The sequence below is a fragment of the Pseudoalteromonas sp. Hal040 genome (assembly GCF_037162425.1).
Lineage (GTDB): Bacteria > Pseudomonadota > Gammaproteobacteria > Enterobacterales > Alteromonadaceae > Pseudoalteromonas > Pseudoalteromonas gelatinilytica.
Genome location: NZ_JARLUU010000001.1, coordinates 3267501 through 3382843, shown reverse-complemented (window position 1 = coordinate 3382843; position 115343 = coordinate 3267501). Strand labels below are relative to the sequence as shown.

General features: G+C 42.6%; 111 protein-coding genes and 9 pseudogenes (2 of these 120 cut by a window edge). 84 read left to right on the top strand and 36 right to left on the bottom strand.

Annotated elements, in window-relative coordinates; all coding sequences use genetic code 11:
• The 12 genes from P4S60_RS15770 to P4S60_RS15715 all read left to right on the top strand — a co-directional run.
• A protein-coding gene (locus P4S60_RS15770) for a DUF2931 domain-containing protein (protein WP_337116561.1) crosses the window boundary here: on the top strand, positions 1-401 show its 3' portion. It extends 112 nt beyond the left edge of the window; the window shows 401 of its 513 coding nt (coding positions 113-513); the start codon falls outside the window, past its left edge; its stop codon occupies positions 399-401.
• 17 nt (positions 402-418) lie between these two features.
• Positions 419-931 carry a DUF2931 domain-containing protein gene (locus P4S60_RS15765; protein WP_337116560.1) on the top strand — a complete coding sequence of 171 codons (513 nt, stop codon included), beginning with the start codon at positions 419-421 and terminating at the stop codon, positions 929-931.
• A gap of 2 nt (positions 932-933) precedes the next feature.
• Entirely contained in the window at positions 934-1461 is a 528-nt protein-coding gene (locus P4S60_RS15760) for a DUF2931 domain-containing protein (protein ID WP_337116559.1), read from the top strand.
• A gap of 9 nt (positions 1462-1470) precedes the next feature.
• Positions 1471-1989 carry a DUF2931 domain-containing protein gene (locus P4S60_RS15755; protein WP_337116558.1) on the top strand — a complete coding sequence of 173 codons (519 nt, stop codon included), beginning with the start codon at positions 1471-1473 and terminating at the stop codon, positions 1987-1989.
• 9 nt (positions 1990-1998) lie between these two features.
• Positions 1999-2517, top strand: a complete 519-nt coding sequence (locus tag P4S60_RS15750) for a DUF2931 family protein (RefSeq protein WP_337116557.1) — start codon at positions 1999-2001, stop codon at positions 2515-2517.
• 9 nt (positions 2518-2526) lie between these two features.
• Positions 2527-3045, top strand: coding sequence for a DUF2931 domain-containing protein (locus P4S60_RS15745; RefSeq protein ID WP_337116556.1), 519 nt, complete (start codon positions 2527-2529; stop codon positions 3043-3045).
• A gap of 451 nt (positions 3046-3496) precedes the next feature.
• Entirely contained in the window at positions 3497-5044 is a 1548-nt protein-coding gene (leuA, locus tag P4S60_RS15740) for a 2-isopropylmalate synthase (RefSeq protein ID WP_337116555.1), read from the top strand.
• Complete coding sequence (gene leuB, locus P4S60_RS15735; protein ID WP_054554475.1) at positions 5041-6117, top strand: 3-isopropylmalate dehydrogenase; 1077 nt, start codon at positions 5041-5043, stop codon at positions 6115-6117. The genes leuA and leuB overlap by 4 nt, the downstream gene beginning before the upstream one ends.
• 58 nt (positions 6118-6175) lie before the next feature.
• Positions 6176-7576 (top strand): 3-isopropylmalate dehydratase large subunit, encoded by a 1401-nt coding sequence (gene leuC, locus P4S60_RS15730; protein ID WP_300580465.1) that lies wholly within the window; start codon positions 6176-6178, stop codon positions 7574-7576.
• Entirely contained in the window at positions 7576-8175 is a 600-nt protein-coding gene (leuD, locus tag P4S60_RS15725; protein WP_138618464.1) for a 3-isopropylmalate dehydratase small subunit, read from the top strand. Before leuC ends, leuD begins: the two co-directional genes overlap by 1 nt.
• A 168-nt stretch (positions 8176-8343) precedes the next feature.
• The gene (locus P4S60_RS15720; RefSeq protein ID WP_337116553.1) at positions 8344-9183 is read left to right on the top strand and encodes a hypothetical protein; all 840 of its coding nucleotides are present in this window, start codon (positions 8344-8346) and stop codon (positions 9181-9183) included.
• A gap of 176 nt (positions 9184-9359) precedes the next feature.
• Entirely contained in the window at positions 9360-9953 is a 594-nt protein-coding gene (locus P4S60_RS15715) for a hypothetical protein (RefSeq protein ID WP_337116552.1), read from the top strand.
• Positions 9954-9955: 2 nt separating this feature from the next.
• Here the strand turns inward: P4S60_RS15715 and P4S60_RS15710 are convergent, their stop codons facing one another.
• The gene (locus tag P4S60_RS15710; protein WP_337116551.1) at positions 9956-10321 is read right to left on the bottom strand and encodes a hypothetical protein; all 366 of its coding nucleotides are present in this window, start codon (positions 10319-10321) and stop codon (positions 9956-9958) included.
• A 127-nt stretch (positions 10322-10448) separates the two neighbouring features.
• Between P4S60_RS15710 and P4S60_RS15705 the strand changes: the two genes are divergently transcribed.
• A complete protein-coding gene (locus tag P4S60_RS15705) occupies positions 10449-10895 on the top strand; it encodes a tellurite resistance TerB family protein (RefSeq protein WP_054554468.1) in 447 nt (148 codons plus the stop codon).
• A 3-nt stretch (positions 10896-10898) separates the two neighbouring features.
• Here P4S60_RS15705 and P4S60_RS15700 read toward each other — a convergent pair whose 3' ends face one another.
• Positions 10899-11468, bottom strand: coding sequence for an NADPH-dependent FMN reductase (locus tag P4S60_RS15700; RefSeq protein WP_054554467.1), 570 nt, complete (start codon positions 11466-11468; stop codon positions 10899-10901).
• A 130-nt stretch (positions 11469-11598) separates the two neighbouring features.
• On the opposite strand from P4S60_RS15700, the gene P4S60_RS15695 reads away from it, so the two are divergent.
• Positions 11599-12492: a LysR family transcriptional regulator gene (locus P4S60_RS15695; protein ID WP_337116550.1), complete on the top strand. Its 894-nt coding sequence runs from the start codon at positions 11599-11601 to the stop codon at positions 12490-12492.
• Here P4S60_RS15695 and norR read toward each other — a convergent pair.
• Complete coding sequence (gene norR, locus P4S60_RS15690; RefSeq protein WP_337116549.1) at positions 12489-14051, bottom strand: nitric oxide reductase transcriptional regulator NorR; 1563 nt, start codon at positions 14049-14051, stop codon at positions 12489-12491. The genes P4S60_RS15695 and norR overlap by 4 nt on opposite strands.
• Positions 14052-14207: 156 nt before the next feature.
• On the opposite strand from norR, the gene P4S60_RS15685 reads away from it, so the two are divergent.
• Together P4S60_RS15685 and hmpA are read left to right on the top strand one after the other, a co-directional pair.
• Complete coding sequence (locus P4S60_RS15685; RefSeq protein WP_337116548.1) at positions 14208-15440, top strand: NnrS family protein; 1233 nt, start codon at positions 14208-14210, stop codon at positions 15438-15440.
• A 20-nt stretch (positions 15441-15460) separates the two neighbouring features.
• Positions 15461-16623: pseudogene (gene hmpA, locus P4S60_RS15680) on the top strand (NO-inducible flavohemoprotein).
• Between the two features lie 33 nt (positions 16624-16656).
• On the opposite strand, the gene P4S60_RS15675 reads toward hmpA, so the two are convergent.
• The 3 genes from P4S60_RS15675 to P4S60_RS15665 all read right to left on the bottom strand — a co-directional run bounded on the left by P4S60_RS15675 (position 16657) and on the right by P4S60_RS15665 (position 19406).
• Positions 16657-17031 carry a hypothetical protein gene (locus tag P4S60_RS15675; protein ID WP_337116547.1) on the bottom strand — a complete coding sequence of 125 codons (375 nt, stop codon included), beginning with the start codon at positions 17029-17031 and terminating at the stop codon, positions 16657-16659.
• Positions 17024-18646: a S41 family peptidase gene (locus P4S60_RS15670; protein WP_337116546.1), complete on the bottom strand. Its 1623-nt coding sequence runs from the start codon at positions 18644-18646 to the stop codon at positions 17024-17026. Before P4S60_RS15670 ends, P4S60_RS15675 begins: the two co-directional genes overlap by 8 nt.
• A gap of 100 nt (positions 18647-18746) precedes the next feature.
• The gene (locus P4S60_RS15665; protein WP_105181949.1) at positions 18747-19406 is read right to left on the bottom strand and encodes an endonuclease; all 660 of its coding nucleotides are present in this window, start codon (positions 19404-19406) and stop codon (positions 18747-18749) included.
• A 110-nt stretch (positions 19407-19516) separates the two neighbouring features.
• Here P4S60_RS15665 and P4S60_RS15660 point away from each other — a divergent pair, with 110 nt between their 5' ends.
• Positions 19517-19870: a VOC family protein gene (locus P4S60_RS15660; protein ID WP_063702476.1), complete on the top strand. Its 354-nt coding sequence runs from the start codon at positions 19517-19519 to the stop codon at positions 19868-19870.
• Here P4S60_RS15660 and P4S60_RS15655 read toward each other — a convergent pair.
• Positions 19845-20570, bottom strand: a complete 726-nt coding sequence (locus P4S60_RS15655) for a hypothetical protein (protein ID WP_337116545.1) — start codon at positions 20568-20570, stop codon at positions 19845-19847. The two genes, P4S60_RS15660 and P4S60_RS15655, sit on opposite strands and share 26 nt — an antisense overlap.
• A 158-nt stretch (positions 20571-20728) precedes the next feature.
• Between P4S60_RS15655 and P4S60_RS15650 the strand changes: the two genes are divergently transcribed.
• Positions 20729-21109: a hypothetical protein gene (locus P4S60_RS15650; RefSeq protein WP_054554459.1), complete on the top strand. Its 381-nt coding sequence runs from the start codon at positions 20729-20731 to the stop codon at positions 21107-21109.
• Between the two features lie 7 nt (positions 21110-21116).
• Here P4S60_RS15650 and P4S60_RS15645 read toward each other — a convergent pair whose 3' ends face one another.
• Complete coding sequence (locus P4S60_RS15645; protein WP_337116544.1) at positions 21117-21554, bottom strand: PaaI family thioesterase; 438 nt, start codon at positions 21552-21554, stop codon at positions 21117-21119.
• Positions 21555-21714: 160 nt separating this feature from the next.
• On the opposite strand from P4S60_RS15645, the gene lexA reads away from it, so the two are divergent.
• From lexA to P4S60_RS15615, 5 genes and pseudogenes are all read left to right on the top strand, one after another.
• Positions 21715-22332: a transcriptional repressor LexA gene (gene lexA, locus P4S60_RS15640; protein ID WP_063702469.1), complete on the top strand. Its 618-nt coding sequence runs from the start codon at positions 21715-21717 to the stop codon at positions 22330-22332.
• Positions 22333-22773: 441 nt separating this feature from the next.
• Positions 22774-23916: a cytochrome c oxidase subunit II gene (gene coxB, locus P4S60_RS15635; RefSeq protein ID WP_063702467.1), complete on the top strand. Its 1143-nt coding sequence runs from the start codon at positions 22774-22776 to the stop codon at positions 23914-23916.
• Positions 23916-25594 (top strand): annotated as a pseudogene (locus tag P4S60_RS15625) (cytochrome c oxidase subunit I). Before coxB ends, P4S60_RS15625 begins: the two are co-directional and overlap by 1 nt.
• Positions 25509-26039, top strand: coding sequence for a cytochrome c oxidase assembly protein (locus P4S60_RS15620; RefSeq protein WP_063702462.1), 531 nt, complete (start codon positions 25509-25511; stop codon positions 26037-26039). Before P4S60_RS15625 ends, P4S60_RS15620 begins: the two are co-directional and overlap by 86 nt.
• A gap of 37 nt (positions 26040-26076) precedes the next feature.
• Positions 26077-26952 (top strand): cytochrome c oxidase subunit 3, encoded by an 876-nt coding sequence (locus P4S60_RS15615; protein WP_105174378.1) that lies wholly within the window; start codon positions 26077-26079, stop codon positions 26950-26952.
• On the opposite strand, the gene P4S60_RS15610 is transcribed toward P4S60_RS15615, so the two are convergent.
• A complete protein-coding gene (locus P4S60_RS15610) occupies positions 26852-27163 on the bottom strand; it encodes a DUF2909 domain-containing protein (RefSeq protein WP_188731620.1) in 312 nt (103 codons plus the stop codon). The genes P4S60_RS15615 and P4S60_RS15610 overlap by 101 nt on opposite strands.
• 14 nt (positions 27164-27177) lie before the next feature.
• On the opposite strand from P4S60_RS15610, the gene P4S60_RS15605 reads away from it, so the two are divergent.
• From P4S60_RS15605 to P4S60_RS15545, 13 genes and pseudogenes are all read left to right on the top strand, one after another.
• Positions 27178-27927, top strand: a complete 750-nt coding sequence (locus P4S60_RS15605; protein ID WP_337116542.1) for an SURF1 family protein — start codon at positions 27178-27180, stop codon at positions 27925-27927.
• Positions 27908-28402, top strand: coding sequence for a transmembrane cytochrome oxidase associated protein (locus tag P4S60_RS15600; RefSeq protein ID WP_337116541.1), 495 nt, complete (start codon positions 27908-27910; stop codon positions 28400-28402). The genes P4S60_RS15605 and P4S60_RS15600 overlap by 20 nt, the downstream gene beginning before the upstream one ends.
• A gap of 20 nt (positions 28403-28422) precedes the next feature.
• Positions 28423-29412, top strand: a complete 990-nt coding sequence (locus P4S60_RS15595) for a COX15/CtaA family protein (protein WP_337116540.1) — start codon at positions 28423-28425, stop codon at positions 29410-29412.
• Positions 29413-29421: 9 nt separating this feature from the next.
• Positions 29422-30330: a heme o synthase gene (gene cyoE / locus P4S60_RS15590; protein ID WP_337116539.1), complete on the top strand. Its 909-nt coding sequence runs from the start codon at positions 29422-29424 to the stop codon at positions 30328-30330.
• The gene (locus P4S60_RS15585) at positions 30327-30944 is read left to right on the top strand and encodes an SCO family protein (protein ID WP_337116538.1); all 618 of its coding nucleotides are present in this window, start codon (positions 30327-30329) and stop codon (positions 30942-30944) included. The genes cyoE and P4S60_RS15585 overlap by 4 nt, the downstream gene beginning before the upstream one ends.
• A gap of 169 nt (positions 30945-31113) precedes the next feature.
• Positions 31114-31386, top strand: a complete 273-nt coding sequence (locus P4S60_RS15580; protein WP_063702448.1) for an STAS domain-containing protein — start codon at positions 31114-31116, stop codon at positions 31384-31386.
• Positions 31387-31395: 9 nt separating this feature from the next.
• Positions 31396-31758 (top strand): response regulator, encoded by a 363-nt coding sequence (locus P4S60_RS15575; protein ID WP_063702446.1) that lies wholly within the window; start codon positions 31396-31398, stop codon positions 31756-31758.
• Positions 31759-31773: 15 nt separating this feature from the next.
• On the top strand, positions 31774-33855 hold the full coding sequence (locus tag P4S60_RS15570; RefSeq protein WP_337116537.1) for a chemotaxis protein CheA: 2082 nt from the start codon (positions 31774-31776) through the stop codon (positions 33853-33855).
• Complete coding sequence (locus tag P4S60_RS15565) at positions 33852-34337, top strand: chemotaxis protein CheW (RefSeq protein ID WP_337116536.1); 486 nt, start codon at positions 33852-33854, stop codon at positions 34335-34337. The genes P4S60_RS15570 and P4S60_RS15565 overlap by 4 nt, the downstream gene beginning before the upstream one ends.
• 29 nt (positions 34338-34366) lie before the next feature.
• Positions 34367-36695, top strand: a pseudogene (locus tag P4S60_RS15560) (methyl-accepting chemotaxis protein).
• 64 nt (positions 36696-36759) lie between these two features.
• Positions 36760-37578: a CheR family methyltransferase gene (locus tag P4S60_RS15555; RefSeq protein WP_337116535.1), complete on the top strand. Its 819-nt coding sequence runs from the start codon at positions 36760-36762 to the stop codon at positions 37576-37578.
• On the top strand, positions 37575-38192 hold the full coding sequence (cheD, locus tag P4S60_RS15550; protein ID WP_337116534.1) for a chemoreceptor glutamine deamidase CheD: 618 nt from the start codon (positions 37575-37577) through the stop codon (positions 38190-38192). The genes P4S60_RS15555 and cheD overlap by 4 nt, the downstream gene beginning before the upstream one ends.
• Positions 38193-38200: 8 nt before the next feature.
• Positions 38201-39234, top strand: a pseudogene (locus tag P4S60_RS15545) (protein-glutamate methylesterase/protein-glutamine glutaminase).
• Here P4S60_RS15545 and P4S60_RS15540 read toward each other — a convergent pair.
• Positions 39221-40252: a polysaccharide deacetylase family protein gene (locus tag P4S60_RS15540; protein ID WP_337116533.1), complete on the bottom strand. Its 1032-nt coding sequence runs from the start codon at positions 40250-40252 to the stop codon at positions 39221-39223. The pseudogene P4S60_RS15545 and the gene P4S60_RS15540 overlap by 14 nt on opposite strands.
• Here P4S60_RS15540 and dinF point away from each other — a divergent pair.
• Complete coding sequence (gene dinF, locus P4S60_RS15535; protein ID WP_337116532.1) at positions 40229-41563, top strand: MATE family efflux transporter DinF; 1335 nt, start codon at positions 40229-40231, stop codon at positions 41561-41563. The genes P4S60_RS15540 and dinF overlap by 24 nt on opposite strands.
• Before the next feature lie 15 nt (positions 41564-41578).
• Here dinF and P4S60_RS15530 read toward each other — a convergent pair whose 3' ends face one another.
• Together P4S60_RS15530 and nfuA are read right to left on the bottom strand one after the other, a co-directional pair.
• Complete coding sequence (locus P4S60_RS15530; protein ID WP_337116531.1) at positions 41579-41848, bottom strand: hypothetical protein; 270 nt, start codon at positions 41846-41848, stop codon at positions 41579-41581.
• Positions 41849-41860: 12 nt separating this feature from the next.
• Positions 41861-42436, bottom strand: a complete 576-nt coding sequence (gene nfuA / locus P4S60_RS15525; RefSeq protein ID WP_063702428.1) for a Fe-S biogenesis protein NfuA — start codon at positions 42434-42436, stop codon at positions 41861-41863.
• A 144-nt stretch (positions 42437-42580) separates the two neighbouring features.
• Between nfuA and P4S60_RS15520 the strand changes: the two genes are divergently transcribed.
• Positions 42581-45133, top strand: a complete 2553-nt coding sequence (locus P4S60_RS15520) for a M14 metallopeptidase family protein (RefSeq protein WP_337116530.1) — start codon at positions 42581-42583, stop codon at positions 45131-45133.
• A gap of 6 nt (positions 45134-45139) precedes the next feature.
• Here the strand turns inward: P4S60_RS15520 and P4S60_RS15515 are convergent, their stop codons facing one another.
• Positions 45140-45856 carry a ComF family protein gene (locus P4S60_RS15515; RefSeq protein WP_105181960.1) on the bottom strand — a complete coding sequence of 239 codons (717 nt, stop codon included), beginning with the start codon at positions 45854-45856 and terminating at the stop codon, positions 45140-45142.
• A 58-nt stretch (positions 45857-45914) separates the two neighbouring features.
• Between P4S60_RS15515 and bioH the strand changes: the two genes are divergently transcribed.
• The 6 genes from bioH (at position 45915) to P4S60_RS15485 (ending at position 54197) form a co-directional block, all read left to right on the top strand.
• Positions 45915-46652, top strand: coding sequence for a pimeloyl-ACP methyl ester esterase BioH (gene bioH, locus P4S60_RS15510; protein WP_337116528.1), 738 nt, complete (start codon positions 45915-45917; stop codon positions 46650-46652).
• Positions 46653-46753: 101 nt separating this feature from the next.
• Positions 46754-47062: a hypothetical protein gene (locus P4S60_RS15505; protein ID WP_337116527.1), complete on the top strand. Its 309-nt coding sequence runs from the start codon at positions 46754-46756 to the stop codon at positions 47060-47062.
• 5 nt (positions 47063-47067) lie between these two features.
• On the top strand, positions 47068-47934 hold the full coding sequence (locus tag P4S60_RS15500) for a putative metalloprotease CJM1_0395 family protein (protein ID WP_337116526.1): 867 nt from the start codon (positions 47068-47070) through the stop codon (positions 47932-47934).
• Positions 47935-48153: 219 nt separating this feature from the next.
• Positions 48154-48885 carry an outer membrane beta-barrel protein gene (locus P4S60_RS15495; RefSeq protein WP_337116524.1) on the top strand — a complete coding sequence of 244 codons (732 nt, stop codon included), beginning with the start codon at positions 48154-48156 and terminating at the stop codon, positions 48883-48885.
• Between the two features lie 282 nt (positions 48886-49167).
• Positions 49168-49980: a protease inhibitor I9 family protein gene (locus tag P4S60_RS15490; RefSeq protein ID WP_337116523.1), complete on the top strand. Its 813-nt coding sequence runs from the start codon at positions 49168-49170 to the stop codon at positions 49978-49980.
• Positions 49981-50072: 92 nt separating this feature from the next.
• Positions 50073-54197, top strand: coding sequence for a S8 family serine peptidase (locus P4S60_RS15485; protein ID WP_337116522.1), 4125 nt, complete (start codon positions 50073-50075; stop codon positions 54195-54197).
• A 144-nt stretch (positions 54198-54341) separates the two neighbouring features.
• On the opposite strand, the gene P4S60_RS15480 is transcribed toward P4S60_RS15485, so the two are convergent.
• The 4 genes from P4S60_RS15480 to greB form a co-directional block, all read right to left on the bottom strand.
• Positions 54342-56657 (bottom strand): Tex family protein, encoded by a 2316-nt coding sequence (locus P4S60_RS15480; protein WP_337116521.1) that lies wholly within the window; start codon positions 56655-56657, stop codon positions 54342-54344.
• 135 nt (positions 56658-56792) lie between these two features.
• On the bottom strand, positions 56793-57374 hold the full coding sequence (locus P4S60_RS15475) for a CBS domain-containing protein (protein WP_337116520.1): 582 nt from the start codon (positions 57372-57374) through the stop codon (positions 56793-56795).
• 46 nt (positions 57375-57420) lie between these two features.
• Positions 57421-57729, bottom strand: a complete 309-nt coding sequence (locus tag P4S60_RS15470) for a hypothetical protein (RefSeq protein WP_337116519.1) — start codon at positions 57727-57729, stop codon at positions 57421-57423.
• 114 nt (positions 57730-57843) lie between these two features.
• Positions 57844-58326, bottom strand: coding sequence for a transcription elongation factor GreB (gene greB, locus P4S60_RS15465; RefSeq protein ID WP_337116518.1), 483 nt, complete (start codon positions 58324-58326; stop codon positions 57844-57846).
• A 166-nt stretch (positions 58327-58492) separates the two neighbouring features.
• On the opposite strand from greB, the gene ompR reads away from it, so the two are divergent.
• Positions 58493-59212 (top strand): osmolarity response regulator transcription factor OmpR, encoded by a 720-nt coding sequence (gene ompR / locus P4S60_RS15460; RefSeq protein ID WP_063702407.1) that lies wholly within the window; start codon positions 58493-58495, stop codon positions 59210-59212.
• Between the two features lie 5 nt (positions 59213-59217).
• Positions 59218-60513 (top strand): two-component system sensor histidine kinase EnvZ, encoded by a 1296-nt coding sequence (gene envZ / locus P4S60_RS15455; protein WP_337116517.1) that lies wholly within the window; start codon positions 59218-59220, stop codon positions 60511-60513.
• A 113-nt stretch (positions 60514-60626) separates the two neighbouring features.
• Here envZ and P4S60_RS15450 read toward each other — a convergent pair whose 3' ends face one another.
• Together P4S60_RS15450 and P4S60_RS15445 are read right to left on the bottom strand one after the other, a co-directional pair.
• Complete coding sequence (locus P4S60_RS15450; protein WP_337116516.1) at positions 60627-61208, bottom strand: hypothetical protein; 582 nt, start codon at positions 61206-61208, stop codon at positions 60627-60629.
• 164 nt (positions 61209-61372) lie between these two features.
• Positions 61373-63415 carry a glycoside hydrolase family 97 protein gene (locus P4S60_RS15445; RefSeq protein WP_337116515.1) on the bottom strand — a complete coding sequence of 681 codons (2043 nt, stop codon included), beginning with the start codon at positions 63413-63415 and terminating at the stop codon, positions 61373-61375.
• Between the two features lie 160 nt (positions 63416-63575).
• On the opposite strand from P4S60_RS15445, the gene P4S60_RS15440 reads away from it, so the two are divergent.
• The 3 genes from P4S60_RS15440 to P4S60_RS15430 all read left to right on the top strand — a co-directional run bounded on the left by P4S60_RS15440 (position 63576) and on the right by P4S60_RS15430 (position 67082).
• Positions 63576-64190: a methylamine utilization protein gene (locus tag P4S60_RS15440; RefSeq protein ID WP_337116514.1), complete on the top strand. Its 615-nt coding sequence runs from the start codon at positions 63576-63578 to the stop codon at positions 64188-64190.
• The gene (locus P4S60_RS15435) at positions 64177-65406 is read left to right on the top strand and encodes a hypothetical protein (RefSeq protein ID WP_337116513.1); all 1230 of its coding nucleotides are present in this window, start codon (positions 64177-64179) and stop codon (positions 65404-65406) included. Before P4S60_RS15440 ends, P4S60_RS15435 begins: the two co-directional genes overlap by 14 nt.
• Positions 65407-65480: 74 nt before the next feature.
• Complete coding sequence (locus tag P4S60_RS15430; RefSeq protein WP_337116512.1) at positions 65481-67082, top strand: methyl-accepting chemotaxis protein; 1602 nt, start codon at positions 65481-65483, stop codon at positions 67080-67082.
• Between the two features lie 55 nt (positions 67083-67137).
• Here the strand turns inward: P4S60_RS15430 and speE are convergent, their stop codons facing one another.
• Positions 67138-68001 carry a polyamine aminopropyltransferase gene (gene speE / locus P4S60_RS15425; RefSeq protein ID WP_054562846.1) on the bottom strand — a complete coding sequence of 288 codons (864 nt, stop codon included), beginning with the start codon at positions 67999-68001 and terminating at the stop codon, positions 67138-67140.
• A gap of 198 nt (positions 68002-68199) precedes the next feature.
• On the opposite strand from speE, the pseudogene speA reads away from it, so the two are divergent.
• The 4 genes and pseudogenes from speA (at position 68200) to P4S60_RS15405 (ending at position 73179) form a co-directional block, all read left to right on the top strand.
• Positions 68200-70081: pseudogene (speA, locus tag P4S60_RS15420) on the top strand (biosynthetic arginine decarboxylase).
• Positions 70082-70102: 21 nt separating this feature from the next.
• Positions 70103-70980 (top strand): annotated as a pseudogene (locus P4S60_RS15415) (acyltransferase).
• A 28-nt stretch (positions 70981-71008) separates the two neighbouring features.
• Positions 71009-71932: an acetyltransferase gene (locus tag P4S60_RS15410; RefSeq protein ID WP_337116510.1), complete on the top strand. Its 924-nt coding sequence runs from the start codon at positions 71009-71011 to the stop codon at positions 71930-71932.
• Complete coding sequence (locus tag P4S60_RS15405; RefSeq protein ID WP_337116509.1) at positions 71929-73179, top strand: mechanosensitive ion channel family protein; 1251 nt, start codon at positions 71929-71931, stop codon at positions 73177-73179. Before P4S60_RS15410 ends, P4S60_RS15405 begins: the two co-directional genes overlap by 4 nt.
• On the opposite strand, the gene chrA is transcribed toward P4S60_RS15405, so the two are convergent.
• Entirely contained in the window at positions 73176-74312 is a 1137-nt protein-coding gene (gene chrA, locus P4S60_RS15400; RefSeq protein WP_337116508.1) for a chromate efflux transporter, read from the bottom strand. The genes P4S60_RS15405 and chrA overlap by 4 nt on opposite strands.
• Positions 74313-74345: 33 nt before the next feature.
• Between chrA and P4S60_RS15395 the strand changes: the two genes are divergently transcribed.
• Positions 74346-75215, top strand: a complete 870-nt coding sequence (locus tag P4S60_RS15395; RefSeq protein ID WP_337116507.1) for a substrate-binding periplasmic protein — start codon at positions 74346-74348, stop codon at positions 75213-75215.
• Between the two features lie 80 nt (positions 75216-75295).
• A complete protein-coding gene (locus P4S60_RS15390; protein WP_337116506.1) occupies positions 75296-75928 on the top strand; it encodes an OmpA family protein in 633 nt (210 codons plus the stop codon).
• A 76-nt stretch (positions 75929-76004) separates the two neighbouring features.
• Here P4S60_RS15390 and P4S60_RS15385 read toward each other — a convergent pair whose 3' ends face one another.
• The gene (locus P4S60_RS15385) at positions 76005-77777 is read right to left on the bottom strand and encodes an ABC transporter transmembrane domain-containing protein (protein ID WP_337116505.1); all 1773 of its coding nucleotides are present in this window, start codon (positions 77775-77777) and stop codon (positions 76005-76007) included.
• A gap of 77 nt (positions 77778-77854) precedes the next feature.
• Between P4S60_RS15385 and P4S60_RS15380 the strand changes: the two genes are divergently transcribed.
• The 6 genes and pseudogenes from P4S60_RS15380 to P4S60_RS15355 all read left to right on the top strand — a co-directional run bounded on the left by P4S60_RS15380 (position 77855) and on the right by P4S60_RS15355 (position 87118).
• Positions 77855-78259: a DUF3224 domain-containing protein gene (locus P4S60_RS15380; protein ID WP_337116503.1), complete on the top strand. Its 405-nt coding sequence runs from the start codon at positions 77855-77857 to the stop codon at positions 78257-78259.
• 1 nt (position 78260) lies between these two features.
• Positions 78261-78440: a DUF4177 domain-containing protein gene (locus P4S60_RS15375; protein ID WP_337116502.1), complete on the top strand. Its 180-nt coding sequence runs from the start codon at positions 78261-78263 to the stop codon at positions 78438-78440.
• A pseudogene (locus P4S60_RS15370) lies at positions 78440-79058 on the top strand (LysE family translocator). Before P4S60_RS15375 ends, P4S60_RS15370 begins: the two are co-directional and overlap by 1 nt.
• Before the next feature lie 187 nt (positions 79059-79245).
• Entirely contained in the window at positions 79246-82140 is a 2895-nt protein-coding gene (locus P4S60_RS15365) for a TonB-dependent receptor (protein ID WP_337116501.1), read from the top strand.
• Between the two features lie 22 nt (positions 82141-82162).
• Complete coding sequence (locus P4S60_RS15360) at positions 82163-86476, top strand: alpha-1,6-glucosidase domain-containing protein (RefSeq protein ID WP_337116500.1); 4314 nt, start codon at positions 82163-82165, stop codon at positions 86474-86476.
• 99 nt (positions 86477-86575) lie between these two features.
• Positions 86576-87118, top strand: coding sequence for a PH domain-containing protein (locus P4S60_RS15355; RefSeq protein ID WP_105174363.1), 543 nt, complete (start codon positions 86576-86578; stop codon positions 87116-87118).
• Here the strand turns inward: P4S60_RS15355 and P4S60_RS15350 are convergent.
• From P4S60_RS15350 to P4S60_RS15340, 3 genes are all read right to left on the bottom strand, one after another.
• The gene (locus tag P4S60_RS15350) at positions 87115-88905 is read right to left on the bottom strand and encodes an alkaline phosphatase D family protein (RefSeq protein WP_337116499.1); all 1791 of its coding nucleotides are present in this window, start codon (positions 88903-88905) and stop codon (positions 87115-87117) included. The genes P4S60_RS15355 and P4S60_RS15350 overlap by 4 nt on opposite strands.
• 62 nt (positions 88906-88967) lie before the next feature.
• A complete protein-coding gene (locus P4S60_RS15345; protein WP_063702368.1) occupies positions 88968-89312 on the bottom strand; it encodes a rhodanese-like domain-containing protein in 345 nt (114 codons plus the stop codon).
• A 1-nt stretch (position 89313) separates the two neighbouring features.
• On the bottom strand, positions 89314-89502 hold the full coding sequence (locus P4S60_RS15340; RefSeq protein ID WP_054562832.1) for a YgaP family membrane protein: 189 nt from the start codon (positions 89500-89502) through the stop codon (positions 89314-89316).
• A gap of 133 nt (positions 89503-89635) precedes the next feature.
• On the opposite strand from P4S60_RS15340, the gene P4S60_RS15335 reads away from it, so the two are divergent.
• The 3 genes from P4S60_RS15335 to P4S60_RS15325 are packed head-to-tail and all read left to right on the top strand — an operon-like array spanning position 89636 to position 94284.
• A complete protein-coding gene (locus tag P4S60_RS15335; RefSeq protein WP_063702365.1) occupies positions 89636-89938 on the top strand; it encodes an ArsR/SmtB family transcription factor in 303 nt (100 codons plus the stop codon).
• Between the two features lie 7 nt (positions 89939-89945).
• On the top strand, positions 89946-93233 hold the full coding sequence (locus P4S60_RS15330; RefSeq protein WP_337116498.1) for an efflux RND transporter permease subunit: 3288 nt from the start codon (positions 89946-89948) through the stop codon (positions 93231-93233).
• Positions 93223-94284 carry an efflux RND transporter periplasmic adaptor subunit gene (locus tag P4S60_RS15325; RefSeq protein ID WP_337116497.1) on the top strand — a complete coding sequence of 354 codons (1062 nt, stop codon included), beginning with the start codon at positions 93223-93225 and terminating at the stop codon, positions 94282-94284. Before P4S60_RS15330 ends, P4S60_RS15325 begins: the two co-directional genes overlap by 11 nt.
• Here the strand turns inward: P4S60_RS15325 and P4S60_RS15320 are convergent.
• From P4S60_RS15320 to P4S60_RS15310, 3 genes are read right to left on the bottom strand one after another with little or no spacing between them, the layout of a single operon-like run.
• The gene (locus tag P4S60_RS15320; RefSeq protein WP_237115280.1) at positions 94277-94954 is read right to left on the bottom strand and encodes a nitroreductase family protein; all 678 of its coding nucleotides are present in this window, start codon (positions 94952-94954) and stop codon (positions 94277-94279) included. The two genes, P4S60_RS15325 and P4S60_RS15320, sit on opposite strands and share 8 nt — an antisense overlap.
• 29 nt (positions 94955-94983) lie before the next feature.
• Positions 94984-95346, bottom strand: a complete 363-nt coding sequence (locus P4S60_RS15315; RefSeq protein WP_337116496.1) for a DUF5329 domain-containing protein — start codon at positions 95344-95346, stop codon at positions 94984-94986.
• Between the two features lie 8 nt (positions 95347-95354).
• On the bottom strand, positions 95355-96209 hold the full coding sequence (locus P4S60_RS15310) for an endonuclease/exonuclease/phosphatase family protein (RefSeq protein ID WP_337116495.1): 855 nt from the start codon (positions 96207-96209) through the stop codon (positions 95355-95357).
• 175 nt (positions 96210-96384) lie between these two features.
• On the opposite strand from P4S60_RS15310, the gene P4S60_RS15305 reads away from it, so the two are divergent.
• Entirely contained in the window at positions 96385-96699 is a 315-nt protein-coding gene (locus tag P4S60_RS15305; protein WP_054554401.1) for a Bor family protein, read from the top strand.
• Positions 96696-97019, top strand: a complete 324-nt coding sequence (locus tag P4S60_RS15300) for a Bor/Iss family lipoprotein (RefSeq protein ID WP_337116493.1) — start codon at positions 96696-96698, stop codon at positions 97017-97019. Before P4S60_RS15305 ends, P4S60_RS15300 begins: the two co-directional genes overlap by 4 nt.
• Here P4S60_RS15300 and P4S60_RS15295 read toward each other — a convergent pair whose 3' ends face one another.
• The 4 genes from P4S60_RS15295 to P4S60_RS15280 are packed head-to-tail and all read right to left on the bottom strand — an operon-like array spanning position 97020 to position 100883.
• Entirely contained in the window at positions 97020-98258 is a 1239-nt protein-coding gene (locus P4S60_RS15295; RefSeq protein ID WP_337116492.1) for an ABC transporter permease, read from the bottom strand.
• Positions 98251-98958 carry an ABC transporter ATP-binding protein gene (locus tag P4S60_RS15290; protein ID WP_063702351.1) on the bottom strand — a complete coding sequence of 236 codons (708 nt, stop codon included), beginning with the start codon at positions 98956-98958 and terminating at the stop codon, positions 98251-98253. Before P4S60_RS15290 ends, P4S60_RS15295 begins: the two co-directional genes overlap by 8 nt.
• Positions 98958-100124, bottom strand: a complete 1167-nt coding sequence (locus tag P4S60_RS15285; protein WP_337116491.1) for an efflux RND transporter periplasmic adaptor subunit — start codon at positions 100122-100124, stop codon at positions 98958-98960. Before P4S60_RS15285 ends, P4S60_RS15290 begins: the two co-directional genes overlap by 1 nt.
• A gap of 48 nt (positions 100125-100172) precedes the next feature.
• Complete coding sequence (locus tag P4S60_RS15280) at positions 100173-100883, bottom strand: YIP1 family protein (RefSeq protein WP_337116490.1); 711 nt, start codon at positions 100881-100883, stop codon at positions 100173-100175.
• A 167-nt stretch (positions 100884-101050) separates the two neighbouring features.
• Here P4S60_RS15280 and P4S60_RS15275 point away from each other — a divergent pair.
• Positions 101051-101946: pseudogene (locus tag P4S60_RS15275) on the top strand (aldo/keto reductase).
• A 63-nt stretch (positions 101947-102009) separates the two neighbouring features.
• Here the strand turns inward: P4S60_RS15275 and P4S60_RS15270 are convergent.
• The 4 genes and pseudogenes from P4S60_RS15270 to P4S60_RS15255 all read right to left on the bottom strand — a co-directional run bounded on the left by P4S60_RS15270 (position 102010) and on the right by P4S60_RS15255 (position 104927).
• On the bottom strand, positions 102010-102723 hold the full coding sequence (locus tag P4S60_RS15270) for a TorF family putative porin (RefSeq protein ID WP_337116489.1): 714 nt from the start codon (positions 102721-102723) through the stop codon (positions 102010-102012).
• A gap of 250 nt (positions 102724-102973) precedes the next feature.
• Positions 102974-104141 (bottom strand): annotated as a pseudogene (locus P4S60_RS15265) (hypothetical protein).
• Positions 104142-104292: 151 nt separating this feature from the next.
• The gene (locus tag P4S60_RS15260) at positions 104293-104493 is read right to left on the bottom strand and encodes a helix-turn-helix transcriptional regulator (protein ID WP_138618382.1); all 201 of its coding nucleotides are present in this window, start codon (positions 104491-104493) and stop codon (positions 104293-104295) included.
• Positions 104494-104501: 8 nt separating this feature from the next.
• Positions 104502-104927 carry a hypothetical protein gene (locus tag P4S60_RS15255; RefSeq protein WP_337116488.1) on the bottom strand — a complete coding sequence of 142 codons (426 nt, stop codon included), beginning with the start codon at positions 104925-104927 and terminating at the stop codon, positions 104502-104504.
• A 237-nt stretch (positions 104928-105164) separates the two neighbouring features.
• On the opposite strand from P4S60_RS15255, the gene P4S60_RS15250 reads away from it, so the two are divergent.
• From P4S60_RS15250 to P4S60_RS15170, 17 genes are all read left to right on the top strand, one after another.
• Positions 105165-107108, top strand: a complete 1944-nt coding sequence (locus P4S60_RS15250; RefSeq protein ID WP_337116487.1) for an AsmA family protein — start codon at positions 105165-105167, stop codon at positions 107106-107108.
• A 275-nt stretch (positions 107109-107383) separates the two neighbouring features.
• A complete protein-coding gene (gene rplN, locus P4S60_RS15245) occupies positions 107384-107752 on the top strand; it encodes a 50S ribosomal protein L14 (protein ID WP_010378257.1) in 369 nt (122 codons plus the stop codon).
• Between the two features lie 10 nt (positions 107753-107762).
• Positions 107763-108077 (top strand): 50S ribosomal protein L24, encoded by a 315-nt coding sequence (rplX, locus tag P4S60_RS15240; protein ID WP_054554391.1) that lies wholly within the window; start codon positions 107763-107765, stop codon positions 108075-108077.
• A gap of 16 nt (positions 108078-108093) precedes the next feature.
• Positions 108094-108633 carry a 50S ribosomal protein L5 gene (gene rplE, locus P4S60_RS15235; protein WP_063702328.1) on the top strand — a complete coding sequence of 180 codons (540 nt, stop codon included), beginning with the start codon at positions 108094-108096 and terminating at the stop codon, positions 108631-108633.
• A 10-nt stretch (positions 108634-108643) separates the two neighbouring features.
• Positions 108644-108949 carry a 30S ribosomal protein S14 gene (gene rpsN / locus P4S60_RS15230; protein WP_337116486.1) on the top strand — a complete coding sequence of 102 codons (306 nt, stop codon included), beginning with the start codon at positions 108644-108646 and terminating at the stop codon, positions 108947-108949.
• 21 nt (positions 108950-108970) lie between these two features.
• A complete protein-coding gene (rpsH, locus tag P4S60_RS15225; RefSeq protein ID WP_054554388.1) occupies positions 108971-109363 on the top strand; it encodes a 30S ribosomal protein S8 in 393 nt (130 codons plus the stop codon).
• 13 nt (positions 109364-109376) lie between these two features.
• Positions 109377-109910, top strand: a complete 534-nt coding sequence (gene rplF, locus P4S60_RS15220; protein ID WP_054554387.1) for a 50S ribosomal protein L6 — start codon at positions 109377-109379, stop codon at positions 109908-109910.
• A 9-nt stretch (positions 109911-109919) separates the two neighbouring features.
• Positions 109920-110270 (top strand): 50S ribosomal protein L18, encoded by a 351-nt coding sequence (rplR, locus tag P4S60_RS15215; RefSeq protein WP_036974021.1) that lies wholly within the window; start codon positions 109920-109922, stop codon positions 110268-110270.
• 9 nt (positions 110271-110279) lie between these two features.
• Positions 110280-110786 (top strand): 30S ribosomal protein S5, encoded by a 507-nt coding sequence (rpsE, locus tag P4S60_RS15210; protein ID WP_036974018.1) that lies wholly within the window; start codon positions 110280-110282, stop codon positions 110784-110786.
• Positions 110787-110789: 3 nt separating this feature from the next.
• Positions 110790-110972, top strand: coding sequence for a 50S ribosomal protein L30 (rpmD, locus tag P4S60_RS15205; protein WP_016710201.1), 183 nt, complete (start codon positions 110790-110792; stop codon positions 110970-110972).
• Between the two features lie 4 nt (positions 110973-110976).
• A complete protein-coding gene (gene rplO / locus P4S60_RS15200; RefSeq protein WP_036974015.1) occupies positions 110977-111411 on the top strand; it encodes a 50S ribosomal protein L15 in 435 nt (144 codons plus the stop codon).
• Between the two features lie 10 nt (positions 111412-111421).
• On the top strand, positions 111422-112750 hold the full coding sequence (secY, locus tag P4S60_RS15195) for a preprotein translocase subunit SecY (RefSeq protein ID WP_036974013.1): 1329 nt from the start codon (positions 111422-111424) through the stop codon (positions 112748-112750).
• Positions 112751-112772: 22 nt separating this feature from the next.
• A complete protein-coding gene (rpmJ, locus tag P4S60_RS15190) occupies positions 112773-112886 on the top strand; it encodes a 50S ribosomal protein L36 (RefSeq protein ID WP_002959476.1) in 114 nt (37 codons plus the stop codon).
• A 128-nt stretch (positions 112887-113014) separates the two neighbouring features.
• The gene (gene rpsM / locus P4S60_RS15185; protein ID WP_036974011.1) at positions 113015-113371 is read left to right on the top strand and encodes a 30S ribosomal protein S13; all 357 of its coding nucleotides are present in this window, start codon (positions 113015-113017) and stop codon (positions 113369-113371) included.
• Between the two features lie 13 nt (positions 113372-113384).
• Positions 113385-113771, top strand: coding sequence for a 30S ribosomal protein S11 (gene rpsK / locus P4S60_RS15180; protein ID WP_036974009.1), 387 nt, complete (start codon positions 113385-113387; stop codon positions 113769-113771).
• Positions 113772-113792: 21 nt separating this feature from the next.
• Positions 113793-114413 (top strand): 30S ribosomal protein S4, encoded by a 621-nt coding sequence (gene rpsD / locus P4S60_RS15175; RefSeq protein WP_036974007.1) that lies wholly within the window; start codon positions 113793-113795, stop codon positions 114411-114413.
• Between the two features lie 24 nt (positions 114414-114437).
• A protein-coding gene (locus P4S60_RS15170) for a DNA-directed RNA polymerase subunit alpha (RefSeq protein WP_004589198.1) crosses the window boundary here: on the top strand, positions 114438-115343 show its 5' portion. It continues 81 nt past the right edge of the window; the window shows 906 of its 987 coding nt (coding positions 1-906); the start codon lies at positions 114438-114440; its stop codon lies off the right edge, out of view.

Below are 115343 nucleotides of genomic sequence, written 5' to 3'. Positions count from 1 at the left end.
GGAATGCTATTTGGGGGCGCTCAGTGGTATTTGATGATACATGGGGCATACCATCAGGAGCAATTGAGTGTTGTTATGCTGAGGCTGGTGGTACAGTCAGTTTGTACGACCAAAAGTTCCCCGAAAAAGTGGCGGTTGAATGGCTCGATAAATCAGAAAATAGAATTTATTACGGTGAAGTGGCCATAGATAAGGCTGGGTATAAATTAGCTAAAAACTTACCCCCATTCACTGCGCACACAGGTAAAGTTTTTAACGATGTAAAACCCTATTTAATTATTGGTATGGGTGAGACCGGTGAAATAAAAGTGTGGATATCAAATACACGTTCAGCAGGGTTCACAGGGCGAGTATTACATGAACTAGGCTCAGGGCAAGCGCAATGGCGTGAGAATAATTAAAAATGCACTTGGCGACTATGGACAAGTTTATAAAATCACTCATCTCAATTGCATGTGCTTTGTTTTTAGCCGGTTGTTCGTCAACGGAAAAAATAGATTACATGGTCGTATCTGGCTCAACTGATGAAGGTAATGATATTTTTGCTACATTAGTAAAATTTGATGAGCGGTGGAGTGTCCCTGCAGGTGCAATGTCGTGTTGCCGAGCTACGGCAGGTGCAATGGCCGGAGTTTATGAGCAAAAATTCCCGGAAAAAGTTGAAGTTGAATGGCTCGATAAATCAGAAAATAGAATTTACTACGGTGAAGTGGCCATAGATAAGGAGGGGTATAAATTAGCTAAAAACTTACCTAATTTTAGTTATTACACAGGTGAAGTTGAGGACGAGATTTTTCCCTACCTAATTATTGGCATGGGTGAGACAGGTGAAATAAAAGTGTGGATATCAAATACACCTTCAGCAGGGTTCACAGGGCGAGTATTACATGAACTTGGCTCTGGGCAAGCGCAGTGGCGTGAGAATAATTAAAAATGCATTTAGTGACTATGGACAAGTTTATAAAATCACTCATCTCAATTGCATCTGCTTTGTTTTTGGCCGGTTGTTCGTCAACGGGAAAAATAGATTACATGGTTGCAGGAGGTGCGACACAAAAAGGTAACCAAATTTGGGTGCAGGCAATTACTTTTGATGATAATTGGGGGGTGCCTATGGGAAGCCTCGGTTGTTGTTGGGAAAGTGCAGGCAAAACAAGTGGTGTATACGACCAAAAATTCCCAGAAAAAGTGGTAGTTGAGTGGCTCGATAAATCAGAAAATAGAATTTATTACGGTGAAGTGGCCATAGATAAGGCAGGGTATAAATTAGCTAAAAACTTACCCCCATTCACTGCGCACACAGGTAAAGTTTTTAACGATGTAAAACCCTATTTAATTATTGGTATGGGTGAGACCGGTGAAATAAAAGTGTGGATATCAAATACACCTTCAGCAGGGTTCACAGGGCGAGTATTACATGAACTTGGCTCTGGGCAAGCGCAATGGCGCGAGAATAAATAAAAACCGGCTATGGATAAGTTTATAAAACCACTCATCTCAATTGCGTGTGCTTTGCTCATAGCCGGTTGCTCGACAACGGGAAAAATAGATTACATGGTAGCAGGCGTAGGCACTGAGAATGGGAATGCTATTTGGGGGCGCTCAGTGGTATTTGATGATACATGGGGCATACCATCAGGGGCTATTGAGTGTTGTTATGCTGAGGCTAGCGGTACAGTCAGTTTGTACGACCAAAAATTCCCCGAAAAAGTGGCGGTTGAATGGCTCGATAAATCAGAAAATAGAATTTACAACGGTGAAGTGGCCATAGATAAGGCAGGGTATAAATTAGCTAAAAATTTACCTAGATATACATGGGTAAGCACAGGAGAAATAGAAACAAATATAACCCCTTACTTGATAATTGGTATGGGAGAAACTGGTGAAATAAAAGTATGGCTAACTAATGCGCGTTCCGAAAGGAATAGAATTGGCCGTGTATTACATGAACTTGGCTCAGGGCAAGCGCAATGGCGTGAGAATAAATAAAAACCGACTATGGACAAGTTTATAAAACCACTCATCTCAATTGCATGTGCTTTGTTACTGGTAGGTTGCTCGTCAACGGGAAAAATAGATTACATGGTAGCAGGCGTAGGCACTGAGAATGGGAATGCTATTTGGGGGCGCTCAGTGGTATTTGATGATACATGGGGCATACCATCAGGGGCAATTGGTTGCTGTTATGGAGAAACAAGAGCGACAGTTGGTGTATACGACCAAAAATTCCCAGAAAAAGTGGTAGTTGAGTGGCTCGATAAATCAGAAAATAGAATTTACTACGGTGAAGTGGCCATAGATAAAGCGGGATATAAATTAGCTAAAAACTTACCTAGATACACCGTTGTGAGCACTGGGCGCAAAGCAAAAGAAATCATACCTTATTTAATAATAGGAATGAGCGAGACAGGCGAAATTAACGTTTGGCTATCCAATGCGCCCTCGGGAAGAAATAGAACTGATCGTGTATTACATGAACTTGGCTCTGGGCAAGCGCAGTGGCGTGAGAATAAATAAAAACCGACTATGGACAAGTTTATAAAACCACTCATCTCAATTGCATGTGCTTTGTTACTGGTAGGTTGCTCGTCAACGGGAAAAATAGATTACATGGTAGCAGGAGGTGCTACACAAAAAGGGAACCAAATTTGGGTGCAGGCAATTACTTTTGATGATAATTGGGGGATTCCTATGGGAAGCCTCGGTTGTTGTTGGGAAAGTGCAGGCAAAACAAGTGGTATATTCGACCAAAAATTCCCCGAAAAAGTGGCGGTTGAATGGCTCGATAAATCAGAAAATAGAATTTATTACGGTGAAGTAGCCATAGATAAGGCTGGGTATAAATTAGCTAAAACCTTACCTGCTTATACATGGGTAAGCACAGGAGAGATAGAAACAAATATAACCCCCTACTTGATTATTGGTATGGGAGTAACTGGCGAGATTAAGGTTTGGTTATCAAATACAAGCTCAGAAATGAATAGGGTTGGTCGTGTATTACATGAACTTGGCTCTGGGCAAGCGCAATGGCGTGAGAATCAATGATGTTTTTAGAACACCTTACTAAATAATTAGGTTTTTTCCTTGTGCTGTTACTTTATGTGTGTGTGATAACTATCACATTTAAAAGTTAATCTAAGCAATAGAGGCTTTACCTTCCGAAACTTTAAACGTTCAATACATTTAATTGGGTTTAATTAACCTTTAAAGTGTGTTTTTGTGGATTTTTAATTTCATTGGGGTGATTTAAAAATCGCTTTTGTGGAAAAATTATGCTTGCAAGCTGGTTTTTTGAATGTTAAAAATACAGCCACTGAACACACATTTAGTAAATTAAGATGCAAATTACACATTCAATTACATTAAAACTAAACCTCTTACTGCTTAAATCAGTGAGCGGGGCTTAGTGTATTTGCATTTGTAGAACATTAAAAAACCCCGCAACCGCGGGGTTTTTTTTATCTCGCTAATGGGTCATTGGGAACGAGGACAGTTTATGAAAGATAAGGTTTGGATTTTTGACACAACGTTACGTGATGGTGAGCAAGCATTAAAAGCAAGCCTAACCGAAGACGACAAAATTCAACTTGCGCATACCATTAGCCGCTTAAATGTGGATGTAATGGAAGTGGGTTTTCCGGTATCTAGCCCGGCAGATTTTCGCTCTGTACAGCGAATTGCGACTGAAGTGAAAGGGCCGATTATTTGTGGCTTAGCACGTGCTGTAGCAAAAGATATTGAAGCATGTGGTGAAGCACTTCGCCCGGCAGAGCAGGGCCGTATTCATACATTTATTGCAACCAGTCCATTACACCTTGAGCACAAATTACGTATGAGCTTAGACGATGCAACAGCAATGGCTGTTAAGTCGATTAAACTTGCGCGTAACTACACGGATGACGTTGAGTTTTCGTGTGAAGATGCAGGTCGTACACCGCATTGGGATTTATGCCGTATCGTTGAAAGTGCTATTGATGCCGGTGCATCAACTATCAACTTACCTGACACCGTAGGTTATGTAACGCCAGACGAATACGTCGCGATGATCCATCACTTAATGAACAATGTGCCAAATATCGACAAAGCGCGTTTAAGCGTGCATTGCCACAACGATTTAGGTTTAGCGGTTGCTAACTCAATCGCTGCAGTACAAGCCGGTGCTCGTCAAATCGAATGTACAATAAATGGCATTGGTGAGCGTGCAGGTAACTGCTCGCTTGAAGAAGTGGCGATGATCATGAAGATGCGTGAAGACCACTTAAAAGTCCATACCAATATTCGCAGTGAAGAAATTTACCGTGCTTCGCGCCAAGTCGCGAAGATTTGTAATATGCCAGTACAACCAAACAAAGCAATTGTTGGTGAAAATGCCTTTGCACACAGCTCAGGTATTCACCAAGACGGCGTATTAAAAGCCCAAAACACGTACGAAATTATGTCGCCAGAAAGTGTCGGTGTACCTAATAACCAATTAAACATGACTTCGCGTTCAGGTCGTCATGTTATTGAGCATCGTTTAGAAGAATTAGGCTATCAAAAATCTGATTACGATATGGATAGCTTATACACCAGCTTCTTAGCATTAGCAGACCAAAAAGGCACTGTGTATGACTACGACTTAGAAGCGATGATCTACTTTAATCAAATCAAAGATAAAGACGAAAAGTACCAGCTTGAGTTTGTTAACTCTACGTCTAATTCGCAATCAGTGGCGAGCTCAACAATCGGCATGACAATTGATGGCGAGTCTAAGCAAGAGGCAGCAACAGGTAATGGCCCTGTAGAAGCATCATTCTTAGCAATTGAGCGCTTAACGGGTATGTCGGTCGAAATGATTGAATATAACCTAGAAGCAACAGGCCAAGGTGCCAGCTCGCTAGGACAAGTGAATATTATCGCTAAATACGATGGTCGCCCATATCACGGCGCGGGCATTGCAGCGGATGTGGTTGAAGCGTCGGTACGCGCCATGATCCGCGTTTATAACTTAATTTATCGTGCACAAAAAGTGTCTGATTTAAAACAACAGAGGAAAGCAGGATGAGTCAATCGAATTACAGTATCGCAGTATTAGCAGGCGACGGGATTGGTCCAGAAGTTATGGCAGCAGCAGAAACCGTCTTGGATGCTGTAAGCGAAAAATTTGGTTTTACTTTGACTCGTCATCACCACGCGATTGGTGGTGCTGCCATTGATGAGTTTGGTCAGGCGCTACCGCAAAGCACACTGAGTGCCTGTGAAAATGCCGATGCGATTTTATTTGGCTCGGTAGGTGGCCCTAAGTGGGAAAACTTACCACCGAATGAGCAACCAGAGCGAGCTTCACTGTTGCCACTGCGTAAGCATTTTGGTTTGTTCTGTAATTTACGCCCAGCACAATTATTACCAGCACTAAGTGCTGCGTCACCGCTTCGTGCAGATATCAGCGCACAAGGCTTTGATATCTTATGTGTTCGCGAGCTAACAGGCGGTATTTATTTCGGTGAAAAAGGCCGCAGTGGCGAAGGGGAACAAGAAGCCGCTTTCGATACCCAAACATATTCACGTAAAGAAATTGAGCGCATCGCACGCTTTGCCTTTGAAGCCGCTAAGCTGCGAAGTAATCATGTTACCTCGGTTGATAAAGCGAATGTGTTAGCGACCAGCGTACTTTGGCGTGAAGTGGTCTCTGAAGTGAGCAAAGACTACCCAGAAGTAAGCCTTGACTACATTTATGTTGATAACGCGGCAATGCAGTTAGTTAAACAGCCAAGCCAGTTTGATGTATTACTTTGCGATAACTTATTTGGCGACATTTTGTCTGATGAATGCGCGATGATCACAGGCTCTATGGGCTTATTACCATCAGCGAGTTTAAATCAGTCTGGCTTTGGTTTATATGAGCCAGCTGGTGGCTCAGCCCCCGATATCGCTGGTAAAGGGGTTGCAAACCCAATCGCGCAAATTTTAAGTGCTGCGCTTATGTTGCGTTACTCACTAGGTCAAGATGAAGCGGCGCGTACTATTGAAAAAGCGGTAGCAGAAGCAGTTGAAGCCGGTGTTGGTACACCAGATATCTACCCAAATGCAGGGTACACCACCAGTGATGTTGCTGCGGCAATTGTGGCACGTATTTAATTAAAAATTGTTTGCGCTGAGCTCGTCACTCAGCGTAACTAAAATGAGGGAATAGCAAGTGGCCCAAACCTTATACGATAAAATTTGGCAAGCTCATGTAGTCGCCAGCATAAATGATCAAACCGATTTACTTTATATCGACCGTCACCTAGTTCATGAAGTTACATCGCCGCAAGCCTTTGCGGGTTTACGTGAGAAAAACCGCAAAGTACGTTGCCCAGAAAAAACTTTTGCGACCATGGACCATAACGTTTCAACAAAAAGCCGTTCATTAGATGCTGCGAGTGAAGTGTCGAAAAACCAATTAATGGCACTGGATGCAAACTGTAAAGAGTTTGGTATTCAACTTTATGATTTAAATTCGATTAATCAAGGTATTGTGCATGTAATGGGGCCTGAGCAGGGCATTACTTTACCGGGCACAACCATAGTGTGTGGTGACAGCCATACCTCTACCCATGGTGCATTTGGTGCACTAGCGCACGGTATTGGTACTTCAGAAGTTGAGCATGTACTAGCCACTCAAACGCTACAGCAGAAAAAAGCCAAGTCGTTAAAAATTCAAATTAATGGTCGCCTGCGCCCAACCGTTACTGCCAAAGATTTAATCATGGCGGTGATCGGTAAATTAGGCACTGCGGGTGGTACTGGTTATGTTGCTGAGTTTTGTGGCGAAGGGATTGAAGCGCTGTCTATGGAAGCGCGTATGACGCTTTGTAATATGAGTATTGAAATGGGCGCAAAAGCGGGTTTAATCGCGCCAGATCAAACAACTTATGATTATTTAAAAGGTCGCCCATTTGCACCACAAGGTGCTGACTTTGATAGTGCTGTAGCCTATTGGCAAACTCTAAAAACTGATGAAGGCGCAGAGTTTGATCATGTTGTTGAATTAGAGGCTGCTGATATTCAACCGCAAATTACTTGGGGTACCAGCCCTGAGCAAGTGATTGGCGTAGATGAATGTATTCCTGATCCTGAGCAAGAGCCAGATCTAATCAAAGCTGATGCTATTCGTAGTGCACTAAAATATATGGGCTTAACAGCAGGCGATAAATTGTCTTCAGCAACTGTTGATACCGTGTTTATTGGCTCATGTACAAATAGCCGAATTGAAGATTTACGTGCTGCCGCGCAAATTGTTGAAGGTAAGCAGGTTGCAGCGGGTGTTGAAGCGCTGATTGTTCCTGGTTCTGGCCTTGTTAAAAAACAAGCCGAAGACGAAGGCCTTGCAGATATCTTCAAAGCAGCTGGCTTTGAATGGCGTGAGCCTGGTTGTTCAATGTGCTTAGCAATGAATGATGATAGATTAGAAGCCGGTAAACGCTGTGCGTCGACCTCAAATCGTAACTTTGAAGGTCGCCAAGGTCGCGGTGGTCGTACTCACTTAGTGAGCCCTGCAATGGCAGCGGCAGCGGCAATTCATGGTCGTTTTGTTGATATCAGAGGAGAAGCCTAATGAGCGTATTTTTTAGTGGCTTAATGGCCCCGTTAGATAAAAACAATGTTGATACTGACCAAATTATTCCAAAGCAGTTTTTAACGTCGACCAGCCGTGATGGTTTTGATGCGGCGCTTTTTTATGATTGGCGTTATTTAGATAACGGCGAGCCAAACCCTGAGTTTATTTTGAACCGTCCTTGTTACCAAGGTGCGCAAATTCTTTTAACTCGCGACAACTTTGGTTGTGGTTCATCGCGTGAGCACGCGCCATGGGCATTAAAGCAATATGGTTTTGAAGTGATCTTAGCGGAAAGCTTTGCTGATATTTTCTTTAATAACTGCGGCAATAACCAAATGCTTGCTATCGCATTACCAGCAGAAACGCTTGAGCAATTATTTGTGCTGAGTGAACAGCATGACGATATTCATATCGAAGTTGATTTAGAAAACCAACAACTTCGTAGCGATAAGTTTGACACTATTCACTTTGATATTCGCCATGACATTAAAGAGCGTTTGTTAAGTGGCTTAGACTTTATCGGTGTGACTGAAACACTTAACAGCCAAATTGATGCCTTTGAGCAGCAGCTAGCAGTAGAACGCCCTTGGCAATAACCTGTTTTTCCATGTGAACCTAAACGCGGCCAAGGCCGCGTTTTTATTTGTTTCTAAAAAAGAAAGTTGCTAATTTGGTTGGTAAAATAACGAAAACAACAAATAACTATGTGGCCTCTTTCTCCTAAATCTATCGGCATCTTGATGGGTGTGCTTTATGGCATCAGCATGCGCATCTTTCTTGAAGTTAGCGAAACGTTTAATTTCGGTAGCCTCGTTACTATTTCGTTTATGTTTTTAGTGCCTGTGGCTATTGGGTTTATACGGGTACATTTTGAATATAATCAACTGTCGCCGATGACATATGGAAGAATGGCGGTAGTCGCTTGGCAGCCTATTTTTGTGTTCTTATTTGTCAGCGTAGTAACTCTTTTAGAAGGAAGTATCTGCGTTGCAATGGCCCTCCCTGCATTTATGGTCTTCGCTAGTATTGGCGGTATGTTAGCAGGGCTATGCCACCGCCTTTGGGCAAAGAAAAGCAACAAAGCGGTGATGTCGGTAGCTTTGTTGCCGTTGATCCTTTCTCCTTTAGAGCTCAACTTTTTACACTTATCGAAAACTTACGAAGTTAAAAATACAATTGTTATCAATGCGCCTGTTGATGTTGTGTGGCAACAATTAGCTAATGTTAGCCAAATTCATGAGGGCGAATATCCAAGTTCATTTTCGCAATTAATTGGTATTCCTAGGCCAATTCGAGCTGATATGAGTGGTGATGGGGTAGGTGCAATTAGGACCAGCCAGTGGCAGAAAAAAGTTGTATTTAAAGAGGTAATAACCGAGTGGCTGCCGAATGAGAAAATGCTATATAACTTTGAGATTGACCCAGAATTAATTCCTGATCATGCACTTGATCAGCATGTGAAATTAGGTGGGGAATATTTTTCGCCGCTGCATGGTGGTTATGAGTTAGTTACAAGTGGTAATAATCAAACGCTGTTAAGCCTTAAAACGACGGTACTTGATAACACTAACTTTGGCATTTATTCACGAGTATGGGGGAAGTGATCTTTCAGGATTTTCACCGAGCACTTCTCAAGCTAATGAAAGATCGCGCTGAAAATGACAACAAATTAGTTGTAAAAACAGGATGACCACTCGCTGTCTAGCAGCTTATCGTAATTGTTTTCTTTATGGCCATTAAACCATTAGCCTAGGCTGAAATTTTATTTAGGGAACACACCATGAAATACTTAGTGGCACCGATGCTCGTGGCTGCATCATCAGTAGCGGCTGCACGACCTGCACCGTTAGTGTCAATTCCAAGCCATGATGGCTTTTTTGATAATATTGCTGCCCATTGCGGTAAAGCTTACGAAGGTAAAGTGAGCGTTGATAACGCTGCTGGTCCAAGTTCGTTTGCGGGCAAAAAGTTAGTAATGCATGTACGTCGTTGTAACGAGCGTGAGTTACAAGTGCCATTTCATGTGGGGGATGATGCATCTCGTACGTGGATCATCACAAAAACAGGCAGTGGACTTAGTTTAAAGCATGACCATCGTCATAAAGATGGCAGCGATGATGAATCAACCATGTATGGTGGCCATACCCTTGATGCGGGTTTTGCTAACGCGCAGTCGTTCCCGGCTGATCAATACTCAAAAGAATTGTTTGTGAGCCAAGGTATTCCCCAATCAATGGGTAACACGTGGCAAATGTATATTTATCCAAAGCAATTTACGTATCGCTTAGTGCGTGAAGGACGTGAGTTTCGCGTTGATTTTGACTTAACAAAACCTATCACGCCGCCAAGCGCGCCGTGGGGATATGAAGACTAGTACTATTTAGCTTCGTCTTCACACTGTAAAACAACCGTTAAAGGTGGCTGATAGGCGCGTGGTTTAGTTGGAAAACGTTCATACTCCTGCACCCCATCAGTCACTCTTAGCATAAATGGTTTGTCTCTACATAAGCGGTTTGCATGGCGCAGTAAGAATACGCTTTGATTGCGAAAGTGCTTGTAGTCGTCAGACTGAATTTCAAGGTGGTAGCGGCCGTCGGCCAATTTAGTTTGGTAGTAATGGACTTTTTCGTCAAAGTCATAGAGTTTTTCGGTTTCGCCTTTTGCTGCCTGCGCATTATTGCACCCCGCTAACATTAAAACGGCGCTGATTAATAGTGCTTGTGTACTTCTCACTTCACTCATAAACACTTAACTCCATGTGATTAATACCTTGTTTCATCATGATGTTGAACCTGAATTAGCATCCATAGTCAAACTAAGGTAACGTTATGTCTTACATGTAGTCTAACACCCAAAAAGGGAAAATGTGATGCTCAATAAAATAAAACAGCTGTTTTCAGCGCTGAATGATACCCAATCTAGCATTACTGAGCATGACCTAAAAACCGCCGTTGCTGCGTTATTAATTGAGGTTATGCGTGCAGATAATGAGTTACAAGATGATGAGCAACAGACCCTGAATGAGACCTTAAAGAAGTATTTCTCGCTTAACGAGGAAGAGGTTCAAGAGTTAGTTGCAAGTGCATCGCAAAGCCTAGATGATGCAATAGATTATTTTCAGTTTTCAAAGCAAATTAATGCCCAGTGTAGCGCCGAGCAGCGTATTGATATCATCGAACTGTTGTGGCGATTAGCCTACGCAGATGGCAATTTAGATAAGCATGAAGAAATGGTTATTCGCCGCGTCGCAAGTTTATTGTATGTAACCCATGAAGATTTTATCGCTGCTAAGCTAGCAGCGACAAAGCTAAGTTAGCAATTACTTATTTAATTTGCTTGCTACGCTCACAAGTTGCTGGGCAAGACTGGCAACTTTATCGGCTGTATCAGCATCGCTGATGCGGCCTTGTTCATCTAATTTAGTGTGGATAGCAGGCACTGCTAGTTGATCTGCAAGTACTAAGCTACCAATACCCGATAAAATATCACGTACGTGATTTAAACCACGTAAGCCACCTAAACCACCCGGTGATGATGCATAAAGAGCAGTAACTTTATTTCGAAAAGCAGGCACTGCACCTTGCTCTGTACGAGATGCCCAATCGATTGCGTTTTTAAGTGGTGCTGTAATTGAGCCATTATATTCTGGGCTTGCTAATAAAATACCGTCAGCTGCGCGAAGCTTATCTTTCAATAATTGTGCGCCAGCAGGTGTACCTTGCGCTTCAATATCTTCGTCAAATAAAGGTAAGTTTAAATCGCTTAATTTAATCACTTCTACTTCAGCACCACTTTCGAGGGCGAAGCGAGCAGCTTCATTAATCAGTTTTTGATTAAAGCTGTCTTTACGTAGGCTGCCTGCTAGGGCAATAATTTTAGGTGCTGTCATGATGGCTTCCTTTTTTAAGCTTCACTATTGATATGCTCGCTGTTGATATACTCACTGTAGCAAAAAACAGCTTGCAGAAAAGCCAAATAAACGCAAAACTTATGTGCGTATATGCACACAAGGAGCCGTTATGGCGATTCAATTTGATGATTGGCAAGATGTAAAAGTCGCTTTTGAAGTGGCAAGACTCGGCACGTTAACCGCTGCTGCCGAATCGTTAGGTGTTCATCACAGCACAGTGCTTAGAAGAATCAACAATTTAGAAGATAACCTTGATGCGCGGTTATTCCACCGTCATGCCCGTGGCTATACAGTGACAGAAATTGGCGCTAAGTTGTTTGCGACTGCAAAATCGATTAACGCTGAACTTGAAAAACTTCACAACGATATTATTGCCGCTGATAGCCAACTGCGAGGCAGTTTATTATTAACTACGGTTAGTGGTTTTATTGATGTGCTTAGTGATGTCTGCGAGCAGTTTCAAAACCTGCACCCGCAAGTGCAACTCGAAGTTATTCTTGATCAAAACCGCTTACGTCTTGATCACGGTCAGGCGCATATTGCCGTTCGAGCGGGCCCTCGGCCTGATGAAGGCGACTATATTGCCCAGCATTTAGCTGAACTTTCGTCAGGGTTTTATGCCTCTAAAAGTTATATTGAAAAGTATGGCATTCCAAAAAACATTGAGCAGTTGCAGCAGCATAGTTTTGTTTCTGGGGTGGCTGGCTACAACGGTAAAGTGCCTTATTTTGCATGGGTTGATCAACATATTGAACCTTCGCAAATTAAGTTGCGGGTGTCTGAAACATCAGAAGCTACACGGGCGATTGTGAGAGGCTTAGGAATTGGTGGTTTACAGCATGAGGTGGCAAGCCAATACCCTGATCTGCTGCCAGTGCTTCCTAAAGAGCTAAACTGGCCAACAGATCTTTGGCTGGTGACACATCACTTAGTGCATCGCACAGCCAAAGTACAAGCATTTAGTCAGCTTTTAAAAGCGTATTTTAAAGATTTAAAAGCTTAAACAGACTTTTTAACACTAATGCCTAGCCGTTTGGCTAGGCGCACAAGATTGGCTCTATCAACACTTAAGCTGCGTGCTGTGGCTGCCCAGTTTAGGTTGTGTAGTTCAAGTTGTTGCATAATCAATTGATAACTAAAAGCGTCAGTTGCCTCTTTCAGCGATAAGCGAGTGGCTTTTTGTTCGTTAACTGCAACAGGGCTTGGTGCGGCAACAGCTGTTTTAGCAATATCACAATGCTCTGGCTCGATTGTGACAATGCTTTGTTGCCATTGCTGTTGTTTGGCTTTGAGTGCTGCGCGACTGATCACATGTTCAAGCTCTCTCACATTGCCTGGCCAATCATATTGACGCAGCAGTAACTGTGTATCGCTACTAAGTTTAAGTTGCTTAATTGCCAGTTTTTTAGATGTTTGCTCAATAAAAAAACCTGCCAATAAAATAACATCGTTATCGCGCTCTTTTAGTGGTGCAACATACAATGGGTAAACGCTTAAGCGGTGATAAAGGTCTGCACGAAAGCGTCCCGCGCCGACTTCTTGTTTTAAATCGCGGTTGGTTGCTGCAATCACTCTGACATCAACATAACGGCTTTGATCTTCCCCCACCGTTTGTACTTCACCACTTTGTAAAACGCGCAATAACTTACTTTGCATGGCAAGCGGAAGTTCGCCGATTTCATCTAAAAATAGCGTGCCGCCATCGGCAAGTTGAAACTTACCCTGACGCGCAGTATGTGCGCCAGTAAATGCGCCTTTACTGTGACCAAAAAATTCACTTTCGGCTAAGTTCTCTGGTAACGATGCGCAGTTTAAGTGGATCAACGGCATGTCGCGGCGTTTTGAGTTTAAATGGATATTGCGCGCAACGAGTTCTTTACCGACGCCTGTATCACCTTGTATTAATACACTAAATTCTGAGGCAGCTACGAGCTGGATATCATTTTTAAGGGTCTGCATTGCTTGGCTATTACCAATAATTTCGACACCTTCTCGTGTTAGCGCTTCAAGATTAAGCTGCTGCGCAACTTGATGGCTGTGCTGTGCGTGTTGCATAAGATGCTGCAAGGTTAGGGCATGCTCAACATAGCCTGCTGCTAGCTGTTTTAGTTGATTGAGCTCGTTCACTGCTAAAGCGTCAAAGGCATGTTCATCTAAACTATCAAAGGTCAAAACACCCAATAGTTCGTTGTTATCTTTGCTGCTCAGCAGCGGCACGCCCATGCAGGCATGAACAGGAAAGTCTCCATGCTGGCTTTGTAATAAACCGTCGTAGGGGTCGGGTAGGCCACAATCTTTGGCAAATTTTAACGGCTCACTGCCACGGCATATTTCAAATAAGCGAGGGTGCTCCGCAATTTTAAAGCGCCTTCCTAACGTATCGTCCGACAATCCATGCTGGGCTACGGGCTTTAACACATCGCCTTGTTTCAATAACAAGGCAACGGCATCACATTCAAGCCAATCATTAATGCAACTCAACAAGTAGCTGAAATTATGATCAACACTGCTTGCTTTGGTAAGGGCAAGTGCAACATCAAGAAGGGATTTTTTGAACGTCATGTCAATTTGACCTGAATGTGTTTTATTGATGTTTTTAATGGTGTGTCATTTTGACTTTTTTATCAAGTATTCAAATTTAATATATTGATATTTAATGGTTTTTATTTTTGGCTTGAACTGTGCAATAGCTAGGGAAATTAAACGCTGAGAGCACGAATGAAAGTCATTAATTTAACTGAACCTATGCCAACTAAGATCAAATTTTATCAACTCAGCCAGTGGCCGTTATGGGCATTAGCATTTCGGCCTTTTTTCTTGGCGGCAGGTGCCTTAGCTGTATTTGCTATGAGTTACTGGTTTTTAATTTTGGTGGGCTATGCACAGTGGCACCTAACAATGCCCGCAACGCTTTGGCATGCTCACGAAATGCTGTTTGGCTTTGCAGGCGTGGTTGCTATGGGCTTTTTGCTCACCGCTGCACAAACATGGACAGGCGTGGCGAGTGTAAGTGGTATTAAGCTGTTTTTGCTTAGCATGATTTGGCTTGTTGCAAGGCTTAGTTTTTTTATTGAGATTGCAGGGTTCGAGCAGCTGAACCTTTATCTTGTTAGTGCGCTACAACTCGTTTGGTGGCTAGCTGGAATTATTATTTTAGCTGACATGCTGATACAGGCGAAAAGCAGCCATAACTACTTATTTGTTGTCATCGCATCTTTGCTCTGTGCACTCAATGTGATTTTTTTGAGCTTAGTTGTACTTAATAAAATGTCGCTGGCACTGGGGGTTGTTGATACCGCTGTACTTATCATGACACTGCTAGTTGGTGTTGTAGCTGGGCGAGTTGTGCCATTTTTTACCGCGCGCGGTCTTAACCTAACTGAACAAGTTAGAACCCCCAAGCTCGATAAATTAGTCGTATTTAGCTCATTTTTCGCCATTGCGTGGTTTTTTATGAGTCAGCTATTTTTTAGCGCAATGAGCACCGGTTGGGTTTTTGCTTGGCTTGCTTGTTTACATGGGGCTCGGTGTGTTTTGTGGTGGCATAAAGGCATTCTAAAAGTGCCTTTGTTATGGTCATTACACGTAGCTTATTGGGCTTTATCTGTGGGTTTAATACTCATCGCGCTGAGCTATTTCAGTCCTATTATCTTATTTAAAGACGCGCTTCATCTGATCACTGTTGGCACCATAGGTGTGATGATCATCGCCATGATGGTACGTGTCTCTCATGGTCATACAGGGCGTGCATTACAAGCCCCTGCGTACATTAGTTTGGCATTTGTACTCATTGTGATAGCTGCCATTGTACGTTCGTTACTTCCCGTTTATTTAGGTCATCACCTTGCATGGCAGTTAAGTGCGTTGCTGTGGGTTGCTGGCTTTAGCTTATTTTTATTTCATTGTGGGCCCATCTTAGTGAATCGTCGTGTTGATGGTCGCCGCGGTTAACCTCTCTAATAGGAAAAACTATGTTATCTGAAAAAACGATCCAGATTGTTAAAAGTACTTTGCCTTTGCTTGCACAAGCAGGCCCTCAAGTGACTGAGTATTTTTATGATCGTATGTTTAGCTACAACCCTGAGCTTAAAAATATTTTTAATATGACACATCAGCAATCGGGCTCTCAGCAATTTGCGCTGTTTAATGCCTTAGCTGCCTACGCGGCAAATATTGATAACTTGGCAGTGTTAAAAGGTGCGCTTGCGCGCATTAATCATAAACACACCAGCTACCATATTTTGCCTGAGCATTACCCTATTGTTGGTGGGCATTTGATTGCGACTTTAAAAGAGTTATTGCCAGAACAATTTACCCCAGAGGTCGAGTATGCATGGCGTGAAGCCTATTCATTATTAGCGGATGTATGTATCAACGAGGAGATGTCGCTATATCAAAAGACCAAAAAGGCGCCGGGAGGTTGGTTTGGTACCCGTACTTTTACTATTACAGAAAAACGTATGGAGTCATCGCAAATTTGTAGTTTCACATTAACGCCTGCCGATGCAAAGCCTGTAGTGGCGTATTTACCGGGCCAATACTTAGGGATTAAAGTAACGCCTGCAAACAGTGATTTAACGCAAGTGAGGCAATACTCTTTATCGCAGCAAAGTAATGGTCGTAATTACCGTATTAGCGTGAAAAAAGAAGGTTTGGTATCTAACTACCTACACAGCTTAACTGAGGGGGATGAGGTAGAAATTTACCCACCTGCAGGCGACTTTGTGCTTCGCGAAATTGACTCGCCTGTTGTATTGATTTCAGCAGGTGTTGGTCAAACCCCAATGATGGCGATGCTAGAAACACTATTAAGTAATCAACCTAACCAGTCAATCCATTACCTACATGCTTGCGACAGTGAGACGCAGTTTGCCTTTAAAGAGTACTTAATAAAGCAACAACACGCGCACGCTTTATTACACTGTGTTACCTGGTTTAAAGATGGCAAGGGGGCGATTTTGCGGGCTTGATGGATGTAAACCACATCGCTGATAGATTACCAGTTAGTAAAGGTGACTTTTACCTGTGTGGCCCAATCGCCTTTATGGCAATGATAAAAGAGCAACTGCTAAGTATTGGGGTTGCAAGTGAGCGTATTCATTATGAGGTATTTGGCCCTCACCAAAGCCTATGATGTAAAAGGCGCAGCTTGAGCTGCGCCTTTTTGTTAGTTAACTTCGCATTCTACATTAGGAAGTGGAATACGGAGCTCTTTTTTGGGATAGTAAAGCAGGCATTGCTCACCTGCTTTTTGCAACACAAACTTCTCAGAAGGAATTGAATGGGCGCCCATAATTGGCAGACCATCAGGTCCTTTGTTGGTGCCGTGATCAATCAGTAACTCTGCGCTCTTAGTAAACACATCATCGGCTAAGGTGACCAGTGCACCGCCTTTAGCTGATTGAATAGCCTGCTGTAGCTCAGTAATCACTCCCGGGTTTACCCGAATAAGCGTGGCATTTTGCGGTTGCTCCGCTTGAGTACTTTTACAGCCAGCTATGCTTGCCAGTAAGGTGCAGGTTAATAACAATGCTTTATTCATTATCACCTTCCTTAGCTGGCAGTGGACGGGTTAAATCCATATTATTTTTGTAAAGTGTAGTATTGGCTTTAAGTGCAATACCTGTTTCATCAGCTTTATAAGTTGAGGTTGTCGCTTGCTTAGCTGTGACACTTTGCGCTACCACTGGACAACTACCATTTTCGATATGATAAAGTGCTGCACTCAATAGTGTTTCGTCACTATCACCTAACTGGTGATTAAAGTCGTCATCAAGCTCACAGCCTTTTACATCGGCAGCAAATTGTGGTGTAGGAGTCGGTACTAAGCCGTCAGAGTATTCACCAAAGCCCTTGTAATTGGTACCAGTAAACTGAATTGTGTAGTAAGTCGTCGCACAGTTATGTGTTGGGGTAAAACCATATGGTTTACCACACGTTGTCCCGCCAATTAAAATAACTTCGGCATCAATACCATTTAAGCCATTGATTAGGGCTTCTGATGCCGAACAAGTGTTTGCTGTACTGAGTACATAGACTTTCGATAAGTTTAAGTCAGGGAGTGTGTTATTCGTTCCCTCGAAAGTAGAATAATCGATTTCAACATCAACAAACGGGTATGGATCGCTCTCGGTCTGTTTGTCATTTTCAATGATCTGATAGTAAAAATAGTCACTCGTATTAGCAGGACCTGCAATCATATAGGCAAGTTGTGATGAAAGCGCTAATAAGCCACCTCCATTGTATCTAAGGTCGATGACAAGCTCGTCAATGTTGTCGGCTTTGAACTTATTCACAGCACTTATCAGCTCAGGCTGAGCAATACTTATATGGCTGTTAAACTGCATGTAGCCAACTTTATTGCCACCTTCTGTGGTAATAGTATCGACATTCTGTACCGGTGTTTGGGTGATATTACCAGCCACTAAAGAGAATGTTTTTTCTGTCTCATCATTACTAATTACCTTGAAGGTATGTGTATCGCCAGCGGTTGGCCCAAATAAAGCTTCATTTAATGTATCAATACCTGATTCCGTATTTGTATCAATACTGACACCATCCACTAAAATAACGCGATCGCCTCGTTGTAAGCCTGCATTAGCGGCAGGGGAGTCATCTTCTAAATAAGCAACTCGTAAGTCACGAGGAGGTGTGCCACTAATTAAAGCCCAGTTGATTCCATAGCCTGAAACTACGCCTGATTGAGACTCTTGAAAATAGTCTTCAGTTGGCACACTAAAGTGAAAATTGTCTTTATAAGCTCCTGAGTCTGTTGTTTCGAAGGTTTTTAATTGATCAAAATAAGCGGCGACAGAGCTGAAGTTATCTGGGTCGTTATCTTCTATTTCATCGTACCAAAGATAGGTTTCATCACTCCATGAACGTAGCCACATCTTCTCAGTAAACTCAGAGCCAGCGGTATCTGGGTAAGGTTGATTATCGTTATACGGATCATTACCAGTACGCGGTACGGCGCACTGATCTTTAAATTCACTTGATGCGGCAAAGGTGCCAGCTGTCCAAGTGGGTTCTGTCGTTGTTGGTGGCGGATTAGTCGTATCGGTATTGCTTGATGAGCCACCGCCGCCACAGCCAGATAGTGATACGCCAGAAACAGCTAAAAAGATAGCTAAAGCGAGTTTGGTATTTTTAAACATGGGTGCTTCCTTTCTTGTATGAATTGTTTAAAAACTAACAATTACTTACTTTTAAAGCAACCAGTTGTTTAACCCAGTATGTAAAAAAATGTGCAAATAATTACAGTGACTTACGGTTGCTTATTTCAGCTATTTCAAGCTTTTGCCATGATTCAAACAGTTTGCGTTGTTTGTCAGATATCTTTAAGCCATAGGTTTTTTGCATATAGAAATAGGTATCGGCTATTTGCTTTCTTGCATAAATTGGCGGCTCAAATACACGTTGTTTAAAATCGATTTTTATTGGGCAAGCACCGTAACTTGCACTTGATGTTGTCACCATCCCATAGCGAAAGTTTGAACGGTCTGCATTTATCTCGCCAATTGCGGGGGCAAGGTTATTTATGTCGGCCTCCATTTGACGAAATTTTTCACTGACCTTTACGCAGTTTTTACGACCGCCATCTTGCCAGCATTGTAATTGATGGCCAAACTCCCAGGCTGGCACAATATGTTCCCATTCTATTCTTTTTGCTCGGGCATTTTCGTTACCTGCTCGGGTGATGGCATTACGAGGAATATAGCCACATGAATCTGGATCGGGTACCAGTTTTTTACCTTGTCGCTTTATATCGCAGCCACAATATAAGCTTTTGCTATTTTCAGGCAGCGATTTTACAAGGTGCTTTTTGGCACTCGAAAAGCTAGAAAATTGCTCAGCAGAAGCTGAAAAGTTAATTAAAAAACACAGTACAGCAAAAGAAATTAAACGCATATCCATCACATGAGTGAACTACAGGAACGGCTATTTTAGAGTGACTATTCTAAAAAGGAAAAGTATTTCAACTCAGCTATAGTTGTTAGGCCGTTTTTATTAAAGGAATTACAACTATGTTATTAGGTGCCTTTTCTGTGAGTTTAAATGTAAAAGATATCCATGCTTCAAAGCAGTTTTATGAAAAGCTAGGTTTTAAAGAGTTTGCTGGGGAGATTGAGCAACATTGGTTGATCATGAAAAACGGTGAACATTTAATTGGTTTGTTTCAAGGCATGTTTGATAAAACCATGCTGACTTTTAACCCCGGATGGGATCAAAACGCTGAGGCGCTGACTGAGTTTGCAACCTTTGAGCAATTAGCGACACGTTTTCAGCAACAGGGGTTAGAGATACAAAAGGCCGGTGACGCGAGTTTTATTATCACCGACCCAGACGGCAATCCTATTTTGATAGACCAGCACGTGTAGCTGGCTTTTTACGTTTAATTCGAACGTTTTGCAGTAACAAGAGAACTCCTGTAATACAAAATAATACGCTGGTGGCTGAGAAGCTGATGAGTAGTGGGTTGTTAAAGTTCTCACGCTCATCATAATCCATAATGTGCAGCATCCAGAAAAAGTCGAAAATGCGCCACAAGGTGCTGCGCACAGTAATAACCTTACCGGTTTGGCTATCTAGATATAAGGTGGTTGTTAGCCAATCATCAAAGCTTACTTGCCAAACATTGGCTTTGTGATCGACTTCTCTTGGCCCATTTGGTAATAGCTGCGCTTGAGTCATGTTAGCATCAATAAGCAGGTGAGCTTGTGCATTTTCAATGATTTGAGCTTCATTTGGAGTAGGCATTTTATCACCCGTTCTACCATCAAAATTGAAGACACCGCGAGGGGTGGTGACTTCTATAATCGGGGTGTTTAAAAAATGGCTATATTTAATACCTTCGATTTGCTCAAATTGCGCGGTTATTTTATCAATCGAAGTAGGGTAGTCTGACACTATAAATGGGCTACTTAAACTGCGATTAGCCAAATGTTTACCATGCACTTTTTCAAGCGGTAATGAGCTCATTACCAGCCCACCTAAGAGCCAAAAGAAGATCTGTAAAGCGAGCAAGTAGCCAAGCCATTTATGCCCTTTACGAGCATACTTGAACATGCGTTTATTCATTATTACCCCGTTATTATTGTTGTATGGGTGCTATTTTAAGTTGTTTAACTGTATTGCCAATGCGGCATAATGTCGCATTAACTGTATTCTAGATTTGGTATATATACAAAACTGAGTTAAAGTTTCAGTCGATATCAATAGAGGGTAAAAACGAGAGTATGTCGGAAATTCAATTTTTAAATGTAGATCTGGAGCTTGAATCAAAGCACGATATTAGTGCGCTTGTTGCTGATTTGAAGAAAAACGCCATGGTTTTACATTATGACCAAGATGAATACCGCCAACTAGCACGGATTGAAGCAACCGCAGATATCAGCTCTCCAGATAAAGCGATTAACCAGCTTTGCGAGCTTATTGAGTCTTGCTCGCGCAATGCATTAAAACAGTGGTTATCGTGCTCAAAACGAACATTTGATATAGGTTTTGAATCAGGTAATTCGCCAAAATGCTTTAATCAACCCCTGCATGCCGATACCTTGTTACGTATCTCAGCAATTGGCGCAGGGATTGAAATTACTATTTATCCTGTTGAAAAATAGGTCGAATTTAGCGCTCTACTACCGTCGCGGTCATTCTTGATACGCAGCATAGCTCTCCTGCGGCATTGGTAATTTTAATATCCCAAACAGAGGTGCGCTTTCCTAAATGCAGCGGTCTAGCCGTTGCAGTTAAAACTCCCTTACGTGATGCTTTCATATGGTTGGCATTAATCTCTTGGCCAACAGCGTAGAATTTATTGAAATCAACCACAAAGTTGGCTGCATAGCTTGCCACTGTCTCGGCTAACACAACGTTTGCTCCGCCATGTACCATGCCCATAGGATTATGATGTTCTGGGATGGCAGGCATCGTCGCCACTAAATAGTCATCGCCAATTTCCGTCACTTCAATGCCCATGGTTTTCATTAAAGTGCCTTGCCCGGTGATCCCTTGCTCCAATTCTTTACATAGCTCTAGCGTGATTGGGTGGTGCCAAATGCTCATTGTGTTTCCTTAGCCTGCTAATTAAAGCTAATACCTTATGGCATCTTAGAGTGAGGTTCAATGTAAGTTTTGTAGCAATATGACTGTGTTAATTAAATTTGCGATTTTCAGATAACTGTATATACTCACAGTTAAATGTACTGTATGGAAAACCAGTTGTATGCGCCCATTAACTAAACGCCAATCGCAAATTTTAGAACTCATTAAAGTCTTTATTAAAGATACAGGCATGCCACCAACGCGTGCTGAAATAGCTCAAACATTGGGTTTTAAAAGTGCCAATGCCGCTGAAGAGCACCTAAAAGCACTGGCAAAAAAAGGCATGATCAAAATGAAGCCTGGGGCGAGTCGTGGTATTCAATTAATCGAAGAAGATGAACCAGAGCAATTAGGTTTACCTTTAATTGGCCGTGTTGCAGCGGGCGAACCTATTTTGGCCCAAGAGCATGTTGAAAGCCATTGCCAAGTTGATCCGTCGTTATTTAAGCCTGCCGCTGATTTCTTACTGCGTGTAAATGGCATGAGTATGAAAGACATTGGCATCATGGACGGTGATTTGCTTGCAGTACATAGAACACAAGTTGCTGAAAATGGGCAAGTTGTTGTTGCACGAGTTGATGAAGACGTGACTGTTAAGCGTTTAGAAAAAGCTGGCCGAAAAGTATTTTTACACGCTGAGAACGAAGAGTTTTCACCTATTGAAGTTGACCTAGAGCACGAATCGTTCAATATCGAAGGATTAGCGGTAGGGGTTATTCGAAACGCTGACTGGATGTAAGTGTTCCCAACTTGGTGCATTAAATTGACTTAATTTGGTGCACCATCGAAATTTTGCTACTTAATTAGGATTTGTGAATCCTTACTCATCATTTAAAGCCTTATATGGCGCAGTTTCCCTCTCTTTTTGTATTTTGTTTGTACGCCTAAACATTAAATAACGCGCTGATTATAGTTGTTATTTTTGCACCAAAATAAACATTTATTATCACTAAAACTTGCTTATTGCTCATTTTTTAACTAATTGGTTAGTACATTGTATTAACACCTATTTACGAAATTGACACACCTAAACGTGTCAGGGAGTTATACAACGGGCTTGTATCATTTCATTGCGTCGTGATGATACGAATTCGCTCTAAACAATAAAAATACGAATGGGCACCTTGCTGTAACGCCTTTTCGCTTTGCGTCTTGCAATAGCATTTAAAGGAGCCGTCACATGGGTAAACTGCGTTACGCCTTGTGGCTTATATTACTCGCACCTGTGCAATTTGCATTGGCAAACAGCCAATTCAATATGCGTAAAGGGGTGACTGATATAAGTAATAATGTTTATGAGTTACACATGACGATATTTATTATCTGTTGTGTGATTGGCATCATCGTTTTTGCGGTGATGTTTTGGGCTTTAATACACCACCGTAAATCTAAAGGGGCTAAGCCAGCCCAATTTCATGAAAGTACAAAAGTTGAAATACTTTGGACTGCCATTCCGTTTGTTATACTAATCGCGATGGCTGTGCCTGCAACAAAAACCCTCATTGCTATGGAAGATGCCTCTAAAGCCGATATCACAATTAAAGTGACTGGCTCGCAATGGAAATGGCATTACGAGTACATGGGTGAAGATATTGCCTACTACTCAATTCTAGCTACACCGAAAGACCAAATAGACAACCAAGCAGAAAAAACTGAGCATTATTTGCTTGAAGTTGATAAACCCTTGGTACTGCCTATCAATAAAAAAGTTCGCTTTTTAATGACCTCTGACGATGTGATTCATTCGTGGTGGGTGCCTGACTTTGCGGTTAAAAAGGACGCAAACCCAGGGTTTATTAATGAAGCGTGGACACGTATTAACGAGCCGGGTGTGTATCGTGGTCAATGCGCAGAGTTATGCGGTAAAGATCATGGCTTTATGCCCGTTGTAGTGAAAGCCCTTCCTGAAGATGAGTTTGCTAATTGGCTTGCTGATGCCAAACAAGAAAAAGCCAATGCAGCAGCCGCTGATGCAGCTTTACTCGATCAAACATTACCAAAAGAAGAGCTCATGACCTTGGGTGAGCAAGTCTACATGGCTAGTTGTGCCGCTTGTCATCAGCCAACAGGTATGGGGTTGCCGGGCGTGTTTCCTGCGTTGAAAGGCAGCCCAATCGTGTTAGGTGATGTGAAAGACCACATTGATGTTGTGTTACATGGCCGCCCTGGTACGGCGATGCAAGCGTTTGATAAGCAGCTTTCAATTAAGCAACTTGCTGCGGTTATTACCTATAAGCGAAATGCATGGGGTAATGATACTGGCGATGTGATCCAACCGAGTCAAATTCAAGCCGCGATTGATGCAGCAGCGGAGGCGAAATAATGAGTAACGTTATTAATGAGCAAGCAACTGGGCATGCGCATCACGACCATCATCATCCTGCGAAAGGGTTTAAGCGTTGGCTTTACACCACCAATCATAAAGACATTGGGAGTTTATATCTGATTTTTTCTCTTACCATGTTCTTGATTGGTGGAGCGATGGCTATGGTGATCCGCGCTGAACTATTTCAGCCAGGATTACAGTTAGTCGATCCGCACTTTTTTAACCAAATGACCACGGTACATGGTTTGATCATGGTGTTTGGCGCTGTTATGCCCGCATTTACTGGGCTTGCTAACTGGATGGTGCCTATGATGATTGGTGCACCTGATATGGCGCTGCCGCGCATGAACAACTGGAGCTTTTGGATATTACCTTTCGCATTTTTAATCCTGCTAGCTTCTTTACTCATGCCGGGGGCGGTCCTGCATTTGGCTGGACATTCTACGCACCACTTTCCACCACTTACAGTAACGATAACACTGCACTGTTTGTATTTGCCGTACATATCATGGGTATCAGCTCAATTATGGGGGCGATTAACGTTATCGTGACTATCGTCAATCTAAGAGCGCCGGGTATGACGTGGATGAAGCTGCCGCTATTTGTATGGACATGGTTAATCACTGCATTTTTGTTAATTGCTGTTATGCCTGTTCTAGCAGGGGCGGTCACTATGGTGTTGACCGATAAATACTTTGCAACGAGCTTTTTTGATGGCGCGGGAGGGGGCGACCCCGTGATGTTCCAGCACATTTTCTGGTTCTTCGGTCACCCTGAAGTGTACATCATGATTTTGCCGGCCTTTGGTATTATTTCGACTATTGTGCCAACCTTTTCACGCAAAAAGTTATTTGGCTACGCTTCTATGGTGTATGCAACCTCATCGATTGCTCTTTTGAGTTTTATTGTATGGGCACACCATATGTTCACTACCGGGATGCCTGTAGCCGGTGAGTTGTTCTTCATGTACGCAACCATGCTCATTTCGGTACCCACAGGGGTTAAGGTGTTTAATTGGGTGGCTACTATGTGGCGCGGCTCAATTAGTTTTGAAATTCCGATGATGTTTGCCATCGCCTTTATCGTGTTGTTCACTTTGGGTGGTTTCTCTGGCTTGATGCTCGCGATTACTCCGGCTGACTTCCAGTATCACGATACCTACTTTGTGGTGGCACATTTCCATTATGTGTTAGTTACAGGCGCCGTGTTCTCTATTATGGCGGGAGCTTATTACTGGCTACCAAAATGGACAGGCAACATGTACAACGAAACACTAGCGAAATGGCATTTCTGGCTATCGCTAATTAGTGTCAACGTATTGTTCTTCCCTATGCATTTTGTTGGCCTTGCGGGTATGCCACGTCGTATCCCTGACTATGCTCTGCAGTTTGCTGATTTTAACGCCATTATCAGTATTGGTGGCTTTGCATTTGGGCTATCACAACTATTGTTTGTACTGGTGGTATTCAAGTGCGCCAGAGGGGCGAAAAAGCACCTGCCAAAGTGTGGGAAGGTGCCGAAGGTCTGGAATGGGAGGTTGATTCTCCAGCGCCTTATCACACCTTTGAAACACCGCCGGAGATCAAGTAATGAACCATGCACCTTTGCTAAAGAAATTGCTGATCACATGCTTACTCATGTTCGCATTTGCTTTCGCTCTGGTGCCGCTTTATGACGTGTTTTGCGATGTTACAGGATTAAACGGTAAGCCATCTCTTGAGCAAGCTAGCGCAAGTGAAACAATAAATACACAACGCCAAGTTGATGTCAGTTTTACGACGCATGCTCAAAGTGGCGCTCCATTTAAGGTGCAGTCTGAGCAGTACAGCGTATCGGTGCAACCAGGCGCAATGCGAGAAGTTAAGTTCTCAGCAAAAAACACCAGTAATGAAGACAAAGTCATGCAAGCAATTCCATCAGTATCACCGGGAAAAGCGGCCAAGTACTTACATAAAATTGCCTGTTTTTGTTTTGATCAACAACCTTTAAAGGCAGGTGAAGAAGTTGAATTTACCTTGCTGTTTTATGTTGATACTGAATTACCCGACGATGTTGAGGAACTGACATTGTCGTACACCATGTTTGATATTAGCGGGCAGATTGTGGCTAAAAACGATTAAAAGCCGCCAAGCTAATTGCTAATTGGGAGCAAACAAAATGAATCAAAATTACGAAAAATATTATGTTCCAGCACAAAGCCCTTGGCCAATAGTTGGCGCCATCGCAATGTTTTTAATTGCTGTGGGTGCCGGTTTAACTGTGATGCAAGCAAGCAGTGAGGCCAGTGGTGCACAGTATGTTTTATATCTGGGCCTAGCTATCTTGTTTTATATGCTATTTAGCTGGTTTAAAAATGTTATTGAAGAGTCTCACCAAGGGCTTTACTCAGCACAAATGGACCGTTCATTTAGACAAGGTATGAGCTGGTTTATTTTTTCTGAAGTGATGTTTTTCATGGCGTTTTTTGGCGCTCTCTTTTATGCCCGTATGATTTCAGTGCCTTGGCTTGGTGGCGCTGGCAATAATGCCATGACCAACGAAGTGCTATGGCCTACCTTCGACGCAGTGTGGCCGCTATTAACTACGCCAGCGGGCGAGACCACACAGGCTATGGGCTGGCAAGGTCTACCCCTGATCAATACGCTGATTCTACTTACCTCATCGGTCACAATTCATTTTGCCCATGTTGCTATGGAAAACAATAAGCGCGGCGCTCTAAAGGTATTTTTATCGATGACGGTAGTTCTGGGAGCCATTTTCTTAGGCCTGCAAGCCTATGAATATATGCATGCCTATCAAGATCTAGGTTTGACCTTAGATGCGGGGGTTTATGGTAATACCTTCTTCTTGTTAACCGGTTTCCACGGAATGCACGTGACCTTGGGTACCATCATACTGTTAGTTGTATTACTGCGAATTTTTAAAGGCCACTTCACGAGTGATAAGCACTTTGCCTTTCAAGCAGCTGCTTGGTATTGGCACTTTGTAGATGTGGTGTGGCTGTGTTTATTTGTATTTGTGTACGTGCTGTAGCTTTGTGAATGGGTGACGGGTTGGTTTGAATTAAACCCAGTTTTAAGGCTGCAATGATGATGATCAGTACAACACCCGAAAACAGCACTCGACGACCTAAATAATGAGACATGGGCTTTGAGTGCTCTTTTGCTGACATCATCACAAACAAGGCTCTAAATAGGTTGAACACGATATATAACAATAACAACACAATGATGATTTTAATCATGTTAGGTCTTCCAAATGCAGTTGATTTTATGGCGTAAACAAAAGCTTAGCTCAATTATCGCAATTTGCGTTGTAGTACTTGCAGTGCTTATTTGTTTACGACTCAGTGTTTGGCAATACCAGCGAGGCGAACAAAAGCAGCAACAATTAAGTCAGTTAGCCGTTTCAAAAGAGCAAGGAGTTATGAACTGGCAAGCACTGCAAAGCTTGCCAGCAGATTTGAATAAAACGGGCTTGCAAGTAAAGGTTTCTGGCGAGGTAAATAAACAGCATTACTGGTTGCTAGATAATCAAATTTATCAAGGGCAAGTGGGTTATGACTTACTGGCAGCGGTAACAATTGCAGGTGAAAAAATACCATTAATCGTTAATTTTGGCTGGCTTAAAGCCCCTCAAGATCGAAACCAGTTACCTGTAGTTGCATGGCCAAGCACAGCCACGTTTGCTGCTACTGTGCAATTAAAGCAAGGCAACTTAAAAGGCTTTACGCTAGCAGATCAAATTGGTGCAGAACAAGGCTGGCCAAAGCGTATTCAAGGTATTGATTTAGCGATTTTTAGTGCTCAGTTGGCAGAGCCTGTACAAGGTTTTATTGGTTATCGTAATGAAGCAGATAGTATCGCAACCCCGCATTATAAAAGTGTCGTGATGGGGCCTGATAAACACTACGCCTATGCCGTGCAATGGCTGTTAATTGGTTTAGCGTGTGTCGTAATTGCTTATTTTGCGATGAGAAGGAGAGGTTATGAAAATAAACCCACTTAGTTTATTTGCACTTTGTTGTTTTGTGCCGCTGGCACTGGCATATGCAGCACTAAAGCTCGACTGGTTACCGAGTGGTTCAAGTAATTACGGTGAGCTTTTAAGTGAAGAAGTGAAATTAGCAGATTGGAAACACGGTGAGCCCAAACAATGGACTATAGCGCTCAACTACCCCAAAGAGTGCCGTGCTATTTGTGAAAGCCAGCTTGCGAGTCTCGATAACTTGTATGTCGCGTTAGGTAAAAATCAGCAAAAAGTGGATGTTGCTGTACTGACAAATCAACAGCAAGTATCAGCAAGTTGGCGTCTTTTAGCGGCAAATCCTGAACTGAAAGCGGGAGACTTATACTTGGTTGATCACATGGGATTGGTGGTGCTGCATTACCCTTACACTGCTGAGCCCGAACAAAACAGACTCATTCAAAAAGGCTTACTGAAAGATTTAAAAAAATTACTTAACTATGCGCGTTCGAGCTAAACCTCAGTAAGGGGATAAAGATGTATAAAAATTATAAATACCTTGTCTTAATTACGTGTTTCTTCTCAATTCTGGTTGTGGGGCTTGGTGCTTACACTCGTCTCAGTGATGCAGGGCTTGGTTGTCCTGATTGGCCAGGTTGCTACGGTTTTTTGACTGTACCAAAACATGAAAGTGCTTTATTACATGTTGAACAAAACTACCCTGATATGATGTTTGAAGCCGCAAAAGCGTGGAAAGAAATGATCCATCGCTATTTTGCCGGTGCCCTCGGTTTACTTATTTTAGCCTTGTTTGTTTTTGCCTGGTTAAAACGCCAATACCCAGCAACACCGGTTAAACTGCCTTTAGCACTTTTATTGTTGGTTGTGTTTCAGGCTGCTCTAGGAATGTGGACAGTAACCATGAACCTTCAGCCCTTGGTTGTTATGGGGCACTTGCTTGGCGGCTTTAGTATTTTATCTTTGGTGTTTCTGCTGTATTTACGCCTCACTACAGAGCCTATTGCAAGTCGTGATAGCGGTGCAAAGCCCTATTATCGTTTAGCTCTGGTGGGGTTGGTGGTACTTGTGCTGCAAATCGCCTTGGGTGGTTGGCTTGCTGCAAATTATGCTGCTCCACACTGTAATGGTTTACCGCTGTGTAGCTACGGGCAACCGTTTTCTTTAAAGAGCGTGTTTCAATTACCGCTTGAGCATAGTACCTATGAATATGGCGTGTTATCGCAGCAAGCGCGTATGTCTATTCATCTGCTACACCGTATTTGGGCACTGGTTACCTGTGTGGTATTAGCGTTAATCATGTGGCGCATTTATTCACGATGTTACGCACGAAAAATTAAGCACTGCACGGTAACGGTCTTAGTCGCTTTGCTATGCCAAATTTGTTTAGGCCTTGCAGTTGTGCATTGGCATTTCCCGTTAGGTGTTGCGCTTGCACATAATTTAATGGCAGCACTATTACTGCTTAGCATGGTACGACTATGCTTCCACTTAAAAGTAAGAACCTAGGAGGCTGTGATGGCACTATTACTAAGTACAGAAAAGTCTTTTTTGAGCCAAAGTTCAGAATTACTGAAAGATTATTTAGCGATCAGTAAATTTAAAGTGGTGGCGATGCTCGTGCTAACGGCATGGGTTGGATTAGCTTTGGCGCCTGATGTTGGACGAGGCGTGTTTGTGCAGCTTGCAAGTTTGTTGGGTATTGGTTTGTTATCGGCCGCTGCTGCCGTGATCAATCATGTAGTAGATAGTGAAATCGACAGCAAAATGGCACGTACTCGACACCGTCCTGTGGCCAAAGGTCGGCTCAGTAAACAGCATGCATTGAGCTTTGCAGCTGTTATTGGCGTGCTAGGTTTCATTATGCTTATGGTGTGGGCTAATACACTCACGGCAATTCTGACTTTATTTGCACTCGTCGGCTATGCCTTTATATACACGTCGTTTTTAAAGCGTGCTACTCCACAAAATATTGTGATTGGGGGTTTAGCGGGTGCGATGCCGCCGCTGTTAGGGTGGGTGTCTGAAACAGGCCACATGGCTGCGGCTCCTTGGCTGTTAGTGATGATTATATTTACTTGGACTCCACCACACTTTTGGGCATTAGCGATTGCACGTAAAAGCGATTATGAGCGAGCAAAAATCCCTATGTTGCCTGTTACTCATGGTATTGAGTTTTGTAAAACCTGCGTTGTTGGCTACAGCATTTTGCTTGCTTTGGTATGTGTATTGCCTTATTTAATTGGTATGTCAGGGCTAATTTACTTACTAGGGGCAAGCGCTTTAAACGCGGTGTTCATTTATAAAGCACTAAAACTAAAAATTGCCCCAAAAGATGATACAGCAATGGACTTATTTCGTTTTTCAATCGTGCATTTAATGCTACTCTTTATCGCCTTATTCATTGATAAATGGTTAGTTTTATGACGCGAATCGTCGCTTTTTTATGTTTTAGTGCGGTATTGTTTGTAACCGGTTGTGGTAAAAACAACACCGCACCTGAAGTCGAAGCACTGGTTTATGAGCAAGCAAAGCCGATTAGTCCGTTTTTATTAACCGATCAACATGGTGAGCCTGCTGATAACAGCCAATTTATGGGGCATTGGAATTTAATCTTTTTAGGCTACACCAGTTGTCCAGATATTTGTCCGATGACGTTGGCTAAGCTAACTGCGGTGCAAAAGCAGCTAAGCCAAGACTATAAAGTGCAAGTGTGGTTTGTTGCAGTAGATCCAAAGCGTGATACAACCGAAAAGCGAAAAGCTTACATTGATTACTTTAACCCAGCGTTTCTTGCGGTATCAGGTCCACATAAACAGCTTTTTCCATTTGTTAGAGAGCTTGGCTTAATTTATGCGATTAACGACAGTGATGAGCAGGAATATGCCGTTGATCACAGTGCATCTGTGGTTATGGTTGATGGCGAAGGTGCGGTTCGTGCGATTTTTAAGCCTGAATTTAAACAAGGCAATGTGCCATTAATCAATGCCACAACTTTGACTGAAGAGTTCAAAAAAATAGCAGATTATTACACTGAGTAATTTTTCTTGGTAAGAGGAGTCATTTTCAATAAAAGAAATGCTTCCTTTTTTGATATAAATGGCTAAGCTACTAAAAAATTTTACTATTTTTTGATTCAAATTATGGCATTTTTATTTAGTCAGTCTAAGCTTTTGTTATGAATTGTTTAAAGCAGGGAAAGTATAAGTAATGTTAAAGCTCCCTACTGAATTAGCTATTACTCAGGTCGAAACACTCCATCAAGATTTGCTCCAAGAGTTGTCAGCAAATGATGATATCTGTCTGGATATCAGTGAAGTGACCCGTGCTGACACAGCATCAATTCAGCTTTTATGTGCATTACAGAAGCATTTGCTTTCGGTGCAACACAAAATTATTTGGGTTGGCGAGAGCAAGCCGTTGCAACAGGCAATTAATAGTTTGGGCTTGAGCCATTATCTTGTGCTTGAGAATGCCAATTAAGAGGTTTTTATGAAAAGAATTTTAGCAGTAGATGATTCTGCATCTATGCGCCAAATGGTTGGTTTTACGCTTAAAAAAGCAGGTTTTGATGTGACAGAAGCGAAAGACGGCAGTGAAGCATTAAATATTGCAAAACAACAAAGCTTTGATGCTGTTATTTCTGATGTGAATATGCCGGTAATGGATGGCATTACCCTTATTCGTGAATTACGTAGCTTACCTAATTATAAGTTCACACCTTTACTAATGCTGACCACAGAATCAGGACTAGATAAAAAGTCTGAAGGTAAAGCTGCTGGGGCTACGGGCTGGATTGTTAAACCATTTAATCCTGAGCAATTGTTAGCGGTATTGAAAAAAGTGATTCGCTAATAATAGGAGCGGGGCATGAGTATAGATCTAAGCCAATTTTTTGAGGTGTTCTTTGAAGAAAGCTTCGAAGGACTCGATGCTATGGAGGCTGAGTTATTAAACTTAGTGCCAGGCGAAGAAGACTTAGAGACCATAAATACAATTTTTCGCGCCGCGCATTCAATTAAAGGGGGTAGCGGTACTTTTGGTTTTAGTTCTGTTGCAGATTTTACTCATGTTCTCGAAACGCTGTTAGATCAAATCCGTGAAGGCTCCCGCGATCTTACTGCTGAGCATGTTAATTTACTCCTAAAATCAGTCGACTGTTTACGTGCGCTGCTTAGAGCTTTACAAGCTGAGCAGCAACCTGACCTAACAGAAGCAGATGAACTGCGCGTTAAGTTCGAAGAAATTCTCGGTATGCGTGCTGCAAGTAAAGCACCAGAGCAAGCACCAGAAACTGTTCGCGAAAGCAGTTTTAATACCTATCAAATCGATTTCAAACCACACCATCATTTATTTAAAACCGGTAATGAACCACTGTACATGATCAGTGAATTAGCGGAATTGGGTGAACTTGAAACACAAGCCTTTCAAGATGATGTGCCAGATATTACGAACCTCGCCCCTGAAGATTGTTTTCTGTCGTGGCGCTTTTTCTTAACCACAGACAAAGAACAAAGCTGCATCGAAGAAATTTTCGAATGGGTTGAAGATGACGCTGATATCACTATCACGCTATGCGGTGGTTTGTTTGGTGATGAAGAGGTTGCAGCTGTTGAAACTGTTGCTGAAGAGGTTGCGCCAGCGCAAGAGACTGAACCTGCAGCTGTTAAAGCAGCGACAGACCCTAAAAAGCCAGTGCCAGTTAAAGCTGCCACGGCTAATGCCGAATCAACTTCAATTAGGGTTGGTATCGACAAAGTTGATTCACTGATCAACATGGTGGGTGAATTAGTGATTACCCAAGCGATGTTAAGTCAATTGGGTGAGCAAGAGATCACTGAAGCAACCATCGCCTCGTTACAAGAAGGCTTAGCACAATTGGCACATAATACCCGTGACTTACAAGAAAATGTCATGCGTATCCGTATGTTGCCAATCAGCTTTGTGTTTAGTCGTTTTCCACGCTTAGTACGCGATATCTCGCAAAAGCTTGATAAACAAGTCGAGCTAAAGTTACTTGGTGAACAAACCGAATTAGATAAAACCGTGATGGAGAAGATCTCTGATCCTATGGTGCATCTAGTGAGAAATTCCCTAGACCATGGCTTAGAAACTGTTGATAAACGCGTTGCAGCGGGTAAAAACCCTGTTGGTACTGTGACTTTGAATGCGTTTCATCAAGGCGGCAATATTGTTATTGAGATTATGGACGATGGTCAGGGCCTTAATACCACTAAGATCCGTGAAAAGGCGATTAAAAACGGTCTAATTTCAGAAACTGATGAGTTGTCTGATAACGAAATCAATGAGCTTATTTTCTTACCAGGGTTTTCTACTGCTGACCAAGTCAGCGACTTATCGGGTCGTGGCGTGGGTATGGATGTAGTTAGGCGAAATATTGAAGCGCTAAGCGGCTCTGTTGAAGTGGCTTCTGCGCCTGGCGTTGGGTCGACATTTACAATTCGTCTACCGCTAACGCTGGCTATCTTAGATGGGCAATTAGTTCGGATTGCTGAGCACACTTATATCATTCCGCTGATTTCCATAATTGAGTCATTGCAAATCGATATTAGTAAAGTGAGTCGGGTAGGCAAAGACTTAGATGTGCTGCGCTTACGTGATGAATATATCCCTATCTTAAGGCTTTACAATATTTTCAATCATAAAGGGGCGATTGAAACGCTTGATAAAACCTTGTTGGTTGTCGTTGAAAGTGACAATCAAAAAGTAGGTTTATTAGTTGATGACTTATTGTCGCAACAGCAAGTAGTAATCAAAAGCTTAGAGGCCAATTATCAAAAAGTTGATGGTGTCTCAGGGGCGACAATTTTAGGTGATGGTCGTGTCTCATTGATTGTAGATATTAGTGGTTTGATCAAATTATCTGGACTTAGAAAGCCTGGGAGCCAGGAATTGATTATTGAATCAAAAGCAAATTTGGAGGCGTCATGATTGCACAGCACGACGACCTGCATCACAAGCTCAATCTTGAACAAGATCAAGATGTAAAACAGTTTTTAACCTTCTTCATGGCCGAAGAAGAGTACGGTGTTGATATTTTAACGGTGCAAGAAATTCGCAGTTGGGAAGAAATTACGGTGATCCCTAACTCACCGGATTTCGTCAAAGGGGTTATCAACCTGCGTGGCACCATAGTGCCGATTATTGATTTAAGGCTTCGTTTTGGTATTTCAGCCATCGAATACGGGCCGTTAACCGTTGTAATTGTTCTAAAAGTACAGCTTGAAAATACATGTAAAATTATGGGCATCGCCGTTGATGCCGTCTCGGATGTCTATAGCATTGCTGAGCATGAAGCGAAGGCAGTGCCACATTTGTCTGACTCAGACAACGCGCAATTTGTTGCGGGTTTAGTCAATGTGGGTGAGAAAATGGTCGCATTACTTGACCTACAAAAAACAATGGACATTTAACTGGGTAGATTAACAAGAAGGTGAAGGGTATGGGATGGTTTAGCAGTCCTAAAAATGTTGAGTCGGAAAATGATTTAGTTATTGCGGCACTTAAAAAGTCGCAAGCGATGATTGAGTTTCAACCGTCGGGGCAGATCATTACTGCCAATGCTAATTTCTTAAACACCATGGGTTACCGACTCGAAGAGATCCAAGGGCAACACCACTCTATGTTTGTTGCTGAACAAGAGTCGCAAAGCCCTGAGTATCAACAGTTTTGGCAACGATTACGCAGTGGTGAATTCTTTGTTGATGAATTTAAGCGTGTCGGTAAAAATGGCAAACAAGTTTGGATCCAAGGCACCTATAACCCAATTATTGATAGCAATGGTAATGTCACTAAAGTTATCAAATTTGCTACAGACATCACACCTCAAAAAGAACTTGAACGTCAGTCAAAACGTGATGCTGATTTATCAAATGCAGCTGCGCGTATGCCAAGCAAATGTGATGATTGCCGATAACGATTTAAAAATTATTTTCGTTAATGAGCAAGTAAAGCAAATGCTGCAAGCTCGTGAATCAACGCTACAAAAAGTGCTACCTAGCTTTTCTGTGGCAAATTTAGTGGGCACGTGTGTTGATGATTTTCATAAACAGCCATCGCATCAACGTGAATTACTAAAAACATTATCTGAACCATACAAAGCCACATTGCGTTTGGCAGGGCTTATTTTTAGCTTGATTGCGACACCTTGGGTGAGCGCATCTGGTAAGCGATTAGGCACTATTGTTGAGTGGCAAGATATCACTGATAGCGTAAATAAAGCTGAAGCGGAAAAACGTGAAGCAGAAGAAAATCTTCGTGTTCGACGCGCGTTAGATCGTGTGGCAACTAATACCATGATTGCTGATTCTGGCAATAACATTATTTACATGAACGAAGCGGTTCTGAACATGATGAAGATTGCTGAAAGTGATCTACGCAAAGATTTACCTAACTTCAACAGTAATAATCTAGTGGGTCAAAATATCGATGTATTCCACAAGAATCCAGCTCATCAACGCAATATGCTTGCTAAGCTAAGCAGTACTTACAGCACTGAAATTCAAGTTGGCGGTCGTACTTTTGGTTTGGTCGCAAACCCTATTTTTACCCCTGAGAACGAACGTATTGGTACGGTCGTTGAATGGGAAGACAGAACGGCTGAAGTGGCGATTGAAAAAGAAATTGCAGGTCTCGTTGCTGCTGCGGGGAGTGGTGACTTAGAAGCCCGTGTTGAAGAAGCGGGTAAACAAGGTTTCTTCTTACGTTTAGCACAGGGCTTAAATAGCCTTGTCAGCATCGTTGATGATGCAGTAAAAGACACAGGCAATATGCTTGATGCTATGGCGAACGGTGACTTATCAAAACGTATTGAGCAAGACTATCAAGGTTCATTCGATAAGCTAAAACGTGATGCAAATGCCACGGCTGATAAGCTTACGGAAGTAATTAATCGCATTAATACCTCAGCAACGCTGGTTGCCAGTGGTGCAGAAGAAATCTCACAAGGTAATGCTGATTTAAGTCAACGTACTGAAGAGCAGGCTTCATCACTTGAAGAAACAGCATCAAGCATGGAAGAGATGACCAGTACGGTTCGTCAAAATGCTGATAATGCAAAAGAAGTGAATGAACTTGCTGAAGAAACACGTACTAAAGCACAAAAAGGTGGTGAAGTTGTAAATCGCGCTGTAACCAGTATGTCGGCAATTAATGAATCAAGTAAGAAGATTGCCGACATCATCAGTGTTATTGATGAAATTGCCTTCCAAACAAATCTACTTGCATTGAATGCGGCAGTCGAAGCTGCACGAGCAGGTGAGCAAGGTCGTGGTTTCGCAGTTGTTGCAGGTGAGGTTCGTAACTTAGCGCAACGTTCAGCAGCCGCAGCAAAAGAAATCAAAGAATTGATCCGAGACAGTGTTGGAAAAGTTGAAGATGGTACATTACTAGTTAATGAATCAGGTTCAACATTACAAGAGATTGTCACTGCTGTACAAAAAGTAACAGCTATGATTTCTGATATTGCCCAAGCTTCTGAAGAGCAAAGCTCTGGTATTGAGCAGGTTAATAAAGCCATTGCCCAAATGGATGAAATGACCCAGCAAAATGCTGCTTTGGTTGAAGAAGCCTCTGCTGCAGGCGAATCAATGGCTGAGCAAGCAAATGATATGCGCCGCTTGTTAAACTTCTTCTCGTTATCAAATAACGAGATGGATATTACTAGCCGCGCAAGTTCAGCGCCTGCAGCTAAAAAGCCGAGCTCACCAGTGCGCTCAGCACCAAAAGGCAATAACTTTGTTGACCCTAGTGATGAGTGGGAAGAGTTTTAAACTCTTCCCCATTTAATTCTAACTAGTTAATTGCATCTAATGCTAAAGCTGCAGGGTCAGGCACATGAAAGAGTTTCTACTAACGGATAGTGACTTTAAAGCTATTTCCTCACAAGTGTACGATGCTTGCGGCATTGTCTTAGCTGAGCATAAACGCGAGATGGTTTACTCGCGTTTAGCAAGGCGAATACGCCACCATAAACTGAAGAACTTTAAAGAATATTTAGACTTTCTTGAAGAGAATAAAGAGCAAGAGTTTAGTGAGTTTATCAATGCTATTACCACTAACTTGACTTCTTTTTTTCGCGAGCCACATCATTTTAGTTATCTAAAAAATACCATAGTGCCAAAACTATTGGTCAGTAATGCCAAACAAAAGCGCGTACGGGTGTGGTCTGCTGGTTGTTCAACGGGCGAAGAGCCTTATACCATTGCCATGACATTAAGCGGTTTATTTCCATCTGATTGGGATGTGAAAATTTTAGCGACCGACTTAGATTCAAATGTACTTGCTAAAGCGCAAGGCGGCACCTATACCGCTGCCAATGTGAATGGTTTAGACCAAAGTCATTTGAAACGCTGGTTTTTAAAAAGCCACGATGGTCAGTTGTACAAAGTAAAACCTGAGCTGCAAAAGAATATTTTCTTTAAACGTCTAAACTTATTACAGAACTGGCCAATGCAAGGGCCTTTTGATGTTATTTTTTGCCGCAATGTAGTGATCTACTTTGATAAACCGACAAAAGATACTTTGTTTAAACGTTATTACGACATACTGACCGAGTCTGGTCACTTATTTTTAGGGCATTCAGAAACCCTCGGTAAGGATCACAAAGAGTTTAAGAATTTAGGCCAAACTATCTATCAAAAAGGTGGTCTATGAGTAGTCATTTTAAACCTGTACTTCCCGGTTTTGATCACGTTAAGCGGTTTTGGGATGGCAAGCGCCATAAAGTGGTTGCCAAAGTATTGCCGGGCGAGTTTTATGTTTCCAAGTCTGATGAACTAATTACAACGGTGCTAGGTTCATGTATTGCTGCGTGCATTTACGATGAAGGTCTAGGCATTGGTGGTATGAATCACTTTATGCTACCAACAGAAAAAGGCGTTGATCCTAGCAACGCACACAGCCTGAACTGCCGTTATGGTAACTGGGCAATGGAATACTTGATCAATGAAATCCTAAAAAATGGTGCTTCTAGACGCAATCTCAAAGTGAAACTGTTTGGCGGTGGCAAGATTATCCGTTCAATGACGGATATTGGTGTTGGCAACATTCGTTTTGCAAATGCCTATGTACTTGAAGAAGGTTTAGATTTAGTATCCCATGATGTTGGCGGACCTTGGCCACGTAAGGTGATGTTTGATCCGCAAACCGGCAAGGCTCAGGTCAAAAAAATGCGTGAATTGCACTCTGATAAACTTGAAAAACGTGAAATTAAATACTTACACGATATTGAGCAGCAAGATGCAGAAACGGATATTGAATTATTTTAGGAGAGCATATGATCAAAGTACTCATAGTTGATGATTCTGCTTTGATCCGTGGTTTACTCAAGGAAGTTCTCGAGCAAGCGCAAGACATTCAAGTCGTTGGTGCGGCAGAAGACCCTTATCAAGCCCGAGATTTAATTAAGCGCCTTAATCCCGATGTCTTAACACTGGATATCGAAATGCCAAAAATGGATGGATTAAGTTTTTTAAAAAACTTGATGCGCCTGCGACCTATGCCAGTGGTAATGATTTCAACACTGACTCAAAAGGCTCACCCATCACATTGGAAGCCCTTGAAATTGGTGCTGTTGATTTTATTGCTAAGCCAACCATCAATGTCACAGAAAACCTGCAACGCTATGCGCATTTGCTTCATCAAAAAGTTCGTACTGCCGCAGGTGCCAGAATACGCGCCTTTAAAGAATTAAAAGTTGAAGACGACAGCGCCTTAGCAACATTGCAATTTAAGGCCAATAGCGTACTAGCCATTGGGGCTTCAACGGGTGGCACCGAGGCAATTAAAGAAGTACTCGTGCGCATGCCAGAAAATTGTCCACCGATTGTGATTACTCAGCATATTCCGCCGGTTTTTAGTACCTCGTTTGCGATGCGCATGGATAGAACGTGCAAAATAAACGTTAAAGAAGCTGAACATGGCGATAAGCTGCAACCGGGATGGGCGTACATTGCACCGGGTGATCAGCATTTAAGTGTGGTGAAAAAAGCCGGAGGCCTGTTTTGCCAGCTTGATTCGAGTGAGTTGGTTAATCGCCATCGCCCAGCAGTCGATGTGCTATTTAACTCCCTCGTTGTTGCTTGCCCTAAAGCGACAGTAGCGGCGTTATTGACCGGTATGGGCAGTGATGGCGCACAAGGCTTATTGGCATTAAATCAAGCAGGAGCTTACACCATCGCGCAAGATGAATTATCGTCTGTGGTGTGGGGAATGCCAAAAGCCGCAGTAGAGCTCAATGCGGCTAATGAAGTGGTTCGCCTTGATAAAGTGACAGCACAAATGCTAAAACAAGCGGTTAAGGTACAATAACCCAAGGTTGTGAGAACCAGTAATAACTGCCTTTCTTCGCAATAGAAGGGGCCGTGCAGTTAAAGCGAGAGCGGCCTTTTTTCAGTTTTTCAGGTGAGGTGATCTTCACCGTATCTTTACTAATCCAGGTTAAATCAGCTTGACCAATGCCTGAGACGTAACAAGCAAACTGACTTTTATGAAAGTCCTGCATATCAAATTGCATCGTTAAACTTGGCGGGTTTTCGTCTGTCACGCTGTCTGAGTAGGTAAGCTGTTTGATAGTGAAGGCTTGAGAGTCGAGTTTAGTAGCAAGCGTATCAAGCTTTGAATAAAACCCTGATGCCGGAAAGCGTGGTAATCGAGTAAAGTCAGAATGGATACCTACAGCACCTGAATGCTGTCCGATGCCAACAAATCCAAGTGATTTAACTAACTGCTGCAATGAATTATTAAATTCGCCATAAGGGTAAGCAAGGTATTTGTAATCATGGCCAATTTCTTCTTTAATGCGCTGCTGGGCAGATAAAATGTCTTCCTTAGTACGAGCAAGCCATGCTTCTTCACTTTCGCCCGGCTGTTTGCGATGCAAATAATTATGAATTTGCGTGTGGTTGCTAATTAACGCCCTTTTATTTGCTAGCTCTTTTAATTGCTGCCACGTCATCACATAGCTTTTACCTTCATCAATAAGCTCAGGATTTACGAAAATAGTATACGGGTAGCCAAACTTTTCTAAGATAGGCGCTGCTTCTTCATAGTTATTTTTGTAACCATCGTCGAAGGTAATCGCGACGGTTTTATCTGTTAGCGGTTGGCCTGCTTGTAGTGAGGTAATAAGCTCGTTTAATGGTATAACCGTAAAATTGTGATCGTGTAAATATTGCATATGCTCAGTGAATGTTTCGCTGCTGACGCTGGTTACCGCTGGAAGGGTTTCACTGACATGATGATACTGTAGAATGACTGCGCCATGGGCACGCAAAGATAAACCTAACAGGACTGCAAATACTACATGAAACATTTTCTTAAACGTCATAAGGCACACCATAAAAGTTTACTGTTATTAGCCGGTCCGATGATTTTATCAAATATTACCGTGCCAATGTTAGGTTTAGTTGATACTGCTGTAATCGGCCACTTAGGAAGCGCGCACTATTTGGCTGGTATAGCGCTCGGTTCAGCAGTTATCTCGTTATTATTTTGGCTAGCGGGCTTTTTGCGCATGAGTACCACAGGCTTGGTTGCACAGGCTTATGGTAAACACGAGCACACCTTACTTGCCGAGCTATTAAAGCGCAGCTTGTTACTAGCGACAGCGGTTGCGCTGCTCTTAATTGCGCTGAGTATACCTATTCAATCCTTAATGGCATATTTATCAAATGCCAATGAAGCTGTTTTAGAACAAGCAAATAGCTATTTTTCGATTCGTATTTTTAGTGCACCTGCTGCTTTATGTAATTTGGTTTTACTTGGTTGGATGTTGGGGGTGCATTATGGTCGAGGGCCGTTTTATTTATTACTTATCACCAATATAACCAATATTGTACTAGATATTTATTTTGTGGTGTTTCTTGATTGGGGTGTGGCTGGAGCTGCGTGGGCGTCTTTAATTGCTGATTATATCGCCCTCGGTTTTGCACTTATGCTCGTTACTCAACTTGCGAAAAAACAAGGTGTTAACCTTGCCGTGAAAGCCTGGTTAAGTGTTGCTAAGTTGCTTGATTTAGTGAGCTTAAATCGCGACATTTTTATTCGCTCACTGGCACTCCAACTGTGTTTTAGCTTTATGACTTTTTATGGCGCGCGTATCGGTGAAACAACCTTAGCGGCTAATGCGGTATTGCTAAACTTTTTAATGTTGGTGAGCTTTGCACTTGATGGTATTGCTTATGCGAGTGAGGCAAAGGTTGGAAAGGCCAAAGGTGAACACAGTAGCCAACACATACAGTTATGGGTGAAATTAAGCCTGTTTTGGGGTGGGCTATTTGCGCTGTTTTATAGCCTTATATTTTTATTCTTTGGCGAGGCAATTATTTGCTTACTTACCGATGTGCCCGAAGTTATCAGCCTCGCAACGGTTTACCTGCCTTGGGTGATTATATTGCCTATTGCGGCGATGGGTTGTTTCTTATTTGATGGCGTATTTGTGGGATTAACCCGTGCTAAAGACATGCGTAATACTATGCTATTTAGTGCTCTAGTGGGCTTTTTTGGGCTGTTTTGGCTAGTGAGTAGTTGGCAAAATCATGGTTTATGGTTTGCGATGACGAGCTTTATGCTGATGCGCGGATTAACGCTGTGGTTTCGCTACCGTAGAATCGTCAACAACCAGCAATTATTAGAGTAAATTATCGCTGAAGATTTATTTCCAAAGATCGGGGTCGTGATCTTTTGGGGATGAGCGCTCTAAAACTTGTGCAAAACGGTTGGCAAAAATACCTAAATAGCCCCAACCTGCCAAGAATAAAGCGAGAGCTAAAATAATCAGGCCAATTAACTGAAATAGTGCAGGCCCATAGTAACCTATGGCAATAAAAATCACGGCCAGCACAAACAGTGCTAGGCCGCGAAGAAAGCGTTTTAAGCTTAATTTGGGGTCGCTACCTAAGCGAAATACCCACCTTTTAAGCATGCTTAGATACCGTTAGTAGTAAGAGTGCTCACCAGATTGGTGATCAGTAATGTCTCTTACACCATTGATTTCATCAAACTTGGCGATCATTTCTTTTTCGATGCCTTCTTTAAGCGTGACATCAATCATTGAACAACCGTTACAACCACCACCAAATTGCAGTACCGCGATACCGTCAGCTGTAATTTCTACTAGGCTAACTTGGCCGCCGTGGTTTGCAAGCTGTGGGTTCACTTCAGTTTCAAGCATGTGTTGTACACGCTCTTGTAGTGATGCATCGTCGCTCAATTTGCGTGCTTTTGCGTTTGGCGCTTTAAGCGTTAACTGAGTACCCATTTTGTCTGTTACAAAATCGATTTCAGCTTCTTCTAAGAAAGGGGCGCTTTCTGCATCAACAATGGCATCAAAACCATTAAATGGTAGACGAATATCAGTCGCTTCAACGGCGTCTTCTGGGCAGTAAGAAACACCACACTCAGCCTGCGAAGTACCTGGGTTTACTACAAACACACGGATGTTCGTTTGTTCAGCTTGGTCTGCTAAAAGTTTAGCAAAATGAGATTGTGCAGATTCAGAAATAGAGATCATAAAACGGACTATACTTGACTAAATTACTCGGATACTGCCTATCATACTCCGCTCATCGTGTTGTCGCCAGTGTTGAGCGTAAAAAGTTGCATCTATTTTATCGAATGGTAGCGTTAAAACATCAAATAATTACGGGTGCTATCTATGCGTTTAATAATAACAATATTAACCATGCTAGTGAGCGTTAGCGCATTAGCAAAACCTCTTTCTTATTACTTTGAACAAGATGTGAAATTTGACCCAAGTATTCCAACCCCTGAACAGGTGTTAGGTTACGAAGTAGGTGAGTGGCATGTACGTCACGATCAGCTTGTGCAATATATGCAAATCTTGGCCGAAAAAAGCGACCGAATGAACTTTAAAGTGATTGGTCGTACTCATGAGCAGCGCCCTCTGGTGATGTTAACTATCACAGCGCCAGACAAGCTGGGTCAAGTGGAGCAAATTCGCAAGACCCACTTAGCTCGCTTAAATGGTGGGGCGAGTGACTCAAGCAAACAGCCTGCGGTTGTATGGATGGGCTATAGTGTGCATGGTAATGAATCATCAGGTAGCAATGCATCATTACTCGTTGCTTATTACCTTGCAGCAGCACAGGGACCAGAAATCGATGCGTTACTTAATAATACGGTTATTTTACTCGACCCATCACTAAACCCAGACGGCTTAGCGCGTTTTGCTAATTGGGCTAACAGCAACCGTGGCATGAAATTATCGTCAGATCCAGAAACTCGCGAGCATATTGAAAGTTGGCCGAGCAGCCGTACTAACCATTATTTGTTTGACTTAAACCGTGACTGGTTGTTGTTACAACACCCTGAATCACGCGCACGTATTGCTCAATTTCATCAATGGAAGCCAAATATCCTAACAGACTTCCATGAAATGGGGCCTAATAGCACGTTTTTCTTCCAGCCGGGGATCCCAACTCGCAAGCACCCAATCACACCTGAAGAAAATGTCACGCTAACCAAAGCAATTGCAAACTATCATGCGAAAACACTTGATGAGCACAATGCGCTTTATTTTACTGAAGAAAGCTTTGATGACTTTTACTATGGTAAGGGCTCAACTTACCCAGACGTAAATGGTGGTGTAGGCATCTTATTTGAACAAGCGAGCTCGCGTGGTCACTTACAAGAAACGATCAACGGACCGCTAAGCTTCCCGTTTACGATTAAAAATCAGTTATTAACTAGCCTATCGACGTTCCAAGCGGCGATTGATAACCGTACAGACTTACTGGATTATCAAGCAAAATTTTACAACAAAGCGGTTGATCTTGCCGGTGATGAAGACTTTAAAGGATATGTTATTAAAGGCGGTGCGGATCACAGCCGTATGCAGTACTTCCTTGATTTATTGAAACAACATCAAATCAATGCGTATATGTTAGAAGAGCCATTAAAAGTAAATGGTCAAAGCTTTTCTGAGCAGAGCTATTATGTGCCATTAGCACAGCCACAATTTCGTTTAATTAAAGCGATTTTCAGTGAGCAACAGCGTTTTGTTGATAACACGTTTTATGATGTATCGGGCTGGACACTTGCTCATGCCTTCAATCTAGAATTTGCAAAAGTAAGCAGCAATTGGGGCTTAAATCTGGCCAAAATGCCTTGGCAGCAAAGTGTTAAATCAAGCTTTGCAGCATTACCGCAAAGCTATGCGTACGCATTTAAGTGGGATGATTATCTCGCGCCAAAAATGCTAAATAGTTTACTCGAACAAGGTGTAAAAGCGCGCGTGGCGTTAAGCCCACTCACAGCAAAAACACCATCAGGTGAGATTGCTTTTGCACCTGGCAGTATTTTGCTTCCTGCGGGTCTGCAAACTGACAGCAACTGGGTGAGTTATTTAAACCAAGCACAAAATGAATTTGGTATTGAAATTACACCTATTAGCTCAGGCTTAACAGTGAAAGGTGCCGATTTAGGTTCTCGTTCAATGGCCGTAGTAAAAGCACCAAAAGTGTTACTCGTGGGTGGTGAAGGTACCAGCCAGTATGAGCTTGGTGAGGTATGGTACTACTTAGATCGCTTTGTTGGTACAGCGCCAAGCATTATCGAAATGAACCGCTTAGATGGTATCGACCTTGAAAACTATAGTCATATCATTCTAGCGCACGGTAATTACAACCGTCTTGATGATGCAACGAAAGTGGCTATTAAGTCGTGGGTTCGTAAAGGCGGCGTTATTTGGGGGCACAAAGGCGGTGCTAAGTTCTTAGCTGATCAGCAGCTACTAAAAGCTAATTACTTATCTCGCCGTGATGTAGCGAGTGCCTTTGATACAACAGGACTTAGCTATGCCGATAAAGATGACTTAGCAGGCCGTCAGCGTATTGCTGGGGCTATTTTTAATACCTCAGTGGATTTATCTCATCCACTTACCTATTCGCTGAATCGTAATACATTACCAGTGTTTAAGAATAGCACTTGGCTACTTGAGAAGTCAGATGCCCCATTTGTTAACGTACTTACTTACACAGATAAACCGCTTTTAGCTGGCTTTACTGATGACGTAAACGTAGAGCAAGTCGCGGGCGCGGCAGGTCTCATTGCGCATTCATATGGCAAAGGCAGCGTGATAGGTATGACTGATAACCCAGTGTTCCGTGGTTATTGGTACGGCACGAGCCGATTACTGAGCAATGCCTTATTTTTTGGTAATGCGTTTCATGCCTCTGGTGATAAATAATCACAATTAATCATAATGCAGTTTGCCTAACCCTGTTAGGCAAGTGAGCATTGCCCATACTTGCTTAGCTCCTGCATTTTTTATGGCTTCTGTCGCAGCATTTAAGGTTGCGCCAGAGGTCATCACATCATCAATAATTGCCACCGTTTTTCCAGTTAAATCTTGCTGACAAACAAACGCATTTTGTAGGTTTTTAACTCTTTTCGCTTTACTTAACTGTGATTGCGCTTTGGTTGCTTTTTGCTTGAAAAGAGCAGCGCTAACACTACATTGCTGGCTTTTTAAAACAGGTAACCAAGTTTGACTGACCTGATTAAAGCCGCGTGCTAAAAAGCGCTGATTATGTAGTGGCAGCACAATAAAAAGATCGGGCCAAGTTACATTAACCTGACGAGCTATTTGCAACTGTTTGTCTATCACTTGTGTAAGTGCTACACGAAAAAACTGCTGGTCGTTAAATTTCAATTGCTTGAGCCAAAGTTTAAAAGGTGCTTGATACCACGCACAGGCAATTAAATGATCAAATTGGCTATCAGGAAATGCATCACAGATATCTGGCCTGTGTAACAGGTTTGGGTGGCGTGTAAGGTCAAATAAATTAAGGTCATCTAAACAATGCTGACACAAAGCTTGATTAGCCTGTATGTGATTTTGGCAGCTAATGCAAAAGTTGGGGAATAGTGCCTCTAGTCCTAGTTTTAAGGCATGAGAGAAGCGAGACATTGCATTCATTCCTTTAAACGCTATTATGAGCGCTAAGTGTGGTTGGGAAATACAAAATATGCAAAATGATATGGTGTTATTACATGGCTGGGGAATGAACCAAGGGGTTTGGCAAGTGATCAAACCTGAGCTTGAGTTTTTTCATGATGGTGAAGTCCGTTGCCTTGATTTACCCGGTTTTGGTAATGCGCAGTCAATCCCCACACCTTACACTTTGCATGTTGCAGCTGAGCAACTAAGTACACAGCTCAATGATCAGTCTATTCTTGTTGGCTGGTCGTTAGGGGGGCTTTTTGCCTTGTATATTGCAGCACATTGGCCTGACAAAGTAGCAAAGGTTGTGTTGGTCGCCTCAACCCCATTTTTTGCCCAAACCGACGAATGGCCGGGTATCAAACCTGACGTATTGAACGCATTTAAAGATCAGCTGGTTAGCCACAGAGAAAAAACGATAGAACGGTTTTTGGCGATACAAGCAATGGGCAGTGAATCAGCACGGGATGATATTAAGCAACTTAAAGCACTTTTAAACCAATACCCAGCACCACAAGAGCAAGCTCTAAGTGCAGGTTTAGATATTTTACAGCAAGATGATTTACGTGAGCTTTTCGCGAAACTTACCGTGCCAGTACGAGGTATTTTTGGGCGCTTAGATTCATTAGTTCCTTATCGTGCGATTGAAAAAATGCATGCCTTACAGCCTCAGTTTGAATATGAGGTTTTAGATAAGGCGTCACATGCGCCTTTTATTTCTCATAAAGCGGCATTTATATCAGCACTGAAATCAATGTGTTAAGCCAGCCTCTCTGAGAGGCCAGAAAAATCGTGGGATTTAGCTTTATTTTGCTCGTTTTATGAGCGATACTTAACGGGTAGATCTCACTGTTGGAGGGTGTTATGCCAATCAGTTCTGTTTTTAATAATGCGGTAGAAGGTTATAACCGTGCAAGCCAAGGTATCGAAAAGGCAAGCGCTGATATTAGCCGTGCCTCAATTGATCAGCAAGATGATGCCCAATTAGCTCAACAACGCCAATTACAAGCGGCAACACCAAATGAAGCTGTAACTCCGCCAGTTTCACAACCAGCCCCAATCGATGAGTCGCTTGTTAATTTAAAAGTTGAAGAGTTTAATGCCAAAGCCAATATCAACACGATTCAAACTGCTGATGAAGTGCTAGGTACCTTAATTGATATCAAAGTTTAGTACTTATGAATATCGTCACTCCGTTTCCTTCGATTAATATCAACACGGCGAATGTGCACACCGAAAGTGCTCGCCGTGATAATCAGTTACGGGAAGTGATCCCGCCACCTGCTGCTGCAAAGCCAAGTAACGCTGAAAATAAAACGCTGAGTGATGGTGATAAAGCAAAGCAACCAGGTACTGATGCGGGTACTTATGATGCTAAAGGTCGTCTTGCTGAAGACAAAGTGATTGAAGAGCGCCAACAAGGTAGCGAGCAAGGCGAGCCTGAGCAATCAGAACAAGAGCAACAAGAAGCTAAGCAAGAACAGCAAAAAGAGCAAAAGGTTGCTGAGCAAGAGCAACAAGACGCTGAGCAAATTAAAGAGCTAAAAGCCCGCGATACCGAAGTGCGTATTCATGAACAAGCGCATGCAACAGTCGGGGGGCAATATGCTGGCTCACCAAGCTATGAGTATCAGCGCGGCCCTGATGGTACAAACTATGCTGTGGGCGGCGAGGTACAAATTGATGTTGCTGAAATCAACGGTGACCCGCAAGCCACAATCGAAAAAATGAAAACAGTGCGTGCAGCAGCGCTCGCCCCTGAAGAACCATCAGGTGCAGATCGTTCTATTGCCGCAGATGCCACACAAAAACTCGTTGCAGCGCAGGCTGAGCTTGCTAATCAATCTGATGATGACGATGCTGATTCAGGCAAATCAACATTTAAAATTCATAATGAGTATGCTGAAGATAGCGCAGCTCAAAGTAGCGAAACAAAAACAGCAAAGCGTGATGTAGAAGTCGATGAGCGCGCCGCACGTATCGCTAATTTTTATCAAGCAGCAACCTCTCCAGCTAATCAAAATCAGTTCTCTGCTTTGATTTAAGCCCATACTAATTCACATTAATAATTCATCATTTAGTGGGGTTAAACCTGTCCTTAACGAGGTTTTATTGCCTCAAAATAGCTCAATTTATTAAATGCTTAATCGAACTTTTATAACAGTTTCTTACATTTAGCCTACAAAAACGAATGTTGTTTCCATTGCGGGTCCTGCCTCGCTTTGGTAGATTGTCCCCGATTTATAATTAGGATGATTAAACAAATGAAATACACTCTTCTTGCTTGCGCGTTATCACTTGCTTCTACCGCTGTAATGGCAGAAAACACCTCACCATTAAGCTATGACTATGTTGAAGCCGGATTTAAAAAGACAAAAATTGATGACTTAGATGAGTTATCTCTTAAAGGGGTTGCCTTTAATTTTAGTAAGCAGTTTGCTGAGAATTGGTATGTTACAGGTCATTATTCAATTTTAAATGATGATGTGACTGCAACGAATGAATTCAACGGCTCAGGTGTTTACGATAGTAATGATAATTTTTTAGGTAATACCGTCATAGCTTATACTTTCGATTATGATGTTGATATGACGCGTTACGAAATTGGTTTAGGCTATATTTATTCGCTATCCGATCGTACTAAAGTTGATTTTTCAGCAAAGATTGGCCAGTTTAAGATTGAAACTGACCTTAATTTTAAAGAAGTTGTCTCATACCAAGATCAAGTTTTTAATAGCTTTTCAGAGAACCACTCTAATTCAGAAACTGCAGATATTTTATCTGCTAACGTACAAATCAGACACTTATTAACTGATTCATTTGAGATCAACGGAGGCGTTGGCTACGAGCGTTTACATGATGAAGAGAGCGAAAATAATGCAGTATTTCATGTAGGTGCAAACTATGCCTTCACGCCAGCTTGGCTTGTCAGCGCAAGCTATCGTGATGCAAATGATTACTCAGATATCTCACTGGCAGTTCGTTACAATTTCTAACTAGTTAGCGGCTAGGGAAGTTTTTCTCTAGCTGCTTTCCCTTCCCCATTTTTTGTTTCTGTAATCGCATTCTCTACAAAATGCTACATTTTGTATAAATATCCCGCAAAGCGTTTGTTATTAACACTCTTATGTTTATTTACTGTTAATTTTGTGTCCTAACTGTGTACAACTCGGTTTGACCATGCAAAAACCCCTCTGTATATGTTTGCCTGCTAAATAATTTAGTGTGTCAGCTCAAGCAATTTATGAGCTGTTTAGAATTAAATCAGTGGGAATCATATGCAACCTTGCAATAAGAAAATCACACACTTGAAGAAAAGCTCAGTTGCCGTACTTACAGCATTGTACGTCGGTGCTACAGGCTATGCTGTGGCAGAGCCAGGCTTTAACAAAGTGTCAGATAAAGGCTTTTATCAGCCAACATTTACAGCGGAAGATATCGCGAATTATCAACAAGAAAAACAAATCGAAGATCATCCAAGCTTATTAAAGGGGAGTGCTCAGCGCTTAAATCAGCATTACCAAAGTCAGCAGCCGGAACATGTTTTTCAACCTCAAGATGGGGTGACGGGTATTCAAACATACATTGTACAAATGCATGATGAACCTGTAGCAAGTTATCAAGGTGATATTCAAGGCTTCAGCGCTACAGCCATTACAGAGTCACGTTCTTTAATGGTAAAAGAGCGCATTGATACAGCTTCGCAAAGCGTGCGCGCGTATCAAGGCTTTTTAAAACAGCGTCAATCAACAGTATTAAGTAAGGCGCGTGCAATGGGTGCCAATATTGCGATTAAAAAGCAATTTACCCTTGCAAATAACGCGGTTGTTGTTGAAATGACACAAGCTGATGCAGAGCTTCTTGCGACGCAATCAGGCGTAAAGCGTATTACTCCTAACCGTATTTTTGAATTACGCACAGACCGCGGTCCTGAGTTTATTGGCGCAGACCAATTATGGCAGGGTTCAACACCTGCTTCATCGGTTGGTGTTAAAGGTGAAGGTATGGTTGTCGGTATTATTGATACTGGTATCAATACAGACCACCCGGCATTTGCAAGCGACGAAGAGTACAGCAAAAAAATCCATTAGGTGCCGGTAACTTTTTAGGTGACTGTGAAGAAGAACCTGAGCTATGTAATGACAAGCTAATTGGTGTTCGCTCTTATCCAGAAGTCACAGCGATGAATGCGGATTATCAATTTGCCCGAGCTGATCGTCGTGCTGAAAATGGTGAAGATTACAATGGTCACGGCTCTCACACAGCGAGTACCACAGCGGGTAACTACATAGAAAACACGCCACTTCAAGCTGCAACCGGTGAGAAAGTCAGTGATGGAGAAAACTTACCATTCACGTTTGAAAGCACCAGCGGTGTTGCACCGCGTGCGCATATCATTTCGTACCAAGTTTGTTATGCTGGCCGTTCTGGCGATCTATACTCAGGCTGTCCTGAATCAGCAATTTTATCTGCATTTGAAGATGCGATTGAAGATGGTGTCGATGCTATTAACTTCTCAATTGGTGGTAGCGAAAGCTTCCCATGGGAAGACCCAATGGAAATGGCTTTCTTAAGTGCGCGCGAAGCGGGCATTTCAGTGGCAGCGGCAGCGGGTAACTCGGGTCCTTATTATATTTCAGCGGATCATACATCACCTTGGGTAACCACTGTTGGTGCATCAACCCATGACCGCGTGATGGATTTAGGTGTTAAAACCATTAATAACTTCCAAGGCACTCGCACGCCTTATGCTGGTGAGTATACAGGTAAGAGTTTCTCTGGCGGTATTACTGGCGAAGTTGTTCTTGCTGAAAAATACGATGACCCAAATGAAAGTGATGGTTACGATGCTGCAAGCTGTAACGCACCTTTCCCTGCAGGCACGTTTACGGCTGACCAAATTGTAGTATGTTTACGTGGTGACATTGCGCGTGTTGATAAAGCCAAGAACGTTGCTGCAGGTGGAGCAGGAGGCTTCATTTTACAAAACATTAGTTCGGCAGAGAGTATTGTTGCTGATAACTACGTGATCCCGGGTATTCACTTACCAGCAAGTGCTCGTTACACAATTCGTAACTGGGTGAATGCTAATCCTGGTGGTGCTGCTATTGCGACGATTGGCGAGCCAGAAAATAACTATTCATTTGATGCAGAAGCGGGTAATCAGCTTGCTATCTTTAGTTCTATGGGACCAAGTTATTACATCAACAACCTTGTTCCGGACGTGACTGCACCGGGTGTTGATATTTATGCTGCGAATGCTGATGACCAACCATTTACAGCTTATCCAAGTGCATCAGATTGGACTTTCATGAGCGGTACCTCAATGGCTACGCCACATGTTACTGGCGCAATGACGCTATTGATGCAAATGCACCCAGATTGGACGCCAGCAGAAATTCAATCAGCGCTAATGATGACGGCAAATAAAGTACGTATTTCTAACGGCGTGACTTTAATTGACCCATATTACAACTTCATGGCTGGTGGCGGTGCAATTGACGTAGCACAAGCTGCAAATGCAGGTCTTATCATGGATGAGACTATTGAAAACTACCATAATGCTAACCCTCGTAACGGTGGTTTAGTTGAGTGGTTGAATTTACCTTCTTTAGTGAACAAAGACTGTGAGCTTGAATGTTCATGGATGCGTACTGTAAAGGCAACAAAAGATGGTACTTGGGATGCAACTGCTTATGGTTGGGCTGTTGAGGGTGAAGACGAAAGCTTTGGTGTAGAAGTTAGCGTAACACCAAGTAACTTCACGCTGAAAGCAGGGGAGACACAAGATGTAATGGTTACTATGAAGTTGCCAAATATCATCGAGTCTAAACTTGATCCCATTGAAGAGGGTGCGCCTTGGGATAACATCTTAAATAAAGATGCTTGGTTCAACGGCAAAGTGCTATTTAAGAACACTGACGGCGACTTACCAGACGCTCATTTCACATTGGTTGCAAAGAATGTTATTGATGAGCTACCAACCATGGTTGATATCGATATGGCACGTGCCAGTGCATCAGAATCAATCGTTGTTAATACCGATAGCTACAGTGAGTTTACGCCGACTTATTATGGTCTTGTAAAACCAACTGAAGTTACTGCAAATATCTTAGGTGTTGCACCTTACGTGACGAAAGACCGCGTTGAAAAAACGTGGGATATTCAATCGTTTGAAGTACCAGAAGGTACAAAACGCTTAATGGTTAAAGTTGCATCTACCGAACAAACTACAGATTTGGCAGACCTTGTTGAACCTCGTTGGCAAATGAAAAAAGCACACTTAATAGTGGGTTATGATGCTAATGAAAGTGGCTCATTCATGGTGTCTGATGAGGAGATTTCGGAAGACTCTACAGCACTGATCAAAGCACTTAATGAAGAGATGATTTGTTACTCTTCAAGTAGTGTTGAAGATAACTACTGTAACATTATCGATCCTAAGCCTGGTAAATATTGGTTTGCGACCGCAGCTCTAGCAGGTTTACGTGATGTTGGTTATCAAACCGTTACACATTATGCGATTGTTAAAGAGCAAAATACCGGTGAATTCAGTGTATCAGCGCCACAGCAGCACAGCGGCAATGGTAACTATGAAATTGCGGTAAATTGGGACCTACCTGAAGCGCAACCGAATGATGTTTACTATGGCGGCTTTGCATTAGGTAATGCTGAAGGTGCTGAAGGCACCCTCGGTTTTACATCGGTTAACTTAAAGCGTGATGCCCAAGCACTCACACTAAATGTTGACCAAGACACGGCTCGCGCTATGGACCTAGTTAACGTTAATGTAAAACTTAAAGCTAACTATGAATCAAAAGCGCGTGACTATTCATTGTCATTGACGATTCCTGAGGGCATGCAAGTTTGGCCACAAACACTAACTTCAAATAATGAGTCGGTGGCTGCTTCGTTAATCGTTGAAGGCAATACCCTGACAATTCAAGGTACACAAGACGCAACACGTAACGTACAACGTGATTATGTGGTAACCAACAACATCACTAACGAAATGTGTAAAACGCCAATGATTGATGAATTCTCGACAGGAGGATATATCGATTTATGGGGTGATTTCCGCATTCAACCTGAAGCTGCTTGGTATGAAGGTGGTTCAAATGTGTTCTTTGATGTTCCAATCGATTGGTTATTCTATAAAAATGGTGCGAAGTTTGAAATTTACAATCAAGTAAATAATAACGAAGTACGTTTACACCCAACAGGAGCAATGCAGTTCACACCTATCTGGTGGATGATGAGTGCGCACCGTGGTCCTGGTTTCTTAGTTGAAGCATTGGCACCATTCTGGCGTGGTTCGTTTGAAATCGAAAACCTTCGCCATCCGACTGATCCAACAGGCCTAACGATTGCTTCTCAATACAAAGAAGAGCGTCCTGATTTAGGTGATCTCGTATTCATGGAATTCGATAATGTGACTGATAAAAATACCGGTGACACGTTCGACTATGAAGTGATTTTACGTAGTGGTATTGATGACCATGAAGGTATGTTCGAAGCTATCTTTGCTTACGATAACCTAGGCGCTGGTGTTGACGAAGGAACCATCTTTATTGAAGGTGGCGATAGTGTTTATTCAACAACGGCTGGCTTTAAAGAGGGTGCATTAAGCAATGTGATTGGTTATGACGACCTTGGCAAGATCTTACAAGATGACTTAGTGATCTGTTTTGATTATGTTGGCCCAGAGCAAAGTGAAGTTGAGTTTAACTTTACTGCTACGGTTATGCCTGATGCGAAAGGTACAGTGCAAGATATCACTCTTGATTACCAACTTGGTAGCCAAGAAGGTGGGTCGTTAATGCACTCTATCGGTGTGCAAAGCAACCTGAAAATGAGCGACATTGCTGATATGACGGTAGCTGAAAATGGCCGTATCGATGGTGTTGATGTGATGGTTGTTGATGCAGATCAGTCGCCAAATGAATTAGTGGTAACGGGTGAGAATGTAACGGCTGAAGTTGACGGAATGTCGTTTAACCTAATCCCTGATGCACATTTCCATGGTGAAACAATGGTGACTGTCACAGTGCAAGATAAAGCAAACCCAGCAGACAAAGTAAGTAAAGAGTTCTTACTTATGGTTGAATCTGATGGTGTAGAGCTTGGTTGTACTGATACTGCAGCATCTAACTATGATGCGACAGCGAATGAAGATGATGGTAGCTGTGAATACGCTTCACAAGTAACACCAGAAACTGAAGCGAAAGCTAAGAGCTCTTCAAGCGGCTCATTAGGTCACTTTATAGTGTTACTACTGCCATTACTTGCACTTCGTCGTAGTAAGTAATAGTGATAAAGGCTCAATTTATTGAGCCTTTCATAGCAACGTATTTTATTAAGTAAGTTGTTATACAAATAAAAAAACCGCGTAGTTTACACTCACGCGGTTTTTTATTATCGATTGATACCAGTTTGATTAAGCGAACTGGTATTATTTTTTCACTTTTGCATTGGCAAATGCATCTGCAAAGGCATTACCCATGGCAACATTGCCAAATTCGCGTTTTTGCTTAGGTGCACTTTTCGCTTTAGCTGCCGGCTTAGGTTTGCTAGCGGGTGCAGCTTTATTACTGGTATCAACGTCATCGTCTAAACGCATGGTAAAGCTAATACGTTTACGCGCAGCATCTACTTCAACTACTTTTACTTTAACAATATCGCCGGCTTTAACTACTTCACGTGGGTCAGAGATAAACTTGTTAGTAATTGCAGAAATGTGCACTAACCCGTCTTGGTGTACACCCACATCAACGAAGGCACCAAAGTTAGCAACGTTAGACACGACACCTTCTAAAATCATACCTGGTGTTAGGTCGTTAATGGTTTCAACACCGGCCTTAAACTCAGCTGTTTTAAACTCAGGGCGCGGGTCACGACCTGGCTTATCAAGCTCCTTGATAATATCGGTAACGGTTGGTAAACCAAACTTTTCGTCTGTGTAGTCGTTCGCAACGAGCTTGTTTAGAATGTCAGAATTACCAATTAGGCTGTTTACATCTAAGCTGTTCTTCTCGCAGATTCGCTTAACAACAGGGTAGGCTTCAGGGTGAACTGACGAGTTATCGAGAGGATCTGAGCCTGTGCTGATACGTAAGAAACCGGCAGCTTGTTCAAAGGCTTTTGGACCTAAGCGTTCAACTTTTTTAAGTTCAGAGCGTTTGCTAAATGAGCCATTCGCATCACGGTAGCTAACAATATTTTGCGCTAATGTTTTGTTTAAGCCAGATACGCGAGTCAATAGTGGTACCGACGCCATATTTAAGTCTACACCCACTGAGTTTACGCAGTCTTCAACGACTGATGTTAGCGTTTGACCAAGTTGGCTTTGCGATACATCGTGCTGATACTGACCTACACCGATTGATTTAGGCTCAATTTTTACCAGTTCAGCAAGTGGGTCTTGAAGGCGACGCGCAATAGATACTGCGCCACGTAGTGAAACATCAAGGTTAGGGAATTCATTAGCTGCAAATTCAGACGCTGAATAAACAGATGCACCGGCTTCACTAACCATAATTTTATTTAGCTTAAGCTCACTGTTCGCTTTGATCAGCTCTGCAACTAACTTGTCAGATTCACGAGAAGCCGTACCATTACCAATAGCGATTAGCTCAACTTTATGCTGGCGGCATAGTTGTTCTAAAGTACGAAGTGATTTTTCCCAGTGGTTTTGCGGTGCATGCGGGAAAATAGTTTGTGTTGTTAAAAGCTTACCTGTGCTGTCAACAACGGCAATTTTACAACCAGTACGTAAACCAGGATCAAGGCCTAACGTGGTGCGTGGACCTGCAGGTGCAGCCATTAATAAATCTTTTAAGTTCTTAGCAAAAACATCAATGGCGCCGGTTTCTGCTTTTTCACGCATTGCACCTAAAAATTCATTCTCAAGATGCAGACTTAACTTAATTTTCCATGCCCATTGCACTACGCCCATTAACCAACTGCTTGCTGCCGAATTACTAACATCTAAACGGTAATGATCGGCAATCATTTGTGCACACACTTGCGCCGGATTTTCTGCACTTGGCTCAGGGTTGATACTAAGTTGTAGTACACCTTCGTTACGCGCACGAAGCATAGCAAGTGCACGGTGTGATGGTACTTTCTTAAGTGGTTCTTGATGCTCAAAGTAGTCGCGGTATTTAGCCCCTTCATTTTCTTGGCCAGCGATTATAGTGCTTTCAATTTGACCATGCTGAGCAATGTGGCTGCGGAATTTAGCAAGTAGTTTGGCGTCTTCTGCAAAACGCTCCATCAAAATAAATTTAGCGCCATCGAGTACCGCTTTTGTATCAGCAAAGCCTGCCTCAGCGTTAATGTAATCAGTCGCGTGTTGTTCTGGGTCGAGGCTAGGGTCGTCAAATAGTGCATCAGCAAGCGGTTCAATACCTGCTTCAATGGCTATTTGTCCTTTCGTACGGCGTTTTGGTTTGAAAGGCAGATATAAGTCTTCAAGCTCAGTTTTACTGTCAGCACTATTAATGTCAGCACTTAGCTCGGCAGTTAACTTACCTTGCTCTTCGATAGTGGCAAGGATAAAGCTGCGGCGTTCCTCTAATTCACGTAAATAAGATAGACGCTGCTCAAGTAAACGTAGTTGGGTGTCGTCTAGACCACCTGTCACTTCTTTACGATAACGGGCGATAAAAGGGACTGTGGCACCTTCATCAAGTAATTTGATTGCAGCAACAACTTGTGATTGCTGGGCATTTAGCTCGGTCGCTAAGCGTGCAGAGATATTGCTCATGCATAAACCTTTTTAAAAATAGAAAATCAGTAAAACTGAAGATTAATTGCCTGAATAATATCACAATAAGAAGGCCTTAAAAGCACTGCTTTTAAGGCCTGCAAAAATAGTCTTACACAACGCAGATTTTAACGCTTAGTGTGGGTGTTCTACCTGTTGTAATACCTCGCTAAAGCCATTAGCGATTGGGTTGATATTAACAGGGATATGTAATTTTTTAGCGATTTCACGGGCTGAAATCAAACCACAAATTTCTTGTTTAGCACTGGTCACCAGTAGGAACATCATACCTTGGTGCTCCATTGTTTGTAGCGCATCACCAATACAAGCGTAGCTGATACTTTGCAGGCTCACCCCCGCTAAATTGCCTAGAGGAGTCATCACATCATGCAAGGTGATTTCGTCACGATGTAAGTTTAAACGTCGCGCAAGAATCATAATTTTTGAGCTTTGTAAGTCTGCACTAGAGGTAATACCGAGTAGTTTATCTTCGTTATCAACAACTAAAATAAAATCTGAACAACAGCTATTCGTTTGTTTTAACGCATCAACAATGGTTGTGCCGTAATGAGCGCGTAATGGATCTTTTTGCGTAAAGCTGTTAAGTACTTTTAAAGCTGGAGAAGTGAGATCGAGTGTTGGCTCAACTTCATTCACTGCATTAGATAATGCGCCATTAGATATATCTTGAAGACGTAATTCTTTGAAATTATTCATTTTGGTCACCATACATTTTAATAAAACTGAAATAGAAAAATTCGAGTTAATTAAAAACAGGTGGCCCTCGCTGGTGCGCGCTATAAACAGACGCCTTAGAACAAGCATTAACATACAAAACAACACGTGCATCTGGCAGTGGTTGGGCTACATCAGCGATGAACGCAGCAGTATGTTTGTCGAGGTCGGTGTCTACGTTGGCAGGCTCTGCACTATCACACGCAATAAAATGAGCGGTTGGCGTAACACTGTCTGAATGGCTTTCTATGTCGCTGGCATAAGATATCAAACTCACACTCATTAAAAGTGCGAATACAATGGCATTACTTATTATGCGTTGTATTGCGTTTGACATAGTTACTACCTTCTAAACCTCAAGTAATGATTTATCTTGAGTACCTTTAGTTATAGATCACATTTTTAGACTAAACAATCACTAATTAACGCTTTCTGAATTTTCTGGGAAAAATTATTTTGCATCTGGATACGTTATTTCATTGATGAACCACTCCTTTGCACCTTCAGGCGTCATCACCGAAAAGTCATCATCCACTTGTTTGCCTAGTAGCGCTCGAGCCATCGGTGCATCAATAGAAATGTAGTCTTTACGTTCGTAAATTTCGTCAGGCCCGACAATACGAAAACGCTTTGTTTCACCTTGTTCATTCTCAATTTCGATCCATGCGCCAAAGAATACTTTACCCGCTTGCTGTGGGTTGTAATCAATGATTTTAAGATCTGGCATTCTTTTACGAAGATAGCGTACACGGCGGTCGATCTGTCGTAAAACACGTTTATTAAACTGATAATCGGCGTTTTCAGAACGATCGCCCAGGCTTGCCGCCCAGGTAACAATTTTGGTAATTTCTGGGCGCTTTTCATGCCATAAGTAATCATGTTCTTGTTGTAATTGCTGATACCCTTCACGGGTTATTAAATTTGTCTTTGCCATTTTACTTAGCCAAAAAAGAAAACCAGCTGCAAGTTATAAAAGTCTATTGCCTTTGTCGAGTGGGATTTTGAAATGTTCAGTAACAATCTAAGCGCGCAATTCGTTTTTTATTCTTAACTTTTTCATTTATATTAAGAAGTAACATATTACAAAAAGAATGAAAGTTATGGGACACGAAACGACAAAAGTATTGGTTGTTGATGATGATATGCGCTTGCGCAGTTTGCTAGAGCGTTACCTTGTAGAACAAGGTTTTATTGTTCGTACAGCAGCAAATTCAGAGCAAATGGATCGCTTATTAGAGCGCGAAAACTTCCACTTGATTGTATTAGATTTAATGTTACCAGGTGAAGATGGTCTTTCAATTTGCCGTCGTTTACGTCAAAAAGAAAATGATATTCCTATTGTTATGCTCACAGCGAAAGGCGATGAAGTAGACCGCATCATTGGTTTAGAGCTCGGTGCAGATGATTACATTCCTAAACCATTTAATCCACGTGAATTACTCGCGCGTATCAAAGCAATTTTACGTCGTCGTGCTAAAGAAGTGCCGGGTGCGCCGGCAGCCGAAGAAAACGAGATTAGCTTTGGTGAGTTTACTCTCAACCTTGCGACCCGCGAAATGAGTCATGGTGACAAAACAATGTCGTTAACCAGTGGTGAATTTGCAGTATTAAAAGCCTTGGTAACACATCCTCGTGAACCGCTTAGTCGCGATAAACTAATGAATTTAGCACGTGGTCGTGACTACAGTGCGCTAGAGCGCAGTATCGATGTTCAGGTATCGCGCTTACGTCGTATGATTGAAGTGGATGCGGCAAATCCTCGTTATATCCAAACAGTATGGGGCTTAGGCTACGTATTTGTGCCAGATGGTGAAAAATAACAGTAATGGGCATGTTTCCACGTAGTGCGTTTGGACAAACGGTATTTTTGGTTGCGGCCCTGCTGTTAATCAATCAAATTGTCTCTTATATCACTGTCAGTTTTTATGTTGTTAAACCCACCATAGAGCAAGTTAACTTGATCCTTTCGAAACAGGTGAAAACCGTGTTTATTGAATGGGAAGAAGGCGTTGAGGTTAGCAAAGAAGCCTCTGACAAGTTTTTTGAGATCACCGGCATAGAAGTGATGACGCAGCGCCAAGCGATGAGTGAGGGGCTTGCTGAAACTCGCGAGTACTCTATGCTGTCGCGCAGTATGTCGAAAGAGCTAAATGGTTCTGCTCGAGTACGCATTAGTCAGACCGATCCACTTGTTTATTGGGTTGAAGCCCCGCAAGCTCCGGGTTATTGGGTGCGCGTGCCGCTCACTGGCCTGCAAGAAAACAACCTAAAATTCTTAACCTTTTATTTATCGAGTATTGGCTTTTTAAGTGTACTCGGTGGGTGGTTGTTTGCCCGCCATCTAAATAGACCTTTGAAAGCACTGCAACAAGCGGCTGTTAAAGTAGGGGTAGGTGACTTTTCTACCAAATTAGAAGAGCAAGGCTCTACTGAAGTGATTGAAGTAACCCGTGCGTTTAATCAAATGTCACGGGGGATTGCAGCTCTTGAGAACGATCGTCGATTATTAATGGCAGGTGTTTCTCATGACTTGCGCACGCCGCTTACACGTATTCGCTTAGCCACTGAAATGATGTCGGACGATGAAGATTACCTGCGAGAAGGGATCATTCATGACATTGAAGACATGAACGCCATTATCGACCAATTCATTGAATACTTACGTCATCACAAACGTGAAGAACTTGAGTTAGAAGATTTAAATGTGATTGTTTCAGAGGTCGTTGAGGCTGAGCAAAAGCATAATCGCACCATTACCTTCAAAGAAAACCCAAGCTTAGGTGAAGTGCCAGTAAGCACGGTGGCAATAAAGCGTGTTGTTACTAATATGATTGAAAACGCAATTCGCTATTCAGATGGTGATATAGAGGTCGAAACCCGCGTGAGCAGTAATAAAAAGTTTGCGATGGTGGTGGTTAATGATCACGGCCCGGGTATCCCCGAAAGCGAACTTGAAACCGTATTTGAACCGTTCAAACAAGGTGATGCGGCACGTGGTAGTGAAGGCAGTGGCTTAGGTCTTGCGATAATTAAACGTATTGTCGATATGCACGGCGGTCGAGTGCAGCTACTTAATCGCCCAGAAGGTGGCCTCAGTGCCCAGATACATTTACCGTTTTAAAAGTATTTAGCTTTAAGCCTTAAGCTATAAGTTTCAAGCAGCCCGAGTGGGCTGCTTTTTTATTGAAGGAGATCTACAGAGCAGTCGGTTACTTATAATTTAGGTTGCTACAGTTATGAGTTATCAATAACACTAGTTTTAAAGTGCTTTCTGGCTTTGAAAGGTGCTGAAGCAATGATGAAATTTAAAGAAAGTAACAAGATAACTATTAAGATGGTTAGCCAGTTTAAAGCCATCTGAATGAGAGTTGGTGGTTCATAAAAGCCAAAATGCATGAAATCGGCAATTAAAATTTTATTTTTATAAATTAAGCTGTTACAGATATTGCCAAGTGCAAAAAAAGATACACTAACCAGAAATAGCATAGCAGTTATAATTGCCACTTTGAGCTTTAAAATATTTACATTTAAATCTTTTGTTAAAAAATATAGAAATACTAAAAACGCAATACTGCTTACAAAGAGCGTAGCACCCAGCCCCAGAGTTAGTAGATTTGAAACCACCCATACAGGCTTTACAGTTATTGGTAAATCATTTGGATTTATGTCGTCAATCACTAAAAAGATGTAAATAGACATATAAATCATAATACTGATTACAGTGATCGGTATATGCCAAAGTAATTCACGCTTTTCTTTTTTACGAGCTGTTTTATGTGCGGTATTTCTCTGTGCAAGTCTTTCTAAAGGATCCATTCTTTACTTACTTGAGTAATCATTCAAAAAATTTACATTTGAGAAAGGTAATTTGCAAGTGACCATAGCTATTAATAGCGCTCCGATTTCTCAAAAGAATAAAAAGCGTGACATCAAATGCCGCGCTCTTTTTTACTTAAAGCTTAAAACTTACAGCTTTTAGCTTAAATCGCTTTAAAACGAATCGCTGTGCCTCCGCTGGTGGCAAGCTTTAACGTTAGCTTATCATCAGCAGTCACTATGCGTTTTTCTACTTTTAAGTCGTAAGGGTTATTGACCCATTCTGCTTTGTCACCGTCACGGTAGATTTGCGCTTCAAACTTTTTACCTTTATCTAAGAAGTCTAACTTCACTTCTAAAGTACGGGCTTTTTCGTCTGTAACTGCGCCTAGATACCAATCATTACCTGAGTATTGATCACGCTTGCGTTCTTTACGTGCAAACACAACGTAATCGCCAACTTCACCTTGCAGTGCAATACTTTGTTGCCAATCAGTTGGTACGTCCTGAATAAACTGGAATGCATCTGGCTTCGCTAAGTAGTTACGTGGTAAATCTGCGGCCATTTGAATTGGGCTGTACATTACAACATATAGCGCTAATTGCTTCGCTAGGGTTGTTTGCGGACGGTTGGTATTGGCACCTAAACCGTTAAAGCTCATATCAAAAATACCTGGCGTGAAGTCCATAGGGCCTGCAAGCATACGCGTGAAAGCAAGCATTGGAATGTGCTCAGGTGGGTTCGGCGGTGTACCCCATGCGTTAAACTCTTGACCACGAGCACCTTCACGAGCAATCCAGTTCGGGTATGTACGACGTAGGCCAGTGTCTTTTACTGGCTCATGCGTATTGATACTAATCTTATGTTTAGCAGCAAGTTTCACGTTGTATAGGTACTCGTTTACCATGAACTGACCATCGTGCCACTCTTTGCGTACAATGCCATTTTCATCGATGCGCTTGATGTTGCCACCGTCGGCGACATAACCTGTTTTAACTTGGCTTACATTTGATTTTTCATATAACTCAAATGCGCCTTCCATTTGGTTGCGGTAGTTTGTTACGTTGCCCGACGTTTCGTGGTGACCAATAAGTTGCACGCCTTTTTCTTTGCCGTAACGTGTCAACTCTTCAATATCAAAGTCGTCATAAGGTTGTGTGAAGCTAAAAACATCACCGTTATAGAACCAGTCGCCATCCCAGCCAATATTCCAGCCTTCGACTAGCACACCATCGAAGCCATATTTAGCAGCGAAGTCCATGTAATATTTAGTGTTTGCAGTGGTTGCACCATGAATTTTACCGCTACCCCAAGTATTTTCATTGATGTGCATACCCCACCAAATACCTACGTATTTACCTGGTTTAACCCAAGATACATCACCGAGTTTATTTGGTTCGTTTAGATTTAAGATGATATCTGAGTTGATTAAATCAACAGCTTCATCACCAATTTGAATTGTACGCCAAGGCGTATTAAATGCGCCTTGCTTTTTAACCGCTACACCGTCTGACCAAGGTGTTAAATCAGCTTGGAAAGTACCATCACGACGTTGATTTAAAACCATGCCTGCATAATCAACCAGGGCAGCTTCGTGAATACTGATATGCACACCCTCTTTGTTTTTTATAGTAAATGGTGTGTGCACAAGTGCCGCTTTATGAAGTGGGGTGGTGTTATAAACATATTCATAACGGTTCCAACCACGAGCGGGGATCCACCAAGCCGTTGCATCTGATGAGTCTGTAATAGCAAACTCTGTAAGCTCTTTGGTGATTTCTACATCATCATAGCCAGCTTGTTTTGGTAATTCGTATCGAAAGCCTACACCATCATTAAAAGCGCGAAAGCGTACTGTGAACGTGCCACCTTGTGGTTGTGGCTTTTTAAAAGTAACAGCAACTTCGTTATGGTTATCAACCACAGTTTGGCGTTCACCCCAAGGTTGCTCCCAGCTACTTTTTACAGAATCAGTGGTTTGGCCGCTAATTTTGTAACCTTCGCTCATTGCTGGTTGTTGTTTAAAAACAAGGCCTAACGCTGAGTTAGCGATGACCTGTTTACCTGCAAAGCTGATTTCGTAGCTAGGTGTGTGTTGCTCATCTGAGATAGTTACTTTGATCTGCCCATCAGGTGAACTGACGGTTGTGGTTTGTGCTAGGCAAGTACCTGAAAAGGCTGCTAACATTAAGGCAGTTAATCGCATTGTTGTTCCTTGGCGGCTTATGGTTATGGATTGTTGTCACGTATTCACATATATCCTTAAAGCATAAAGTGACTTGCCGGTTAATACGAGGGATCTGCATACGTATTCAACAAAGTGAACGTCGCGATATCAAGCCCAGCACTGAAAAAGGTTTAGCAAAATGATAAGAATAACCCTGTTGCTACTATTGTTTAGCCAAAGTTTATTGGCACAGCAAATACAAATAGTGGATAAGCAGAATCAGCCTGTCAAAAATGCCGTGGTTTGGCTTAAAGGTTCAAAACAACTTGCTGCTCCTGATAGCCATTACACAATGAGCCAAAAAAAGCGTGCCTTTGTGCCTCATGTATTGGCAGTACCGCAAGGGGCTAATGTTGAGTTTCCTAATCTTGATTCAATCATGCACCACGTTTATTCATTTTCTAAAACAAAACAATTTGAGTTAAAGCTTTACCACGATAAACCAGAACAACCGATTAACTTTGCACAAACGGGGGTTGTTGAACTTGGTTGTAACATTCATGACTGGATGCTGGGTTACATTGTGGTCGTCGATGGTGGGATTTATGGGCAAACGGATAAGCAAGGTATGGTTGATCTAAACTTACCCGATGGGGCGTTTACTTTGGCCGTTTGGCATGATCGCTTTAACGATATCAGCGCACCGGAAACTATTGAGATGACGAACAATGCGAAGCCGTTGAGTTATCAGTTAAAACAAGCCTTATTACCAAAACTAGAACTAAGCAGCGACGAGTTTGATGATTATGAATAAATGGCAAGCCTTAGCATTGGCGAGTGTTTTTGGGTTGCCTGCAGTGGCATTTGCTGAACATGATGGGCTGGTGACGGTTTCGGCGGTGCGTGGTGACCAACTGACGAGCTATCAGCGCAAAGGAATTGGCTTATACCGTTATGACCAAGAGCATGATGGTGTTGTGATATCCCAAGCTATGCTGAGTAGTCGTTTTGAGTTAACGAGTGATTGGTCTGCACACACTGTGCTTAATGCTCATCCTGATCCTGAACTAACCGTTGGCTTTAGTCAGGCCTATTTACAATATCAACCGCTCACGGCAAGTCGTTACAAATGGGCAGTGAAAGCCGGTGGCTTTTATCCGAAAATGTCACTTGAAAACCCGCAAAATGGCTGGATGTCACCTTATAACTACACCAATTCTGCAATTAATACCTGGATTGGCGAAGAGGTGCGCGCTTTTGGTTTAGAGGCAAGTATTAAGCGCCCAGGTCGACAGTTTAGAAGTAACCATACCTTTGAGGGCTTTGCTTCGGTATTTAAAGGTAACGACCCTGCCGGAACACTCCTGTCATGGCGAGGATTTGCTATGCATGACCGGCAAACCACCTTTAACGAACAAATCGATTTTGCTGTTCCACATTCTTTTGAATGGACGCAGTTAGATAAGCAAGCTGAGCATGTGGAGCCTTTCGAAGAAGTAGATGGGCGCTTTGGCTATTATTTTGGTGCACACTGGGATTATCAAAAGAAATCGCAGTTACGTGTTTATTATTATGATAACAATGGCGATCCAGGTGCGTTGAATACTCGTACTGGTCAATATGCATGGGATACACGTTTTTTAAGTGCGGCGTGGTTGTATAAATTTAACAGCCAAACGCGTGTCATAGTGCAGATACTCGATGGCAAAACTGCAATGGGCAAAAATCGTGGGGTAGACAATGATTTTTATAGTCATTTTGTCCTTTTAAGCCACAAGTTAGACCAGCATCGTCTCACAATTAGGTATGATTATTTTAAAGTTAGCGATCATGATGATTGGCAATTTGATCCTAACCAAAGTCGTGGAGAAGCTTTAACCGCTAGTTGGCGTTATCAACTGTCAACCAAGTGGCAAGTAGGTGCTGAATATTCAGTGCTGAGCAGTGACGCTCAAAATAGACCCGGTATGGGATTCAATGAGCATAACTCGCAGCAGCAATTGCAACTTTCAGCGAGTTGGCACTTTTAATTTCATACACTTTTTTAGTTTTTCTACTAACATTCTAATGAACGTGCTGATTAGAATTTGAATTAGGATAATGTATGAAGTTACAAAGCATTCGCGTCAAAAGTTCTTTGCCTATTGTACTGCTCGGCATTGCTATCGTCATTTTAATTGCAGGCTATACCTATCTAATTAACCTTCAAAAAGAAGCGATTGATGCACAATCAGAGCGTTTCTTAAATGCGGTCTCTGTGGTTGTTAATGCTGACCGAGACCTATACCAAGCTAAAGTCGCAGAGCTACAACTGGTTACCCAAATGAAAGGCGATAAAGGCCAGCTTACTGATCACCAAGACAATGCCGATCAAGTGAAAGACCGTTTTAAGCAATACTTATCTTATATGTCGCCATACTCTGAGATTGCGGGTCAGTTTCGTAACTTTGATGGCGCGTTTGATACTTGGTATACAGCGTCAACAGCTTACATCAATAACCCCGCAAATGCTGCGCAACAACAAGCGTCTGAGCAAAGCTTTTCGGCGCTTCGTGATATTTTAGACAAAGCCGGTGAAGTCGCCGAAAAGACCTCTCATGCAGAAACTGAAAAGCTAATGGATAAAGTGATGGGCTTTAAAGTGATGCTAATGGTGATGATTGCTGTGGTTCTGGCAGTGGCTGGTTGGTTTAGTTATTTTGTGCCGCGTCAGCTTACAAAACAAATTAACTTTGTTACAGAGCGAATTAACGAAATTGCCTCTGGAGATGGCGATTTAACAGGTCGTATCAATGTTAAAACGCAAGATGAATTTGCTGAGTTAGCAACCGCATTTAATCGCTTCTTAGATAATTTGCAGCAGTTAATCAAAGATATCTTAGAGCAAGCGAAAGAGCTGCATAATCTAGGTAATGATTTAGATAACTTTGCAAATCAAAACCATCAAGTTAATCAAAAGCTCAGCCAAGCGTCTGAGTCGATAGTGAGTGCTGTACATGAAATGAGTGTAGCAAGTCGCGAAGTAGCCAATGTGGCGCAAAACTCATCTCATGAAGCTGATAATTCACAGCAGCTTGCTAAACAAGGTTTAGCTGCGGTTGATAACTCAAGCCGTAAAATTATTGCTTTGTCAGACAACATGGAGCATGCCAGTCAGCGTTCAACTGAATTGCAACAGAGCTCAGACAATATTGCCAAAGTGCTTGAAGTTATTCGTGCTATTGCCGAGCAAACTAACTTACTTGCACTCAATGCGGCAATTGAAGCGGCTCGTGCCGGAGAGCAAGGGCGTGGTTTTGCGGTCGTTGCGGACGAAGTACGAACACTTGCGACTCGTACGCAAGAGAGCACCAATGATATTCAAACTATGGTTGAGCAGTTTGCAAGCAGCGTAGAGCAGTCACTGCAAGCTATTAATAGTGGTAAGCGTTATGCCGATGAAGCGGTTGAGTCATTCACACAAACCAATGATGTGCTTAATTCAATGCAAGAGTCATCAATTAAAGTAAATGATATGGCGATGCAGACCGCACAGGCAACAGAAGAGCAAACCGCTGTAGCAGATGAAATTAGCCAAAACTTATCAGACTTAAACGATCAAACCCAACAAGGGGGCGGCTTAGCAAGTTCAACACAAGAAGTGGCTAATCGTATGAACCAACTCACGAATGAGCTAAATCATTTAGTGAATCGATTTAAAGTGTAATTAAAGCCAATAAAAAAGGGCTCAATGAGCCCTTTTTTGTATCTAGCTAAAACGCTTACTTTTTCTCAAAAGCACGTTTCATATAATTTGGTGTTGCTAATGCGCCGTGGTGAATACCAGCATTGTAGTATTCTGTGCTTTGCGCGAGTGTATTTGCATCATCTTCACGAAAACCAGCAAATGCTTCAGATTTACGAGCAAGCGTGACTGACCATAAGCCACTTGGGTAAATTGGTTGCGGGAAAGGCAACGTTTGTAGGTCAACAAAACCCACTTCTGTCATTGCATCACGCATTTCTACTAATAGTGGCATATGCATAAGTGGAGATTCACTTTGCTGAATTAAGATGCCACCAGGGCGAAGTGCAGTTAAACAGCTAGTATAGAAAGCGTGGTTGAATAAACCTTCGCCCGGACCAACTGGATCTGTACCATCGACAATGACCACATCGATTGATTCAGGAGCCGCTTCACGCATGTATTTAATACCGTCGTCAAACATCACTGTAGCGCGAGGATCTTGGTTTGATTCACATAGCTCAGGGAAGTATTTAAGTGACATTTGCGTCACAACTTCGTCGATATCGATTTGCGTTACGCTTTCAACACCTGGATGTTTTAATACTTCGCGTAAAGTACCACAGTCACCACCACCAATAATCACAACGTTTTTCGGATTTGGGTGTGCAAGCAATGCCGGGTGGCTGATCATCTCGTGATAAAAAAAGTTTTCACGGCTACTTACCATAGTACAACCGTCAATAATCATTAGATTACCGAAGTCAGTTGTCTCGTACATTTCTACTTTTTGAAATGGCGATTGCTGTTCATCAAGCTTTTTAGTAATGCGTAGTGAAAAGGCGCTACCATCACGGTCACTAATTTCAGTGAACCAGTTGTTTTGATCTAAATTAGCCATCTTGCTTATACACTTTTGGTTAATGGTAAAAAAGGGGTGCAATTCTGCCAGTGCTTGGCCAATTGCTCAATCAAATTTTAATCAGTATAGCGAATATTTTTTATCACTTTGGCATATAGCGCAATTTTTGTTAGCGTGGTCAGCCCTAGCGTATTAAAATGTGCGTTTATATTTAACGAAATTACAGAAGACATTGCCATGACTTGGGGTTTAGACAAAGCACGCGAAACATACAATGTTGCTCATTGGAGCGACGGTTATTTTGACATTAACGCACAAGGTGAGCTGGTAGCTTATCCAGATGGCGATCAAACTAAAGCTGCGGTGTCTTTATCTGAACTTACTGAGCAATTTAAAAAGCAAGGTCTTACCTTACCTGTTTTGGTGCGTTTTACTGATATCTTACAAAATCGTGTCGAGACGCTAACCAGCGCATTTACCAAAGCGCGCAATGCCCGTGAATATCAAGGTAGTTATACCTGTGTATACCCAATCAAAGTTAACCAGCAACGTTCTGTAGTAAGTAAATTACTTGCTCACCCAAGTGGTTTAGTGGGCCTTGAAGCCGGCTCAAAACCTGAGCTTATGGCGATTTTAGGTGTTGCTAAAGAGCCAATTACCATTGTTTGTAATGGCTACAAAGACAGTGAATTTTTACGCTTGGCCTGTATCGGTCAAGGCATGGGCCATAAGGTTCACATTGTTGTAGAAAAACTCTCTGAACTAACTACTTTGTTAGCTGAAATTGATGACTTAGGCATTGAGCCGTCAATTGGTATTCGTATTCGCTTAAACTCGGTTGGTAAGGGCAAATGGCAGAATACCGGTGGCGAAAAAGGCAAGTTTGGTTTAACTGCAGGACAAGTGCTTTCTGCTGTTGAGCTACTTAAGTCACGTAATAAGCTCCATTTAATGCAATTAGTGCATTTCCATATTGGCTCTCAAATAGCCAATATCCGTGATATTCACCGTGCACTGCGTGAGTGTGCTCGTCACTTTGCTGAGCTAACGCAGTTAGGTGTGCCACTTAATACAGTGGATGTAGGTGGCGGTTTAGGTGTTGATTACGAAGGGTCTGGTTCGCGCAGTTCGTGTTCAATGAACTACAGTGTTGAAGAGTATGCCCGTAATGTAGTGAATGCGTTTGCTGAAGTGTGCCAACAACATGACCTTAAACACCCTGCGATTATTACTGAGTCAGGTCGTGCGTTAACAGCGCACCACGCAGTATTAATTACAGATGTGATTGATGTTGAACGTGCGCCTAATCATGCAAATCCAACGGCGCCTGAGGCTGACAGCGTATTGGTGCTAGATGAAATGTGGCAGTGTTTGCAGCGTTTAACACCGCGTATGGCGCTGGAAATTTATCATGATGCTATGCATTTATTCAGTGAAGCCCATGACCAATATGTGCATGGTCTACTCACTATGCTTGAATGGGCGAAGCTCGAGCAGCTGTATTTCACCATTTTACACCGTGTTCGTGCATCTCTTAGTGAAAATGCTCGTGCCCACCGTGAAGTGCTAGACGATTTAAATGAAAAACTGGCCGACAAGCTGTTTGTTAACTTCTCTTTGTTCCAATCACTGCCTGATGTCTGGGGTATTCAGCAGTTATTCCCAGTAATGCCAGTAGAAAACCTTCATCAGCCATTAACGCGACTGTGCCATTATTCAAGACATTACTTGCGACTCTGATGGGCAAATTCGTAACTATGTTGAAGGTACAGGTATAGAGAGCAGTTTACCTATTCCTGAGTACAAACAAGGTCAGCAATACCACATTGCGATGTTCTTAGTGGGTGCGTATCAAGAAATTTTAGGTGATTTACATAACCTGTTCGGTGACACAGATTCAGTACATGTTGAACTCACTGAAGCCGGTTACCAGCTGACTAACGCCATTAAAGGTGACAGCGTTAAGGACGTATTAAAGTTTGTTGATTATGATAGCGACATTCTTGCTGAAAACTTTGCAAAACGGGTTAACTCACTGGCAATTGATGAGCAATCTAAGGCACAATATTTGTCAGAACTAAATGCAGGCCTTGCTGGCTACACGTATTTTGAAGATTAAGCATTAAAGGAATAAGTAGTAATGTCCATGATCCGTTGTGTGTTCAGTTTTATATTTTACACCCTCAATACACTTTTTTGGTTTGTGCCCATCTTTATTTGTGGCGTGATTAAACTGATCCCAATTAAGCCTCTGCAAAAATTAATGAGTTGGATTGCTAAGCAATGCGCCACTATGTGGGTGAGTTGCAATAGCATCAACCAAAACATATTTGCTTCATATAAGCTGAACGTAACAGGTCTTGAGCAACTAAAAGCGAAAGACTGGTACTTGGTGATCGCAAATCATCAAAGCTGGGTAGATATTGTTGTAATGCAACGCGTATTTAATCGTCGTATTCCGTTTTTAAACTTTTTTTGAAGAAAGAGCTAATCTACGTTCCTTTTTTAGGCCTTGCTTGGTGGGCGTTGGATTTCCCATTTATGACTCGCACGAGTAAAGCCCAGTTAAAGAAAAACCCTAAATTGCGTGGTAAAGACTTAGAAACCACACGCAAAGCCTGTGAAAAGTTTAAAGAAATGCCAGTGAGCATCGTTAACTTTGTTGAAGGTACGCGTTTTACAGAGCAAAAACACTCACGCCAAAACAGCCCTTTTGAACACTTATTAAAGCCAAAAGCAGGTGGGGTTGCGTTTGTTATGCAAGCAATGGGTGAGCAAATTTCAAAAGTGGTTAATGTCACTATTCATTACCCTGATGGTATTCCTAGCTTTGTGGATTTCGCCAGTGGTCGTGTAAAACAGGTCGAAGTGCGAGTCGAGGTGATGGAAGTAAGCCCTAATTTAATCGGTGATTACACTGGTGATGCAGAGTTTAGAGTTAATTTTCAAGCTGAGTTAAACCGTATTTGGAATGAAAAAAATCAGCAACTAGCCGAGTTAGAAGCAAAAACGCAGTAGTATTGCTAACGCAGTCGAGAGCACACATATGTTAAAGAAATTTTTACCAAATTGGTTAACAGGCGTTCTAGTGAGCATTGTCTTGTTTGCTAATGTAATTATTTGGGGCACGCTTGTGCTGCTCTTTGGTGTGCTTAAATTATTACTGCCGTTTAAAGTGGTTAGCGACATTCTTCATGCGGCTTATCGCGGTTGGTGTAAAGGTAACCGTTTAGCTTTGTGGTTAGGTTGCCCAACAATCGATATTGATATTAAAGGCAAAGTCAGTACAGATGGTTGGTACTTACTTATCTCTAATCATATGAGCTGGCTAGATATTGTTGTTTTAAGTGCGATTGATGTTTTACCTGCGCCAAAGTTCTTCCTAAAAGATGAATTAAAATATGTGCCATTCATTGGCACTGGCGCGTGGGCCATGGGTATGCCTTTCATGAAGCGTGTTAGCAAAGCGCAACTGGCAAAAAATCCTAAGCTGAAAGGACTCGATGTAGAGCGTACCAAACGCAGTTGCCGCGACTTTCGTAATCATCCAACTACCATTATCAACTTTGTTGAAGGCACACGCTTTACGTGCCAAAAACACAAAAAGCAAAATAGCCCGTTCACTTACCTTTTAAAGCCTAAAGCGGGCGGTATTGCATTTGCTCTTGAGGTGTTAGGTGAGCAGTTTGATGCATTATTAAATACCTCGATTATTTACCAAGGCGAAGGCGATCATATTTGTCGCAATCTGATGCGTGGTCGTCTCAACGTGATCAAAGTTGAAATGCACGTACAAGCAATTAGCGCAGAGATGATTGGTGATTATCAGCATGACCGTGCATTTAGAACGGCTTTTCAGCAATATATTAATGAGTTATGGTTGCAAAAAGATGCTCAGCTACTAACTTATCATCAAACCCAGCAAGCTGAATACCTTGCTACCATCAATAAAGAGGTTGAAGCGCCATGAAGCAAACTCACCTGCAAGAGTTGGTGATGCCTTGGTTTGAATCAATGCCCGACGCGACGCTTATAAGCGCATTAACGGCTACAGCGATTGGTGTTGGCTCATTACTAATAATCTATATGTTTACCCGCCGCTTATTACTGCCGGGCATTCAAAAGGTTGTTACACGTTTATCTCCTGAGCGCATCGGTGCGCTAACACCCATGCTCAATAAACTAAACCGCCGTTTCGCGGGGATATTGTGCTGCGTACTGTATTTGGCAACTTTTGATTATGTTTATCCAGTTCATGATGTTGCTGCGTTAGTACTTAAAACCGTAGGCCAAGTTGCGCTGATCATTTATGGTGGCTTTATTTTAAGTAGTGTCGTGAGCATTGCTGGTGGCATCTATAACCAACTTGATTTTGCCCGCGATATTCCGATTCAGGGTTTGATCCAAGTTGTAAAACTTATCACTTTTATGGTTTGCGCCATCCTCATTGTGAGTATTTTGCTAGAAAAGTCACCAACTTATATTTTGTCTGGCTTTGGTGCGATAGCAGCGGTGACTTTACTCGTATTTAAAGACACCATTTTGGGTTTTGTTGCCAGTATTCAAATTGCAGCTAACCGATTAGTGACCTATGGCGATTGGATCCAAGTGGATAGCTATGGTGCGGATGGCGAGGTGATAGACCTAGGTTTAAACACAGTAAAAGTACGCAACTGGGATAACACTATTACAACTATTCCAACCTACATGTTAGTTGCTGGTTCATTTAAGAACTGGCGTGGAATGCAAGAGTCGGGTGGTCGTCGTATCAAACGTTCTTTAAACATTGATATGAATAGTATTCGTTTGGTTGATGATGCGTTTCGTGAGCAAATAAATGCTGCTATTCCATTGCATGACTATATCAAAGTAACGGCTTTGCCTGACCCGGTTACTAATCTAGGTTTATTCCGCCGCTATGCCGAAGGTTACTTAAAACAACACGAAAAAATTAATCGTGATTTAACCTTAATGGTCCGTGAGCTACAACCAATCAATCATGGTTTACCCATTGAGTTTTATTGCTTTAGTGAAGATAAACGCTGGATCTCATACGAGCATTTGCAAGCAGAGATCATGGATCATCTCCTTGCCGTGTTGCCAATTTTTGCGCTTCGACCTTATCAAAGTGTCACTGGGCAGTTAACGGCTAGTGAGCCTCAAACAGGCTTAAAACCGAGTATCAAGGTAACGAATCCGCCCCGCGAAAAAGTTTAAAACTGAGCAATCAGTAAGCTGATTGCAAGGAAACCTAACAATAGCCACCAAATAGGTGGCTTTGCCATTCTTAGCCACGTAAATGCTGCAATGACTAAAGCTACTTGCCACAGATCTTGCACTGCTGATTGCCAAATAGGTGAATAAAGAGCGGCGGCTAAAAAGCCCACCACGGCCGCATTTAACGCTGCAATGCTGCCCGCAAAGCGAGGCTTATCAGCCAGTTGTAGCCAGCTTTTCATAAACGCTAACATCAACAAAAATCCCGGTAAGAAGATAAGTGCCGTAGCGACAATTGCACCTATAAGTGGCGTATTTGGCGACACTTGTGCACCTAAGTATGTGGCGATTGTGAACATTGGCCCAGGTATGGCTTGAGCACTGGCATAGGCAGATAAAAACTGCTCAGTGTCAAGACTCGGCACACCCGCTTGTAAAACGGGTAACACAACGTGGCCGCCACCAAAAACCATAGCACCAGTTTGGTAAAATGGGGCAAACACAGAAAACCATTCACCTAAAGGTAAAAAGCTAATTAGTAACAAGGCGGTAAATAAACCAAGCGGTAACCATGCGACTTTTACCGGTTTATGTTTTTGGCTCTCTGGTAGTTTAAGCTGAGGATAAAACCAGCCCAAGGTTGCTGCAACAATGAGTACGAGAATCTGGCTTGATAGCTGTGAGAACACAATGAGTGCAATCGTGCTCAATACCGCGATAAGCTTGTGAAAATGGTTTTTGCAAAAGCTCATTGCCATACTGTAGGTCGCATCGGCAACAATCACCACAGCAAAGAGTTTAAGCCCAGCAATCACTGCAAAGTAAATATCACCAAACTGGTGAGCGCTAAGAGCCAAAAAGAACATAATTAAAAATGAGGGCAGGGTAAAACCAATAAAGGCACATAGGCCGCCTAAAATGCCCCCTTTTTCAACCCCCATTGCAAAACTAACTTGGCTTGAACCAGGCCCAGGTAATGCTTGGCTTAGGCTTATCAATTGCGCATAGCGCTCAGCAGTGAGCCATTTTAAATTATCAACAAAGTGGCGCTTAAAATAACCAAGGTGTGCCGCAGGGCCACCAAAGCTCATACAGCCTAATAAAAAGAATTGTTTAAAGATGATAAATAACATTACCGTTGCCGTTACATGGTGATAGTTTCTATTATGACAAAATTGTATGACATTTTTGTGGTTTTTATGACACAAGGCCGTCTACAATATAGAGAACGAGTGAACGTAGTTATGAGTATCACTATGAAACGCTATATTACCAGTTTATTGTTACTACTTTGCAGCGACTTTGCACTTGCAACCTCTTTTGAGAAAGTTGTGGTGGCTGTTGATCATGCGCCTCCTTATGGCATGGTCTCTGAAGATGGTAAAGTCAGTGGCGCAATAGTGGATATAATGCGTGAAATGCAGCGTACCTTACCAATCAAGCTTGAATATGTCGCTTGCCCATTTTCTCGTTGTTTAAAAATGCTCGAGCAAAATGAGCTAGATGTGATGGGCGGGCTTATTCGCACAGAAGCGCGCGGGCAAAAAATGCAGTTTCTTACCCCACCATACATGATGCTGTCGTCTTCTTTTGTGTTTTATGCAAGAGCTGATAGCGAGCTTAAAATAAATAGTTATCAAGATTTAGCGGGTAAACGTATTGCTGTAATGCGAGGTGCAGCACATTTTCCTCGTTTCGATACCGATAAAGCACTTATTAAAGTTGAGGCTTTAAGTGAAAATAATGCATTTGAAATGCTATTAAAAAATCGTGTTGAGCTGGTAATTGCTGTTGAAACCACAGCCGATCACGCCTCTGTATTTTTGCAGCGACCTTCACAAGAAATCGTAAAAATGCCTTATCGCTATAAAGATGTTATTTATGGTCATATTGCTTTAAGTAAACAGTTTGCACGCTCAGATCTGGCAGATAAAATTCAAGACCGCCTCAATACATTAGTTCTCAATGGCCGCTTAACCGAGCTGGTTAAAGGGTATAACTTACCTCCGGTTACTGCTGTAGCACTTGATAAGTAATCTTTTCTTCATCGCTTGTTCATAGAAACTCATTCATAATTGTAAACAATTCAATTTGAATAATTGCCATGGAGAGACACATGACTTTTACAAAATCAGTTTTAACAGTGGGCGTTTTAGCCGTTCTTTTAACAGGTTGTGAGACAACGAATACAGGTAAAGGCGTCGCGATTGGTGCTGCAACAGGTGCAGTGCTAGGTAAAGCAACGGGTGACCATGACGATAAACGTATTTTCATTGGTGCGGCTATTGGTGCATTAGCAGGTGCAGCCGTTGGCGATTATATGGATAAGCAAGAAGAAGCATTTCGCGATGAGCTAGCAGGCTCAGGTGTTGAAGTGGTTCGTGAAGGCGACAATATTCGTTTAGTCATGCCATCAAATATTACTTTTGCAACTGATCAATCTTATATTTCATCAGGTTTTCACAGCACCCTAGACGCAATTGCTAAGGTGATGAACAAATACGAAAAAACCTATTTAAGCGTTGAAGGTCATACCGACAGCACAGGTAAAGATAGCTACAACATGACGTTATCTCAACAACGTGCACAAAGCGTAAAAGATTACTTAGTGAATCATCAAATAATGTCTGCGCGTATCAGCACACGAGGTTATGGTGAAACACGTCCCGTGGCGAGCAATGACTCAGCAAATGGCCGAGCTTTAAACCGCCGCGTAGAAATTCAAATCGTACCGAATACACAAGGTTAGATATTATATCTAGATTTGTGGTCAGGTTTGATATGCCCTTTCAAACCTGACATCTCCATTTTTTAAACCAATCTGCTTAATCTCGATTAAACTGTAATTCGCACAATTGTTTATACAATGGATTAGTCTCAAACAATTGCTGATGCGTACCCGTTGCAATAATTTCCCCTTTATCCATCACGACAATCACATCGGCGTGTTTAACTGTTGCTAAACGATGGGCAATAATCAGTGTTGTTCTGTCTTTCATTAGATGCTCAAGGGCTGCTTGTACATGAAACTCACTTTGTGCGTCGAGTGCACTGGTTGCTTCATCAAGCAACAAAATTGCAGGGTCTTTTAATATTGCACGCGCTAGTACTATGCGTTGTTTTTGTCCACCTGAGAGCCTAACACCTTGCTCACCTAAAAAGCTGTGATAACCATCAGGGAGTTGATTAATAAACTCATCGGCATGGGCATATTTAGCCGCTGCATATACTTGCTCGTCGCTGGCGCTTGGATTGCCATAACGTATGTTATGCATTACGTCTGAGCTAAATAAAATTGGGTTTTGTGCCACCATCCCCATTTGCTGGCGCAAGCAATCAAGAGAGAGTGCTTTAATGTTTATTCCTGCCAGCGAAATACTCCCAGAGCTTGGGTCATAAAAGCGCTGCAGTAACTCAAACAATGTTGTTTTACCAGCCCCTGACGGGCCAACAATAGCAACAGTTTGCCCTTGTTTTACTTGTAAATTTAGCGCATTTAAAGCGGCTTTATCTGGCCTTGAAGGGTAATGAAAAGACACCTCATTAAACTGAATAGCGGGGTGATTAAGCTTGTTTTCCTCAAGTTGTGCATCATGATTTGTATCTGGACTTTTGATCATGCTTTCAACGGCGAGTAGCTCTAACAATCGTGCAGCTGCACCTGCTGCTCTTTGCAACTCACCATACACTTCGGCAACGGTTGCTACAGACATCGCCACCATAATCGCATAGAACACAAAAGCACCTAGCTCACCACCAGTCATGGTGCCAGCTAATACGTCGCTGCCACCAACCCAAAGCATCACGCTAATGGCACTAAAGGTCAGAAATATAACCGCTGCAATCAAAAACGAGCGCTGTTTGATACGGCTCTTCGCTACTTGAAACGCCTTGTTGGTTTCTTCGCTAAATGCTGCTTTTTCACGTTCTTCGTGACTATAACTTTGCACGACTTTAATATTTTGAATGATCTCACCAGCATAGGTGCTGATATCGGCAATGGCATCTTGGCTTGAGCTTGCGAGCTTTCTCACTTTTCGGCCAAAAATCATCATCGGCAGTAGTACTACGGGTACGCAGGCAACAACCACAAGAGTTAGCTTTAGGTTGGTGATAAGTAGCATAGCCAAGCCACCAATCAGCATTAAGCTACTGCGTAATGCCATCGAAAAAGAGGAGCCAATGATAGATTGCAACAAGGTGGTGTCGGTGGTTAGTCGCGACATCAGCTCGCCGTCGCGGTTTTCTTCAAAGTAGCTGGGGTGTAATGTAACGATGCGATCAAACACGGCTTTACGGATATCGTTACTGACTCGCTCACCAATCCACGACATTAAATAAAAGCGACAAAAAGTACCTAAAGCCAATAAGCTTATTAAACCAATTAACACCATCACCGCTTGTTGAAGCTGAGCTTGCGAGCCTGCAATAAAGCCATGGTCGATAACAAATTTAACGCCTTGTCCGAGTGACAAGTTAACACCGGCCGTAAGCAGCAAGGCGCCAAGGGCTGCAAACACCATCCATTTATAGGGTTTTATAAAAGCTAAAATCGGTAACAGGCTACTAAATGCGGCCTTTTCTTTATTGTTAGACATGCTAGATTCTTGTTGGTGAATAGGGTATAGATATGGTTATCAATGCTCTAAAAATCAACAGTTATTAAGGGATTAGTATGGAATCTACAACTATCAGTGGTCAATTCACCGTAAAGTTAAACCCAATTGGCGGCTATGCCACAGGGCAAGATGGCGTAAATTTGGGACGCATGTCGATTGATAAACAGTTTTCAGGTCCATTAGAGGCAACAAGCCAAGGCGAAATGCTCAGTGCCATGACTGCAACTAAGGGCAGTGCAGGTTATGTAGCGATTGAACAGGTCGTCGGTAGCTTAGAGGGTAAGAAAGGCAGTTTTGTACTGCAACATTTTGGCACGATGGATAAAGGTGCTGATCGATTGATTTTAGAAGTGGTGCCTGACTCTGGCGCAGGAGAGCTTGAAGGTCTCTGTGGTAAAATGGCAATTCGAATTGAATCGGGTATTCATCATTATGACTTTGAATACCAACTGATGGACTAACATGCAAAAAATAGTTGAGTTTAAAAAGAAGCGCTTTTTCGGCGGCATCGATATTGATGCATTAAATCAACGGGTGTTCGAATTAGGTCAAGCTGGTTGGCAAGTGAAAACAATCACCACTGCCACTGGGGTTTATGGTCAGATAACATCCGTTTTATTACTAATCGAGAATAACGAATAATGACACTAACTGAGTGGTTGAGTTTAGTTTTAATTTGCGTGATGGGGGCAATGTCGCCGGGGCCGAGTTTAGCTGTGGTTTTAAAACACAGTTTACATGGCGGTATGAAGAACGGCATGTTGGCGGCATTAAGCCATGGTATTGGGGTTGGCTTTTATGCGTGTGCCTCGTTACTAGGTTTAGGTGCGCTGATGACTCAGTTACCAACGCTTTATCAAGTGCTGGTCTATGGCGGTGCAGCCTATCTCGCATATTTGGGTATTCGTATTCTGTTAGCTAAACCCAGCTCGCAAACACTGAATGTTGAGCAAACTAAGCCGAGCCCTCGCGGCCGCGCTGCAAGACGGCTTTGCCATTGCCTTTTTAAATCCAAAACTAGCGGTGTTCTTTTTAGCGCTGTTTTCGCAATTTATTGACCCTGAGAACCTGACTTTGCAAGTTGGGTTAATCATGTGTTTAACGGTATTTGTGCTTGATACTGGCTGGTATCTACTTGTTGCACTGTTAACCGACATATCAAAAAAGCGTTTTGGCTTTACCAAGACGAATCCATGGCTCGAAAAATTGCTAGGGGTGATCTTTATTGCCTTAGCTGTTCGCGTCGTTATTACCTTATAAATACCTCCATATTGCGATTACATCACTAATAAAAAAGGGTTGTGATCGCTGCTTTCCCCAGCAAGCTCCTATTGCATACGTATTCATCACACAATATTTACCTTTTGGTTACACTTTATTGGTTGTTTTTTGACAACAACAATAACCACAAATACAACACCTCCAACGACAACAGGGTGGAAATCCAATGGGGAAATTCAAGCTAAGTGCGCTTATGCTAGCTTTAGTAGCGGCAAACAGTGCAATGGCGGCGACGGAAGAAGAACGCACATCAGCAAAGGAAATCGATCCTGAGCTTGAAGTAATCGAAGTGCGCGGCTTTAGTCGCAGCTTAATTCAATCATTAAATCAAAAACGCTTTAGCGACACTGTCTCTGAGCAACTTTCAGCTGATGACTTAGGTGCATTACCTGATGTATCTATGGCTGATGCATTAACACGTCTACCGGGGATCTCGGCGGTGCGTACCGGTGGTCAAGCTGCCGAAATCAACATTCGCGGTTTATCTGGTGGATTTGTTTTTTCGACATTAAATGGTCGAGAGCAGGTATCTACTAGTGGTAGCCGTAGTATCGAGTTTGACCAATACCCGTCTGAGTTAATCAGTTCCGCGGCGGTCTACAAGTCGCCAAAGGCATCACTTATTGAAGGGGGCGTAGCGGGTACGGTAGAGTTACAAACAGCTAGCCCATTGGATAATGACCAGCAACACAAATTTACTGCGAATGTGCGCGGTATGTATAACGACCGTGCCTCAGAGGTATTTGATGCCACTGAATATGGCGACCGTATTAGTTTTTCTTACCAAGGCAAGTTTCTTGACGATACGCTAGGTGTCGCACTAGGTTACGCGCGCTTATTCCAGCCGAGTGTGGCGACTCAGTTTATCGGTTTTGCTTATAACGGTAATAAAGATGTTGATGGGCTGGCCAATGATACCGATGGCCCAGCTGATAACCCTGCTAATGAATACATCAGTGAAGGGTTTGAGCTTCAGCATTTAGGTGGTGAAGAAACCCGTAATGGTTATTTAACCTCAATTGAATGGGCGCCAACCGATAGCTTTAAATTAAAAGGTGATGCGTTTTTATCTCGTTTTGATAGCGAGTCATTTGCCCGTGGTTTTCGGGTTAAGTTTGGTGGTCCGTCTGCGGTGTATGCTAATCCAGTGCTCGACGGTAATGCGGTGATTGGTGGTGCGATTAACCGCACATCAGATAGCTTTACCCGTGTTGAAATCGTTAATGATGATAACCAAGACTTTGATGAAGTAGATAGCTACGGCATTAATGCTGATTGGCAAATTACTGAGCGTTTGAACGTTAATGCTGATGTGTCTTTATCACGTGCGAAAAGTAATTTCCGCAATGGATTGCTTTGGGCGCTGGTAGCAGAAGACGCGACGGCTGAAACCCCTATACTTGATACCAATGTGCAAATTAATTATCAGTTAAATGGATTAGACCTACCAGATATCGGCTTCAATCAGGCTGCTGCGTTCAGTGATATTGACCGAGTTATGGTCAGTAAATACGGTATTTATCCGTATGAAAATGAAGATGAAGTAAAAGCTTTTCGACTCGATTTTAAGTATGAGTTAGAGAATAACTGGTTTAGCTCAATTGAATTTGGTGCTCGTTACTCTGACCGTGAATACAGCAATAATCGCTCAGTATTCGAATACGGTAACGACGGCGCATTCTCCTCGACTCAACCACCGCTTCGCCTTACTGATGATATGACTACAGTGGTTGATTGGCAAGGTGAGTTTAGTTATTTCCCATCATACCTAGCGATAGATTTAGATAAAGCGCTCAACGCATGGTTTCCTGATGGGACTCCGCAGCCAGTACAGACCTGGGGTAACGCCGATGGTGTTGTGGATTTAGATGGTGACAAAGAGCCTGACACACAAGGCTACACCACTAACTATTCATGGTCGGTGTTACAAAGTGGCTCAGTGTATGAAGAAGTAGTGTCAGCCTACCTTATGCTTAACATTGATACCGAAATTGGCAAGCTGCCAGTCACAGGTAATATTGGTATTCGCCGTGTAGATACTGATCAATCAGCGACGGTACTCGAAAACGTCGGTGGCGATCCACAGCTCGGTGCGCAATATATTGTCGATGACAATGGCATTGTTAACGACCTATATGCACCAAGCGTGTTAGGTATAAAATACACAGACTACCTGCCTTCATTAAACCTAAACTTTAAAGTGAGTGACGCGACACAAATTCGTTTTGCTGCGGCAAAAGTGATGGCGCGTGCTCCGATTAACCGTTTAGCGGGTGATGCCAGTGCATCGGTTAACAATGACGGCGAAATTAACGGCTCAAGTACTAATAACCCATTCTTAAAACCTTTCTATGCTGATCAGTACGATATCTCCTACGAGCAATACTTTGAAGACACCGATGGTGCACTGGTAGTTGCTGCGTTTTATAAGAATATCGACTCATTCATAGATACGGTAGCTATAGAGAACTTTGACTTTAAGGGTAATGGTTTTAACGTACCAGAATACATTGTTGACCCTGTCAGTGGTGAGCAAATCGAAACCACAAATGGTGTGTACACCACTGCGGTTAACAATGCCAAAGGCGGTTATATTCGCGGTATTGAGCTTGCCTATACGCAGGTTTTTTCTTTCTTACCCTCGCCGTTTGAAGGCCTAGGTATTAACGCCAGTTACTCTTATACTGAGAGTGAGGTGCAATCTATTACCGATTTAGGTGGTGATTCTGTATCGCAAGACTTGCCTGGCCTTTCAAACAATGTCTTTAACGGCACTCTTTTTTACAGCTATGAAAACTTTGAAACACGTTTGAATGTGCGTTATCGCGATGATTTCGTTTCAGAGCAAGTTGCTGTCAATGAGCAAGTAGTGAACTTTGATGCGGAAACGGTTATCGATTTCCAAACATCGTATCAGTTCACAGATTCTTTCGGCATGTTATTACAAGTGAATAACTTAACCGACGAACCAACACAAAGCTACTTTGGAACAACCAGTAAAACAGGCACCACGCAATTTTTTGGTCGTCAGTTTTATCTAGGTTTTACCTATAACCATTGATCAGTAAGCTGGAGATAATAATATGAAAATAATAGCTAATTTTAGCCGCTTACTGATTGCATGTAGCATGGTATTGCTAGCAGCATGTGGTGGTGGCGCAAGTAACGATATAGATTCTGGGCAAGTTTTATTGACCTGTAGCGTACCGCAAATCCCTAATGAAGCAGGCACCCAGTGCGTCGATCCGCCTCCGAAAGAGTGTGAAGCACCATTGGTACCTGACGAAACCAATGAAAAATGTGTTAACGGGTACGATTCTTCGCTACCAGATCCCGTGGTTTTCCCAGCAGACGACGAAGCCATTTTATTCTATAACCGTAAAGATAAAACCTATGAAGGTTACCGTTTACACTCATGGAATAACGATGTTTGTGATGCGTACGCGGCGCCGTTTGATGCCACTGGTTGGGAAAATGGGCATGAATACGATGGTATTGATCCTAATTATGGCGCGTATTGGATTGTAAAACTCAAAGAGGGCTACAACGAGTGTGCTAACTTCATTGTGCATATAGGTACAGAAGGGTCTGGCAAAGCGTTTGGTGATGTTGATTTAAAAATGCCATTGATGCAGGACGATGAAAAGTTTCAACGTATGAACTTTACTTTTCATGGTGAACCTTCGGTATTTGAGTACCCACTTATGACCTTGGGCGAACGCCCGGTGAGTATCTCTGGTGCCTCAGCGCATTGGCTTGACCTCTCAACCTTTGTTTATCAACCAAGTGATGAACTGAGCAGTATCATTAAATTACACTCTTCAAGCAGTGCTGATTTAGCTGTCGATGAAGATACCGGTGAGTTAAATGGTCAAGTGGTTGAGCTTACATCGACATCTTTAAGCGATGAGCAAATTGCTAAAGTGCCGCACCTTGCTGGATGGAATGCGTACCAAGGTAGCTGGGATGCAGCCGCTGCAAAAGAGCTTATTAAACAACAACTGGTTGTGGCAGGCTATGACGCTGATGGCAAACTGATTGAAGCGACGTATGTGCAAACCGCTAAAGCCCTTGATGACTTATACACCAGTGGCGAAAGTGACGCTAATGAAGCACAACTAGGTGTGCATTACGCCAATAATGGCATTGATGTGTCGGTATGGGCTCCGACTGCAAGCAATTTGAAATTAGCGCTGTATGATGCTGATAAAACAGAGCTTGAACAACTTGCTATGACCTTTGATAGCGCAACGGGTATTTGGTCTAGCAATGTCGATATCAGTCACGATCGCCATTACTACCGCTTTATGTTTGATGTTTATCATCCGACGACTAAGCAAATTGAAAGCTTATGGAGCACAGATCCTTATTCATTAAACGTTTCAACCAATGGTCTATATAGCCAATTGATTAACCTTGATGATGAAGATACTAAACCGACTGGCTGGGATGAGCGTATGGTGCCAACGGTTGATTACCCTGAGCAAGCGGTCATTTACGAAGGTCATGTACGTGATTTTAGTGTGCGTGATGAAACAGTCAGTGAGGCAAACCGTGGTAAGTATCTAGCGTTTACTGAACTTGATAGCGCACCAATGCAGCACCTTAAAAAGCTAGCTGATAATGGTTTAACCCATTTCCATTTACTGCCACTAACAGATATTGGCACCATAGATGAAGATGCCAGTCAGCGTGTTGATATCACTGCGACCTTAGGTGATTTATGTAGCCGCATTGACGATGATGCCGATGCATGTAAAACCGAAGATAAGAGTGCATTGATAGTTGATTTAATGGCGTCATACCTACCTGGCTCTGATGATGCCCAAGCACTTGCTAATGCAATGCGTGGTGTTGATAGCTTTAACTGGGGTTATGATCCGCATCATTTTATTGCGCCTGAAGGCTCTTACGCTTCATCGCCTGAAGGTATTGCACGAGTAAAAGAAACGCGTGCGATGATCCAGTCGTTACATGAAATTGGTTTACGTGTCGTGCTTGATGTTGTTTACAACCACACGACCTCATCAGGCGTTTGGGATAAATCAGTGTTCGATAAACTGGTACCAGGTTACTACCACAGATATAACGAAACATCCGGCGATATCGAGCGCTCAACCTGTTGTGAAAATACAGCAACAGAACATGTCATGATGGATAAGTTTGTTGCTGATTCTATGGTGATTCTAGCTCGTGACTTTGGATACGATAGCTTCCGCTTCGATGTGATGGGCCATATGCCAAAAGCATCAATTATGACCGCGCTTAGTGCAGTGCAAGCAGTTGACCCTGATACCTACTTCTATGGTGAAGGTTGGAACTTTGGTGAAGTCGCTGATAACCGTTTATTTGTGCAAGCTAAACAAATGGATATGGCTGGCACTGAAGTAGGTACCTTTAATGACCGTATCCGTGAGGCAATTCGTGGTGGTGCGTTCTTTAGTAATAATGCCACAGATGGCAATTTATCTGAGCAAGATACGTTGCGTTTATCACTGGCAGGTAACTTACAAAACTACATTCTTAAAGACTTTAAAGGTAATTCAGCAAAAGGCATCAGCTTTAGTTGGAGTGGTCAGCCTGCGGCTTATGCACTCGATCCGGCTGACAGCATTAACTATGTCTCTAAGCATGATAACGAAACACTATGGGATCAGCTGCAATATAAACATGGCACTAACTTAAGTATTGAAGAGCGTGTGCGTGTTCACAATATGGCTTTAGCTATGCCGTTGATGAGCCAAGGTATTCCATTTATGCAAATGGGTGCTGATATGCTGCGTTCTAAATCAATGGATCGTAACAGCTATGATTCTGGTGATTGGTTCAACTTTGTTGATTTCAGTAAAGAAACCAATAACTGGAATGTAGGTTTACCGCCTGCGCAAGATAACCAAGCGAAGTGGGGCGAAATTGCACCTATTTCAGCAAATACGAATGCGCAAGCGATGGCTAGCGACATTGAGTACGCAAGTAATGTATTTACTGAGTTCTTAGCAATTCGTAGTGCCAGCCCATTATTTAGTTTAACCACAGAGCAAGACATCTTAGACCGCGTTGGCTTCCACAATATTGGTAAGCGTCAACAGCAAGGCTTAGTCGTGATGAGTATCGATGATGGTGTTGGTTTGACTGATCTAGATAGCCAATACGATGCCATTGTCGTGGTGATGAACGGCACTGAGCAAAGCTTATCGCATACGGTATCAACGGCTGCGGGTTTTGAGCTTCATCCTGTTTTAAAAGCAAGTGTTGACTCAAGTATGTCAGCGGCAAGCTTTATAGCTGGTGAGGGCGAAGGGACCTTTAATGTTCCGCCATATACTGTTGCTGTGTTTGTGAAACCACAAGGTGATGCTCAAGGCGAAGGCCTAAGTGCCGATGCGACTGTGGGGGCGCCAGATATTGTGCCATTTGGTAGCACAACAGTTTATGTTCGTGGCTCGTTAAACGACTGGGGTACGGCAAATAGCTTTGAATATGTGGGTAATGGCGAGTACAAAATTGCGATTCCTCTAACAGCAGGCAGCTATGAGTTTAAAGTGGCTTCTGAAGATTGGTCTACCGTTGATTTTGGTGCGCTTTCTGCCGATGTTGCTGAAGTGATCGAAGGTGAAGATGAGCCGCTAACACGCAGTGGCGCTAATATGACCTTTTCGGCGGCAATGGATGCTATTTATGTATTCTCATTCGATGCCACAGACACCGATAACCCAGTGCTTAAGGTCTATAACGAAGAGCCATTTGTTGGCACTGCAATTTATGTACGCGGTAGCTTAAACGATTGGGGTACCAGTGATGAGTTGATGTATCAAGGTAAAGGCATTTATACCTTCACTAAACAGTTAACCGCGGGTAGCTATGAATTCAAAGTGGCTTCAAGCGACTGGAGCACAGTGGATTATGGCTCAGGTGAAAGTAGCGCGGCAGTCACTGTGGGTACAGAAAAACTGCTCGCAGTAAAAGGTGCAAACATGACAATGGATATTGCAAGCGATGGTCAATATCAGTTTGTGTTTGATGCCAGCAACCTTGAAGAGCCACTCATGAGTGTATTTAATGCAGAAATGTTTGGCGCAACTCAGGTGTACTTACGCGGAAGCGTTAATGGTTGGGGCACAGATAACCCACTAATTTATGCTGGTGATGCGATGTACAGTACCACCATGACATTAGAGGCAGGTGACTATGAGTTCAAAGTCGCTTCTGAAGATTGGAGTACCGTAGATTATGGCGGTAGTGGTGATGCCCCTGTTGCTGTACTTGGCGAAGCCGCTTTATTAGAAGCCGTTGGCGCCAATATCGCCCTGAGTATTGCAGCTGCTGGCGATTATCGTTTTACAGTGCAAGGACCTGATCTGAGTAAATTAACAGTGACGGTTGAAGCAGTGGAATAGCTTTCCCTGCAGTACCCTTAAGCCGGGCTTTTGCTCGGCTTTTTTTGTGTTTAATGAAAAGTTTGTATATTGTCATAACTCTCTATCAAGGAGCCTATGATGACAGAAACCAGTTTATTGAGTGCCAGCTTTGATCCAAAAGTAAAACAGTATTGGTTATTACTAGGTATTTTTACCTGTGTGATTAGTATGGTAGGTATCCCTTTCATTCCCATTGTTGCGTTAATAATCTGGCTGGTGGCAGGGCGTATTTTAGCGGCGATGTCAGCCACGTTGTTAACGCGTAAGTTAGTGGTAAAACGTGGTGTCTTCTTTAAAGAAGAAAAATCGATCCCCCTTGAAAAAATAACCGATGTGGCACTTAGCCAAGGTCCTTTAATGCGTCAATTTGGCCTTTATCGACTGAGCTTTGAAACGGCGGGTCAATCAGGGCAAGGGGCATTGGTATCATTGCTCGGAGTGGTTGATGCAGAGGCGTTTCGCGAAGCAATCTTGAAGCAAAAAGATGAGATGACTCAAAGCAGCAGTGCAAAACCTGAGCATCAAGCTGAAGATAGCCAGTTAGAATTGCTGCGTTCACTTACGTATAGCGTAAAAAACATTGAGCAAATGTTAGTTACGCTATTAGATGAAAAGCGTTAAGCCATTTGTAAAGTAGGGTTACCAGCTTGTACGCTGAGCGCTTTTTGACGCTCGCTAAGCAGTGTGTAATCGGCTGTTTTAACGCTACTTACATAATGCCACTGGGCAAGCGCTTGCTGTTGAGTAAAGGTGACCGTTAAGTAGCCGCGTTCAACTAAGTTGTTGTAAGCTAAGTCGTTAACCAATAATGCAATGACTTGCTCAATTTGTGCGACAGCTTCGCTCGATTGCGTATTTAACGCTAAGTAGTTTTCAAGGCCCGGAGAAGAAACTGACGATGTGGCAAATTCAACACCAGCTGCAGATTTAGCTGAAACAGGGTTGCTTGCATCAGTGACTAATTGTCCTGCCCAGCTGTTATGCGTATCACCCGCTAAAACGACTAAGTTCTTTTGCGTTGCAATTGCTGTCCCAAGTATTATTTCTCGTTCATAAGCATAGCCATCCCATGCATCAAGATTATAAGGCGCTGTTGTTTCTACGCGTGCTCGCTGCTCACTAGTAACCGTTGGATCGCCAGCTAATATGCGTCCTTTAATTTGCGCAAGCTCACTAAATAGCGTGTTTGCTTGAGCAAGTAATGCAGATGGGTCAGCACCGCTTGCTTGAGTTACTTGAATATTCATAAGTAACTGTAAAATCTCAAATGGCAAATGCATTTTGGTCATCAGCACTTGTTGCCCCAGTACTTGCCATTGTGTCGTTGCTGTTGCTAAACCATCTGTAAGCCATGTTAGTTGCTCATTACCTAATAGAGCACGAGTTGGAGAGCTGATTGCTGTAACAAAGTCAGTTTGTCCTTGGCTAGTGGTTAAATCAAAATTTGCATAATTAATTTGTTCATCGCGAGCTAAAACACGGGTATCGAGCATGTGTAATGACACTAAATTACCAAACTCGAAGCGTCGATAAATACGTTCTTTATCGGCTACATTACGGATAGGCATCCATTCAAAGTACGCTTGAAGTGCATGCATTTTACGCTCGCTAAATTCACCTTCGCCGTCGTTATGATTTTCAGCACCACTGTGCCATGTATCATTCGCTATTTCATGGTCGTCCCAAACAGTAATAAATGCACAATGACTATGAGCAGCTTGCAGGTTCTCGTCTTTACGATAATGGGCGTAACGTTTGCGATAATCCGCTAAAGAAATGATTTCATCGCTATTGTCATCAGGTAATAAACGGCCAAGTTCGGCGGCATCTTCAGTCGCATAACCTGTATTGCCATATTCATAAATGTAGTCACCAAGGTGTAGTACTGCATCTAAATCGGTTTGTTTTGCAATTTCACCATACACATGGAAGTGGCCTGCAGGGTAGTTAGCGCAAGAGACAACAGCAAATTTTACTTGTTGTATGTTGTCGGTTGGAAGCGTTTTACCTGCTCCAGTGGGTGAGGTTTTACCATTACTTATGAAGCGGTAGTAATAGGTAGTGTTGGCATTGAGACCTTGTAGATCAACTTTTAAGGTGAAGTCGGTAGCATCGCTTACCTGTGTTTCGCCATCATGGCTTATGGTTGTGAAGTTAGCATCTGTTGAGGCTTGCCAAACAACGTTAACACTCGTGACGTTTTCAAGAGGGGTTATGCGAGTCCAAATAATGAGACTGTCAGCGAGCGGGTCGCCACTGGCAACACCGTGATCAAAGCTGACGGGAGTAAGCTTTGTGGTTTCGTCATCATCGTCATTAAGACTACAGCCCGTTAAACCGAAAGATAAAACGGCGGCTCCAAAACCAGCCGCCGATGCTTTTAAAAAACGTCTGCGCGTAAAAGTCATTGCTCTGTACCTATAAATAGAAAAGTACGAGCTTATCCGACCAGTGTTACTGTTCTATGAAGTTAAAAAACCTGACAAATTTGTTCTGCATTACAGGTGATTACTGTGACATTTTCGTAGCCAACACGAGTCAGTGCTTCGGCACTGAGTGTGGCGCGGGCACTACTTGCACAGTGTAAGTAAATGGGTCTTGCAGGATCTTTTTCAATTTCCATTAATTTCATTTCAAGTACACCGCGTGGGATATTAATGGCACCTGTTGCTGCTTTAGTTGCGTGCTCAGCAGGTTCACGTACGTCTATTAATAAACCATGGTTTTCGCTTAATTCTTGTTTTGCTTGGTCAGCGCTAATGCGGCGCTGGTTTGGGGCAACAATTTTCATTAAGTCAGGAATTGGTGTCAGCATACTAATCCTCCATGCCAAGTTTGCGTAAAATAGTGATCATTGGGCACCACTTAGTGAATGCCGATTGAATTAAGTTTAGAGCAATAAATACCGTAAACCAAATCCACAGCGGACTGTGAAACTGTTGTAGCAACAATGAAATACAGATCATTACACCAGCAATTAGGCGAAGCGCGTCATTTAGTTTCATAATAAGACCTCGATAACAGAGTGATGTTTTTAATATATTAGAAAATTCTACATTAGTAAATTCTAATATTAGACTTTTCTAATGTATCAATCTATACTTTAGCGGTATTTTAAGAATATAGAGTAGTGTGATTATGAACATCGATTTTGCGGCTATGGCCGACAATGTGGAGCAAGCAGAGCAAATGCTAAAGATATTGGCGAACAAAAATCGCTTGATGATCTTATGTTCGCTGCAAGATGGTGAAATGAGCGTGAGCGAATTAAACGAAGCTGTGCCGTTGGCGCAGTCAGCATTATCGCAACACTTAGCGGCACTGAGAAAAGCTCAGATCGTCGCGACTCGACGTGAAAGCCAAACTATCTATTATCGCGTGGTCGATAAAAGTGTTATGGCAATCCTTGAAACCCTTCATGGTTTATTTTGCAAAAGGTAGTTAAGCAATGAATGCTATCGATAATGCAGTAAAAAACAGCTTGAGCGGCCGCCTTCCCGTTATTATTTTTATTATGTCGGTGCTGCTTGGCTTAATGGCATTAAAGCAAACCCCCCGTGAAGAGGAACCGCAAATTGTGGTTCCGATGCTTGATATATATGTGGCAGCACCAAACGTTGAAGCGCCAGAAGTAGCTAGGCTGGTAACTGAACCATTGGAGAAGTTATTGGCGCAGTTAACGGGCGTTGAGCATATTTACTCGACCACACAAAGTAATGCTGTTGTCGTTACTCTTCGCTTCGAAGTCGGTCATGATCGTGAGCAAGCCATTCTCGACACTTACGCTAAACTCTATAGCTATCAACACACGATGGCGTCAGTGATCAGCTCATGGCAAATACGTCCGGTTGAAGTGAACGATGTGCCCATTGTGATGCTGGGCTTATTTAGTAAAGATCCAAAACTTTACGATGACTATCAACTAACTCGTTTTGCCAACGAAATCGCTAACAGTTTACAGCGCATCGAAAACACCAGCGAAGTGAAAGTGATTGCTGGTAGAACTCGTCAATTAACGATTAACCTTGATGCAAGCGCTTTAGCTGCACATCAAACAACCCTAACCGATGTGTATTATGCGCTTAGCGTATCTAATCAATTGGTGAACGTGGGCAGTGTTGTTGAAGGTAAGCAGCAAATTGCCTTACAAGTGGGTGATGTTTTACGTTCTCAATCTGCGATAGAACGGCTTGTTGTCAACGTGGTAAACGGTAAGAGTGTTTACCTAAGTGATGTCGCCGAGGTGAGTGATGGTCCAAGCGAAGCACAAAGCTATCAATGGCTGGCTCAATCAGATAACCAGCAACAACTTCCTTTAGTGACCATTAGTGTCGCTAAACAAGCTGGCACCAATGCGGTCGCTGTGGCCAACGAAGTGCACAGCATGATGGACACTTTATCGGCTAATCTATTGCCAGATGAAGTGGGCTACACTGTAATGCGTGACTATGGCCAAACCGCGAACGAAAAAGTAAATAACCTTACCTCAAGCTTAGTGTTTGCGGTATTTACCGTGGTTATTTTTGTTGGCGTATTTTTAGGTTGGCGACCAGCGATTGTGGTTGGTTTAGCGGTGCCTATTTGCTACGGCATCACCCTGACACTTGATTTTGCCTTTGGCTATACAATTAACCGAGTCACACTGTTTGCACTAATACTTTCTTTGGGGTTGTTAGTTGATGATCCAATTACTGGGATAGACAACATAAGTCGTTTTTTAACCCACAAAGGCGATAAAAAACAACGCATAGTTGATGCCATGAGCGAAATTCGTGTGGCGCTGTTTATGTCTACATTGACCATTATGGTGGCGTTTATCCCACTTGCGTTTATCACTGGCATGATGGGGCCGTACATGGCACCAATGGCATTTAATGTGCCAATTAGTGTGATGGTTTCGACCATAGTGGCATTTTTTGTTACGCCTTGGTTGGCAATGAAACTACTTAAAGCGCCAGTCGATGACAGCGTACAACTCGATGCCAATCAGCATGGCTTATATGAGCGCATATTATCACCATTACTTGAGTCTAAAGGCCGCGCCAAACTCGTTTTATGGACTACATTAGCCTTGTTTGTCGCCAGTGCCATGTTACCCGTAATGCGTGCAGTGCCTTTAAAGCTATTACCGTTTGATAATAAAAACGAGTTACAAGTTTTAATCGATATGCCAGAAGGCACAAGCCTTGAGCAAACCGCCGCTTTCACTAGACAAGTACAAACCATCACTTGGCAATTAAATGAAGTAAGTGAGGCGGCAGCCTATGTTGGTCAGCCATCAAGCATGGACTTTAATGGTATGGTGCGTGGTTATTATCGACGTGAAGCTGCTAATTTAGCTGAACTCAGAGTATTACTGCTCGATAAAACTGAGCGTGATCATCAATCTCATGGCGTGGTCATGCGCTTGCGTGCCGCATTAGCGCCACTGGCAACCGATGGCATTGTTATTAAAGTGGTTGAAGTACCACCGGGTCCGCCGGTTTTAAGTACCTTAGTGGCTGAAGTTTACAGTGAGCCATTTGTTGATACAGACACGCAATATCAAGCTGCCCTTGCTGTTGCTGCAAGGTTAAAACAAGAGCCGCATGTGGTTGAAGTTGATACCAGTATTGCTGCCAATGCGGCCTTACAGCGTTTTGTTACTGATAAAAGTAAAGCGTCATTGTCGGCGGTGTCTACGCAAGATATTGCCCAGACCTTAGCCATTGCCTCACATGGACAAAATGTTGGGGTGTTATATGTTAGCGGCGAAACAGACCCTGTCGATATAAAGTTACAACTGCCTTATCAAGATCGTAACCAATTTGCTCAATTGCTGGCATTACAAGTTCGTGGTGATAGGGAGCTTGCAAAAACCAGTGATGAATTTGGGCTACAAAGTGCACCACGTCCGCTGGTGGCGCTATCTGAGTTAGGTGAATTTCAGCATCAAGATGTTGCCAAGCCAATTATGCGTAAAGATCAGCGTAATGTTGTGTATGTAATGGCTGAGCTAAATGGCCGTACACCCGCTGAAATTATTGCTGACGTCAATGCCGACTTAGGCATTAGCGCTGACGAATTCAGCCAAACTGATTGGCAAAGTAGGCACTTTTTCAATAATGGCGGTAGCCAAGCTTGGCAATTACCTGCTGGCACTGACGTGACCTTTAGTGGTGAAGGCGAATGGCGAATTACTATTGATGTATTCAGAGATATGGGGATTGCCTTTGCGTTTGCGCTCACTGCCATTTTCATCATCTTACGCATTCAAACACACTCTGCGAGTTTGTCACTGATCATCATGTCGGCTATTCCATTAACCGTAATAGGGATCATGCCGGGCTTTTGGCTATTAAATCAATTTGGAGAGCGCAGCATTGCTGGTGCTCCAGAGCCGGTGTTATTCACTGCAACAGCCATGATTGGCATGATTGCACTTGCTGGTATTGTGGTTCGTAACTCACTTATTTTAGTTGAGTTTATTAATCAAGCTCGCGGCCAAGGTATGGCAATTAAACAGGCTTTGATTGCCGCAGGTACGGTGCGTATGCGCCCTGTGTTACTGACTGCGGGAACCACCTTATTAGGTAACTTGGTGATCACCCTAGACCCGGTATTTAGCGGTCTAGCGATCGCAATTATTTTTGGTATTGTGGCATCAACATTGTTCTCATTATTTGTTGTGCCATTGGTTTATTATTTAGTGTTTGCAAAGGATGCAGCCAAAGAGGAACAAGCTCATGCAGGGTAAATCGAAACTTATTGGTTCAATCATCGCGTTATCTGTGATCATTGTGGCGGTACTTTACATGGCGGGCAGTTTCTCTGATAAGCAAGCTGCAGGCATGAAAAACCCATCAGCAAATGATTACACTGGTCAGTTAGTGACAGTGACACTGGCAGATATTGCGCGTGATGAAGTTGTACCGGGCACCGTGATTGCAAAACAAAATACGCAAATTTCATCACGGGTTATGGCACAAGTTGAGCGTTTAAATGTACGCGCTGGCGATACTGTAAAACAAGGTGACGTGCTAATTACCTTGCAGCAAGATGACTTTAAAGCTGGGCTTGCTCAAAGCGAAGCACAAATAAATGCAATTAATGCGTCGCTGACTCAAGCAGAGAAACAACTAAAGCGTATTAACGATTTATACAAGCAAGGCTTGGTATCTGTTAGCGAATACGACGATGCAAAAGCAAGGTTCGATAATTTAACTGCGAACCTAGCGATTGCTAAACAGCAGCAAACACAAGCGCAAGTTGCACTGAGTTTTACGCAAATTAAAGCGCCGATTTCAGGTGTTGTGGTTGAGCGTTTTGCAGAGCCTGGCGATACCGCAACTCCTGGTACGCCATTACTCGCACTGTATAACCCACAACAATTGCAATTAGCATTTAATGTCAGAGAACAACAAGCAATTAAATTGAATGTTGGTCAAACTCTAACGGTCAAATTACCTGCTTTATCTACGTCAATGCCTGCCACAGTGACAGAAATTGTGCCCGTTGCTGATAGTGCTGCGCGTAGTATGGAAATCCGTTTAGAAACAGATGCCCAAACTGGGTTAATGCCTGGTCTTTATGCGCAATTACAATTACCACTCGCCACTGAAAAAGGAGTGTTGATTGAGTCAAGCTGGGTGCACCAATATGGCCAATTGAGTATGGTCTATTTACTTGAAAATAATCAGATAGTGCGTCGCTATGTGCGCCTTGGTGAAATGGTCGATGGCAAGCAGCACATCGTTTCAGGTTTAAACCCGGGTGATGTGCTGGCTGTTGATTTTAAAACTAAATAAAGGTTGCTATTTCGTCCAGTGGTTTTTTCACTAAGGCATGCTCAGGGATGGTTGCATCTGTGCCTGGGTAGCCTGCAATAAGCAGCATGTAAGGGCGCTCATTATCTTTATCGCGGCCACAAATTTCGGTTAAAAAGCTCATTGGTTTTGGTGTATGCGTGAGGGTGGCAAGGCCAGCTCTGTGTAGTGCTTGAATTAAAAAGCCGGTTGCTAGGCCAACAGATTCATGAACATAGTAATTGGTATTTTTGTCATCGGCAGAAATACCGCCTTTCTTTTGACTAAACACGGCAATTAGCCAAGGTGCATGCTCAAGGTAGGGCTTACTGGCATCGGTGCCAAGTGGTTTTAAGGCATCTAACCATTCTTCACCCGCGCGACCTTCATAAAATGAGCGCTCTAGTTTTTCAGCGGCTTCTCGAATTTGTTTTTTCACATCGCTGCTGTGTATTGCTACAAAGTGCCAAGGTTGATGATTGGCACCGCTCGGTGCAGTGCCAGCCGCTCTAATACAGGTTTCGATTATTTCTTTTGGCACTGGGCGGTCGCTAAAGCTGCGAATACTGTGGCGACGCTGACTCACGGCTAAAAACTCTTCGGCGCGTTTTAGCATCTCGTCATGAGGGTACTCAATAAAGTCATTGAGTGGCTGATTTTTGTGTTCTTGCATGGCTTTTCGCTTCTTGTGTGTTGATGATTTTAATTATGAATATGTTGGTTTCGGCGGTAATCTTTTAATTCATTGCTCAACCAATCTTTTGCATTGAGTAACGACCCATTGCTGAGTCTTACTTTATAGGGCTTACCGCTCCATGAGCTTTTACTCGCCAAATTTTCAATAAACTTTTCGGCAGTTTTTGCATAGCGGGTCGCTTTTCGATACTTCATAGCAAGGTGTTCGGCTGCATCTTGGCTTGAGTGCTCGGTGCCGTTGCGAATAAATACGGCATCGCTTTTAGCGACAAAATCAATGAGGTGATTTATCTCTTGTTCTGGGGTTGCTGCATCACTGAATTGGCTAATGCTCAATAACATTAATGCGATTAACCAATATCCTTTCATTGTTACTTTCACTGTACTTTTTGCTCTATGGTTAGGGTTGCAATTATTGGATTATGATCTGAGCTTACAAGCTCAGGCACTATAGTTGTCTCTATTTTGACACCGCGCACCCATACTTGGTCAAGTGCTAATCCAAATGCTTTGGTGCGTTTATCATCTAAATAAATCGCTTCGTGCAAACCTAGCTGAGTCAATGTCTGCTGCAATAAGGCTTGGCGCTCATCACTCCAGGTATTGAGATCACCGGCAAATACGATTGGGCCTTTATGCGTTCGCATAATAGCGGCGGCATCGTCGAGCTGTTGTTTAAAGTCACTAACACCCATCGTAAAGTTAATGGCATGCAGGTTTATACTCAGTAATAACTGTTGATTTGGCAGCGCATACTCCACAATATTGGTCGCTTTTGGACTACGTAGCCAAGGCTCTTTATGGGTGAGTGTACAATGCACTGCGGCGGGCCAGCGGCTGAGTGTCATAACCCCAGATTGCACGCCGCCGCTCTTATACCCTTTTGCAAAGCGCCAATAGGGTTTGAGTTTTGTAAGCGCAGGTTCTTCGATAGCTTCTTGCAGTAACACAATATCAGCATCGGCATTTAGGTTTTGCAAATCGGTGAGTAAGCCATCTATTTGTGCCTTGTAAATATTCCAACTCAATAACTTAAACTGATAGGGCAAAATATAATGTTCTGCGTAAGTTTGCATGCGACTTTGTGCTAACTGCTGTTGGCAATTAGCAAGGTCCTCAGCGGTTTTGGTGATACCTTGTTGCTCATCAGAGCTAGGATCGCTTGAAAAGCTATACCAAGACAGCACACTCAAACACACAAGTAATAAAAATATACGCAGATATGCCGTCATAATGATCTTTAGTTACGTTCCTTGATAGTTAGTCGTTGTAAGCCTCAGTTTAGTTCAAAGGCTAAATGTTAGAAACTGTAGTATTTTCTACAATTTCTATACGCTTTCTTACCCAAAATGAGTACTCATATTCTTATACTTACTGAGCTTAACAACTCAGACAAAGGAACTACTCATGAAACAAATGGCCTGTATGCTGCTCGCCTTATCGGTGACAGCGTGTTCATCAGTCACCATAGTGCCAGAAAAAACAACCAATAAATTAGCCACTAAAGCTGATTACCAAGATAGCCGCCCATTCTTTTTGTGGGGCCTCGTTGGTGAAGAGCGCGTTGATGTAAAGGCTATTTGCCAAGATAAAAAGGTTGCCCAAATGCAATCGCAACAAACATTCGCTGATGGCGCATTAGGACTCGTTACACTCGGAATTTATGCTCCTCACACAGTAAAAGTATGGTGTGAGCAACAAGCACAGGAGCAACAACTATGAAAAGCCTACTAGTAACAACTGTGTTAGTGGCAACCTTAAGTGGTTGCACAAATATCTACTTTGATAACGGCAATGCCGTTCAAGCAAATAAAGCACCTGCAACAGAGCAATGGCATCATAACTTTGCCGCGGCGCTTTACGAAGGTTCAAAGCCTGTCGACTTATCTGAGGAGTGCCCAGATTCAGAGTGGCAAACCATTCACACTTATAAGTCGTTCACCAATGGTCTAGCTGAAGTTGCAGTAAACCAAGTTGGGCCTATTTGGTACCCGAAAACAGTTGAAATAAGCTGTGCTCAAGTACCTTATAAGCCAGACTAGTTACTCATAACGCAGTGCATCAATTGGGTTTAAGCGTGCCGCTTTAATAGCGGGCGCTAAGCCAAACACAATACCAATCAATGAAGTAAAGCCAAATGACAGCATAATCGCCCAACCCGGTATGTAGGCATCTGGCATGCTCGGCACTGATAACGAAATCAGTGCCGCGGCACCATACCCTATCGCTAAACCAATTAAACCACCAAACAGTGATAGCACCACCGCTTCAACTAAAAATTGCAGCATTATAAAGCCTGGTGTTGCCCCTAATGCTTTTAAAGTACCAATCACACGAGTACGCTCTGTTACCGAAACCAGCATGATATTCATCACACCAATACCACCAACCACCAGGCTAATACCCACTATCCCCGCGGTAATTGCGGTAGCACTTCCGGTGAATTTATCGATATTAGCACGGGCTTTTTCAGCTGTTTCAAATTCAAAGTCGTCATCTTCACCGTCTTTCAGTTTATGTAGTTGACGTAAGATGCGGCGAATTTTACCCAGTACTTGCGCTTCGTTAGCGTCGTCTTTCAACCGAAACATCATTTGTACATTAGTATCAACACTGCCGCCTTCTAATGCACTCATGGTACTTATCGGAATATTAATGTAATCGTCTTGGTCAAAACCTAATAAGCTACCTTGTTTTTCAGCAACACCAATAATGCGAAACCACTCACCACCGAGTTTGATATATTCACCTACAGGGTTTTCAGGTAGGTTAAGCTTTTCGATAATTGAAGGGCCAATAAACGCTACTCGACGCCGTTTTTCATCATCTTCTGCGCGAATAAATCGGCCGAGTTCTGGGTAGGTGCGGTAAGCTTTTTGGTAGTCTTGTTCGGTGCCCATTACCCGTGAAGCATGACTTTTATTGCCATATTCTGCTGCACCAGAGAAACGCCAAGTAAACATCAGTGCAGTAAAAGTTTCGGCTTCTTTAACGCGTGCTTTTAGGATTAAAAAGTCGTTGTAAGTCAGCTTTGCTTGTTGCCCCACCATTTCTTTTTCCATACTTGTGTAAGGTTTTATATTGGTGACATCGGGAGACATATCAGCAAGCTGATCATTAATTTGCTTGGTAAACCCTTGCATTACTGCCACCACGGTCACAACCGCAGCAACACCAATAATAATGCCCAAGCAGGTAAGGGCACTGCGCATTGCATTGGCTTTTATTGCCATCAATGCGGCTTTTGTTCCTTCCATTACAGCGATAGCAGATCTAAACATGTTGTCTTGCTCCTTCGCCTTTGCGGGTATCACTAACAACCTTGCCATCAACTAAACGAATAACCCGTTGGCAGTGATCAGCAATATCCTGTTCGTGAGTAACCAAAATAATGGTGTGCCCTTCGTTATGAAGCTCATCAAACAGCGCCATGATCTCAGTGGTGGTTTTACTATCTAGGTTACCGGTAGGCTCATCACCAAGCAGAATATGGGGCTTAGTAACCAGTGCGCGAGCTATAGCGACACGTTGACGTTGACCACCAGAAAGTTGGCTCGAAAGGTGATTTACCTTATCGCCAAGGCCGACCCGTTGTAATGATTCGAGCGCTTGTTGTTTTCGCTCTTTGGCAGAAATAAATCGATACACCAAAGGCTGCATAACATTTTCAAGGGCGGATGCTCGTGGTAATAAATTGAAACTTTGAAAAATAAAGCCAACACTTTCATTACGCTGATGAGCAAGCTCCGTTTCGGTCATGCGCTTTACTAACTTATCTTTTAAATAGTAGTCGCCACTGGTGGGAGTATCTAAACAGCCAAGCAAGTTCATCAGGGTGGATTTACCTGAGCCGGAAGGGCCAATAATGGCAACATACTCATTTTGTGCAATTTCAATATTAATATCATCAAGAGCTTTGAAAACTTGTTCGCCCATTTTGTATTGTTTATTGATATTACTGAGTTTGATCACCGCAGACATTAGTTAGCACCTTTTTCAGGGCTGTTTTTAACGGCTACCGTATCACCCTCTTTTAGTGAGCTAAGTGGTCTAGCTGGGCCGATAACAATACGATCCCCCTGAGAAACACCACTGGTTAGCGCTTGTTCGATATCTGAAGAAATACCTACCGTAACAGCTGTTTTAGTTACTGTATTATCTGCATTAAGCTTCCAGACAAAATAGTTATCATCCTCTTTTTGAATGGCTTCGATGGGGAGTTTCAAGCCATTTTCGGCAATGCTTGTGGCGATTTCTGCGCGGCAGCTCATTCCGGCATAAAGCTGGCGGTCAGTGGCATCAAGCAGTACTTTGACTTTAAATGATAAGCCTTGTGAACCTGCTTGATTTTTTGCTGATGTGCCAATGTTTATGACTTTGCCAGTAAAAGGTTGATTTGGGTAAGCGGCAGCATAGATATCTGCATGTTGGTCTAGTTTGATACCGGCGATATCGGTTTCATCCACTCGAAGTTCGGCTAATATTGCGCTTGGATCAGCTACTAGCATCAAGTCTGAGCCAATAATGTTGGTTGTTCCCGCAATAACAGTTTCACCTTCTTTAATATTGACCGAAGCAAGTAGGCCACTCATTGGAGCGCGAAACACGCTTTTATTTAAACGGTCTTCAGCAATTAATAACGATGCTTGGGCTTGGTTGTAAGCTTCACGTTTTGCTTCAATATCTATTTTCGCTAAATCGCGGGCATTTTGTAGGTTTTCATACACTTCTTGGCCAGCAAGGCCCACTTCATATAGCTCTTTCTGGCGGCTTAGCTGGCGTTCGATATTTTTGAGTCGGGTTTCGCTGTGCTTAATATCAATTTCGGTCGCGCGAAGCACGGCTTTGTTGCGTGCAACTTCAGATTCAAACGCTGTAGTATCTAGACGCATAAGAATATCGCCCTCAGTGACACTTTCGCCTTCTTCAACAAACACTTTCGCTACACGGCCAGTCACTTCAGAGCGCAGCTGCACTTGGGTGTTAAAGACGAGGTTGCCAGAGGCTAAAATTGAATCGGCAATATTGCCTTGTTCAACTTCTGCAATATGCATTTCTGGTGCATCTTTATTGCCGGTGACTTGTTTTGAAATCAGTAAAGCGACAAATGCTGTAACAGCGAGGCCAATAATAATGGCTTTTTTCATGTTACTTCCTTGGTAGTTAAGAGCGGCATATCGCCGCTCAAAGCAGAATTAAACGAGCGCGATTACAGTCCAAATACCGTAAATAACAATACTTGGTAGGGCAGCAAACAGTAGCGCTTTATTGAAAGTGAAATTAGTCCAACTCTTCAAACCGATAGCTGCGATGAAAATGCCCCAAATAGAAAAGATATTCAGACTTTCAAGTAAGGTGTAAAATGGGTGGCCAATTTCTAAGCCAATTAAAAGTTGATTAATTGAAGCATAGTTAAATAATGATTGTGATATTTGGTCAGTACTTGCAGTTAATACTAAGATGAGTAAACCAAGACTTGAGATAATCATTGGCATCATAGTCCACACACCAAAGCCGTACCAAGTGCCATAACCATAGTTAGCTTCTGGGTCTTGCTTCGATACAAATAGGTAATAGCCTGCCATCAGGGCATTGATAACAGCTAGACCAATAATGCTACCAAACATTGCAAACCAAACTTGCAAATCAATGGTTTGCTCCATGCTTTGGCGAATCATTTTTTGTTCTGCAATAGTGGCATCTACACTGGCAACAGCGACTTGTTGATCGATTAAATATTGCGGGTCAGCTTTATTGTAAAAAGCAAACATGCTGGCAGCGAGAATGCCGGCAAGTAAAATAAAGGCAACAAAAGACCAGCCTTTTGCTTCTTTTAAGCCATTAAAAGCTTTGCTCGGGCTGATAAAAATATCAACCAAAGCAGTCATGACATTTGATGATTTCATTTTTTATTCCTTGTTTTATAACATTTGTTTTTAGGTACTAAAATATCCTGTTTAGTAACAAATTAGCAATTTGTTTTGTAACTGTATGTTAACAGCTGTGATTAGTAAATCTGTGATATGGTTTAAGGATTAATTTGAGTCGAATTTATTAGGAATAGTAGGTCGTTATGGTGAATAGCAAAGGTCGTTGTATTGATGAGTTGGTATTAGGATTCTGGCGCTTGTTAGATTGGCAGGTAACGCCACAGCAATGCTTAAGTTTTTAGAAAATGCAATTGAAATGGGTGTGTCACATACCGATCACGCTGACATTTACGGTGAATACGGCTGTGAAGCCGAATTTGGTAAATCACTTAAACTAAAACCAAGTATTCGTGATGAAATCAAAATAATCACTAAGTGTGGTATCAAGCCTGCATTTGCAAGCTTAGGTTTACAAGGCAAAGCAAACCATTATGATTCAAGTGCCGCGCATATTATTGCCTCAGCACAGCAGTCACTTAAAAACTTCAATACTGATCGTTTAGATGTATTACTTATCCATCGCCCTGATTACTTAATGAATGCCGATGAAATGGCAGAAGCATTCAATACCCTAAAAGCAAATGGTGATGTGATTGATTTTGGTGTGTCTAACTTTACCCCATCGCAACTTAGCCTGTTGCAGTCGCGTTTAGACTTTGAGCTTGTGACCAATCAAATTGAGTTTTCACCTTACGAGATGAAAGCCCTTGATGATGGCAGCTTAGACCAATGCCAATTACTTGATATTAAACCTATGCTTTGGTCGCCATTAGCTGGAGGTCGTTTATTCTCAAGTGATGATGAAAAAGCGGTACGTTTACGTGCAGTGTTAGAGCAGGTTGGTGCTGAAATTGGCGCCACAGCCATTGATCAAGTTGTTTATGCTTGGCTGTTAATGCACCCAAGTGCACCGTCTGTGGTACTCGGTACGGGTAATATTGAGCGTGTTAAATCAGCGGTTGACGCTAAGCTGCTTACAATGAACCGTGAACAATGGTATCGCATTTGGCAAGGCTCAACTGGTCATAGTGTGCCTTAACGATTAGTCTAAAACGAGAAAAGGGCCTTACGGCCCTTCGTGTTGCAGCAAGTAACACATTCTTTATAAAGTGAAGTCAACCGCGTAAGCGACGTACACTTTTACATCTGAACCATCAATGTCGTTGTCTGAAAGACCGAAAGTAAAGCCGTCTTTCGACACTGAAACGCCGTAGTCGATGATGTCATCATCACCAATGAAATCCCCTGAGTAATGACCTAAATGAAGGGCCATTTCTGCACCGGTACTGCCAACTGGGAAGCTGTAGTCAGCATTTAAATAAAGTGAATCACCAAAATCTGTACCGTCACCGCTTGCTGCTGATGTTGCTAGTATTGCTGCACCAAAGGTGAAGCTACCCATGCTAATGCTACCGTAGATTTCTGAGAAGTCTGCATCTGTGTAAGATGCTGCATCTGGGTATGCATAATAAATGTAGCCAACATCGTAGCTAAAGGTTTCATTGATTTCACCGCCAAAACCAGCATAAAGGTCTAGCTCGTAAGTCATGTCGTCAGCCCAGCTAGCATTCGACACCCAAGTACCTGCATAAAAGCCAGATTCACTTGCGTAGTCGATACCACCCTGGATTGCAGCATCACCGCCGCCTTGCTCTTGACCACGCCATAAGTAGTTTGAAGTTGCCGCGGCGTTTGCTGTGACTTCTGCATAGCTATATGTTGAGCTCAAAGTTAATAGCGCAAGGGCGCTTGCTGCGACCGTTTTTTTAGTTTTAGCATGTTTCTGTATCCTGTTGTTATGTTGATTTTGTCCCATTTCAGATTGCAGTCTGGTTATTATTTGAGGACATTTTCTATGTGTTGTCTGGATACGATATTGCACTGGTTGTGCCAAGTTCATTATGTGTGGGATATTTTATGCTTAAACTCTTTAAAAACAGACTTTTAAGCTTGTTTAATTTTAGAAAGGGTAGTTATTTGAATTGTTCATGCGCACACGTGTGGTGCAATAAATAACCCGGTTGCACAATTGCGAAGCAACCGGGTTTTGCTTATTTGAGAGTGACTTAGCCGAAAATTGCACGCATTAGACTAATCGTTTCTTCGACAGTCGCGGCCTTTTTCAACTTCACTGATGATTGAATCGCGCTTGGCTTTGATATGTTCAGGGATATCATCACTTGCTAATGCGCGGTCTACCAGTATCTCTGCTGATTCTTTGCCACGGCGTACGGTCTTTTTACCTGCTGAGCTCGTGGTACTCTTAGGTTTGTTTAACAATTTAATATAGTTTGAGTTATCAGCGGTACTTTTATCTACATAATAAAAGAAGCTCGGTAATAGGGCTTTGATTTCAACCAGAGAGTGTTCAAGCTCATTTGCTGCGTTGGCCATTTTGAACCAAGGCATACTATGAATGGCTTCGACAACATCTTGCCAGTAGCGCTCAAAATCGCGGTTATTAAGCTTAGTAATGCCTAATGCCGCACAAAGAGCATCGAGCTTACTATTTACGATTGGTGTAAACACGTCAGGTCGGCGCATCGCAAGTAAGCGAGTAGCAGGAGCAAGCGTTGGTTTTTCATCGCTGCCATTAAATGCCATGAAGTAAGCAACCATAAAATGCTGATAATGTTCTTGCGTTACTTCACCCTCAAGTGGAATGTGTACAAGCGCTTCATCAAATGCGCCAGGTAAATCACTCAACATTTGGTGGAAACCTTTTGCGTTCTTGGTAGAAGCAAACCATTCAACGTCGAAGTTATAGCTGCTTGGATCAAGCGAGGCACTGTGCTTACCTGAAAACGCTAAACGGTCTTCTGGGATCATCTCTTTTAGTGATTGCGATTTAATTGCAGTAATGTAATTAGCTAAACGTAATTGCTCATCAAGGGCTATAAGCTCTTTATGCTGCTCGATGAAGCCTGCGATAACAGGCCATGGCGCAACCCTTAATGTTTTTAGCTGCAAAAAGCTGATTGCAGAAATTAATAAGTCATGAAGTTTTTTAAGAGTGGGTAATTGCTTATCTTCTAACAGATCGTAGTTAATACGATCGCGGCTTGCACTTAATAGCTCATAGCACCAACCTAAAAAGTCTTCAGGGTGATTTTCTACTTTAACTGCCATAAGGTTTAAGCTGATATCAGAGGCTTGCTTGAGGATATTTTGATAAATTTGACTTTCTTGCTCGCCAAGCGCCATTTTTGACGGTGAAATAAGCAGTTTCTTCATGCTTAATCGATACTCCAGTTTTGACCAAATTGGGTTGTTTAATTTTAGTACACAGGGTGCAAAAACAACAGGGTCGTGCATCATACCGAAGTAATGAAATGATGCAATCTTACTGATAATTTATAAGTAAGATTGCGACTGACGTGGTTTATTAATCATGGTCATCGAGTGTAAATAATTGCTCAACACTGAGTTCAAAGTGAGCTGCAATTTTTAACGCGATAATCACCGAGGGTATAAAACGGCCTGTTTCAACTGTGCTAATGGTTTTACGTGATACTGCAATGGCATCAGCAAGTTCTTGCTGCGATAACCCCTTTTCTTTGCGGAATTTAGCGATATTATTTTGCACATTATTTCCTAATCACGGTTTTGCCATAGTAGTGATGCGCCATATATACAGAGCATGATACCTAGGTAGATTAATGCCATAGCTGCATGCGAAACTTCGCTGGGTATTGCATTGTTTATATAAGAAACACCAAGAAGACAAAGTACAATTGCAAAACTAGTATGTTTATGTGCACTAGTGTCTATAGTGTTTAGAAATTCATCTTTATAAGCGTATTGAAAATACATTTTTAACGGAAACCCACCCTTAATGAGGTAAATAATCACTAAAACCACATAAAATAAAACACTCATTACAACAAATAGACTCTCCTCTACATCATGCTTAGATAGTGAGTTAATACTTAGAAGTAAAAAAACCATGCCTGTGCTTAAACTAAGCCATATATTCTGACTCATAAATTTTTCTTCAGTTTTAATATCTAGTTGTTTCATAAAGTCCATCCTCTGGAAGTGTTTAGTTTATATTCTTGTAACCTCTAGGTATCAATGTAACCCTAGGGTATCATTAGGTCAAGTTTTTTTGTAACCTGTAGGTATCAAAAAGTTTCAGCGCTGATTCATATTCTTCTACCTAAGCTTGTTTACAAACCTTTTTGTGTGTTGGGCAATGCATTTGCGCCTAACTCCCGCTATGATATGAACATTGTTTGCCCATTTTTAAGGATGATTATGAAAACCTTACTGAAAATCGTTGGTGTCATCTTCGTATTACTGATTGCATTGGTAGTTGCTGCACCATTTCTCATACCTACAGACGCGATATTTAATAAAGTATCGGAGCAAGTAGAACAAACCACAGGTCGTAGTCTGACTATTAATGGCGATAAAAAGCTGTCGGTATTTCCATCATTAAAACTCGAATTGAATGATGTGCACTTTGCCAATATGCAAACTGGCTCGCAAAAAGATATGGCAAGCATGCAACAACTTGCTATTCGTATCCCTTGGATGTCGTTATTTGGCGGTGAGTTTAAGCTTGATAAATTTGTGATTAACGAACCAACGATTTTGTTAGAAACCGATAAAAATGGTAAAGCAAACTGGCAATTATTTGATGCGGTTGCTGAGCAACCACAAACAGAGCAGCAAAAGAGTTCTAGCGCAGTTAACTTACCAGATAACTTTGATATTGAGCTTGGTGAAGTGGCAATCTATGGCGGTACTTTTACTTATCTAGACGGTAAAACCGGGGCAAAGCAACAGATAAGCGATTTAGAGTTAGCCATCTTATTACCTTCTCTTCGTAAGACCTTAGAGTTAAAAGGCGGTATTACCTATATGGGTGAGCGATTTAACTTAGATGTCACGCTAGATACACCTGTAAAAGCAATTGAAGGCGAAACCTTTAATGTCAGCACCGAGGTTGATTCTCGTTTAGTCGACTTGAACTTTAAAGGTGCAATTGCAGAAATGGGTAATGATGTGCAAGGGCTTCTTTCTGTTAGTGGCGACTCTGTTAAAAACATTGCGAGCTGGCAAGGTGTAGAGCTTAATGCAAAAGAAAATGCGTTTAATGCATTTAATGTAAAAGGTTCTATGCACCTAAAAGGACAGCAGTTTAAGCTTACAGAGCTACTTGCCACGCTAGATGAGCTGCAAATTAAAGGTAAAAGCGATATTAAGCTTGGTGATCGTTTAGCTGTGAATGCCGATATTGATTTAGGCATGCTTGATTTAAACCCTTACCTACCCGAGGGCGTAGCTAAAGAAGAACAAGCAGAGCCCGCTGTAGATGCGCCTGCACAGCCAATTGTTTGGGATGATACTGCAATTGACATGAGCGGCTTAAATGCATTGGATGCAAATGTAGTCGTGCGTTCAAGTGGCTTAAAAGCAAATGATATTACTCTTGGTGAAAACCAGTTAACGGTGAACCTAAAAAATGCACTCGCTAAAATCAGCCTAGATAAGTTTGTTGCTTATGAAGGCAATGGTAAAGGTGTGATCACCGTCAATGCCAAGCAAACACCGTATAAAATTAGTACCAACTTCGCTTTAGATAAAATTGATGCACAGCCATTGCTGACTGATGCAGCTGGTTTCGATAAGTTGATGGGTAAAGGGTCTCTAAACTGGGATCTTACGACCACAGGTCAAAGTCAAAAGAGCTTTATTAATGCATTAAATGGTAAGTTAGGCTTTGAGTTTGCAGATGGTGCGGTAAAAGGTGCCAACATCGCAGAGATGGTTCGTAAAGCAAAAGAGCTTATCAAAGGTAACTTAAGTGCTGTATCAGAAGGTTTAGATACTGGCTTTGATAACTCACAGCAAACAGACTTCTCGGCATTGAAGGGCAGTTTTGTATTCACTAACGGTGTAGGTGAAAATAAAGACCTGTCGCTACTTAGTCCGCTTGTCCGTATTACTGGTTCAGGTAAGGTTGATTTACCAATGACGACTGTTGATTACCGTTTAGTGACAGGCATTGTTGATTCAATCGAAGGGCAAGGCACGACCGATGACAGCACTGGCTTTAAAATTCCACTGCGTATCAAAGGTCCATTTCATGATGTTGGCTATAGCTTAGATGTTAGTGATGCGGCGAAAGAAGAAGTGAAAGAAAAAGCTAAAGATAAAATTAAAGACAAATTAAAAGGTCTATTTGGTAATTAATTAAAATTTAATTAAATACTAAAACAGGGCGCATTTGCGCCCTGTTTGTTTTATAATCAATAACAAACCAGCAAGCTGCTGTAATTCCTCAATGCAGGCATTGCGATTAATTCCAAATTAATTAAAAAATAACCTACCACTTCCTTGCCATTGCTGCTACAATTGCCCGCCCTTAAGAGACAACTTGCTTGTTTTTTGAGTGGAATTTAACCGAAATGTCTTGATTTTAAACAAAATTAAGGCGTGTTGTAATTTCTACACCGGAGGTCATTAACATGATCCAAATGCAAACTCAGCTGGACGTTGCTGATAACAGCGGCGCTCGCAAAGTGCAGTGTATTAAAGTCCTTGGCGGTTCGCACCGTCGCTATGCAGCGGTTGGCGATATCATCAAAGTTTCTGTAAAAGAAGCTATTCCTCGCGGTAAAGTGAAGAAAGGTGATGTTAAAAACGCGGTAGTTGTGCGTACTAAAAAAGGCGTTCGTCGTCCGGACGGTTCTTTGATCCGTTTCGATAGCAATGCGGCTGTTATCTTAAACGATAACTTACAGCCAATTGGTACTCGTATCTTCGGCCCTGTGACTCGTGAACTTCGTACTGAAAAGTTCATGAAAATCGTTTCACTAGCACCAGAAGTACTATAAGGAGTCTATCATGGCAGCAAAAATCCGTCGTGATGACGAAGTAATCGTACTAGCAGGCAAAGACAAAGGTAAGCGCGGTAAAGTGCTTTCAGTTGTTGCTGAATCTGGTCGAGTATTTGTCGAAGGCATTAACTTAATCAAGAAGCACCAAAAGCCTGTTCCTCAGTTGAACCAAGCTGGCGGTATTGTTGAGAAAGAAGCGTCTATCGACGTATCAAACGTTGCGATCTACAACTCGGAAACGGGTAAAGCAGATCGTGTAGGTTTCAAGATTGAAGATGGTAAGAAATTACGTATCTTTAAATCTACTGGTAAAACTATCTAATAGTTGGAGTAGAATGATGGCGAAACTGCATGAATTATACAAAGACAAAGTAGTTGCTGAGCTTCAAGAGAAGTTTGGTTTCAGCTCTGTCATGCAAGTCCCTCAGATCGAAAAGATCACATTAAACATGGGTGTGGGCGAAGCTCTAGCTGACAAGAAGATCCTAGATAACGCTGTTGCGGATCTAGAAGCAATCTCTGGTCAGAAACCTCTAATCACTAAAGCACGCAAATCAGTTGCTGGCTTCAAAGTGCGTGAAGGTTACCCAATTGGTTGTAAAGTAACCCTACGTGGCGAGCGTATGTGGGACTTTTTTGAGCGTTTGGTTTCAATCGCTATCCCACGTATCCGTGACTTCCGTGGTGTAAGTGCTAAGTCTTTCGATGGACGTGGTAACTACAGCATGGGCGTACGTGAGCAAATCATCTTCCCAGAAATCGATTATGATAAAGTAGACCGTGTACGTGGTCTTGATATCACTATCACTACTTCTGCGAAAACAGATGATGAAGGCCGTGCGTTGTTAGAAGCGTTTAACTTCCCATTCAAGAAATAAGGGTAGGGTTATGGCAAAGAATTCTATGAAAGCGCGCGAAGCAAAGCGCACTAAATTAGTTGCTCAGTTCGCTGAAAAGCGTGCGGCACTAAAAGCTATCATCAGCGATGTGAAAACATCTGACGATGATCGTTGGGACGCGGTATTAAAGCTACAAGCTTTACCACGTGATTCTAGCTCTTCACGTCAACGTAATCGTTGTAACGTTACGGGCCGCCCACATGGTTACCTTCGCAAATTCGGCATGAGCCGTATCAAAGTTCGCGAAGCAGCTATGCGCGGTGAAATTCCTGGCCTTAAAAAGGCTAGCTGGTAATAGTATCACGGGAGTAAGACTATGAGCTTGCAAGATCCTATTGCGGATTTGTTTACACGTATCCGTAACGGTCAGTCAGCGAAGAAAGTATCAGTAACGATGCCAACTTCAAAACTGAAAGTAGCAGTAGCTAAAGTATTAAAAGATGAAGGTTATATCGCAGATTACGCTGTAAGCGGTGAAGCGAAGCCTGAGCTTTCTATCGATTTAAAATATTTCGAAGGCAAAGCTGTTATTGAAAATATCCAGCGTGTTAGCCGCCCTGGTCTACGTATCTATAAGAAACGTGACGAATTACCAAAGGTAATGGGTGGTCTTGGTATCGCTATCGTATCAACTTCTAAAGGCCTAATGACAGACCGCGCAGCACGTAGTGCCGGCGTTGGTGGTGAGATCATTGGCTTTGTAGCTTAATCGGAGGGGAACTATGTCTCGCATAGCAAAGGCACCAATCAATGTTCCTGCCGGTGTAGAAGTTACATTAAAAGGCCAGGACATCACAGTTAAAGGCAAAAACGGTGAATTAACTCGTACTATCAACGACGCTGTTGAAGTACAAGTTAACGACAACGTTATTACAACTTTACCTCGTGAAGGCGTAGCTAATGCATGGGCACAAGCAGGTACTGCTCGCGCTCTAATCAACAACATGGTTGTTGGTACGCATGAAGGTTACGAGAAGAAACTTCAGTTAGTAGGTGTTGGTTACCGTGCAGCAGCTAAGGGCAAAGTATTAGACTTAACTCTTGGTTTCTCACACCCAGTGAATTTCGAAGTGCCAGAAGGTATTACGATTGAAACACCAAGCCAAACAGAAGTTCTAGTTAAGGGCGTAGACAAGCAGTTAGTTGGTCAAACAGCTGCTAACATCCGTGCATACCGTAAACCTGAGCCTTATAAAGGTAAAGGTGTTCGTTACGCGGACGAGAATGTACGCCGTAAAGAGGCTAAGAAGAAGTAAGGTAAGACGATGGATAAAAAAACAGCTCGTCTACGTCGTGCTAAACGCACTCGTAGAAATTATATTGAACAAGGCACAACGCGTCTTGTTATCCACCGCACGCCACGTCACATTTACGCTCAAGTAGTTACTGCTGAGGGTACTGTACTGGCTGCTGCTTCTACTGTTGAAAAAGCAATTAGCGAAACAGTTAAAGGCACAGGTAACGTAGCAGCTGCTCAAGCAGTTGGTAAAGCGGTTGCTGAACGTGCAGCTGACAAAGGCATCGAAAAGATTGCTTTTGATCGCAGTGGCTTTAAATATCACGGCCGTGTGAAGGCGCTTGCTGATGCAGCGCGTGAAGCCGGTCTGCAATTCTAGGAGTAGACAATGGCTAACGTAGAAGCAAAGCAACAACAGCCTGATTTGGCTGAAAAGCTAATCGCGGTAAACCGTGTGTCTAAAGTGGTTAAAGGTGGTCGTATCTTTAGCTTCACTGCACTAACAGTAGTTGGTGACGGCGCAGGTAAAGTAGGTTTTGGTTATGGTAAAGCACGTGAAGTTCCAGCTGCTATTCAAAAAGCAATGGAAAAAGCACGTCGCAACATGATCAGTGTAGACCTTAACGGTAACACGCTACAGCACCCAATCAAGGGTCGCCACGCGGGTTCTAAAGTATACATGCAGCCTGCTTCTGAAGGTACAGGTATCATCGCCGGTGGTGCGATGCGTGCAGTACTAGAAGTAACTGGTGTACAGAACGTATTGTCAAAAGCATACGGTTCAACTAACCCGATCAACATCGTTCGTGCAACGATTGCTGCTCTAGAGAACATGAACTCTCCAGAGTCAATCGCTGCTAAACGTGGTCTTAGCGTTGACGAAATCACGGGGTAAACCATGGCTAATAAAACTGTAAAAGTAACACAAGTAAAGAGCTCTATCGGTCGTTTACCGAAGCATAAAGCTACATTACGTGGTCTTGGTCTACGTCGTATCAATCACACTGTTGAGTTAGAAGACACAGCATGTGTGCGTGGTATGATTAACCAAGTTTCTTACATGGTAAAGGTTGAGGGTTAATTCGATGCGTTTGAATACACTTTCACCTGCTGCTGGTGCAAAAACTGAAAAGAAACGTCTAGGTCGTGGTATCGGTTCTGGTCTTGGTAAGACTGGTGGCCGTGGTCATAAAGGTCAAAAATCACGTTCTGGCGGTAAAGTACGCGTTGGTTTCGAAGGCGGTCAAATGCCTATGCAACGTCGTCTACCTAAATTTGGTTTCACTTCACGTAAATCATTAGTATCTACTGAAGTTAACCTTTTTGAAATCGCTAAAGTTGAAGGCGATGTAGTAGACGTAAACGCGTTACAAGCAGCTGGTCTAGTTAAAAAGAACATCCAGTTCGTTAAAGTAGTAAAATCTGGCGAAGTTTCACGCGCAGTTACCGTTAAAGGTCTTAAAGTGACTAAAGGTGCTCGCGAAGCTATCGAAGCTGCCGGAGGCAAGGTAGAAGACTAAGGAAGTACTAATGGCTAAACCAGGTCAAGATATGAAAAGTGCACAAAGTGGGCTTTCGGAATTGAAGCGTCGATTACTATTTGTATTAGGTGCTATCATTATTTACCGTCTAGGTTCATTCGTGCCGATCCCTGGGATTGACGCCGCTGTACTTGCCGATTTCTTCGAGCAACAAAAGGGCACCATTGTTGAAATGTTTAACATGTTCAGCGGTGGTGCGCTTGAGCGCGCTTCAGTGTTAGCACTGGGTATTATGCCGTACATCTCGGCTTCGATTATTACGCAACTATTAACGCATATGTATCCGCCGTTTATAGAGCTTAAGAAAGAAGGTGAGCAAGGGCGTAAGAAAATTAGCCAGTACACACGCTACGGCACGCTTGTGCTTGCTACAATCCAATCAATCGGTATTGCTACCAGCTTACCGGGCATGATGGACGGGTTAGTTGTTAACCCAGGTATCGGTTTCTACTTCACTGCTGTAGTGAGTTTAGTAACAGGTACTATGTTCCTAATGTGGTTGGGCGAGCAAATTACAGAACGGGGTATCGGTAACGGTATTTCAGTTCTGATTTTTGTTGGTATCGTAGCTAACCTGCCGTCTGCTATTGGTTCGACAGCCGAAATGGCGCGCCAAGGTGATCTGAATGTACTTGTACTGTTATTGATTGCTGTAATCGTATTCGCTGTTACTTACCTAGTTGTATTCTTCGAGCGTGGTCAACGTCGTATCGTCGTTAACTATGCGAAGCGTCAACAAGGTCGTCAGGTATTTGCTGCTCAAAGCACGCACTTACCACTGAAAGTAAACATGGCGGGTGTTATTCCACCAATCTTTGCTAGCAGTATAATTCTGTTCCCTGGTACAATTGCAAGCTGGTTCGGCCAGGGTGAAGGTCCGGTCGCTGATGTGCTACAAGCAATCGCTACAACGTTGACTCCAGGTCAGCCTTTATATGCGATGGTTTTAGCTGCGGCTATTATCTTCTTCTGCTTTTTCTACACCGCGTTGGTATTTAACCCGCGTGAAACAGCAGATAACCTGAAAAAATCTGGCGCATTTATCCCAGGTATTCGTCCAGGTGAGCAGACATCTAAATACATTGATAAAGTGATGACACGCCTGACATTGGCAGGTGCTTTGTATATAACCTTTATCTGTCTGGTGCCCGAATTCATGACTATGGCATGGCAAACGCCATTCTATTTCGGCGGTACATCAATTTTGATTATCGTTGTTGTAATCATGGACTTTATGGCACAAGTACAGACGCATCTGATGTCACATCAGTATGATTCTGTGCTGAAAAAAGCAAACCTTAAAGGCTACGGCCGATAAGGTCATTTTACGGAGTTGAGCAATGAAAGTACGTGCTTCCGTTAAGAAAATATGCCGTAACTGTAAAGTTATTAAACGTGCTGGTGTAGTACGCGTAATTTGCAGTGAGCCTAAGCACAAGCAAAGGCAAGGCTAATTAAACAGTCGTGCAGGCTGAGTTATTCACTCGGCCTGTGTTTTTAGTTGTGATTTGGTCTTCGTTTGAGTATCCTTACGGGCTTTTCAAACAGATGATAACCAAATTCAAATATAGGAGATGTGTTAGTGGCCCGTATCGCTGGCATTAACGTCCCTGATCATAAACATGCAGTTATCGGTTTAACTGCTATTTATGGCATAGGTAAGACTCGCTCTAAGGCTATCTTAGCAGCGACTGGTATCGCCGAGACCACAAAAATCGGTGAACTTTCAGACGAAACACTTGACGTATTGCGTGAAGCAGTTGGCAAGTACACTGTAGAAGGTGACCTTCGTCGTGAAGTTACATTAAATATCAAGCGCCTTATGGACCTTGGTTGTTTCCGTGGCCTACGTCACCGTCGTTCGTTACCACTACGTGGTCAACGTACTAAGACTAACGCGCGTACTCGTAAGGGTCCTCGCAAGCCTATCAAGAAATAAGGTGGGGTAGATTATGGCTAAAGCACCAATTCGTCGTAAGAAGGTTAAAAAGCAAGTTGCTGATGGTATGGCTCATGTTCATGCTTCTTTCAACAACACTATTGTAACAATTACCGACCGTCAAGGTAATGCACTATCTTGGGCAACAGCAGGTGGTTCAGGTTTCCGTGGTTCACGTAAATCTACTCCATTCGCGGCTCAGGTTGCTGCAGAGCGTGCAGGTACTGCTGCTCAAGAATACGGTTTAAAGAATCTAGAAGTTTTCATTAAAGGTCCAGGTCCAGGTCGTGAATCTGCTGTACGTGCTTTGAATGCTGCTGGTTACCGTATCACCAACATCACTGACGTGACGCCAATCCCTCATAACGGTTGTCGTCCACCGAAGAAACGTCGCGTTTAACAATAGGTTAGGAGAAATAACATGGCAAGATATTTGGGCCCTAAGCTCAAGCTGAGTCGTCGTGAAGGTACTGACCTGTTCCTTAAGAGCGGCGTAAGAGCTATCGACTCTAAGTGTAAACTTGAGACTGCACCTGGTCAGCACGGCGCTCGTAAAGGTCGCTTATCTGATTACGGTTTACAGCTACGTGAAAAGCAAAAAGTACGTCGTATCTACGGTGTATTAGAAAAGCAATTCCGTAACTACTACAAAGAAGCTGCTCGCCTTAAAGGTAATACAGGTGAAAACTTGTTACAGCTTTTAGAGCAACGTTTAGACAATGTTGTATATCGCATGGGTTTTGCTAGCACACGCGCTGAAGCACGTCAGTTAGTAAGCCACAAAGCGATTTTAGTTAATGGTCGTGTTGTGAACATTCCTTCATACGTAATTACTCCAGAAGATACTGTTGTAATTCGTGAGAAGTCAAAAACACAAGCACGTATCATCGCTGCTCTAGAGTTGGCTGAGCAACGTGAAAAGCCGACTTGGGTTGAAGTTGACGGTAAGAAAATGGAAGGTAGCTTCAAGCGCCTACCTGAGCGTTCAGATCTGTCTGCGGACATTAACGAACAACTAATCGTCGAACTTTACTCTAAGTAAAGTTAAGAGTTAAGAGAGGATAAAATGCAGGGTTCTGTTACCGAATTCCTAAAACCAAGGTTAGTCGATATCGACGCTATCAACCCTACGCGTTCTAAAGTAGTTTTAGAACCATTAGAGCGTGGCTTCGGTCACACTTTGGGTAATGCCTTACGCCGTATACTGTTATCATCTATGCCTGGATGTGCAGTAACTGAAGTAGAAATCGACGGTGTATTGCATGAGTACAGCGCGAAAGAGGGCGTACAAGAAGACATCATTGAAATTCTGTTAAACCTTAAAGGTCTAGCAGTAACTTTAGAAGGCAAAGATGAAGTTTTTCTGACCCTGACTAAATCTGGTGTAGGCCCTGTGACTGCGGCTGATATTCAGCACGATGGTGATGTAACAATCGCCAACCCAGATCACGTTATCTGTCACCTTACGACAGATAGCAGCGAGATCAGCATGCGTATTCGTGTTGAGCGCGGTCGCGGTTATGTGCCGGCATCTAGTCGTTTATCCTCTGATGACGATGAGCGTCCAATTGGTCGTCTGCTGCTTGATGCATCATTCAGCCCAGTTGAACGTATTGCGTACTCGGTTGAATCAGCCCGTGTTGAGCAACGTACAGACTTAGACAAGTTAATCATTGATATGGAAACGAACGGCACTTTAGATCCTGAAGAAGCGATCCGCCGTGCGTCTACTATCTTAGCTGAGCAATTAGATGCATTCGTAGATTTACGTGATGTAACTGAGCCAGAAGAGAAAGAAGAGAAGCCAGAATTCGATCCTATTCTACTTCGTCCAGTTGATGATCTTGAACTAACAGTACGTTCAGCAAACTGTTTGAAAGCCGAGCAAATTCAATATATCGGTGATTTAGTTCAGCGCACTGAAGTTGAGCTTCTTAAAACGCCTAACTTAGGTAAGAAGTCTCTAACTGAA

What these genes read in the sequence shown, in the direction of transcription:
- P4S60_RS15765 (WP_337116560.1), top strand. Translation starts at nt 419, where the DNA reads ATGGACAAGTTTATAAAATCACTCATCTCAATTGCATGTGCTTTGTTT.
- P4S60_RS15760 (WP_337116559.1), top strand. Translation starts at nt 934, where the DNA reads ATGCATTTAGTGACTATGGACAAGTTTATAAAATCACTCATCTCAATT.
- P4S60_RS15755 (WP_337116558.1), top strand. Translation starts at nt 1,471, where the DNA reads ATGGATAAGTTTATAAAACCACTCATCTCAATTGCGTGTGCTTTGCTC.
- P4S60_RS15750 (WP_337116557.1), top strand. Translation starts at nt 1,999, where the DNA reads ATGGACAAGTTTATAAAACCACTCATCTCAATTGCATGTGCTTTGTTA.
- P4S60_RS15745 (WP_337116556.1), top strand. Translation starts at nt 2,527, where the DNA reads ATGGACAAGTTTATAAAACCACTCATCTCAATTGCATGTGCTTTGTTA.
- leuA (WP_337116555.1), top strand. Translation starts at nt 3,497, where the DNA reads ATGAAAGATAAGGTTTGGATTTTTGACACAACGTTACGTGATGGTGAG.
- leuB (WP_054554475.1), top strand. Translation starts at nt 5,041, where the DNA reads ATGAGTCAATCGAATTACAGTATCGCAGTATTAGCAGGCGACGGGATT.
- leuD (WP_138618464.1), top strand. Translation starts at nt 7,576, where the DNA reads ATGAGCGTATTTTTTAGTGGCTTAATGGCCCCGTTAGATAAAAACAAT.
- P4S60_RS15720 (WP_337116553.1), top strand. Translation starts at nt 8,344, where the DNA reads ATGCGCATCTTTCTTGAAGTTAGCGAAACGTTTAATTTCGGTAGCCTC.
- P4S60_RS15715 (WP_337116552.1), top strand. Translation starts at nt 9,360, where the DNA reads ATGAAATACTTAGTGGCACCGATGCTCGTGGCTGCATCATCAGTAGCG.
- P4S60_RS15710 (WP_337116551.1), bottom strand. Translation starts at nt 10,321, where the DNA reads ATGAGTGAAGTGAGAAGTACACAAGCACTATTAATCAGCGCCGTTTTA.
- P4S60_RS15705 (WP_054554468.1), top strand. Translation starts at nt 10,449, where the DNA reads ATGCTCAATAAAATAAAACAGCTGTTTTCAGCGCTGAATGATACCCAA.
- P4S60_RS15700 (WP_054554467.1), bottom strand. Translation starts at nt 11,468, where the DNA reads ATGACAGCACCTAAAATTATTGCCCTAGCAGGCAGCCTACGTAAAGAC.
- P4S60_RS15695 (WP_337116550.1), top strand. Translation starts at nt 11,599, where the DNA reads ATGGCGATTCAATTTGATGATTGGCAAGATGTAAAAGTCGCTTTTGAA.
- norR (WP_337116549.1), bottom strand. Translation starts at nt 14,051, where the DNA reads ATGACGTTCAAAAAATCCCTTCTTGATGTTGCACTTGCCCTTACCAAA.
- P4S60_RS15685 (WP_337116548.1), top strand. Translation starts at nt 14,208, where the DNA reads ATGAAAGTCATTAATTTAACTGAACCTATGCCAACTAAGATCAAATTT.
- P4S60_RS15675 (WP_337116547.1), bottom strand. Translation starts at nt 17,031, where the DNA reads ATGAATAAAGCATTGTTATTAACCTGCACCTTACTGGCAAGCATAGCT.
- P4S60_RS15670 (WP_337116546.1), bottom strand. Translation starts at nt 18,646, where the DNA reads ATGTTTAAAAATACCAAACTCGCTTTAGCTATCTTTTTAGCTGTTTCT.
- P4S60_RS15665 (WP_105181949.1), bottom strand. Translation starts at nt 19,406, where the DNA reads ATGGATATGCGTTTAATTTCTTTTGCTGTACTGTGTTTTTTAATTAAC.
- P4S60_RS15660 (WP_063702476.1), top strand. Translation starts at nt 19,517, where the DNA reads ATGTTATTAGGTGCCTTTTCTGTGAGTTTAAATGTAAAAGATATCCAT.
- P4S60_RS15655 (WP_337116545.1), bottom strand. Translation starts at nt 20,570, where the DNA reads ATGAATAAACGCATGTTCAAGTATGCTCGTAAAGGGCATAAATGGCTT.
- P4S60_RS15650 (WP_054554459.1), top strand. Translation starts at nt 20,729, where the DNA reads ATGTCGGAAATTCAATTTTTAAATGTAGATCTGGAGCTTGAATCAAAG.
- P4S60_RS15645 (WP_337116544.1), bottom strand. Translation starts at nt 21,554, where the DNA reads ATGAGCATTTGGCACCACCCAATCACGCTAGAGCTATGTAAAGAATTG.
- lexA (WP_063702469.1), top strand. Translation starts at nt 21,715, where the DNA reads ATGCGCCCATTAACTAAACGCCAATCGCAAATTTTAGAACTCATTAAA.
- coxB (WP_063702467.1), top strand. Translation starts at nt 22,774, where the DNA reads ATGGGTAAACTGCGTTACGCCTTGTGGCTTATATTACTCGCACCTGTG.
- P4S60_RS15620 (WP_063702462.1), top strand. Translation starts at nt 25,509, where the DNA reads ATGAACCATGCACCTTTGCTAAAGAAATTGCTGATCACATGCTTACTC.
- P4S60_RS15615 (WP_105174378.1), top strand. Translation starts at nt 26,077, where the DNA reads ATGAATCAAAATTACGAAAAATATTATGTTCCAGCACAAAGCCCTTGG.
- P4S60_RS15610 (WP_188731620.1), bottom strand. Translation starts at nt 27,163, where the DNA reads ATGATTAAAATCATCATTGTGTTGTTATTGTTATATATCGTGTTCAAC.
- P4S60_RS15605 (WP_337116542.1), top strand. Translation starts at nt 27,178, where the DNA reads ATGCAGTTGATTTTATGGCGTAAACAAAAGCTTAGCTCAATTATCGCA.
- P4S60_RS15600 (WP_337116541.1), top strand. Translation starts at nt 27,908, where the DNA reads ATGAAAATAAACCCACTTAGTTTATTTGCACTTTGTTGTTTTGTGCCG.
- P4S60_RS15595 (WP_337116540.1), top strand. Translation starts at nt 28,423, where the DNA reads ATGTATAAAAATTATAAATACCTTGTCTTAATTACGTGTTTCTTCTCA.
- cyoE (WP_337116539.1), top strand. Translation starts at nt 29,422, where the DNA reads ATGGCACTATTACTAAGTACAGAAAAGTCTTTTTTGAGCCAAAGTTCA.
- P4S60_RS15585 (WP_337116538.1), top strand. Translation starts at nt 30,327, where the DNA reads ATGACGCGAATCGTCGCTTTTTTATGTTTTAGTGCGGTATTGTTTGTA.
- P4S60_RS15580 (WP_063702448.1), top strand. Translation starts at nt 31,114, where the DNA reads ATGTTAAAGCTCCCTACTGAATTAGCTATTACTCAGGTCGAAACACTC.
- P4S60_RS15575 (WP_063702446.1), top strand. Translation starts at nt 31,396, where the DNA reads ATGAAAAGAATTTTAGCAGTAGATGATTCTGCATCTATGCGCCAAATG.
- P4S60_RS15570 (WP_337116537.1), top strand. Translation starts at nt 31,774, where the DNA reads ATGAGTATAGATCTAAGCCAATTTTTTGAGGTGTTCTTTGAAGAAAGC.
- P4S60_RS15565 (WP_337116536.1), top strand. Translation starts at nt 33,852, where the DNA reads ATGATTGCACAGCACGACGACCTGCATCACAAGCTCAATCTTGAACAA.
- P4S60_RS15555 (WP_337116535.1), top strand. Translation starts at nt 36,760, where the DNA reads ATGAAAGAGTTTCTACTAACGGATAGTGACTTTAAAGCTATTTCCTCA.
- cheD (WP_337116534.1), top strand. Translation starts at nt 37,575, where the DNA reads ATGAGTAGTCATTTTAAACCTGTACTTCCCGGTTTTGATCACGTTAAG.
- dinF (WP_337116532.1), top strand. Translation starts at nt 40,229, where the DNA reads ATGAAACATTTTCTTAAACGTCATAAGGCACACCATAAAAGTTTACTG.
- P4S60_RS15540 (WP_337116533.1), bottom strand. Translation starts at nt 40,252, where the DNA reads ATGACGTTTAAGAAAATGTTTCATGTAGTATTTGCAGTCCTGTTAGGT.
- P4S60_RS15530 (WP_337116531.1), bottom strand. Translation starts at nt 41,848, where the DNA reads ATGCTTAAAAGGTGGGTATTTCGCTTAGGTAGCGACCCCAAATTAAGC.
- nfuA (WP_063702428.1), bottom strand. Translation starts at nt 42,436, where the DNA reads ATGATCTCTATTTCTGAATCTGCACAATCTCATTTTGCTAAACTTTTA.
- P4S60_RS15520 (WP_337116530.1), top strand. Translation starts at nt 42,581, where the DNA reads ATGCGTTTAATAATAACAATATTAACCATGCTAGTGAGCGTTAGCGCA.
- P4S60_RS15515 (WP_105181960.1), bottom strand. Translation starts at nt 45,856, where the DNA reads ATGTCTCGCTTCTCTCATGCCTTAAAACTAGGACTAGAGGCACTATTC.
- bioH (WP_337116528.1), top strand. Translation starts at nt 45,915, where the DNA reads ATGCAAAATGATATGGTGTTATTACATGGCTGGGGAATGAACCAAGGG.
- P4S60_RS15505 (WP_337116527.1), top strand. Translation starts at nt 46,754, where the DNA reads ATGCCAATCAGTTCTGTTTTTAATAATGCGGTAGAAGGTTATAACCGT.
- P4S60_RS15500 (WP_337116526.1), top strand. Translation starts at nt 47,068, where the DNA reads ATGAATATCGTCACTCCGTTTCCTTCGATTAATATCAACACGGCGAAT.
- P4S60_RS15495 (WP_337116524.1), top strand. Translation starts at nt 48,154, where the DNA reads ATGAAATACACTCTTCTTGCTTGCGCGTTATCACTTGCTTCTACCGCT.
- P4S60_RS15490 (WP_337116523.1), top strand. Translation starts at nt 49,168, where the DNA reads ATGCAACCTTGCAATAAGAAAATCACACACTTGAAGAAAAGCTCAGTT.
- P4S60_RS15485 (WP_337116522.1), top strand. Translation starts at nt 50,073, where the DNA reads ATGAATGCGGATTATCAATTTGCCCGAGCTGATCGTCGTGCTGAAAAT.
- P4S60_RS15480 (WP_337116521.1), bottom strand. Translation starts at nt 56,657, where the DNA reads ATGAGCAATATCTCTGCACGCTTAGCGACCGAGCTAAATGCCCAGCAA.
- P4S60_RS15475 (WP_337116520.1), bottom strand. Translation starts at nt 57,374, where the DNA reads ATGAATAATTTCAAAGAATTACGTCTTCAAGATATATCTAATGGCGCA.
- P4S60_RS15470 (WP_337116519.1), bottom strand. Translation starts at nt 57,729, where the DNA reads ATGTCAAACGCAATACAACGCATAATAAGTAATGCCATTGTATTCGCA.
- greB (WP_337116518.1), bottom strand. Translation starts at nt 58,326, where the DNA reads ATGGCAAAGACAAATTTAATAACCCGTGAAGGGTATCAGCAATTACAA.
- ompR (WP_063702407.1), top strand. Translation starts at nt 58,493, where the DNA reads ATGGGACACGAAACGACAAAAGTATTGGTTGTTGATGATGATATGCGC.
- envZ (WP_337116517.1), top strand. Translation starts at nt 59,218, where the DNA reads ATGGGCATGTTTCCACGTAGTGCGTTTGGACAAACGGTATTTTTGGTT.
- P4S60_RS15450 (WP_337116516.1), bottom strand. Translation starts at nt 61,208, where the DNA reads ATGGATCCTTTAGAAAGACTTGCACAGAGAAATACCGCACATAAAACA.
- P4S60_RS15445 (WP_337116515.1), bottom strand. Translation starts at nt 63,415, where the DNA reads ATGCGATTAACTGCCTTAATGTTAGCAGCCTTTTCAGGTACTTGCCTA.
- P4S60_RS15440 (WP_337116514.1), top strand. Translation starts at nt 63,576, where the DNA reads ATGATAAGAATAACCCTGTTGCTACTATTGTTTAGCCAAAGTTTATTG.
- P4S60_RS15435 (WP_337116513.1), top strand. Translation starts at nt 64,177, where the DNA reads ATGATTATGAATAAATGGCAAGCCTTAGCATTGGCGAGTGTTTTTGGG.
- P4S60_RS15430 (WP_337116512.1), top strand. Translation starts at nt 65,481, where the DNA reads ATGAAGTTACAAAGCATTCGCGTCAAAAGTTCTTTGCCTATTGTACTG.
- speE (WP_054562846.1), bottom strand. Translation starts at nt 68,001, where the DNA reads ATGGCTAATTTAGATCAAAACAACTGGTTCACTGAAATTAGTGACCGT.
- P4S60_RS15410 (WP_337116510.1), top strand. Translation starts at nt 71,009, where the DNA reads ATGTTAAAGAAATTTTTACCAAATTGGTTAACAGGCGTTCTAGTGAGC.
- P4S60_RS15405 (WP_337116509.1), top strand. Translation starts at nt 71,929, where the DNA reads ATGAAGCAAACTCACCTGCAAGAGTTGGTGATGCCTTGGTTTGAATCA.
- chrA (WP_337116508.1), bottom strand. Translation starts at nt 74,312, where the DNA reads ATGTTATTTATCATCTTTAAACAATTCTTTTTATTAGGCTGTATGAGC.
- P4S60_RS15395 (WP_337116507.1), top strand. Translation starts at nt 74,346, where the DNA reads ATGACAAAATTGTATGACATTTTTGTGGTTTTTATGACACAAGGCCGT.
- P4S60_RS15390 (WP_337116506.1), top strand. Translation starts at nt 75,296, where the DNA reads ATGACTTTTACAAAATCAGTTTTAACAGTGGGCGTTTTAGCCGTTCTT.
- P4S60_RS15385 (WP_337116505.1), bottom strand. Translation starts at nt 77,777, where the DNA reads ATGTCTAACAATAAAGAAAAGGCCGCATTTAGTAGCCTGTTACCGATT.
- P4S60_RS15380 (WP_337116503.1), top strand. Translation starts at nt 77,855, where the DNA reads ATGGAATCTACAACTATCAGTGGTCAATTCACCGTAAAGTTAAACCCA.
- P4S60_RS15375 (WP_337116502.1), top strand. Translation starts at nt 78,261, where the DNA reads ATGCAAAAAATAGTTGAGTTTAAAAAGAAGCGCTTTTTCGGCGGCATC.
- P4S60_RS15365 (WP_337116501.1), top strand. Translation starts at nt 79,246, where the DNA reads ATGGGGAAATTCAAGCTAAGTGCGCTTATGCTAGCTTTAGTAGCGGCA.
- P4S60_RS15360 (WP_337116500.1), top strand. Translation starts at nt 82,163, where the DNA reads ATGAAAATAATAGCTAATTTTAGCCGCTTACTGATTGCATGTAGCATG.
- P4S60_RS15355 (WP_105174363.1), top strand. Translation starts at nt 86,576, where the DNA reads ATGACAGAAACCAGTTTATTGAGTGCCAGCTTTGATCCAAAAGTAAAA.
- P4S60_RS15350 (WP_337116499.1), bottom strand. Translation starts at nt 88,905, where the DNA reads ATGACTTTTACGCGCAGACGTTTTTTAAAAGCATCGGCGGCTGGTTTT.
- P4S60_RS15345 (WP_063702368.1), bottom strand. Translation starts at nt 89,312, where the DNA reads ATGCTGACACCAATTCCTGACTTAATGAAAATTGTTGCCCCAAACCAG.
- P4S60_RS15340 (WP_054562832.1), bottom strand. Translation starts at nt 89,502, where the DNA reads ATGAAACTAAATGACGCGCTTCGCCTAATTGCTGGTGTAATGATCTGT.
- P4S60_RS15335 (WP_063702365.1), top strand. Translation starts at nt 89,636, where the DNA reads ATGAACATCGATTTTGCGGCTATGGCCGACAATGTGGAGCAAGCAGAG.
- P4S60_RS15330 (WP_337116498.1), top strand. Translation starts at nt 89,946, where the DNA reads ATGAATGCTATCGATAATGCAGTAAAAAACAGCTTGAGCGGCCGCCTT.
- P4S60_RS15325 (WP_337116497.1), top strand. Translation starts at nt 93,223, where the DNA reads ATGCAGGGTAAATCGAAACTTATTGGTTCAATCATCGCGTTATCTGTG.
- P4S60_RS15320 (WP_237115280.1), bottom strand. Translation starts at nt 94,954, where the DNA reads ATGCAAGAACACAAAAATCAGCCACTCAATGACTTTATTGAGTACCCT.
- P4S60_RS15315 (WP_337116496.1), bottom strand. Translation starts at nt 95,346, where the DNA reads ATGAAAGGATATTGGTTAATCGCATTAATGTTATTGAGCATTAGCCAA.
- P4S60_RS15310 (WP_337116495.1), bottom strand. Translation starts at nt 96,209, where the DNA reads ATGACGGCATATCTGCGTATATTTTTATTACTTGTGTGTTTGAGTGTG.
- P4S60_RS15305 (WP_054554401.1), top strand. Translation starts at nt 96,385, where the DNA reads ATGAAACAAATGGCCTGTATGCTGCTCGCCTTATCGGTGACAGCGTGT.
- P4S60_RS15300 (WP_337116493.1), top strand. Translation starts at nt 96,696, where the DNA reads ATGAAAAGCCTACTAGTAACAACTGTGTTAGTGGCAACCTTAAGTGGT.
- P4S60_RS15295 (WP_337116492.1), bottom strand. Translation starts at nt 98,258, where the DNA reads ATGTTTAGATCTGCTATCGCTGTAATGGAAGGAACAAAAGCCGCATTG.
- P4S60_RS15290 (WP_063702351.1), bottom strand. Translation starts at nt 98,958, where the DNA reads ATGTCTGCGGTGATCAAACTCAGTAATATCAATAAACAATACAAAATG.
- P4S60_RS15285 (WP_337116491.1), bottom strand. Translation starts at nt 100,124, where the DNA reads ATGAAAAAAGCCATTATTATTGGCCTCGCTGTTACAGCATTTGTCGCT.
- P4S60_RS15280 (WP_337116490.1), bottom strand. Translation starts at nt 100,883, where the DNA reads ATGAAATCATCAAATGTCATGACTGCTTTGGTTGATATTTTTATCAGC.
- P4S60_RS15270 (WP_337116489.1), bottom strand. Translation starts at nt 102,723, where the DNA reads ATGGGACAAAATCAACATAACAACAGGATACAGAAACATGCTAAAACT.
- P4S60_RS15255 (WP_337116488.1), bottom strand. Translation starts at nt 104,927, where the DNA reads ATGAAACAACTAGATATTAAAACTGAAGAAAAATTTATGAGTCAGAAT.
- P4S60_RS15250 (WP_337116487.1), top strand. Translation starts at nt 105,165, where the DNA reads ATGAAAACCTTACTGAAAATCGTTGGTGTCATCTTCGTATTACTGATT.
- rplN (WP_010378257.1), top strand. Translation starts at nt 107,384, where the DNA reads ATGATCCAAATGCAAACTCAGCTGGACGTTGCTGATAACAGCGGCGCT.
- rplX (WP_054554391.1), top strand. Translation starts at nt 107,763, where the DNA reads ATGGCAGCAAAAATCCGTCGTGATGACGAAGTAATCGTACTAGCAGGC.
- rplE (WP_063702328.1), top strand. Translation starts at nt 108,094, where the DNA reads ATGGCGAAACTGCATGAATTATACAAAGACAAAGTAGTTGCTGAGCTT.
- rpsN (WP_337116486.1), top strand. Translation starts at nt 108,644, where the DNA reads ATGGCAAAGAATTCTATGAAAGCGCGCGAAGCAAAGCGCACTAAATTA.
- rpsH (WP_054554388.1), top strand. Translation starts at nt 108,971, where the DNA reads ATGAGCTTGCAAGATCCTATTGCGGATTTGTTTACACGTATCCGTAAC.
- rplF (WP_054554387.1), top strand. Translation starts at nt 109,377, where the DNA reads ATGTCTCGCATAGCAAAGGCACCAATCAATGTTCCTGCCGGTGTAGAA.
- rplR (WP_036974021.1), top strand. Translation starts at nt 109,920, where the DNA reads ATGGATAAAAAAACAGCTCGTCTACGTCGTGCTAAACGCACTCGTAGA.
- rpsE (WP_036974018.1), top strand. Translation starts at nt 110,280, where the DNA reads ATGGCTAACGTAGAAGCAAAGCAACAACAGCCTGATTTGGCTGAAAAG.
- rpmD (WP_016710201.1), top strand. Translation starts at nt 110,790, where the DNA reads ATGGCTAATAAAACTGTAAAAGTAACACAAGTAAAGAGCTCTATCGGT.
- rplO (WP_036974015.1), top strand. Translation starts at nt 110,977, where the DNA reads ATGCGTTTGAATACACTTTCACCTGCTGCTGGTGCAAAAACTGAAAAG.
- secY (WP_036974013.1), top strand. Translation starts at nt 111,422, where the DNA reads ATGGCTAAACCAGGTCAAGATATGAAAAGTGCACAAAGTGGGCTTTCG.
- rpmJ (WP_002959476.1), top strand. Translation starts at nt 112,773, where the DNA reads ATGAAAGTACGTGCTTCCGTTAAGAAAATATGCCGTAACTGTAAAGTT.
- rpsK (WP_036974009.1), top strand. Translation starts at nt 113,385, where the DNA reads ATGGCTAAAGCACCAATTCGTCGTAAGAAGGTTAAAAAGCAAGTTGCT.
- rpsD (WP_036974007.1), top strand. Translation starts at nt 113,793, where the DNA reads ATGGCAAGATATTTGGGCCCTAAGCTCAAGCTGAGTCGTCGTGAAGGT.